The sequence below is a fragment of the Actinomadura spongiicola genome (assembly GCF_003432485.1).
Taxonomy (GTDB): Bacteria; Actinomycetota; Actinomycetes; order Streptosporangiales; family Streptosporangiaceae; genus Spirillospora; species Spirillospora spongiicola.
Genome location: NZ_QVNQ01000002.1, coordinates 686,733 through 802,075, shown reverse-complemented (window position 1 = coordinate 802,075; position 115,343 = coordinate 686,733). Strand labels below are relative to the sequence as shown.

93 protein-coding genes and 1 other RNA gene (2 of these 94 cut by a window edge) are annotated in these 115,343 nt (G+C 70.5%); 34 read left to right on the top strand and 60 right to left on the bottom strand.

Annotation, left to right across the window (positions count from 1 at the left end; translation table 11 throughout):
- Nucleotides 1-156, top strand: the 3' end of a protein-coding gene (locus tag D0T12_RS08225) for an ABC transporter ATP-binding protein (RefSeq protein ID WP_117398826.1). The gene continues 1,725 nt to the left of window position 1, outside the view; only the last 156 of its 1,881 coding nucleotides appear in the window; its start codon lies off the left edge, out of view; the stop codon is at nucleotides 154-156.
- A 144-nt stretch (nucleotides 157-300) separates the two neighbouring features.
- Here D0T12_RS08225 and D0T12_RS08220 read toward each other — a convergent pair whose 3' ends face one another.
- From D0T12_RS08220 to D0T12_RS08185, 8 genes are all read right to left on the bottom strand, one after another.
- Nucleotides 301-735 (bottom strand): SRPBCC family protein, encoded by a 435-nt coding sequence (locus tag D0T12_RS08220; RefSeq protein WP_117398825.1) that lies wholly within the window; start codon nucleotides 733-735, stop codon nucleotides 301-303.
- Nucleotides 736-755: 20 nt separating this feature from the next.
- Nucleotides 756-1,517, bottom strand: coding sequence for an ABC transporter permease (locus D0T12_RS08215; protein ID WP_233525904.1), 762 nt, complete (start codon nucleotides 1,515-1,517; stop codon nucleotides 756-758).
- Nucleotides 1,514-2,461, bottom strand: a complete 948-nt coding sequence (locus D0T12_RS08210) for an ATP-binding cassette domain-containing protein (RefSeq protein ID WP_117398824.1) — start codon at nucleotides 2,459-2,461, stop codon at nucleotides 1,514-1,516. Before D0T12_RS08210 ends, D0T12_RS08215 begins: the two co-directional genes overlap by 4 nt.
- Nucleotides 2,458-2,787, bottom strand: coding sequence for an ArsR/SmtB family transcription factor (locus D0T12_RS08205; protein WP_117398823.1), 330 nt, complete (start codon nucleotides 2,785-2,787; stop codon nucleotides 2,458-2,460). Before D0T12_RS08205 ends, D0T12_RS08210 begins: the two co-directional genes overlap by 4 nt.
- A gap of 1 nt (nucleotide 2,788) precedes the next feature.
- The gene (locus tag D0T12_RS08200; protein WP_117398822.1) at nucleotides 2,789-3,148 is read right to left on the bottom strand and encodes a glyoxalase superfamily protein; all 360 of its coding nucleotides are present in this window, start codon (nucleotides 3,146-3,148) and stop codon (nucleotides 2,789-2,791) included.
- An 82-nt stretch (nucleotides 3,149-3,230) separates the two neighbouring features.
- Entirely contained in the window at nucleotides 3,231-3,980 is a 750-nt protein-coding gene (locus D0T12_RS08195) for an SDR family NAD(P)-dependent oxidoreductase (RefSeq protein ID WP_117398821.1), read from the bottom strand.
- Nucleotides 3,981-4,284: 304 nt separating this feature from the next.
- Nucleotides 4,285-6,960 (bottom strand): helix-turn-helix transcriptional regulator, encoded by a 2,676-nt coding sequence (locus D0T12_RS08190; protein ID WP_117398820.1) that lies wholly within the window; start codon nucleotides 6,958-6,960, stop codon nucleotides 4,285-4,287.
- Nucleotides 6,961-6,999: 39 nt separating this feature from the next.
- Nucleotides 7,000-7,740, bottom strand: coding sequence for an SDR family oxidoreductase (locus D0T12_RS08185; RefSeq protein ID WP_325050749.1), 741 nt, complete (start codon nucleotides 7,738-7,740; stop codon nucleotides 7,000-7,002).
- A 71-nt stretch (nucleotides 7,741-7,811) separates the two neighbouring features.
- On the opposite strand from D0T12_RS08185, the gene D0T12_RS36985 reads away from it, so the two are divergent.
- Nucleotides 7,812-8,681: a LysR family transcriptional regulator gene (locus tag D0T12_RS36985; protein ID WP_117398818.1), complete on the top strand. Its 870-nt coding sequence runs from the start codon at nucleotides 7,812-7,814 to the stop codon at nucleotides 8,679-8,681.
- A 72-nt stretch (nucleotides 8,682-8,753) separates the two neighbouring features.
- On the opposite strand, the gene galE is transcribed toward D0T12_RS36985, so the two are convergent.
- Nucleotides 8,754-9,758 (bottom strand): UDP-glucose 4-epimerase GalE, encoded by a 1,005-nt coding sequence (gene galE, locus D0T12_RS08175; protein WP_117398817.1) that lies wholly within the window; start codon nucleotides 9,756-9,758, stop codon nucleotides 8,754-8,756.
- A 257-nt stretch (nucleotides 9,759-10,015) separates the two neighbouring features.
- Here galE and D0T12_RS08170 point away from each other — a divergent pair, with 257 nt between their 5' ends.
- The 8 genes from D0T12_RS08170 (at nucleotide 10,016) to D0T12_RS08135 (ending at nucleotide 20,365) form a co-directional block, all read left to right on the top strand.
- Complete coding sequence (locus D0T12_RS08170) at nucleotides 10,016-10,678, top strand: response regulator (protein ID WP_158581446.1); 663 nt, start codon at nucleotides 10,016-10,018, stop codon at nucleotides 10,676-10,678.
- A 141-nt stretch (nucleotides 10,679-10,819) separates the two neighbouring features.
- A complete protein-coding gene (locus D0T12_RS08165) occupies nucleotides 10,820-12,283 on the top strand; it encodes a YveK family protein (protein WP_147339438.1) in 1,464 nt (487 codons plus the stop codon).
- A 54-nt stretch (nucleotides 12,284-12,337) separates the two neighbouring features.
- Nucleotides 12,338-13,501: a DegT/DnrJ/EryC1/StrS family aminotransferase gene (locus tag D0T12_RS08160; protein WP_117398814.1), complete on the top strand. Its 1,164-nt coding sequence runs from the start codon at nucleotides 12,338-12,340 to the stop codon at nucleotides 13,499-13,501.
- Nucleotides 13,502-13,503: 2 nt separating this feature from the next.
- On the top strand, nucleotides 13,504-14,655 hold the full coding sequence (locus tag D0T12_RS08155) for an SDR family NAD(P)-dependent oxidoreductase (RefSeq protein ID WP_158581445.1): 1,152 nt from the start codon (nucleotides 13,504-13,506) through the stop codon (nucleotides 14,653-14,655).
- Between the two features lie 19 nt (nucleotides 14,656-14,674).
- The gene (locus tag D0T12_RS08150; protein ID WP_158581444.1) at nucleotides 14,675-15,874 is read left to right on the top strand and encodes a glycosyltransferase family 4 protein; all 1,200 of its coding nucleotides are present in this window, start codon (nucleotides 14,675-14,677) and stop codon (nucleotides 15,872-15,874) included.
- On the top strand, nucleotides 15,871-18,675 hold the full coding sequence (locus D0T12_RS08145; RefSeq protein WP_158581443.1) for an O-antigen ligase family protein: 2,805 nt from the start codon (nucleotides 15,871-15,873) through the stop codon (nucleotides 18,673-18,675). The genes D0T12_RS08150 and D0T12_RS08145 overlap by 4 nt, the downstream gene beginning before the upstream one ends.
- A 2-nt stretch (nucleotides 18,676-18,677) precedes the next feature.
- A complete protein-coding gene (locus D0T12_RS08140) occupies nucleotides 18,678-19,421 on the top strand; it encodes a sugar transferase (protein ID WP_117398810.1) in 744 nt (247 codons plus the stop codon).
- A gap of 23 nt (nucleotides 19,422-19,444) precedes the next feature.
- Nucleotides 19,445-20,365: a hypothetical protein gene (locus D0T12_RS08135; RefSeq protein WP_117398809.1), complete on the top strand. Its 921-nt coding sequence runs from the start codon at nucleotides 19,445-19,447 to the stop codon at nucleotides 20,363-20,365.
- Nucleotides 20,366-20,374: 9 nt separating this feature from the next.
- On the opposite strand, the gene D0T12_RS35280 is transcribed toward D0T12_RS08135, so the two are convergent.
- Together D0T12_RS35280 and D0T12_RS08130 are read right to left on the bottom strand one after the other, a co-directional pair.
- Nucleotides 20,375-20,533 (bottom strand): hypothetical protein, encoded by a 159-nt coding sequence (locus D0T12_RS35280; protein ID WP_158581442.1) that lies wholly within the window; start codon nucleotides 20,531-20,533, stop codon nucleotides 20,375-20,377.
- Nucleotides 20,534-20,633: 100 nt separating this feature from the next.
- Nucleotides 20,634-22,199, bottom strand: a complete 1,566-nt coding sequence (locus tag D0T12_RS08130) for a Rieske 2Fe-2S domain-containing protein (protein ID WP_117398808.1) — start codon at nucleotides 22,197-22,199, stop codon at nucleotides 20,634-20,636.
- 259 nt (nucleotides 22,200-22,458) lie between these two features.
- Here D0T12_RS08130 and D0T12_RS08125 point away from each other — a divergent pair, with 259 nt between their 5' ends.
- From D0T12_RS08125 to D0T12_RS08100, 6 genes are all read left to right on the top strand, one after another.
- Nucleotides 22,459-23,304 (top strand): sensor histidine kinase, encoded by an 846-nt coding sequence (locus tag D0T12_RS08125; RefSeq protein WP_117398807.1) that lies wholly within the window; start codon nucleotides 22,459-22,461, stop codon nucleotides 23,302-23,304.
- On the top strand, nucleotides 23,301-23,948 hold the full coding sequence (locus D0T12_RS08120) for a response regulator (protein ID WP_117398806.1): 648 nt from the start codon (nucleotides 23,301-23,303) through the stop codon (nucleotides 23,946-23,948). Before D0T12_RS08125 ends, D0T12_RS08120 begins: the two co-directional genes overlap by 4 nt.
- A 97-nt stretch (nucleotides 23,949-24,045) precedes the next feature.
- Entirely contained in the window at nucleotides 24,046-24,981 is a 936-nt protein-coding gene (locus D0T12_RS08115) for a cytochrome P450 (RefSeq protein ID WP_117398805.1), read from the top strand.
- A gap of 112 nt (nucleotides 24,982-25,093) precedes the next feature.
- Nucleotides 25,094-26,380, top strand: coding sequence for a sensor histidine kinase (locus D0T12_RS08110; protein ID WP_147339436.1), 1,287 nt, complete (start codon nucleotides 25,094-25,096; stop codon nucleotides 26,378-26,380).
- A 41-nt stretch (nucleotides 26,381-26,421) separates the two neighbouring features.
- On the top strand, nucleotides 26,422-27,087 hold the full coding sequence (locus D0T12_RS08105) for a response regulator (RefSeq protein WP_117399000.1): 666 nt from the start codon (nucleotides 26,422-26,424) through the stop codon (nucleotides 27,085-27,087).
- Nucleotides 27,088-27,174: 87 nt separating this feature from the next.
- Nucleotides 27,175-27,807, top strand: a complete 633-nt coding sequence (locus D0T12_RS08100; RefSeq protein ID WP_117398803.1) for a response regulator — start codon at nucleotides 27,175-27,177, stop codon at nucleotides 27,805-27,807.
- Here the strand turns inward: D0T12_RS08100 and D0T12_RS08095 are convergent.
- Both D0T12_RS08095 and D0T12_RS36405 read right to left on the bottom strand, forming a co-directional pair.
- Nucleotides 27,697-29,100: a serine/threonine-protein kinase gene (locus D0T12_RS08095; RefSeq protein WP_117398802.1), complete on the bottom strand. Its 1,404-nt coding sequence runs from the start codon at nucleotides 29,098-29,100 to the stop codon at nucleotides 27,697-27,699. The genes D0T12_RS08100 and D0T12_RS08095 overlap by 111 nt on opposite strands.
- Nucleotides 29,101-29,235: 135 nt before the next feature.
- Nucleotides 29,236-31,182, bottom strand: a complete 1,947-nt coding sequence (locus D0T12_RS36405) for a serine/threonine-protein kinase (protein ID WP_233525903.1) — start codon at nucleotides 31,180-31,182, stop codon at nucleotides 29,236-29,238.
- Between the two features lie 164 nt (nucleotides 31,183-31,346).
- Here D0T12_RS36405 and lysX point away from each other — a divergent pair, with 164 nt between their 5' ends.
- On the top strand, nucleotides 31,347-34,646 hold the full coding sequence (gene lysX, locus D0T12_RS08085) for a bifunctional lysylphosphatidylglycerol synthetase/lysine--tRNA ligase LysX (protein WP_233525902.1): 3,300 nt from the start codon (nucleotides 31,347-31,349) through the stop codon (nucleotides 34,644-34,646).
- Here lysX and D0T12_RS08080 read toward each other — a convergent pair.
- Together D0T12_RS08080 and D0T12_RS08075 are read right to left on the bottom strand one after the other, a co-directional pair.
- Nucleotides 34,643-35,182 (bottom strand): hypothetical protein, encoded by a 540-nt coding sequence (locus D0T12_RS08080; RefSeq protein ID WP_117398801.1) that lies wholly within the window; start codon nucleotides 35,180-35,182, stop codon nucleotides 34,643-34,645. The genes lysX and D0T12_RS08080 overlap by 4 nt on opposite strands.
- A gap of 42 nt (nucleotides 35,183-35,224) precedes the next feature.
- A complete protein-coding gene (locus tag D0T12_RS08075) occupies nucleotides 35,225-35,605 on the bottom strand; it encodes a hypothetical protein (protein ID WP_117398800.1) in 381 nt (126 codons plus the stop codon).
- A gap of 162 nt (nucleotides 35,606-35,767) precedes the next feature.
- Between D0T12_RS08075 and D0T12_RS08070 the strand changes: the two genes are divergently transcribed.
- Nucleotides 35,768-36,499 carry a DUF7873 family protein gene (locus D0T12_RS08070; protein WP_117398998.1) on the top strand — a complete coding sequence of 244 codons (732 nt, stop codon included), beginning with the start codon at nucleotides 35,768-35,770 and terminating at the stop codon, nucleotides 36,497-36,499.
- A 413-nt stretch (nucleotides 36,500-36,912) separates the two neighbouring features.
- Here the strand turns inward: D0T12_RS08070 and D0T12_RS08065 are convergent, their stop codons facing one another.
- From D0T12_RS08065 to D0T12_RS08045, 5 genes are all read right to left on the bottom strand, one after another.
- On the bottom strand, nucleotides 36,913-38,010 hold the full coding sequence (locus D0T12_RS08065; protein ID WP_325050748.1) for a winged helix DNA-binding domain-containing protein: 1,098 nt from the start codon (nucleotides 38,008-38,010) through the stop codon (nucleotides 36,913-36,915).
- Nucleotides 38,011-38,097: 87 nt separating this feature from the next.
- Nucleotides 38,098-41,595 carry a hypothetical protein gene (locus tag D0T12_RS08060; RefSeq protein ID WP_147339434.1) on the bottom strand — a complete coding sequence of 1,166 codons (3,498 nt, stop codon included), beginning with the start codon at nucleotides 41,593-41,595 and terminating at the stop codon, nucleotides 38,098-38,100.
- A gap of 152 nt (nucleotides 41,596-41,747) precedes the next feature.
- Nucleotides 41,748-41,951: a PspC domain-containing protein gene (locus D0T12_RS08055; RefSeq protein ID WP_117398798.1), complete on the bottom strand. Its 204-nt coding sequence runs from the start codon at nucleotides 41,949-41,951 to the stop codon at nucleotides 41,748-41,750.
- A 144-nt stretch (nucleotides 41,952-42,095) separates the two neighbouring features.
- A complete protein-coding gene (locus D0T12_RS08050) occupies nucleotides 42,096-42,764 on the bottom strand; it encodes an HAD family hydrolase (protein WP_117398797.1) in 669 nt (222 codons plus the stop codon).
- Complete coding sequence (locus D0T12_RS08045; protein ID WP_117398796.1) at nucleotides 42,761-43,408, bottom strand: MBL fold metallo-hydrolase; 648 nt, start codon at nucleotides 43,406-43,408, stop codon at nucleotides 42,761-42,763. Before D0T12_RS08045 ends, D0T12_RS08050 begins: the two co-directional genes overlap by 4 nt.
- A gap of 87 nt (nucleotides 43,409-43,495) precedes the next feature.
- Here D0T12_RS08045 and D0T12_RS08040 point away from each other — a divergent pair, with 87 nt between their 5' ends.
- A complete protein-coding gene (locus D0T12_RS08040; protein WP_117398795.1) occupies nucleotides 43,496-43,687 on the top strand; it encodes a hypothetical protein in 192 nt (63 codons plus the stop codon).
- 42 nt (nucleotides 43,688-43,729) lie between these two features.
- On the opposite strand, the gene D0T12_RS08035 is transcribed toward D0T12_RS08040, so the two are convergent.
- The 8 genes from D0T12_RS08035 to D0T12_RS08000 all read right to left on the bottom strand — a co-directional run bounded on the left by D0T12_RS08035 (nucleotide 43,730) and on the right by D0T12_RS08000 (nucleotide 52,424).
- On the bottom strand, nucleotides 43,730-44,026 hold the full coding sequence (locus D0T12_RS08035) for a Fe-S cluster assembly protein HesB (protein ID WP_117398996.1): 297 nt from the start codon (nucleotides 44,024-44,026) through the stop codon (nucleotides 43,730-43,732).
- A 509-nt stretch (nucleotides 44,027-44,535) separates the two neighbouring features.
- A complete protein-coding gene (locus D0T12_RS35275; RefSeq protein ID WP_158581441.1) occupies nucleotides 44,536-44,709 on the bottom strand; it encodes a hypothetical protein in 174 nt (57 codons plus the stop codon).
- Nucleotides 44,710-45,446: 737 nt separating this feature from the next.
- Nucleotides 45,447-46,214 (bottom strand): SDR family oxidoreductase, encoded by a 768-nt coding sequence (locus tag D0T12_RS08025; protein ID WP_117398793.1) that lies wholly within the window; start codon nucleotides 46,212-46,214, stop codon nucleotides 45,447-45,449.
- 48 nt (nucleotides 46,215-46,262) lie between these two features.
- Nucleotides 46,263-47,867, bottom strand: a complete 1,605-nt coding sequence (locus D0T12_RS35835; protein ID WP_199487345.1) for a serine/threonine-protein kinase — start codon at nucleotides 47,865-47,867, stop codon at nucleotides 46,263-46,265.
- Between the two features lie 314 nt (nucleotides 47,868-48,181).
- The gene (locus tag D0T12_RS08015) at nucleotides 48,182-48,652 is read right to left on the bottom strand and encodes a MarR family winged helix-turn-helix transcriptional regulator (RefSeq protein ID WP_199487344.1); all 471 of its coding nucleotides are present in this window, start codon (nucleotides 48,650-48,652) and stop codon (nucleotides 48,182-48,184) included.
- A gap of 123 nt (nucleotides 48,653-48,775) precedes the next feature.
- Complete coding sequence (locus tag D0T12_RS08010) at nucleotides 48,776-49,927, bottom strand: hypothetical protein (protein ID WP_117398792.1); 1,152 nt, start codon at nucleotides 49,925-49,927, stop codon at nucleotides 48,776-48,778.
- Nucleotides 49,928-50,002: 75 nt separating this feature from the next.
- Nucleotides 50,003-50,851: an EI24 domain-containing protein gene (locus tag D0T12_RS08005; RefSeq protein ID WP_233525901.1), complete on the bottom strand. Its 849-nt coding sequence runs from the start codon at nucleotides 50,849-50,851 to the stop codon at nucleotides 50,003-50,005.
- A 40-nt stretch (nucleotides 50,852-50,891) separates the two neighbouring features.
- Entirely contained in the window at nucleotides 50,892-52,424 is a 1,533-nt protein-coding gene (locus D0T12_RS08000) for a GMC family oxidoreductase (protein ID WP_117398791.1), read from the bottom strand.
- A gap of 204 nt (nucleotides 52,425-52,628) precedes the next feature.
- On the opposite strand from D0T12_RS08000, the gene D0T12_RS07995 reads away from it, so the two are divergent.
- From D0T12_RS07995 to D0T12_RS07975, 6 genes are all read left to right on the top strand, one after another.
- Entirely contained in the window at nucleotides 52,629-53,693 is a 1,065-nt protein-coding gene (locus tag D0T12_RS07995; protein ID WP_117398790.1) for an ABC transporter permease, read from the top strand.
- 22 nt (nucleotides 53,694-53,715) lie between these two features.
- Nucleotides 53,716-54,783, top strand: a complete 1,068-nt coding sequence (locus D0T12_RS07990) for a sugar ABC transporter substrate-binding protein (RefSeq protein WP_199487343.1) — start codon at nucleotides 53,716-53,718, stop codon at nucleotides 54,781-54,783.
- Between the two features lie 15 nt (nucleotides 54,784-54,798).
- Complete coding sequence (locus D0T12_RS07985) at nucleotides 54,799-56,301, top strand: sugar ABC transporter ATP-binding protein (protein ID WP_117398789.1); 1,503 nt, start codon at nucleotides 54,799-54,801, stop codon at nucleotides 56,299-56,301.
- A 425-nt stretch (nucleotides 56,302-56,726) separates the two neighbouring features.
- The gene (locus D0T12_RS07980) at nucleotides 56,727-57,761 is read left to right on the top strand and encodes a sugar ABC transporter substrate-binding protein (protein ID WP_117398788.1); all 1,035 of its coding nucleotides are present in this window, start codon (nucleotides 56,727-56,729) and stop codon (nucleotides 57,759-57,761) included.
- Nucleotides 57,762-58,042: 281 nt separating this feature from the next.
- On the top strand, nucleotides 58,043-58,267 hold the full coding sequence (locus D0T12_RS35830) for a hypothetical protein (protein ID WP_199487342.1): 225 nt from the start codon (nucleotides 58,043-58,045) through the stop codon (nucleotides 58,265-58,267).
- A gap of 19 nt (nucleotides 58,268-58,286) precedes the next feature.
- On the top strand, nucleotides 58,287-59,321 hold the full coding sequence (locus D0T12_RS07975) for a sugar ABC transporter substrate-binding protein (RefSeq protein WP_199487341.1): 1,035 nt from the start codon (nucleotides 58,287-58,289) through the stop codon (nucleotides 59,319-59,321).
- Between the two features lie 129 nt (nucleotides 59,322-59,450).
- On the opposite strand, the gene D0T12_RS07970 is transcribed toward D0T12_RS07975, so the two are convergent.
- The 4 genes from D0T12_RS07970 to D0T12_RS07955 form a co-directional block, all read right to left on the bottom strand.
- Entirely contained in the window at nucleotides 59,451-61,619 is a 2,169-nt protein-coding gene (locus D0T12_RS07970) for a hypothetical protein (protein ID WP_117398786.1), read from the bottom strand.
- Entirely contained in the window at nucleotides 61,616-62,371 is a 756-nt protein-coding gene (locus D0T12_RS07965; protein WP_117398785.1) for a hypothetical protein, read from the bottom strand. Before D0T12_RS07965 ends, D0T12_RS07970 begins: the two co-directional genes overlap by 4 nt.
- Before the next feature lie 66 nt (nucleotides 62,372-62,437).
- Entirely contained in the window at nucleotides 62,438-63,085 is a 648-nt protein-coding gene (locus D0T12_RS07960) for a Crp/Fnr family transcriptional regulator (protein ID WP_117398784.1), read from the bottom strand.
- Between the two features lie 7 nt (nucleotides 63,086-63,092).
- Complete coding sequence (locus D0T12_RS07955) at nucleotides 63,093-63,971, bottom strand: effector-associated domain 2-containing protein (RefSeq protein WP_117398783.1); 879 nt, start codon at nucleotides 63,969-63,971, stop codon at nucleotides 63,093-63,095.
- A gap of 611 nt (nucleotides 63,972-64,582) precedes the next feature.
- Between D0T12_RS07955 and D0T12_RS07950 the strand changes: the two genes are divergently transcribed.
- Nucleotides 64,583-65,788, top strand: a complete 1,206-nt coding sequence (locus D0T12_RS07950) for an FxsB family cyclophane-forming radical SAM/SPASM peptide maturase (protein ID WP_117398782.1) — start codon at nucleotides 64,583-64,585, stop codon at nucleotides 65,786-65,788.
- A gap of 41 nt (nucleotides 65,789-65,829) precedes the next feature.
- Here D0T12_RS07950 and fxsT (D0T12_RS07945) read toward each other — a convergent pair whose 3' ends face one another.
- The 5 genes from fxsT (D0T12_RS07945) to D0T12_RS07925 all read right to left on the bottom strand — a co-directional run bounded on the left by fxsT (D0T12_RS07945) (nucleotide 65,830) and on the right by D0T12_RS07925 (nucleotide 76,376).
- Nucleotides 65,830-70,011 carry an FxSxx-COOH system tetratricopeptide repeat protein gene (fxsT, locus tag D0T12_RS07945; RefSeq protein ID WP_117398781.1) on the bottom strand — a complete coding sequence of 1,394 codons (4,182 nt, stop codon included), beginning with the start codon at nucleotides 70,009-70,011 and terminating at the stop codon, nucleotides 65,830-65,832.
- Nucleotides 70,008-71,027 (bottom strand): AAA family ATPase, encoded by a 1,020-nt coding sequence (locus tag D0T12_RS07940; RefSeq protein WP_117398780.1) that lies wholly within the window; start codon nucleotides 71,025-71,027, stop codon nucleotides 70,008-70,010. Before D0T12_RS07940 ends, fxsT (D0T12_RS07945) begins: the two co-directional genes overlap by 4 nt.
- 20 nt (nucleotides 71,028-71,047) lie before the next feature.
- The gene (locus tag D0T12_RS07935) at nucleotides 71,048-72,517 is read right to left on the bottom strand and encodes a VMAP-C domain-containing protein (protein ID WP_147339432.1); all 1,470 of its coding nucleotides are present in this window, start codon (nucleotides 72,515-72,517) and stop codon (nucleotides 71,048-71,050) included.
- A gap of 120 nt (nucleotides 72,518-72,637) precedes the next feature.
- The gene (locus tag D0T12_RS07930) at nucleotides 72,638-74,308 is read right to left on the bottom strand and encodes an MFS transporter (protein ID WP_158581440.1); all 1,671 of its coding nucleotides are present in this window, start codon (nucleotides 74,306-74,308) and stop codon (nucleotides 72,638-72,640) included.
- 412 nt (nucleotides 74,309-74,720) lie between these two features.
- Nucleotides 74,721-76,376: an nSTAND1 domain-containing NTPase gene (locus D0T12_RS07925; protein ID WP_117398777.1), complete on the bottom strand. Its 1,656-nt coding sequence runs from the start codon at nucleotides 76,374-76,376 to the stop codon at nucleotides 74,721-74,723.
- A gap of 638 nt (nucleotides 76,377-77,014) precedes the next feature.
- Between D0T12_RS07925 and fxsT (D0T12_RS07920) the strand changes: the two genes are divergently transcribed.
- Complete coding sequence (fxsT, locus tag D0T12_RS07920; protein ID WP_233525900.1) at nucleotides 77,015-79,546, top strand: FxSxx-COOH system tetratricopeptide repeat protein; 2,532 nt, start codon at nucleotides 77,015-77,017, stop codon at nucleotides 79,544-79,546.
- A 20-nt stretch (nucleotides 79,547-79,566) separates the two neighbouring features.
- Here fxsT (D0T12_RS07920) and D0T12_RS07915 read toward each other — a convergent pair whose 3' ends face one another.
- The 7 genes from D0T12_RS07915 to D0T12_RS07885 all read right to left on the bottom strand — a co-directional run bounded on the left by D0T12_RS07915 (nucleotide 79,567) and on the right by D0T12_RS07885 (nucleotide 85,443).
- Entirely contained in the window at nucleotides 79,567-80,799 is a 1,233-nt protein-coding gene (locus tag D0T12_RS07915; protein ID WP_233525899.1) for an FxsB family cyclophane-forming radical SAM/SPASM peptide maturase, read from the bottom strand.
- A 69-nt stretch (nucleotides 80,800-80,868) separates the two neighbouring features.
- Entirely contained in the window at nucleotides 80,869-81,396 is a 528-nt protein-coding gene (locus tag D0T12_RS07910; RefSeq protein ID WP_233525898.1) for a GNAT family N-acetyltransferase, read from the bottom strand.
- A gap of 54 nt (nucleotides 81,397-81,450) precedes the next feature.
- The gene (locus D0T12_RS07905) at nucleotides 81,451-81,642 is read right to left on the bottom strand and encodes a CDGSH iron-sulfur domain-containing protein (protein WP_233525921.1); all 192 of its coding nucleotides are present in this window, start codon (nucleotides 81,640-81,642) and stop codon (nucleotides 81,451-81,453) included.
- Between the two features lie 61 nt (nucleotides 81,643-81,703).
- Nucleotides 81,704-82,393, bottom strand: a complete 690-nt coding sequence (locus D0T12_RS07900) for a HemK2/MTQ2 family protein methyltransferase (RefSeq protein ID WP_117398775.1) — start codon at nucleotides 82,391-82,393, stop codon at nucleotides 81,704-81,706.
- Nucleotides 82,390-83,493: an iron-containing redox enzyme family protein gene (locus D0T12_RS07895; protein ID WP_117398989.1), complete on the bottom strand. Its 1,104-nt coding sequence runs from the start codon at nucleotides 83,491-83,493 to the stop codon at nucleotides 82,390-82,392. The genes D0T12_RS07900 and D0T12_RS07895 overlap by 4 nt, the downstream gene beginning before the upstream one ends.
- A gap of 86 nt (nucleotides 83,494-83,579) precedes the next feature.
- Complete coding sequence (locus D0T12_RS07890) at nucleotides 83,580-84,761, bottom strand: carboxylate-amine ligase (protein WP_117398774.1); 1,182 nt, start codon at nucleotides 84,759-84,761, stop codon at nucleotides 83,580-83,582.
- A 76-nt stretch (nucleotides 84,762-84,837) separates the two neighbouring features.
- Nucleotides 84,838-85,443 carry a flavodoxin family protein gene (locus D0T12_RS07885; RefSeq protein WP_117398773.1) on the bottom strand — a complete coding sequence of 202 codons (606 nt, stop codon included), beginning with the start codon at nucleotides 85,441-85,443 and terminating at the stop codon, nucleotides 84,838-84,840.
- Between the two features lie 239 nt (nucleotides 85,444-85,682).
- On the opposite strand from D0T12_RS07885, the gene D0T12_RS07880 reads away from it, so the two are divergent.
- From D0T12_RS07880 to D0T12_RS07870, 3 genes are all read left to right on the top strand, one after another.
- Nucleotides 85,683-86,810, top strand: a complete 1,128-nt coding sequence (locus D0T12_RS07880) for an SRPBCC family protein (protein ID WP_117398988.1) — start codon at nucleotides 85,683-85,685, stop codon at nucleotides 86,808-86,810.
- A gap of 93 nt (nucleotides 86,811-86,903) precedes the next feature.
- Nucleotides 86,904-87,965: a hypothetical protein gene (locus tag D0T12_RS07875; RefSeq protein WP_117398772.1), complete on the top strand. Its 1,062-nt coding sequence runs from the start codon at nucleotides 86,904-86,906 to the stop codon at nucleotides 87,963-87,965.
- Nucleotides 87,962-88,228 (top strand): hypothetical protein, encoded by a 267-nt coding sequence (locus tag D0T12_RS07870; RefSeq protein WP_117398771.1) that lies wholly within the window; start codon nucleotides 87,962-87,964, stop codon nucleotides 88,226-88,228. Before D0T12_RS07875 ends, D0T12_RS07870 begins: the two co-directional genes overlap by 4 nt.
- An 11-nt stretch (nucleotides 88,229-88,239) precedes the next feature.
- On the opposite strand, the gene D0T12_RS07865 is transcribed toward D0T12_RS07870, so the two are convergent.
- From D0T12_RS07865 to D0T12_RS07855, 3 genes are all read right to left on the bottom strand, one after another.
- Nucleotides 88,240-89,280: a Ppx/GppA phosphatase family protein gene (locus tag D0T12_RS07865; protein ID WP_117398770.1), complete on the bottom strand. Its 1,041-nt coding sequence runs from the start codon at nucleotides 89,278-89,280 to the stop codon at nucleotides 88,240-88,242.
- 409 nt (nucleotides 89,281-89,689) lie between these two features.
- Nucleotides 89,690-90,079, bottom strand: coding sequence for an STAS domain-containing protein (locus tag D0T12_RS07860; protein ID WP_117398769.1), 390 nt, complete (start codon nucleotides 90,077-90,079; stop codon nucleotides 89,690-89,692).
- Between the two features lie 17 nt (nucleotides 90,080-90,096).
- The gene (locus D0T12_RS07855) at nucleotides 90,097-90,426 is read right to left on the bottom strand and encodes a helix-turn-helix transcriptional regulator (protein ID WP_117398768.1); all 330 of its coding nucleotides are present in this window, start codon (nucleotides 90,424-90,426) and stop codon (nucleotides 90,097-90,099) included.
- A 156-nt stretch (nucleotides 90,427-90,582) separates the two neighbouring features.
- Between D0T12_RS07855 and ligA the strand changes: the two genes are divergently transcribed.
- Entirely contained in the window at nucleotides 90,583-92,568 is a 1,986-nt protein-coding gene (ligA, locus tag D0T12_RS07850; RefSeq protein ID WP_233525897.1) for an NAD-dependent DNA ligase LigA, read from the top strand.
- Nucleotides 92,569-92,661: 93 nt separating this feature from the next.
- Here the strand turns inward: ligA and D0T12_RS07845 are convergent, their stop codons facing one another.
- From D0T12_RS07845 to ftsE, 8 genes are all read right to left on the bottom strand, one after another.
- Nucleotides 92,662-93,252, bottom strand: a complete 591-nt coding sequence (locus tag D0T12_RS07845) for a hypothetical protein (RefSeq protein WP_147339431.1) — start codon at nucleotides 93,250-93,252, stop codon at nucleotides 92,662-92,664.
- Nucleotides 93,253-93,695: 443 nt separating this feature from the next.
- Nucleotides 93,696-94,220, bottom strand: coding sequence for an NUDIX domain-containing protein (locus D0T12_RS07840; protein ID WP_117398765.1), 525 nt, complete (start codon nucleotides 94,218-94,220; stop codon nucleotides 93,696-93,698).
- Between the two features lie 1,200 nt (nucleotides 94,221-95,420).
- Nucleotides 95,421-95,793, bottom strand: a transfer-messenger RNA (tmRNA) gene (gene ssrA / locus D0T12_RS07835).
- A gap of 322 nt (nucleotides 95,794-96,115) precedes the next feature.
- Nucleotides 96,116-98,035, bottom strand: coding sequence for a penicillin-binding transpeptidase domain-containing protein (locus D0T12_RS07830; protein ID WP_117398764.1), 1,920 nt, complete (start codon nucleotides 98,033-98,035; stop codon nucleotides 96,116-96,118).
- A 9-nt stretch (nucleotides 98,036-98,044) separates the two neighbouring features.
- Entirely contained in the window at nucleotides 98,045-98,536 is a 492-nt protein-coding gene (gene smpB, locus D0T12_RS07825) for an SsrA-binding protein SmpB (RefSeq protein ID WP_117398763.1), read from the bottom strand.
- Nucleotides 98,537-98,574: 38 nt separating this feature from the next.
- The gene (locus D0T12_RS07820) at nucleotides 98,575-99,798 is read right to left on the bottom strand and encodes a S41 family peptidase (protein WP_117398762.1); all 1,224 of its coding nucleotides are present in this window, start codon (nucleotides 99,796-99,798) and stop codon (nucleotides 98,575-98,577) included.
- A 69-nt stretch (nucleotides 99,799-99,867) separates the two neighbouring features.
- A complete protein-coding gene (gene ftsX / locus D0T12_RS07815) occupies nucleotides 99,868-100,773 on the bottom strand; it encodes a permease-like cell division protein FtsX (protein WP_117398761.1) in 906 nt (301 codons plus the stop codon).
- Nucleotides 100,774-100,958: 185 nt separating this feature from the next.
- The gene (ftsE, locus tag D0T12_RS07810; protein ID WP_117398760.1) at nucleotides 100,959-101,648 is read right to left on the bottom strand and encodes a cell division ATP-binding protein FtsE; all 690 of its coding nucleotides are present in this window, start codon (nucleotides 101,646-101,648) and stop codon (nucleotides 100,959-100,961) included.
- A 402-nt stretch (nucleotides 101,649-102,050) separates the two neighbouring features.
- On the opposite strand from ftsE, the gene D0T12_RS07805 reads away from it, so the two are divergent.
- Complete coding sequence (locus D0T12_RS07805; RefSeq protein WP_117398759.1) at nucleotides 102,051-102,236, top strand: hypothetical protein; 186 nt, start codon at nucleotides 102,051-102,053, stop codon at nucleotides 102,234-102,236.
- 27 nt (nucleotides 102,237-102,263) lie between these two features.
- On the opposite strand, the gene D0T12_RS07800 is transcribed toward D0T12_RS07805, so the two are convergent.
- Nucleotides 102,264-103,310: a hypothetical protein gene (locus tag D0T12_RS07800; RefSeq protein ID WP_117398758.1), complete on the bottom strand. Its 1,047-nt coding sequence runs from the start codon at nucleotides 103,308-103,310 to the stop codon at nucleotides 102,264-102,266.
- A gap of 217 nt (nucleotides 103,311-103,527) precedes the next feature.
- Between D0T12_RS07800 and prfB the strand changes: the two genes are divergently transcribed.
- Nucleotides 103,528-104,643: a peptide chain release factor 2 gene (gene prfB, locus D0T12_RS07795; RefSeq protein ID WP_117398757.1), complete on the top strand. Its 1,116-nt coding sequence runs from the start codon at nucleotides 103,528-103,530 to the stop codon at nucleotides 104,641-104,643.
- A 109-nt stretch (nucleotides 104,644-104,752) separates the two neighbouring features.
- On the top strand, nucleotides 104,753-105,751 hold the full coding sequence (locus tag D0T12_RS07790) for a hypothetical protein (protein WP_117398756.1): 999 nt from the start codon (nucleotides 104,753-104,755) through the stop codon (nucleotides 105,749-105,751).
- 428 nt (nucleotides 105,752-106,179) lie between these two features.
- Here the strand turns inward: D0T12_RS07790 and D0T12_RS07785 are convergent, their stop codons facing one another.
- The 4 genes from D0T12_RS07785 to D0T12_RS07770 all read right to left on the bottom strand — a co-directional run.
- A complete protein-coding gene (locus D0T12_RS07785; RefSeq protein WP_117398755.1) occupies nucleotides 106,180-111,015 on the bottom strand; it encodes an NAD-glutamate dehydrogenase in 4,836 nt (1,611 codons plus the stop codon).
- Between the two features lie 286 nt (nucleotides 111,016-111,301).
- On the bottom strand, nucleotides 111,302-112,672 hold the full coding sequence (locus D0T12_RS07780; protein ID WP_117398754.1) for a serine/threonine-protein kinase: 1,371 nt from the start codon (nucleotides 112,670-112,672) through the stop codon (nucleotides 111,302-111,304).
- A 248-nt stretch (nucleotides 112,673-112,920) separates the two neighbouring features.
- The gene (locus D0T12_RS07775; RefSeq protein WP_117398753.1) at nucleotides 112,921-114,876 is read right to left on the bottom strand and encodes an acetoacetate--CoA ligase; all 1,956 of its coding nucleotides are present in this window, start codon (nucleotides 114,874-114,876) and stop codon (nucleotides 112,921-112,923) included.
- Nucleotides 114,877-115,132: 256 nt separating this feature from the next.
- On the bottom strand, nucleotides 115,133-115,343 hold the final stretch of the coding sequence (locus D0T12_RS07770) for an HAD family hydrolase (RefSeq protein ID WP_117398752.1). Its footprint extends 494 nt past the window's final position; 211 of the gene's 705 nt are visible here — the last part of the coding sequence; its start codon lies off the right edge, out of view; its stop codon occupies nucleotides 115,133-115,135.

The window sequence follows — 115,343 nt, the reverse complement described above, 5'->3', positions numbered from 1 at the left end:
AGCACCGTCCGCGCCGCCGACCTCATCCTCGTCGTGGAGAACGGCACCATCGTCGAACGGGGCACCCACACCGACCTACTGGCCGCCGAAGGCCGCTACGCCGACCTGTACCGCACCCAGTTCACCGACCGACCACCCCTGGAACCAGCCCTCTGACCGGCCCGGCCAATTCAGCTGCCGACCGCATCCTCTTCACCGAGAAGTGCAGCATCGCCGAACGGGACACCCACACCGCCCCGCAGCGCACCTGGTTCACCGACCGGTCGCCTTTCGAACCCGCCGTCTGAGCGGTCGGTCGGGTCAGTCGGGTTCGGTGAGGACGCGGTGGAGGGCGCGCATCACGTGGGAGCGCCAGCCGCTGCCCATGCCGCGGAACGCGAAGGCGTGGACGGGGTCGTCCAGGTCGAAGCCCGCGTGCCGGACGAACAGCCGGGTGCCGCGGCCCTCGGGGACGAGCCGCCAGGTCACCGTCGTGTCGAGCGTTCCGCCGCCCCAGCTGATGCGCAGCAGCCGCGGCTCGTCCAGGTCGAGGACCCGGCAGGCGATCGTGCCGTCGAAGCCGATGTTCGGGATCGGGCGGGTGGTGAAGGTGAAGCGGTGCCCGACCACTGGTTCGAAGTCGTTCGGCATCAGCCAACGCGCCAGCCGGTCCCGGTCGGTGAGCGCCCGCCACACCTTGGCGGGCGGGTGTGGCAGGAACTCGTCCACTTCGATGGCCGCGGGCTCGCCGCTCATGTCGTCCCCCGATTCCACTGTCATACCCGGCGGACGCGGACGACGGCGACGATCGCGGAGACCACGATGATCCCGGCCGTCCACGCCAGCGCCCGCGTCAGGTCGCCCGTGTGCGGCCCGGCGTCCTGGGTGAGGCTCCGGACGGCGTCCATCATGACCGTGACCGGCTGGTTCTCGGCGAAGGCGCGCAGCGGTCCCGGCATCGTCTCCACCGGGACGTAGGCGCTGGACACGAAGCTCAGCGGCAGCGCGAGGAAACCGACGCCCTGCGCGGCCTGCGGGTCGGCGGTGAGCAGGCCCAGCGCGACGAACGTCCACACGAAGGCGAGGCCGAACAGGACGCACAGCCCGAACGCGGCCAGCGCGTGACCCCAGCCGGTATGGACGCGGAAACCGACGGCGAAGGCCAGCGCGGTGCTCACCGCGAGGATCAGCGCGACGCGAACGGTGTCGGCCAGCACCTGTCCGGCGACCACGGCGGCGCGTGGCATGGGCAGCGATCTCAGCCGGTCGAGGTAGCCGGAGGCGACGTCGTCGGCGACCGCGACCGCCGCGCTCATCCCGGCGAACAGGCCGCTCACCGTCAGCAGGCCGGGGATCATGTAGTCGACGTAGTCGGCTCCGCGGGTGTCGATGGCGCCGCCGAACACGTACCTGAAGATCAACAGGAAGGCGACGCTCTGCAGGAGACCCATCACGATGATCTGCGGGGTGCGCAGCGTCCTCCTGATGCCGCGCAGGGCGATCGTCCAGGTCGCCGCGCCCATGCTCGCGGCGTTCACGGCGCGGCCCTTTCGGGCGTCGCGCCGGTGAAACCCAGGAACACCTCGTCGAGCGTCGGGCGGCGCAGCGCGATGTCGTCGATCTCGACGCGCTGGTCGGCGAGGGCGCGGACGGCCTCCAGCAGCCGGTCGGGCCGGTCCCCGGCGGTCATCGTCACCAGGAGCGCGGACGGGTCGGCGTGGACGGCGCCGATCCCCTCCAGCACCCGCATCGCCCGGTCGACCGCGCCGTGGTCCCGAACGTGCACCTCCACCAGGTCGCCGCCCGCCCGCGACTTCAGCTCACGCGGAGTGCCCTCGGCGATCACCCGCCCACGGTCGATGATCACGACCTGGTCGGCGAGCCGGTCGGCCTCCTCCAGGTATTGGGTGGTCAGCAGCACATCGGTTCCGGCGGCGACCAGTTCGCCGATGGCGTCCCACAGATCGATGCGGCTGCGCGGATCGAGGCCGGTGGTGGGCTCGTCGAGCAGCAGCAGGCGCGGCGCGCCGACCAGGCCGGTGCCGAGGTCGAGGCGGCGGCGCATCCCACCGGAATAGGTCCGGACCAGCCGGTCGGCCACTTCGCCCAGGGAGAGCCGGTCGATGAGCCGCTGCGCGTCCGCGCGGGCGTCGCGGCGGCCCCGCCCGAACAGGCGCGCGACCATCTCCAGGTTCTCGCGGCCGGTCATCGCCGCCTCGACGGCCGCGTACTGCCCGGCCAGGCCGATGAGGCGCCGCACCCGGCCGGGTTCGCGGACGACGTCGACCCCGTCCACCCGGAGCGTTCCAGCGTCGGGACGGACGAGCGTCGCCACCGACCGCACGAACGTCGTCTTGCCCGCGCCGTTCGGCCCGAGCAGCGCGACCACCCGGCCGGGTTCGGCGACCAGGTCGAGCCCGGCCAGCGCCTCCACGGCACCGAACCGTTTGACCAGCCCGGCGGCCTCCAGGACGGGCGTCACGAGTCATCCTCCTCGTCCAGCAGTTCCCGCAGGTCGGCCAGCTTCTCCCGCCAGAACCGCTCGTACGGGTGCAGCCACTGCGACAGTTCGCGGAGCGGGTCCGGCTCCAGGCGGTAGACACGCTGCCGTCCGCTGCGCCGCTCGCTGACCAGCCCGGCGTCCCGCAGCACCTTCAGGTGCTCGGAGACGCTCGGGCGGCTCATCGCGAAATGGGACGCCAGGTCGTTCACCGGGCGGGGCCCGTCCAGGAGCAGCGCCGTGATCTCCCGCCGAACCGGGCTCGCCAGCGCCGCGAAGACGTCCACGCCCTTCGCGCCACCGGCCATGTCAGCGCTCGGCGAGGACGAGGCCGTTGCCGTCGGGGTCGGTGAGCGTGGCCTGCCGCCCCCAGGGCAGCTCCTGCGGCCCGTCGACCTCGACTCCCGCCTCGCGGAGGCGCTCGCAGTCGCCGTCCAGGTCGGACGTCTCCAGCATCAGCCCGTGCACGCTCCCCGGCGCCACGTCGGGCAGGTGGTCCGCGAGGACGACGCTGGTCTGCGCGCCCTTCGGGGCGACCTGGAGCCAGCGGACCGGGCCCATGGACTGGTCCGCGACCACCTCGAAGCCGAGCCGGTCCGCGTAGAAGGCCTTGGCGGCGTCCTGGTCGGACACCGGGACGGTCAGAAACCGCACATGCGTGATGTTCATGCGCCGTACGATACGTAGGAGACTTCCTACCTGTCAAACATAGGAAGTCTCCTACGTATCGTCATGATCGACGCGTTTTCCGTCAGTCGACGAGGGCGCCCGCCGTGATGTTGACCTGGGTCGAGGTGATGCTGGCGGCGTGGTCGGAGGCCAGGAACGCGGCGACACGACCGACGTCGGTGAGGGTCGCGGCGCGCTTGAGCAGGGTCGCGTCCGTGAGCTGCTGCCTGACCTGGGCGGTCTCCGGAGTGTCGGGGAAGGACTCGGGGACGCCGCCGGACCGCATCGACAGGACCCGGACCGAGTGCGGGCCCAGCTCGCACGCCCACTGGCGGCGCATCGCCTCGACCATGTCGAAGGCGACCTGCACGTTCCCGAGGCCGGGCATGTGGTTGGTGCCGTCGGAGCCGCCGAAGTGCAGGATCACGCCCGAGCCCTGCTTGACCATGTGGCGGGCGGCGGCCTTCGTCGTCAGCAGGAACGTCCGGGCGATCTTCTCCAGGGACCGGGCGAAGTCGTCGACCGGCATCTCGATCAGCGGACGGAACAGGGCGTCGTGCGAGATGACGTTGACCGAGACGTCGACGCTGCCCGCCGTCCCCGCGACGGAGTCGACCCAACTGTTGACGGCGTCCTCGTCGAGGGCGTCCACGCGGGCGGTCTCGGCGAGTCCTCCGGCGTCCCGGATCTGCGCGGCGACGGCGTCGAGGGTGTCGGGCGTCCGACCGGCCAGGAAAACCCGCGCGCCCTCGGCGGCGAACCCGCGCGCCATGGCGCCGCCGATCGTGCCGCCCCCGCCGTAGATGATCGCGGTCTTGTTCTCCAGAAGCATCGTGCTCTCCGTTCGTTCGAGTGGCCACGACGTTAGGCGCGGCCCCTCACAGGCCGCATCGGTCGCGGAACGTATCCCTGGCGATGCAGGTCAGACCCCCTATGAAGCCCCTACAGAGGGCCGTTGGACGGCCGCGCCCAGGCGGCCGGTCCGGGCGCCTAAGTCAGGTGACCGATACGAAACGCGCCAACCCCATCCGCCGAGTGACCCGAGCCTCGGGCGCCTCGCAGACGTGATGCCCGACCGTGCGAGGGCTAACGACCGTTGGACGGGCGTGTTCGCGTGGTCGGGGCGGATGGTTGCGTCAGGTGATCGAGATGAGGCGGGCCAGTTCCATGCGGCGGGTCACGCCGATTTTGGGATATGCCTTGTAGAGGTGATGGCCCACCGTGCGGGGGCTCAGGTAGAGCTGGGCGGCTATTTCTCGGTTGCTGAGGCCGGTGGCGGCCAGGCGCACGACCTGGAGTTCCTGTGGGGTCAGGCGGTTCAACGGGTCGGCGTCGTCGGGGCGGGCCGTTGGGCGGTCGCCCAGGGCCTCCAGTTCGGCGTGGGCGCGGGCGGCCCAGCGGGGGGCGCCGAGGCGGGTGAAGGTGTCCTGGGCCGTGGTCAGTTCGGCGCGGGCTTCGGTGCGGCGGCGTCTGCGGCGGAGCCATTCGCCGTAGAGGAGGCGGGTGCGGGCGGCGTCGTAGGAGCGGTCGCCGTGCAGGGTCAGCGCGGTGCGGTAGTGCTCCTCGGCGGTGTCGTTCTCCGACAGGAGGGCGCGGCATCGTGAGATGTGGGCGGTGAACGAGGTGGCCGCCGCCCACGTCTCGAAGGCGGGGAGGTGGGTGCGGGCCAGGTCGCGGCGGCCGGCGCGGACGGCGGCCTCGGCGTGGTCGGGGACGGCGCGGAGCAGCAGGTCGTGACGGGCCGGGCCGGAGCACACCGACTCCAGGTGGTCGAGGGCGGTGTCGGCGCGGCCGTCGGCGAGGTCGTGCAGGGCGAGGCCCCAGGTCGCCAGGGCGGCGTTGGTGGGGTGCAGGTCGGCGTGCCGCAGGACGTCGGGGGCGAGTGAGCGGCTGCGCTCGGCGTCCGACTCTGACCGGACCGTGATGCATGTCAGCGCCATGACCTGCATGTCCATTCCGATGTCGGACGCCAGCGACAGGCCCTCCGCTGCGGCCGCGTCGGCGCCGCGCAGGTCGCCCAGAAGGAGCCGTCCGATCGCGAGGGGTTCCATGATGTACGGGAGCCAGCCGAGGGCGCCCTGTGCTCGGGCCCGCGCGGCCGTGCTTTCCAGCAGCGTGGTCGCGGACCGGTCGTCGGCGGTGAGGAGGCCCATGAAACCGGCGATGATGCGTTCGACGAAGTCCTCGACGCGGTCGTCCTGGGCGGCTTCCACCAGCGCTCGCATCGGCGGGACGGCGCCGGGGAACCGTCCGTAGGCGATCAGTGCGCCGGTCACCGGGGCCTGCGTCGAGCCGTCCGGCAGGCGCACTTCGCGGAGAAGCTCCACGCTGTCGCGTACCAGGTCGTGTGCGCCCGCGTCCCGGGCGGACCAGACCGCCTCCGTCAGCATGGACACGGCCTTCTCGGGGTCGTCGGCCGCGATCAGCCGCGCGCCCTTCAGCGCGAGGGCGGCGTCCGCGGCCGGGGAGGTGCGTTCGTAGGCGACCTGGGCCTGGACGAACATGGCCTCGGCGATGACGGCGCTCTCGTTCGTGAGGTGCGTGGCCTCTTCGGCGAGGCGGGTGGCGTCGTCGGGGCGTCCGGCGTCGTAGGCGGCGCGGGCCGCGTGGACGATCCGGCGTGCCTTGCCTTCCGGTTCGGTGCTGAGCCTTGCCGCCCGCTCGTACGCGGCGGCGACGGCGGCCGTTCCGCCGCGCCGACCGGCCCGTCGCGCGGCCCGTTCCAGTTCGGCGGCGATGTCCTCGTCCGGCCCGGTCGCGGCCGCGGCGCGATGCCAGGCCCGGCGGTCGGCGTGCGCGTCGCCGTCGAGCGCCCCGGCCAGCGCGCCGTGGACGGCGATCCGCTGGTGGTGGGCGGCGTTCTGGTAGGTGACGGCGCGGATCAGCGGGTGCCGGAAACGGACCTCCTCGCCGTCCAGGACGACGAGTCGGGCCTCCTCCGCCGGGCCGAGGTCGGCCGCGTCGAACCCCAGCGTTCCCGCGGCGCGGAGGACGACGCCGAGGTCGGCGGTCCCGTCGGCCGCGACGACCAGGAGCAGTAGCCGGGTCGCGTCGGGGAGTTCGGCGAGTTGGAGCCGGAACGTCTCCTGCACCCGCCCGCCTACCGGCAGCGGGCCAGTGTGCAGCGCGGGCCGGGAGCCGAGCGCGTTCGCCAGTTCGATGAGCGCGAGGGGGTTGCCGCCCGCCTCGTCCAGGAGCCGTTCCCGTACCGGAACCGTCAGGCCCGGCGCGTGCGCCGCGACGAGGTCCGCCGCTTCCCCACGTTTCAGGGCGTCCAGCCGGACGACCTCCAGGCCCTGGTCGGGAAAGGGGCGGGTGGTGTCCCGCACCGCGAAGATCACGGCGATCGGGTCGGCGCTGAGCCGCCGGGCGGCGAACAGCAGCGCGTCCAGCGACGCCGGGTCGAGCCAGTGCGCGTCGTCGACCAGGCACAGCACCGGACGGTCGGTCGCCAGGTCCGACAGCAGCGTGAGGGTCGCCGCGCCGATCAGGAACCGGTCGGGCACCGGGCCGGGGGCCAGCCCGAACGCCGACCGCAGCGCCGCGGCCTGTTGGGCGGGCAGCGCGTCGAGCCGGTCGCCGTGGGGGTGCAACATCAGATGCAGCCCGCTGAACGGCAGTTCCGTCTCGGCCTCGACGCCCACGCCGCGGATGACCCGCATGTCCACGGCGTCCGCCGCGACCCGGTCGATCAGCGTGGTCTTCCCGATTCCCGCCTCGCCGCGGATCACCAAGGTTCCGCTTCGTCCGGCGCGAGCGTCCGCGAGCAGCCCGGCGACGCGTCCCCTCTCATGGTGCCGCCCGATGAACACGCCGCACACAGTACAAGTGCGGTGCCGTTCGCGTCCCGGTCACCAGGGGATGGTCTCGTCCAGGGAGTCGGGGCCCCGGAAGACGCCGGTGGGGCCGTCCGGGGGAAGTGTCGCGAGCAGGATCGGGACGGTGGCGCCGTCCACGGGGGTGCGGTCGCCTCGGGGGAACGGCGCGTCGGCGTTCTGGTCGGTGCGGACCATTCCCGGCGCGGCGGCGTTCACCTTGATGCCGTCCGCGCGCAGGGCGTTGGCGTAGGCGAGGGTCAGGGCGTTGAGGGCGGCCTTGGACGAGCCGTATCCGAGGGACGAGCGCGCCGAGAGCGGGTGCGCCGGGTCGCTCAGGAACGTCAGCGACCCGAGCCCGCTCGACACGTTGACGATCCGCGCGTTCCCGGACCGGCGGAGCAGCGGCAGGCACGCCGACGTCACCGTGACGACGCCGAAGACGTTGACCTCGTACACCTCCCGCATCCGGGAGGAGGCGGCGGAGTCGAACGGGACGCCCCAGTCGCGCGTGATCCCGGCGTTGTTGACCAGGACGTCCAGGAGTCCCGTCTCCTTCTCGATCGCCGTGACGGCGGCTGCCACGGAAGTCGGGTCGGTCACGTCGAGCCGGACGAACCGGACGTCCAGTCCTTCCGCCATGGCCTCGACGGCCGCGCGGCCGCGTTCCGGGTCTCGGGCACCGAGATACACCGTGAAACCCCATTGTGCGAGGCCGCGGACGATCTCCAGGCCGATCCCCTTGTTGCCGCCGGTGACGAGTGCGATTTCGTTCATGGCGTCCATCTCAGCCGCACCTGCCCCGGCGGGGGAAAGACCGATCGGGTGCCGCCCCATACCCTGGCGGTATGTCGGAGCCGGAGATCCGCGAGTTGCGCTACTTCCGCGCCGTCGCCGAGGAACTGAACGTCACCCGGGCGGCGAAGCGGCTCGGGATCGCCCAGCCGCCGCTGTCCCGGGCGATGCGCCGGCTGGAGCGCCGCCTCGGCGTCGACCTGTTCGACCGGACGGGTCGTCGGCTGGCCCTGACCCCCGCCGGTGAGGTCCTCGCCAAGGAGGCGGCCGTCGTCCTCTCCTCCGTCGACGTCGCCGTCCGCCGGACGCGGCGGGCCGGTGCGCCGCGCCACGCGCTCGTCGTCACCGCGAAGCCGGGGGTGGCGACGGAGCTGCTGCACACGGTCTGCGCGCGGTTCCGCGACGAGCCGGACGCGCCGGAACTCCAGGTCGTCGTCAGCGGGTTCGGTGAGCAGGCCGCCATGGTCCGCGACGGGCGCGCGGACCTGGCGATCGCCGCGTGCTTCGACGGCGAGGGCCTCGACACCGAACCGCTGTCCACGGAGCCGCGTGTCGCCGCGCTCCCCGCGGACCATGCGCTCGCCGGACGCGACGTCCTCAGCACCGCCGACCTGGTCGACGAACCCGCGCCCAGGTGGAGCACCCCGGAACCCCTCGACGACGACCATTGGCTGGGAAACCCGGACCGGCCCGCCGACGGCCCGACCGTGCGGGACACCGCCCAACTCCTGGAGGTGGTGGCCCTCGGCCAGGCCGTGGCGCTGGTGCCCGCCTCGCTGGCCGCGCGGAACGTCCGCCCGGACGTGACGTACCGGCCGGTGTCCGACGCGAAGCCGTACCGGACCCTGGCCCTGTGGCGGGCGGGCAGCCGGTCGCCGCACATCGCCCGCTTCGTCCGCACGGCCCTCGAATGCTCCACCTGACGCGCCAAAGAATGGTCCCTCGCAGCGGCGGGGGCCATTCTTCGGGTGCGGACGCCTCGGCGGGACGTCTTCTCAGGCGAGGTCGGTCTCGCGGCGCCGTTCCGCCCATTGGAGGGAATGGCGGATGGCGTCCTCGATGGTGTATTCGGGTTTCCAGCCGAGCAGGGCGCTGGCCTTGGCCGGATTGACGAAGGCGCCGACGACGTCGCCGGGACGGGCCGGGGCGTCCGCCGCGCGGAAACCGTCGCCGACCACTTCGCGGAACGCCTCGACGAGTTCGCGGACGGTGGTGCCGTCACCGGTCCCCAGATTGATGACCTCGTAGCCGGAGCCCTCCCCGCGCGGCGGAACGATCGAGTCGAAGCGGGCGGTGGCCTCGTAGAAGGCGCGGGCGATGTCCCAGACATGGATGTAGTCGCGGATGGCGGTGCCGTCGCGGGTCTCCCAGTCCACCCCGGTGATCGTGAACGGCACGCCGAGGCCATGGCATTCGATCATCTTGCCGAGGGCGTGGGTGGGCTTGCTGTTCTGCAGGCCGGTGCGCAACTGCGGATCGGCGCCGATCGGGTTGAGATAGCGCAGGGATATGACACGGAGCCCGTAGGCCTTGCAGAAGTCCTGAAGAAGTAGCTCGGCCATCATCTTCGAGCGGGTGTACGGATTCTGCGGCTCCAGAACCGACGTTTCGGTGACCGACAGATCCGGCTCGGGTCGGTACATTCCCGCCGTCGACGCGAAGATCATTCGCATGCAGTCGTTACGGATGAGATGACCGGCCAGGTCGAGGGTCCTGGTCAGATTGACGCGGTAGTAGCGGAGCGGGTCGGCCATCGAATCGGGCACGACGATCAGTGCGGCGCAGTGGACGGTCGCGATGATGTCGGGATGGTCCTGGAAGATCTGGTCGACGAGATCTCCGTCCCCGATGTCGCCCTGGTAGAAGATCTTTCCGTCGGTGAACTCCTGCCTGCCCGTGACCAGGCTGTCGAGCACGACCGGCGTGACCCCGCGCTCGGCGAACACCGAGGCGATCGTGCTTCCGATGAAACCGGCTCCACCGGTGATCAGGACTTTCATGGCGCATCCTTTGACAACCCGAATTGACCCTGGAATGACACGTGACAGGATCAGCAGGCGACCGTGCCCGGTCAATGATCCGCCGTGCACCTGACCGGCTCCGGACGAAAAGGAACCTTCCATCGCGACGTCGCGTACGCGCACGCGTCTTCATCCCCGGGCCCGAACACCGGAAGGACGCGCGCCATACCGGCGGACCGGAACGAGTACAGCGTTTGCATGATCCGTCCGACGCTCGCAGCGGTCATCGTCGATGGATGGAACCGATCCGCGTCCTCATCGTGGACGATCATGCGCTGTTCGCCGAAGCCCTGGCCGCCCGGCTGGACCGCGAACCCGACCTGGTGATCCTGCCGATCGCCGCGGACGTGCGGCGCGCGGTCGCGCTCGCCGCCACCGAACGTCCGCGCGTGCTGCTGCTCGACATGACGCTGGGGTCGGAGAGCGGCCTGGACGTCCTGGACCGGGTCCGCGACACGCAGCCGGAGCTGCGGGTCGTCGTGCTCACCGCGATGAGCGACCTGGACACGATGGTGCGGGCCGTCCGGCGGGGCGCGGTGGGCTGGCTGGAGAAGACCGAGGGCGCCGACCGGGTCGCGCAGGTGATCCGGTCGGCGGCGCGGCGGGGCGGCTGGATCCCGGTGGACGTGCTGGGCGAGGTGCTGCACCGCCTGGTGCGGGACGACCCCGAACCGCACGGCGGCGCGGGAACGCTGGCGGCCCTGACGCCGCGCGAGCGGGAGGTCCTCCAGTGCATGGTGGACGGCCTGGGCCGCGCCGAGATCGCCGAACGGCTCGGCCTGTCGACGAACACGATCCGCACGCACACGCAGAACCTGCTGGCGAAACTCGACATGCACTCGGCACTTGAGGCGATCACCCTCGCGATGCGTTCCGGGATGCGGCCTTCCGACCATTGATCGGGCGCACCGCCCGACAAGCGAATTGCCTGATAAGAGCGCTGACTGATGCAAACGGCGTAGTCGGGGATCGTCTTTTGCGCGATTGCTCCGAGGAGTCGGGTTCTTACGCTCGCGGTGGCCGAACCCGGAGGAAAGATCGTGGAGATCGACGAAGTCGCCGCGCGGGTTGTTCGCAGTTACTGGGCGCTCCTGCTGGTCATGACCGTTGTGCCGCTGACGCTGGTGGCACTGCTGATGAGCGCCCAGGTGCCGCCCTCGGTCGCCAAGTCCCGGTTGCAGGCCGGTGGCGGGGTGACCGACGCGGAGGTCGGCGACGCCGGCGTCAGCATCGTGGTCAGCAAGGTGAAGGCGTTCGCGACCAGCGACACGCTGCTGCGCGACGTGCTGCGCCAGCAGGGCATCGACCGGTCGACGACGAAGGTCGCCAAGGCCGTCGAGGTGTCGGGGCTCGGGACGTCCACGATCGTGGAGCTGTCGGTGAAGGACTCCGACCCGGACGTGGCGCAGGCGCTCACGGACGCCATCGGAGCCGCGGTCGTCCAGGAGATCAACGAGTCCAGCCAGGGCGCCATCAGGCAGCGGTTGGCCGAGATCGACGAGCGCGTCCAGGAGCTTCAGCGGAGGCTCGGGCCCCTGACCCGGGGAACGGCGGAGCCCAATCCCGACACCGACGCCGTGAACGAACGCGACCTGGTACAGGCGGAGCTGGCGGACCTGCGATCGGACCGTTCGGACCTGCGGAACCAGCTCCTGGCGACCAGCAGGTCGTCGGTGGTGCAGCCCGCGGTCCTCGCCCCGACCTCGGACCCGATGGTGATGATGTCGGTGATCGCCGGGCTCGTCGGGCTGGTCGGCGGGATCCTGATCGCGGTCATCGTCGAGGCGGTCCGGCCCACGATCCCCGGACAGCGGCGGGTCGCGCGGCGCCTGGCGGTGCCGCTGCTCGGCCACACCGACCGCGGCCCCGGGCAGCTCGCCGACCTCGGCCGGCGGGTGCGGCTGGCGGCGAAGAAGCAGGACGTCGAACGGGTCACGCTGGTCGGCGCGCCCGGTCCGCTGCCCCACGAGCTGGTGTCGACGGTGGCGGGGGCGGTGTACGGGGACGACGCGCGCCACGGGGACGACGCGAACTCTTTCACGGCCAGGCCGGTGCACGCCCGGGTGGACGACACCGAGACGTCCGAGGAACGTCCCGCCGAGACCGGCGGAAAGGACGCGGACGGCGACGACCCGTCCCTCAACAGCACCGGGACCGACGGCGCGAAGAGCACCTCGCTCGTCCGCGCCACCGGAACCGCGGTCATGCCGAAGACCACGGCGGAGGTGTCCCCGGTGGAGACGGGCCTGCCGGTCCCGGTCCGCCGCCTGTGCCATGTGCACGCGTTCGAGGACATGGACCCGAACGCGGACGACGTGGTCGGCGTGGTGGTCGTGGCCGGTCCGGTGACGACGGCGGCCGGGCTGGACTCCGTTCGCGACCTCGTCGCCGCCTCCGGTTGGCCGCTGCTCGGCGTCGTGGCCGCGTCACGCGGGTCGATCTCCCCCCGGAACCGCGGGATCGCGCGGATCCGCTCGGTCGTTCGCGGCCGCACAGGCACGTGACAACCCAACGGCACGTGAGAACGCAAGGCACGTGAGAACAAGGAGAAAAGCCGGATGACTTCAAACGTCCCGTTCTGCGTCCCGCCGCTCACGGGTGGGGTGCCCGACGCGGTCGTCAAGGTGCTCGACTCCCGCTGGCTCACCACGGGCCCGGAGACCGCGGCGTTCGAGCAGGAGTTCGCCGACTACCTCGGCGCCGCGCACGTCGTCGCGGTCGCGTCGTGCACGAGCGCCCTGGAGCTGAGCCTGCGCGCGATGGGCCTCCCCGCGGGGTCGCCGGTGCTCACGCCCAGCCTGACGTTCTGCGGCGCGATCAACGCGATCCTGCACGCCGGGCACCGTCCCGTCTTCGTCGACATCGACGAGGAGACGCTGGTGCCGAGCCCGGAGACGGTCGCCGCGGCGGCGGCCCGGGTGAAGCCCGCCGCCATGATCCTGCAGAACCAGGGCGGATACCCGGTGGACGTGCCCGCCCTCACCGAGGCGGCCGGTCTCGACCGGTCACGGGTGGTGGAGGACGCCGCGCACGGACCGGGCGCGGCGCGCGGCGGAGCCCCCGTCGGATCGTCCTCGTACGCGGCGTGCTTCTCGTTCTACGCGACGAAGAACATGCCGATCGGCGAGGGCGGCGCGGTCGCGACCAGCGACGAGGAGTTCGCCGACCGGGTCCGCGCGATGCGGCTGCACGGGATGAGCAAGGACTCCTGGAAACGCTACCTACCCGGCGGGAGCTGGCGGTACGACGTGAAGGCCGTGGGGCTGAAGGCGAACATGACCGACGTCCAGGCGACGATCGGACGCGCCCAGATCCAGTCGCTGCCCGGTTGGCAGGAGGAGCGGGAGCAGATCGTCGCCCGCTACGACGAGGCGCTGGCGGGGGTGTCCGGGGTCGTCCTCCCGCAGCGGAACTCCCTCGACGGCGTCCGGCACGCCTGGCATCTCTACCAGGTGCGCGTCAAGGACCGTGACGCGGTCGGCGACGAGTTGCAGGCGGCGGGCATCGGAACGTCCGTCCACTTCATCCCGGCCAACCAGTTGACCGCCTACAAGGAGATCGTCGGCGCGGACGAGTGCGCGCGGGTGCCCGTGACCGACCGGGTCGGGGAGGAACTGCTGTCGCTGCCGCTGTACCCGGGCCTGACGGCCGACGACCAGGACCGCGTGGTCGCCGCCCTCGCCGAGGCGATGCGGACCCGGGCGATGCGGACCCGGAGCTGACCGTGCGCTGGTTCCCGTCGCACCGGCCCCGCCGAGGCGCCGCGCCCGCCGTGGCCGCGGCCAGCCCGCTCGCCCTGCTGCTGGACCGGGAGGAGATCGTCCTCACCGATCTGCGGGGGCGGCGCCTGGTCCGCGGCCGGCGGGTGCTCGTCACCGGTGCCTGCGGGACGGTCGGCGCGGCGCTGTGCCGCCGGATCCGACGCCTGGATCCGGCGGCGCTGTGCCTGGTCGACAATGACGGGCGCCGGCTGGAACGGCTGGCCCGCACGCTCACCGGGGAACCGGGCGACGGCCGGATCGCCATCGCCGTCGCGGACGTGCGGGACGCGGACCGCCTCGACGCCGTCATCGACGACAGGCGACCCGAACTGCTCTTCCACGCGGCGGGCAGGCACCGGCTGTCCGCCGTCGAGAACGATCCATGCCGCGGCGTCGCCGACAACGTGGTCGGCACCCGGCACGTCGTCGACAGCGCCGTCCGGCACGGGGTGCGGCGGCTGGTGTTCGTCTCGTCCGACCGGGCGGCGGAGCCGACGTCGGTGCTCGGCGCGACGATGCGGCTCGGCGAGATGCTGCTGCAGACGGCGACGGGCGGCCCCACGTGCTTCGCGGCCGTCCGCGTCGGTCAGGTCATCGGCGCGTCGAGCGCGCCGCTCGGCCGCCCGCTCGCCCACCGGATCGCCGCCGGTGAGGTCATCACCGTCGCGCACCCGGAGGCCGCGCGGCACGTGATGACGGTGACGGAGGCCGTGGGCCTGCTGATCGAGGCGGCCGCGCTCGCGGAAGAGGCGGAGACGTTCGCCCTCGACATGGGCCGGCCCGTCCCGGTCCTCGACCTCGTGCAGCGGTACGCCGCGCAGGTCCACTCCCCCGCCGTCACGATCAGGTTCAGCGGACTCGGCCCCGGCGAGAAGCTCGCCGAGAAGGCGTTCGCCGATTCCGAACAACGAATCCGCACCGCACACCCCAAGATCTGGGGAACCAGGCCCGCACCGCCCCCCGGCGGGCTGCCGCGGTTGCTCGACGCGCTCGCCGCGGCCGCGGAGGCCCGCGACGCGGACGAAGTGCGCCTGCTGCTGCGCCGCCTGCTACCGGAGTATCGCCCGGCCCGGCGTCCACTCTCGGCCAGTGAGGTAACCCGTGAAATCAGGTAGGAAGCTACGAGTAGCGCAAGTGATCACCCGTTTCAACGGCGGCGGCGGGAGGGTGGCGCTGAACGGCGCCCTGTCCCTACCCGACGACGGATACGAACGGGCGATCGTCACCGGCGGCGTCGGCATGGACAGCGAACCGTCCGCCGCCCGCGGCCGCGTCCTCCACGGCGACGACGCCGTCGCGAACGCCGCCGCCGGCGACCTCACCCCCGACGCGTACCGCGCCGGGATGGAGGTCGTCCAGGTGGGATCCCTGGTCCCGCAGATCTCCCCCCGCGACGACTTCGCCGCCCTGTCCACCCTCACCAAGGTGCTGGCGGACGGGCGGTTCGACGTCGTCCACACGCACTCCTCCAAGGCGGGCGTCATCGGACGGCTCGCCGCGGCGCGTGCCGGTGTGCCCCGCATCGTGCACACCTGGCACGGGTTCCCGTTCCACGAATTCCAGTCGTGGCCGCGGCGCACCGCCTACATACGGCTCGAACGCATCGCCGCCAAGCACACCGACGCGTTCCTCGGCGTCGGCACGGACACGGTGACGACCGCGCTGCGGCTCGGGCTCGCCACCCCGGAGCGGGTCCGGCTGTCATGGCCCGCCGTGGACGTCGAGTCGTACGTCGCCGCGCCCGGCTCCAGGGCGCGGGCCCGCCGCCGGCTCGACCTGCCCCTCGGGGTGAAGGTCGTCGGTTCGATCGGCAGGCTCACCTTCCAGAAGGGCCCGGAGATCTTCGCCAAGGCCATCGCGCGGCTGCCGGACGACGTGTTCGGCCTGTGGGTCGGCGGCGGTCCGATGGCGGACAAGCTGGCGAAGCTCACCGCGAGACTCGGCATCGAGGATCGAATGCGCTGGCTCGGGCACAGCGACGACGTCGCGTCCGTCATGCCCGCGTTCGACCTGATGGCGATGGCGAGTCGCTGGGAGGGCCTGCCCTGCGTGCTGGTCGAGGCGATCAGCGCCGGGATCCCGCTGGTCGCGACGGCCGTCCCGTCCAACCAGGACCTCGTCCTCGCAGGCGAGACCGGCCTGCTCGTCCCGCCGGAGAACCCGGAGCGGCTCGCGGACGCCATCACGGCGATGCTGGACGATCCGGCCGCCGCGGACCGGATGGCCGAACGCGCCCGTGGCCGGGTCGGCGAATGGTTCACCCCCACCCACCTCGGCACGGTCTTGGACGAGACCTACCGGGGCACCTCCAGGCGGCCTTACCAGCGGTCATGACCTCGCCCGCGACCAAAGCGGCGCCCAAGGAGGAATCGTCGGGGGCTCCGGCGCCGTGGGTTGAGCCCCCCGAGCCCGCGGAACCCAGGCGAGGATGGCGGCGACCCGAGGTCGTCGCCCTCGTCCTGGGCATCGCGTCGCTGCCGATGCTGCTGCCCGGCGGGCTGCCGCCCGGGCCCGGCAACACGGCGATACCCGACGCCGTCCTGATCGTTTTCGTGTTCGCCGCGTTCCTGTGGGCGGGAACGCGGCGGGTGCCCGTCCGCTGGCCCTACCTGCTGCCCACCCTGCTCACCGTCCTCGCGGGCGGCCTCGCGGCGCTCGCCAACGGCAACGCCGGGGCGCTCACCCTCGTCAAGGACGTGTTCGTCCTGATGTGGGCGGTCTGCGTCGCCAATCTGTGCCGCGATCCGTCCCTGCTCCGCGTCACGCTGCGCGCCTTCGTCGGGATCGGCACCTTCTACGCGCTCGTGATGATGACCGGTTTCGCGATCGGGAACGACGCGATCTCCGGCAAGCAGGTCGACGGCTCGCGGCTGATGTTCACCTTCGGGGACGCCAACTACGCCGCCAACTGGTTCATCTGCATCTTCTTCATCGCCCGCGCCGCCCGCTGGCCGGAGACGAGATGGCGGCGCTGGACCGTGTGCGGCATCCTCATCACCGCCGAGCTGCTGACCGGCTCGAACGGCGGGATGCTCGCGCTCAGCTGCGCGCTGCTGCTCGGCTATCTGTTCCGGTTGTTCCGCGAGGGCAAGGCCCATCACGCGATCGTGGTCGGCGCCGCGGCCGTGTTCGTCGGCGGCGCCGGGATCACCGTGGTGACCCAGGTCGACATCCAGCCGTTCCTGGACCGCGCCAGCGAGGCGTCCCCGCTCCTGCGCGACTCGATCGGCAGGACGACCGGGGAGAGCACCGAGTCCCGCAGCACCGTCTTCTCCACCACCTGGGACATGATCCAGGCCCAGACCCATCCGTGGGGCATCGGCGCCGCGGAGACCGAGCGGCAGATGCTCGTCCAGCAGGAGACGTACGTCCGCGAGGCGCACAACGACTACATCGCCTCCGTCCTCGAACGGGGGTTCCTCGGCGGGGTCGCGCTGGTCCTGCTGCTGTCGGTGCTGGTGGTGCGGTGCGTGCGGATCGCGCGGCGCGACGCGTTGAGACCCGAGTACGCGCGGCTCGTGCCGCATCCCGAACTCTTCGGGGCCCTGCTGGTCGTCTTCGTCATCTGCGGCCTGTTCTACGAGGTGCTCCACTACCGGCACGGCTTCGCGATCTTCGGTCTGATCGCCGCCCTGGACCTGTTCGGCCGGCGAACGTCCGGCGCGTCCGTCCGGCCCGCCCGCGCGATCCGCTTGGCGGACGGGCCTCCCGCGCCGCCCGACCCGCCGGCTCCTCGCCGGGTCGCCGTCCGGTACGGCGGCGCCCGGGACGTCGCCGCCGTACCGGAACGCCATCGCGTGAACGGCGTCAAGACCGGCATCGCGACCAAGGAACCCGAGACCGCCGAGAAACCCGGGAAGGAGGCCGAGCGGAAACCCGGGCGCGACGCCGGGCAGAGCGGCCTTCGCAACCGGCTCGTGTCGCTCGTCGCGGGGAACATGGCCGCGCGGGTGGGCGCGCTGGCGTCGCTGGGGGTCGCGACGGTCCTCGTCGCGCGGGTCGGCGGGCCGACGCTGGTGGGGGCGTTCACCCTCGTCCGCATCCTGCCGGGGCTGCTCTGCCACCTGTCGAACGCGGGGCTGCCGGCCGCCGCGCCCTACTTCCTGGCCCAGTCCGACCGCGACCAGACCCGGGTGCGGCCCACCCTGGCCTGGCTGACGCTGATCGGGGCGGTCCTCGCGGGCGTCGGCTGGCTCGTGCTGAGCCCGCTGCTCCTCCTGGTGTTCTTCAAGTCGTTCGGCATCTGGCTGACGCTCGCCGCGGCCGTCCCCGCGTTCACGCAGGGGTTCGTGTCCGTCGGTAAGGGGCTTCTCCAGGGGACGAACGACCCGAACGGCGCGAGCCTCGCCATCGCCGTCGAGGAGTTCGTGTTCCTGCCGATCTACGTCGCGATCCTGGTCGGCTGGCACGGAACGGGCGCGCTCGTCGCCGGGCTCGTCCTCGCCGACCTGGCGGCCGCGGCGTGGATCGCGCGGCGGCTGGCCCGGCGCGGCTTCTTCCGCGGCTGGGGACGCCCCGACGCGCGGCTCGGCAGATCGATCGCCGGGTACGGGATCCGCGGCTACGTCGGCCAGCTCATCGACCTCCTGCAACTCCGCTTCGACATGGCGCTGCTGGGCGCGCTCGCCGGGCCGAAGACGCTGGGCGTCTACACGGTCGCGAGCAAGTTCGCGGAACTCGTGCAGCTTCCGGGGCTCGCCGTGAACTACGTCCTGTATCCCGACTTCGCCAGGGAGGACAAGAGGAGCGCCGCTCGCCGGACGGCCGCCCTCATCCTCCCGGCCCTCGGCATCTCCGTGCTCGCCGCGCTGCCGCTCGCGCTCATCGCCGGGACGGCGCTGCCGTGGGTGTTCGGCGACGTGTTCGACGACGCCGTCGTACCGACGTACATCCGTCTCGCGGGTGTCGTGACGTTCGGTGTGACCGGTCTCGTCATGGCGTACCTCTACGGGGTCGGACGACCGGGCGCCGCGTCCACCGGGCAGGGCATCGGCCTGCTCGTCGTCGTCGTGCTCGGGATGCTGCTGATCCCGGCGCACGGCGCGGAGGGCGCCGCCGTCGCCACCTCGGTCTCTTTCCTCACCACCACTGCGGCTTTGCTGGCCTGGTTCCAGGCCGTCAGGAACAAGGGGTGACCATGTCCAAGGACTTCACCGCGCGACCCATCGACCCGTCCGACGGAATTCCGCCCTCGCGGGGCCGGCGGGCGCTGGACATCGTCGCCGCGTTGACCGGGCTTCTGCTGCTGTCCGTCCCGATGCTGCTCATCTACGCGCTGGTCCGGCTGACGAGCCGCGGTCGAGGGATCTTCAAACAGACCCGTGTCGGGCAGGGCGGCCGGCCGTTCACCATGTACAAGTTCCGCACGATGCGGCAGGGCGTCGGCGGAATGAAGGTCACCGCGACCTCCGACCCTCGGGTCACCCCGCTCGGCCGGTTCCTGCGCCGTTACTACCTGGACGAGCTGCCGCAGCTCGTGAACGTGCTCCGCGGCGACATGACGCTCGTCGGCGCGCGTCCGGAGACCTACGACCTCGCCGTCTACTACGACGCGCGCTGGCGCTGGATCTTCGACCATCGGCCGGGGATCACGGGCCTGTCCCAGGTCAGCTTCCGGTACGCCGAGATACTGCCGCCCGGCCAGGAGGTCGACCTCGCCTTCTACGTGGAGCATCTCGCCCCGGCGCAGTCCGCGGCCGACGCGGTGTACCTGAGCAACCCGTCGATGCGTGTGACACTCCGCGTCTTACTGCGGACGGTCCGCTACATTCTGGGGTTCAAAGTCCCGCAGTTGCCGGTTTCGGGGACCGGCAACGTGGCAGAGTTGACGTCACCGTCCGACGCCGCGCACCGCGCCAAGGAGCCCGGGTCCGCCGCCTGACGGCGCGCCCAGGAGGGTACGGCATGGACCTACGGGATGTTCGTTTCAGGTTCTCCGCGGTCGGCGCGGCGATCGTGCTGGTCACGGGGTTCCTGGTCGTCACGCGGGCGGACCCGCCCGACCACACCCGCGACTGGGTGCCGCCCGCGTCGCCCGGCGTGCCCGCGGTGGAGCCCGGCAAGACGCGCCGTGTCGCCCTGAACTCCGAACCCGCCGACTACGGGCGGCTGCGGGAGCTCGGCTACGACGTCGTGGACGTCGAGGCGGACGAGGCGCTCATCGCCGGGGTCCCGAAGGGGATGCAGGCGATGCTGTGGGTCGGCAACTTCCACTGCGGCGCCTTCCATCTCGACATGGAGGCGTTCAAACGGGCCGTCGACCGGTTCGGACGTGACAAGAAGGTGTACGGCTGGTACCTGTCGGACGAGCCGAACACCGGCGAGTGCCCCGAGGTCGTGGACGAGATCCGCAGCCGCGCCGAGTACATCCGGCGGCACGCGCCGGACCAGGTCTCCTACATCGCGCTGACCGACTGGCCGATGAGATCGCTCGCGCCGCAACGCGTCAGCGTCGACCTGGTCGGCCTGGACCCCTATCCCTGCAAGGGGTCGCCGACGCCGCTCGAACACTGCGACATCCGCGCCGTCGACCGGATGGTGCGGATGGTGGACGACGCGGGCATTCCCCGCGGCAAGGTCGCGCCCGTCCTGCAGACGTTCGGGCAGGACTGTTCCACGGGCGACAAGCAGTACTGGCTGCCCACGGAGGGCCAGTTCCGCGAGATCCTCGCCCGCTGGGACCGCCTCGTCCCCACCCCGCCGCTGGAGGTCACCTACTCGTGGGGCCACCAGGACGAATGGGCCTGCCCCACCCTGGAGGACGCCACCGGCGGCGACCATCCGGACCTACAGGGCATCATCAGGGCCCGCTACGCCGGTCGTTGAGAAGCCGGGTCAGCCGCCGGGTCTGTCGGCCACGGCCGGATGACCCGGCTCCGACGGCAAGGGCAGGTCCATGGACCCGATCTTGAGGGCCAGGACCTCCATCACACCGATGACGAGAACGAACGCGACGGCCAGCAGGCCGATCTTCTTGCGGTTCAGACCGCGCACTCTTCAATCCCCCCAGACAAACAGGGGAAAAACCTAACACGTCATGACTGAGGACTGATGTCAGACACGCCGGGTTCGTCCACCCGGCGCGTCTTTCGCGTCAGGCCAGCTTCCGGCTGGTGAGGTTCGCGGCACGGGCGTTGACGCACTCGCCGCTGGCGAGGTCGAAGGCGAAGTTGTGGGCCAGGCAGTGGATCCTGCCGTCGCGGACGATGGCGCCGACCGACAGGTCCTCACCCGCGTGCGGGCAGTAGCGGGGGATGTCGTAGCGGACGCCGTCACAGGCGACCGTGATGCGCTCGGTCTCGTCGCGTCCGGTCTCGTAGGCCTCGACGGCCTCCAGGGCGGGCGCGTTGGCGTGCTTGAGGAGACCGACGAGGTAGTCGTTGTAGACGTCGGGGTCGCGGAAGAGGCTGACCCGGAACGAGATGAGCAGGTCCTCCCACGCCATCCGGCCCGCGAGGATGCCGTCGATCCAGCGTCCCGCCGCGGTGATGCGGTAGTGGGGGCGGGCGTCGGGGGACGCCTCGGTGACCGTGACGCCGTCCGGGGAGAAGTCGACGTTCCAGATCCCGCCGTTCGGGCCGGTCACCTCGAACTGGACGATCATGGAGATCTGGCGGAGGAAGTAGTCGCTGAGGCCGCCGAGATAGTCGAAGTGGGCGACGAACCGGTCGAACAGGTCGGGACCCGGCTCGGGATGATGGGCCATCACCTCGGCGATGGCGGACGCGCGGTCGGCGGCGTACCGCTCAAGGTACGCGGGCCGGTAGGCGTCGGCGAAGGAGAATTCGGCGGAGACGGGGTCGCGGGCGATGGCACCGCTGTCGAGGTCGAGGACGTCGCCGGGCTTGAAGTAGTCCCAGCGCTGGTTCGGGAGGTGCTCGCGCAGCCACGCCGTGGAGATCTCCGGGTCGCAGAACGCGCCGTCCTCCTGGTCGAGGATCTGGTTGAGGTGGTCGACCTCGGGGTCCAGGAAGCAGGGCGGGCCCGCGAACGGCACCGCGAGCTCCGGCGCGGTCTGCCGGACGAGCCGCTGCACGGCGCGCAGCTTCGACACCCGCTTGTCCATGGCGACCTTGGCCATCTCCTCGGGCGGGTACTCGTAACAGATCGGATGCCAGGACGCCCCGGACGTCTGCACGGCCATCAGGTCCAGCCGGCCGCCCGCCAGATGCTTGGCGCGGCGGGCCTGCGCGGCGGTGAGCCGGGCGTCGTTGGCGTGCAGGATCCCGTGACCGTCAGCGACGATGAGGAAGGCGGCGTCGTGGCACATCGGCGACAGTTCCGGAATCGCCGTGATCCACGACCCCCGATTGTCGAGTGGGAATTTCTCCCACGCCGTTAACTCGATTACCTGCCGACCGCCCGCCGCGGCCAGCATGCGCTCACGGAAGGCGGGTCCCGGATAGCACGGAATGAGGATTCTAGTACGAGCCGGAAGTCGCTCCAGCACCCATGGGTCGAAGTGATCCAGATGCTCGTGAGAGACCGCGACCCAGTCCGCGTCGAGCAACGCGGCGAGGTCGAGGTGGTCGTTCCGCGGATACTGGTGCCAGGCTCCGAGAAAGGCCCCTGTCGGAGCAAGCCACGGGTCGGCGAGCAGGTGGAACGCGCCAGCGTCCACCGCCACCCCCGCATGTCCCAGAAATGTGACCGTCGCCATGCTCTCGACTGTCTCCTCCGCGGCCGGCCAACACACCCGCTGGAATGCGCAATGTGGCTACGCCGTAAGCATGAAAGAATGGACGACAGCAAGAACTGACAATCCCGGTCGGGACGCACCGTCAATCAAAAAGGTTCACCACTCGATGTGCATGTCCACTTCTGGTCAGCCGGCGGACGGTTGTGGCCATTGACTGGACACCTACGTATACCGGCGCGAACGTCTATACGGTGCCGAAATAGCGGAGCGGGGAATTCTCATGGACGAAGCGGGGTCCCGGTCGACTCCGGCGGACGCACCCGCACAGGCGGGGACGCTCGCGGACCTCGGTCCGCCCGAGCCCGCGCACCACGGCGAGTTCCCGGCGAACCACGTCGCGCAGGCCGGGGCGCACACCCTCTGGCGGCGGCGGCTCAGACACGACATCCGCCACGAACTCGGCACGATCATCATGCTGGCCTCCGCCGTCGCCGTCGCCGAGGACGTCGGCGACACCAGCAGGGCCCGCATCGAGCAGCTTCTCGGTGAGACCCGGTGGCTCGACCATCTGCTCCGGCGGCTCGACGAGGACGACCCCGAAGGCGAGGACGGTGACCGGCCGCCGCCGAGCCCGGACCGCATCCGGGTCGACGACCTCACCGCGGAGGTCGTCACCGGCATGCGGCTCGCCACCTCGCACGAGGTCTGCTTCGCCGGCGGGGAGGCGTGGGCGCACATGGACCCGGTCGCGCTGTGGCGCGCGGTCCGCAACGTCCTCGACAACGCGTGCCGGGTCGCCGACGGGCGCGTCGACGTCCGGGTCGAGTCCGACCAGGGCTGGGTCGTCGTCCAGGTCGACGACGACGGTCCCGGCTTCGGCGGCGCGGAGGGGCGTCCCGACGGGCCCGCGCGGCGCGGGCTCGCGTCCCTGGGGCTCGGCATCGTCCACGACCTCGTCTCCGGGTACGGCGGCAGCCTGGAGATCCGCACCTGCGAGATGGGCGGGGCCCGCGTCCGGATCCTGCTGCCCGCGGCGCCGCCCCCCGACAGGCGACACCCGGGCGGGACGCACCCGGCCTGCCCGTCCCAGGACGCGCACGCGGACGACTGGCGGCGGCACCCATGAAAATGGTCATCTGTGACGATCACGCGGTGTTCGCCGAGTCGCTGTCGCTGGTGCTGACGGACGCCGGGCACAACGTCGTCGGCGTGGCCTGCTCCCCGGCCGACGCGATGCCGCTGCTGCGCGGCGGGCAACCGGATCTGTGCCTCATCGACCTGCGGTTCCCGGACGGCACGGCCCTCGACTGGATGGCACGGCTGCGGGCGGCGTCCCCGGGCACGAGGTTCATCGTCCTCACCGGATTCCTCGAACCGGGCGTGATGGAGTCCGGGCTGGCGGCGGGCGTGCGGGGTTTCGCGCACAAGGGGCAGCAGACCGGCGACATCCTCGCCGTGCTGAGCCGCGTCGCCGACGGTGAGATCGTCGTCGACCAGGACGCCCGGCGCGGCGGTACACGGCCCAACAACGAGGCGCAACGGGCCGCGCGGTTCCTCACGCCGCGGGAACGGGAGGTCCTGACCCGGCTCGCGCGGGGCGAGTCGACGCAGGCGCTCGCCAAGGCGATGGGCGTCACCCGCAGCACGGCCCGCAGCCACGTGCAGAGCGTGCTGAGCAAGCTCGGCGTGCACTCGCAGCGCGAGGCGGTGATCGAGGCGGCCCGGCACGGCCTGGTCAGCGTCGAGACCGGGGAGTGGCTCGCCGGCTGAGGCCCGCCCGCCGGGGCCGCCGCGCACGGACGGCCGGAACCGGACCTTCCGGCGTCCACCGGGACGCGTTAGCGTCCGACTGGCGAAGGAGGTTCCCATGCCTCTAGGGCGAGGCGCGCTCCCCCTCTCCGATGCCGGGGTGCTCGACCACGCGGACGGCTACGCGCACGGCGTCCCGCACGACCGGCTGGAACGGCTCAGGGCGCGGACGCCGGTGGTGTGGCTGGACGGGCGCGCGGCCGGTCGGCCCGGCGCCTGGGGCGTGCTGCGCTACGACGACGTCCGGCACGCCCTCGCCCACCCGGAGATCTTCGTGCCGGAGGGCGGCGGCGCCCCGCACGGCCCGGCCACCGGCGACGACTCCGGCGACGGGCCCCACAAGGACGCCTCGCCCGAGTGGCCCGCGACCATCGACATGGATCCCCCGGCGCGGACCATGCTCGCCCGGATGCCGTCCAGGGTGACGGTCGATTTCGTCGGCGAGGTCGTCCGCGACCTTCCCGAAACGCTGCGGAACACCCTCGCCGGCGGCCTGTACGCCCTTCTCCGGCACCCCACCCAGTACGCCCGGCTCCAGGAGGGGCGTTCGGACGAGCGTCTCGTCGACAGCGCCGTCGAGGAGATGCTGCGCTGGTGGACGCCAGTCCTGAGGGTCTGGCGGGTCGCCCGGCGCGACACCGTCATCGGCGGCGTGCCGTTGCTGGCCGGTGAACGCGTCGTCCTGTGGCTGGTGTCCGCGAACCATGACGGCGAGGCGTTCCCCGACCCCGGCCGGTTCCACCCCGACCGGTTCCTCGTCGGGGGCCGGTCCCCGGAGCCGGACGGAGCCGCGCACGGCGCCCGCGCCCACCTGTGCTTCGGATTCGGGGTCCGCGCATGCATGGGCGCCCGGCTCGCACGCGTTCACCTGCGTGCCATGCTCGACGCGCTGCTGGAACGTCCGGGGCTGCCCCAGCTCGCGGGGACTCCGGTGATGGCGCGGTCGTGCACCCGCCACGGTTTCGAGCATCTTCCCGTCCGCTGGACGACCTAGCCCGCCCCCGTCCCGGCTGATGTCCGGTCATGGCCGATACGTCCCGAGGAGTAGGGCCGCTACCTCCCCGTGGGCGACGTGGCCCCGGGCACCGATGACTTACCGTGCAGAGATGAGCACCTCACCGCCGCGCTGGCCGCGCCCCGCCGGATGGCCGGTGTGGGTCGTCCCGCTGCTCCTGGTGGTCGTCCAGTTTCTCGGGACGCTGGGCGCGGGGCACAGCGACGCGGAGCGGTCCGGCCCGCCGTGGGCGGGCGACGGCGTGTCCCCCGACGTCGCCCACCGGGACCTGGACCCGCTCGGGTTCGGCCTGGTGCTGGTCGGACCGGCGCTGCTGCTGCTGCGCCGCCGCCGGCCGGTGGTCACGCTCGCCGCCACCGGGGCCGTCACGGCCCTGTACCTGCTGCGCGCCTACCCCTACGGGCCCGCTCCGCTCTCGCTCGCCGTCGCGATCATGGCCGCGGTCGTCGCCGGGCACCGCCTGGCCGCCTGGGCGGGGACGGGAGCCGGCCTCGCCGCCTTCTTCGGACTGACCGCGCTGATCGGCGTCCCGGCGAACCGGCGCGGCACCGAGGGATGGTTCTCGCCGCAGGAGCCCAGCCTCGTCGGGGCGACGTTCGTCACCGCCTGGGCGCTGGTCGTGCTCATCACGTCCGAGCTGGTCCGGATGCGGGCCCAGCGCGCCGCCGAGTCGGCCAGGGTCCGCGCCGAGGAGGAACGCCGCCAGGCCAGCGAGGAGCGGCTGCTGATGGCCCGCGAGCTGCACGACGTCCTCGCCCACAACATCTCGATGATCAACGTGCAGGCCGGGGTGGCGCTGCATCTGATGGACGACGACCCCGAGCAGGCGCGGACGGCGCTCGCGGCGATCAAGGACGCCAGCAAGGAGGCCCTCACCGAGATGCGCGGGGTGATCGGGGCGCTGCGGGCGCAGGGCGAGACCGCGCCGCGCTCCCCCACCGCCGGGCTCGACCGGCTCGACGAGCTGCTGGACCGCGCCCGCTCCGCCGGGCTGCGGGTGGAGTGCGAGATCACCGGGGAGCGCCGCCCGCTGCACGCGGGCACCGACCTGGCCGCGTTCCGGATCGTCCAGGAGTCCCTGACGAACGTGACCCGGCACGCGGGGCCCGGTCCGGTGACGGCGCGGGTCCGCATCACCTACGGTGAACACGACATCGTGGTGCGGGTCGACGACGACGGCCGGGGGGTGTCGCTGCTGGACGACCGTCCCGGCGGCAGCGGGATCCGCGGCATGCGGGAGCGCGCCGCGGCGCTCGGCGGCTCGTTCGAGGCCGGGCCACGACCGGACGGCGGTTTCGGGGTGCGCGCCCGGCTCCCCCTCCCGGACGATTCCGCGGCACGGGAACCGGACGGCGCGTCCACCGTGAGGGAGGACTGAGGATGCGGGTCTCCGATGGGTCCCCGGACGCCGGGCGCCCCGTGGTCAAGGTCCTGCTGGCCGACGACCAGGTGCTGGTCAGGGCCGGTTTCCGGGCGCTGCTCGACGCGCAGCCCGACATCGAGGTCGTCGGTGAGGCGAGCGACGGCGAGGAGGCCGTGTCGCAGGCGCGGCGGCTGCGTCCCGACATCATCCTGATGGACATCAGGATGCCCGGCCTCGACGGTCTCGCCGCCACCCGGCGGATCGCCTCCGACGAGCGGCTCGACGGCGTGAAGATCGTGATCCTCACCACGTTCGAGCTGGACGAGTACGTGTTCGAGGCGCTGCGCGGCGGCGCGAGCGGGTTCCTGGTCAAGGACACCGAGCCGGTCGAGCTGATCCACGCCGTCCGGGCCGTCGCGGACGGCGACGCGCTGCTGTCGCCGTCGGTGACCCGCCGCCTCATCGCCGAGTTCGCCGCCCGCGCCAAGGAGCCCGCGCCGTCGCCGCGGCTGAACGCCCTCACCGAGCGGGAGCGGGAGGTGATGGCGCTGGTCGGCGAGGGGCTGACCAACGAGGAGATCGCCGCCCGGCTGGTGGTGAGCCCGGCCACGGCGAAGACCCATGTCAGCCGGACGATGGTGAAGCTCGGCGCCCGCGACCGCGCGCAGCTCGTCGTGTTCGCCTACGAGTCCGGGATCGTCAAGCCCGGCTGGCTGCCCTAGAAGTGCGCACTCTGGGCGATTCACTGTCGTCGTACGGTGGGTCGTGACAGGGTGGACGGCACAGCAGTCGCTGACGTGAGGAGTCCGGTGCCGAGCGACACGAGGATCCTGGCCGTCGACGACCGAACGGAGAATCTGACGGCCCTCGCCGCCGTGCTGGACGCGCTCCCGGTCGAGGTCGTGCCGGTCACGTCCGGGCAGGCGGCGCTCAAGGAACTGCTGAACGACGAGTTCGCGCTGATCCTGCTCGACGTCGTGATGCCGGAGATGGACGGGTTCGAGACCGCGGCCCACATCAAGGCCCGGCCCCGGACCCGCGACATCCCGATCATCTTCCTCACCGCGGGCGGCGAGTCCGGTGAGCAGGCGTTCCGCGGCTACGCGGCCGGTGCCGTCGACTACCTCACCAAACCGTTCGACCCGTGGCTGCTGCGGGCGAAGGTGTCGGTGTTCGTGGAACTGCACCGCCGCAACCTCCAGCTCAGACGGCAGGCGCGGCTGCTGCGGCAGAGCCTCGCCGAGAGCGGGGACGGCAACGGGGACGGCGGCGCGGACGGCGTAGCGGCGGGCGGCGACCGGCTGCTGACGGCCCTCGACGAGCGCCTGCGACTAGTGGAGGACGACGTGCGGCGGCTGCGGTCGGGCGAACCCGCCCGCGACCTCGACGAGCATGTCGCCGACCTGCGCCTCGCCCTGGACGCCCTGTCCGCCGGCGGCTGACCCGGTCCGGATCTTGCCGCGCAGGATGAACGCCCCGGCCAGCACCGCCGCCACGACGAGGAGCACCGCGATCGTGACGACGACCACGGTCCTGCGGCGCTCGGCCCGTCCACCGGGAGGGCCCGTGGCGGGCGGCGGGGACGGCTGCTGCCAGTTCGTGTACTGCCTCGGCTGCTCCCACGGCGGCGGGGTCCGCGGAGGCTGCGAGGCCCCGGCCGACTGAGACGACGCCGGCGGCGAGGACGGCGACGACGAGTGCGACTGAGCGGGCGGTTGAGCCGGAGGCTGGGCGGCCGGCGGAGGAGGCGGAGGCGCCCAACCGCCGGGGTCACGGCGCGTCACCGAGTCGAGCTCGCTCGGGTCGAGGACGGTCTCCGACGGCTCGTCCACCCTGGTCGGCAGGAAACGCGCGGACGGCTCGTCCGCCACCGTCTCGCCGGCCTGCGGCGGGGCCGGCGGCGCGGGGGGCGGGGACTGCGGGCGCAGGGCCGCGACCCGGGTGAGCAGCGGCTCCGCCTGGACGGCGGTCATCCGGTTCACCGGCTCGCGGGCCAGCAGACCGGTCAGCACCGGCGCCAGCGGGCCCGCGTTGCGCGGCGGCGGAACCGGCTCGCTCAGGGCCGCCTGCAACGACGCCATCGCGTCCGACCGCTCGTAGGGGGAGTGTCCCTCCACGGCCGCGTACAGGGTCGCGCCGAGCGCCCACAGGTCGGAGGCGGGCACCGCGCGCTCGCCCTGCGCCCGCTCCGGCGGGATGTAGGCGGGCGACCCCATGACCAGGCCCGTCTGGGTGAGGGTCGCGTCGCCCTCCATCTGCGCGATGCCGAAGTCGGTGAGCACGACGCGTCCCGCGTCGGTGATCAGTACGTTACTGGGCTTGATGTCACGGTGCAGAATGCCCTTCTCGTGGGCGTGGCGGAGCGCTCCGAGCATCTGCAACCCGATGTCGGCGACCCGGCTGTGGTCCATCGGACCGCGTTCGAGGACGTCCTGGAGCGAGGGCGCGAGGACGAGCTCCATCACGATCCAGGGCCGGTCGGACTCCTCGACCACGTCGTGGACGGTCACGACCCCGGGATGGTTCAGCCGCGCCGACGCCCGCGCCTCCCGGAACGTCCGCTCGTACAGGACGGCCCGTTCCTCCTCGTCGAGCCCCGGCGGGAACACGACCTCCTTGACGGCGACCTCGCGGTCCAGCATGACGTCGAGGGCGCGCCACACGGTGCCCATCCCGCCCCTGCCGACGACCGAGTCGAGCCGGTAGCGGTTACCGAGCAGACGTGCCTGTGCCATTACTAGAGGGACCCCCCACTGGTCAGCCCACCCCGGAGGGACGGAACGTGTCGATTATGCGTCACACGGTTCCCGTCCCGTGGCGTCCGGCCACGGTTTCGCGCCGGTACCGACCGGCGGACAGGCGGTCCGCCACTAGTCACCCGCGGGCTTGAAGAAGCGGTACACCGGCTGCATCTCGGCGAACACCTTGTCCCAGTCCTGCTCGGGGGCGCAGAGAAGGATGGCGTACCCGTGCCCTCCCGCGACGAATCCGCGGTTGAGGATGTGCTTGCGCCCGCCACCGTTGTCGAAGGTGAACTCCCAGTCCGCGGAGTCGTCGCCGTCGCCGGTGTCGGGGACGGGCGGATGGTCGCCGGTCGGCGCGAGCCTGATCTCCCGGTAGCCCTGGAAGCGGTTGCCGCCGCGTGCCTGCCGCCGCCAGTCGCCGAGCGCGCTGTCGCTGGGACTGTCGGTCTGGTCGATCTGGAGGTAGGTCCTGCGGTCGGGCGAGTAGAAGTGGTCGCCGCCCTGCTTCCGCTCCGGGCCGCTCCAGCCCTTCGGGACGGGCACCGAGTAGCCGCTGCGGTCCTTGTGCATGGTGAAACCGGCGGGGAGCGCGTCGGCGGGCTGCTTGGAGGGCTTCGACGAACTCGGCGGCGCGGACTGTTTCGAGCCGCCGGTCGTCGGCGGCGCGGCGCTCTCCTTGCGGGCCGGTTTCCCGTCCCCGCGGCTGTTCGCCAGCGCGATGCCCGCGACGATCACGATGACGATCAGCGCGACGACGGCGACGATCAGGACGTTGCGGTTGGAGGCGAGGGTGGGCCGTCCGGCCGGGTGCGTGGGCGGCGCGAGGTGCCGCGCCGTAGCCCCGTCGCCGGACGGTTCCGCCGGGGAGTTCCCGGCGGCGGGCCCGGAACCCCGGGGGGTGAGGGAACGCCAGGTCGCCGCGCGGCCGGGGTCGGGGGTGGTCTCGCCCGGCCCGGCCGCGCCGCCCTCGGCGCCGACGCTTCCGAACCGCGCGGTCGCGCCGGGCCGGTCCGACCGCCCCGACGGCGCGGAGCGGGGGGATCGGGCGGAGCGCGGGGACGTGGCGGGCGGCAGATCGAAGCTGGTCAGCTGGTCGGGGCGGGCCTCGGAGGCGTGGGGACCGGGGCGGGGGCCGACCGGGTCGACGCTGGTCCGGCCGCCGGGATCGGCCATCTCCGCGGGCATGTCGTCGGCCGAGTACTCGACGGCCATCGTCCGCTGCGTGTCGATGCTCTCCCGGCGCACGATGTCGTCGAGCAGCGCGCCCGCCTCGATCGCGTCCATCCGCTCGTCCGGGTCCTTGCGCAGGAGTCCCTCGACGACCGGGATGAGCCGGCCGCCCGTCTCCGGCGGGTCGGGCTCCTCGGAGATCACCGCGACGAGCGCGGCCATCGGCTCGGGCCGCTCGAACGGCGACTTGCCGTGCAGCATCGCGTACAGGGTGACGCCGAGCGACCACAGGTCGGACGCGGGGCCCGCGACACGGCCGCGGGCCCGTTCGGGAGCGATGTAGGCGGGGGATCCCATGACCAGGCCGGTCTGGGTGAGGGTGGCGTCGCCGGACGCGGTGGCGATGCCGAAGTCGGTGAGCACGGCCCGCTCGCCCATCCGCCCCGTGCCGGTGATCAGCACGTTGCTGGGCTTGACGTCGCGGTGCAGGACACCGGCGCCGTGCGCGGCGTGCAGGGCGGCGAGCATCTGCCGACCGATCTCCGCGGCACGGCGGGTCTCCAGCGGACCGTCCTGCTTGATCACCTGGTCCAGCGAACGCGCCCTGATGAGCTCCATGATGATCCAGGGCCGGTCGTCCTCCTCGACGACGTCGTAGACGGTGACGACGCCGGGGTGGCCGAGCCGCGCGGCGGTGCGCGCCTCACGGAACGTGCGCTTGTGGTGGACAGCGCGTTCCTCGTCGGTGAGACCATGCGGGAGGATGACCTCCTTCACCGCGACGTCACGACCGAGGACCTCATCGTGTGCCTGCCAGACCGTCCCCATGCCGCCCCGGCCTACCTGGGTGACCAGGCGGTAGCGGCGAGCGAGCAACCGCCCACCGGTGGGTTCATTTGGCATATCCGCGACCATATCGACTTTTGCTGAGAATCTTGGACCAAGCTTGCACGCCACATCCCCCTACCCGTACGACGTCCGGCTTCACCCCCGGGTTCGCCTCCGGACGGTCATCCGCACACGGAAACGTGATCCACGTGGCTTTCGTAACGACGACTGACCCGGCCTTGACGCGCGGTGGCCGTGGAATCGGCCTGCGCGGCGAGGGGCGTCGGCTGGTCCGGGCCGCTCCGACGATCTTCTTCTGGTACACCCGACTCTCCGGGATCCTGTCGCTGCTCGCGTGGGGCTCCTATGGTCTCATCCTTGAGATCGCCGACATCTGGGCGCTGCGCTGGATCGGGTACCTCGGCTGGTTCCCGAGCGTGCCGCTCGGTCTCCTCTGGATCCTGCTGTCGATGGGCGTCCGGCGGCGCAAGCGGGCGGCGTGGCGGCTACTGCTGTTGATCTTCTGCCTGCCGACCGCGCTCGGCGTCGCGGCGTTGCTGACGGCCGCCCTCGACCCGGACCGGGTCACGCCGCCGGGGCTGGTCGGCACCACCGTCGTCCACCTCGCCGTCCTCGCCCTGCTGGTCGCCGCCCGCGGGCAGTTCACCACGCTGCCCGACCGCGCCAACCGGCGCCTGGCCGCGCGGGTCTTCACCGGCCTGCTGGTGGTGACCTGCGGAATCGGCACGTTCTTCGTCACCGTGACCGACCGCGACGGCAACGGCGATTTCTGGACGCATCCGGTCTACGCGATCTCCCAGACCGTCCTCGGGCCGCGCGTCACCGGCAAGCCGATCGACGTGGACGTGCCGCTGTGGGTGGACGCGATCCTGTGGGTCCTCGGCACCGGACTGCTGATCGCCACGTTCTGGGCGATGTTCAGACCGGGGCGCCGCGACCCCGTTCTCGGCCCCGGGGAGGAGCTCGCCGCCCGCTCGCTGCTCGCCGAGTACGGCGACCAGGACTCGCTCGGCTACTTCGCGCTGCGCCGTGACAAGGACGTCATGGTCGCACCGAACGGTAAGGCGGCCATCGCCTACCGGGTCGAGGGTTCGGTCTCCCTGGCCAGCGGTGACCCGCTCGGCGATCCCGAATCCTGGGACCAGGCGATCGAGGCGTGGCTGGCCGAGTGCCGCGCGCACGCCTGGATCCCCGGCGCCGTCAGCGTCGGGGAGCGCGGCGCGCACGTCTACCGGCGGCACGGGTTCGACGCGCTGGAACTCGGCGACGAGGCCGTCCTCGACCTCACCACGTTCACCCTGGACGGACGGGAGATGCGGCAGGTCCGGCAGGCCGTCCGGCGGGTCGAGCGCGCCGGGTACACGGTGCGTGTCCGCCGCCACTCGCAGATCCCCGCGTGGGAGATGGCGAGGCTCGTCCGCGGCGCGGACGCGTGGCGCGGCGACGCCGCCGAACGCGGCTTCTCGATGGCGCTCGGCCGGCTCGGCGATCCCACCGACGGCCGGTGCGTGATGGTGGAGGCGTTCGACGCCCGGGGCGAGCTGCGGGGCCTGCTCAGCTTCGTGCCGTGGGGACGCGCGGGCCTGTCGCTCGACCTGATGCGCCGCGACCCGGCCGCCGAGAACGGCCTCAACGAGTACATGGTCGCCAAGCTCGCCGAGCGGGCCGCCGCGGTCGGCGCGCAGCGGCTCTCGCTGAACTTCGCGATGCTGCGGTCGGCGTTCGCCCGCGGCTCGCAGATCGGCGCCGGGCCCGTCGCCCGCCTGTCCTACCGGTTCCTGTCGTTCGCGTCGAGGTTCTGGCAACTGGAGTCGCTGTACCTGGCGAACTCCAAGTACCTGCCCGAGTGGCGTCCCCGCTACGTCTGTTACACGCAGGGCCGCCACCTCGTCCGGTTGGGGCTCGCGTACGCCCGCGCCGAAGGGTTCCTGCCGAACCTGAACCGGCCGAGGCTGGACCGCGCGGCGGCGATGGTCCCGTCCGGCGACCTCGTCGACAAGATCAAGGAGGTCGAGGACGCCGCCGACACGGCCTGCGTGCCACGGCGGCGGCTGTCGGAACAGGAACGGGTCAGGCACGCCAAGCTCGACCGGATCCGCGCCGCCGGGCTGGAGCCGTACGCGCCGCGCTGCGAGCGCGCCGACTACGCCGCCGACGTCCGCGCCCGCTTCTCCCATCTGGCCCCGGACGCGCGCACCGGCGTCAGCGCGGCGATCGCGGGACGGGTCGTCCTCGCCCGCGAGCACGGCCGGCTGATCTTCGTGACGGTGCGGGACGAGACCGCCGACCTCCAGGTCATGCTGACCGCCGACGCGCTCGGGGACGACTCGCTGCGCCGGTGGAAGACCCTCATCGACCTCGGCGACCAGGTCGCCGTGCGCGGCGAGGTCGTCACCTCGCGGCGCGGGGAGCTGTCGGTGCTGGCGTCGTCGTGGACGCTCGCCTCCAAATGCCTGCGGCCGCTGCCGAACAAGCGGTCCGGCCTCTGCGATCCCGAGGCCCGCGTCCGGCGGCGGTACGTCGACCTCATCGTCAACGACGACGCCCGGCGGATGCTGCGGATGCGCGGCGACGCGATCGCCGCCGTCCGCGACGGGCTGCGCGCCCGCGGGTACCTCGAAGTCGAGACGCCGATGCTGCAACCCGTCCACGGCGGCGCGTCCGCCCGCCCGTTCACGACCGGCATCAACGCCTACAACATGCGGCTCTACCTGCGGATCGCGCCCGAGCTGTACCTGAAGCGGCTGCTCGTCGGCGGTGCCGGCCGCGTCTTCGAGCTGAACCGCAGCTTCCGCAACGAGGGCGTGTCGTACAAGCACAACCCCGAGTTCACGATGCTGGAGGCGTACGAGCCGTACGGCGACTACGACACGATGGCGGCCCTGACCCGCGTCCTCGTCGTGGACGCGGCCCGCGCGGCGCTCGGCGGCACGGTCGTCGTCCGGGACGGCGTCGAGTACGACCTCGCCGAACCGTGGCGGGAGATCACCGTGTACGGGTCGGTGTCCGAGGCCCTCGGCGAGGAGATCACCACGGACACGCCGGTGGAGGTCGTGCGGGGACACGCCGAGCGCTTCGGGCTGGGATTCGACCCGAAGTGGGGGCAGGGCAGGGTCGTCCAGGAGTTGTTCGAGGCCCGCGTCGAGGAGGAGCTGACCGAGCCGACGTTCGTCCGGGACTACCCGGCGGAGACGTCCCCGCTGACGCGCCCGCACCGCCGTGACCCGCGGCTGGCCGAGAAGTGGGACCTCATCGTCTTCGGGCTCGAACTCGGCACCGCCTACTCGGAGCTGGTCGACCCCGTGCTGCAACGGCGGCGTCTCACCGAGCAGTCGCTGCGGGCGGCGGGCGGCGACCCGGAGGCGATGGAGCTGGACGAGGACTTCCTCTGCGCCCTGGAATACGCGATGCCGCCCTCGGGCGGCCTCGGCCTGGGCATCGACCGTCTGCTGATGACGCTGACGGGCCGCGGCATCCGGGAGACGATCCCCTTCCCCTTGGCCCGCCCCGGCGGTTAGAGGGTTCTCGGGGCCGGGCGGTACCCCTGTTCGGCGAGCCACGCGCGGGCCGCGCCGCGCCTGGCGTCCTCGCCTTCCGGCGGCGCGACCGGAGGGATCGGAGGGATCGGAAGCCAGCGCCCGGCGTCACGCGGTTCATCGTCGGGCGCCTCGTCGAAGAGCACCTCGTCCAGGGGCAGGACGTCGCCGCGTTCGAGGTCGAGGACGTGGAGGCCGCCGTCCATCGCCGCCGCCACGGCCCCGAGGTCGACGGGGAGCGAGGTCAGGGCGGGGTCGTGTCCGGGTGGCGCGGCCAGTTCGGCGGCGAGCACCATGTCCCCGGGTAGGGCCCGTTCGCTGAGCAGCGCACGGCACTCCTCGGCGAGTCGGGCGCCCTCGGGGCGTTCCTGTGCCACGGCCGCCAGCGCCACGTCCCCGGCGTACTGGAGGACCGGTTCCAGGGGACGCTCCCGCAGGACGTCGAGCCCGGCGTCCGCGTCCCCGCGATGCGCGGCGGACCGCAGCCGCGCCAGCGCCTCCCCGTCCCATTCGGCCACACGGACATTTGTACAGACTTCTTGGGACATCGGGCGGCGATTTCACGCCGGTCGCCTGTCCTCCACGTGGACGACATTGAGTTCGTGCCCGTCCCTGTCCCGTTTGGACCGCCCCAAAAGGCCCACGTCCACACTCCTGGCCCCCTCATCGACCTCCTCGGGAGCCACATAGGTGAGGATGTCGTCGTGGTGCCCGTACACGCTCCATCCGGGCGCGGCGGCGAGGTCGACCGTCCCGAAATCACCGGCCGGGCTGCCCAGATCGACGGGTCCGTACTCGCTCAGCAGTTCGACCGCCTGCGCGGCCAGGTCTTCCTCGGGCTCCATGAGAATGACGCACGTCCCGTGCTCGAAGAGAACCCAGGACTTCTCGTCGCCCAGAATGACGTCGCGCCAAACCTGAACCAGTTCCTCTGTCGTCACGCCCGCGAGTATGCCCGATGCCTCCGACCCCCGCCCACGGCATGACTCTTCCGGATTTCCCGGTTACCAAGCGTGGCTTCGGAGGTTCGGAAAAACAATTGTGGATTCTTCGCCGCGGTCCGTAGCGTAGGCCCCGTTCGACACGGGGAAGGGTTGATGGACGTGGCAAGGCTCAATCAGATCATCGCCGTCGAGAAAGGCGCGAAGGGCCGCGCTCAGCGTGAGATCGCCGACGTTCTGCGCACCCTGCAGAAGCCGGCGCTGCTGTCCGGAATCTCCCGCGTCTACCGGCCTAAGGACGACGAGGGCGAGACGCTTCCGCCGGAGTCCACCAAGGTCCAGGTGCGGTCGGAGGACGCGCTGCGCGACGTCGCGAAGTCCCTGACCCGGCTGTTCGACGTGGTCGCCACCAAGGACTGGGCGAACCGCGACGCCCGCGCCGACGTGGTCGTGGACGGGCGGACGATCCTGGCCCAGGTCCCGGTCACCTACCTGCTGTTCCTGGAGAAGCAGCTCGCCGAACTGCACTCGTTCGTCGACAAACTGCCCGTCCTGGACTCCGCCGAGTCGTGGACCTACGACGAGAGCCAGGACGTGTGGCGCACCGATCCGGTCGAAACGTCCCGGACGAAGAAGGTGCCCCGCGCGCACGTGCTCTACGAGGCGACGGAGAAGCACCCCGCGCAGGTCGAGGCCTTCACCGAAGACGTCATCGTCGGAACGTGGACGAAGGTCGCGTTCTCCGGGGCGCTGCCCGCGCGCCGGGTGAACGAACTGCGCGACCGGGTCGACCGGCTCCAGTCCGCCGTCAAGTACGCCCGAGAGGAGGCGAACGCGACCGAGGTCGACGACCGGCAGGCCGGCGACGCGATTTTCGGTTACCTGTTCGCATGACCGGACTCCCCCCGCTGGAGCGCGGGGGGAGCGCCCGCAAGGGCGCGAAAGCTGAGGATGAAGCTCAGTCTGACAAGCGGTGACACTGGTGGTTCGAATCCACCCCCGGGCATTCGCGCCCGGGTGGCCCAAGTCCGGTAGAGGCGGCCACGTTAATCTCAGGCTCTCGCTCCAGAATCAGCATATGCCGTTCCCCTCAGGCGGCGGCGACTGCCTTTCCCGAAGTGTCAGTTCGAATCTGACCCGCGGCTCTCGTGCCGCGGTAGCTCAACGGTAGAGCGCGGCGAAGGAGTCTCATCAGTCGCCGGATCATCGCCGGGAGGAGCATGACGACGGCGACCACAAGGGCTCCGGGGGCAGGGTAAAACCCCCGGAGCCCGCCGCCGTTTCTTCCGTGCGCGGCACCGGGGCGGTCAGCCCGTCCAGGCGGCGACGCGGATGTCGTGGGCGGCCCCGGGGGCCGCGAAGTCCAGCAGGCGGGCCGCCTCCTCCTCGACGGCCGGTTCGTCCGGAAGCGGCGCGAAGAGCTCGACGCTCAGGGTCGCGGCGTCCGTCTTCCTGTCGTGCTTAAGCGTCCAGAGCCCGTGGACGCGCCCGTCCACCAGCAGCGTGGGCTTGATCTCCGAACCCACGCATACGATCTTGCGGTGCTCGTCGGTCATGAGGCGGGTGCGGTCGGCGTAGGCGAGGACCAGGTTGTCGAACCCGGGAAGGAACCGGACGGGAGCGGGCCCGTCGCCGGGAAGCCGCGCGTCGGGCAGGTCGAACAGTTCCACGCCGTTCTCGTCCCGGTAGACACGCAGCTCGGACCGCAGTTCCGCGAAGGCGGCGTCCATCCGGCGCAGACCGGACCACATCTGGAAGTCCTTGACGGACGCGGGCCCGAACGCGGCCAGGTAGCGGCCGATCAGCCGAGCGGGGCCGACCCCCTCGGCGAGCGGCCTCCCGATCCAGTCCTCCGCCAGGGCGAACGGGGTGGCGCCCGCGACGTTCCAGGTTCCGCTGGGCGGCGGGTGGACGACGGACAGCAGCGCCTGCGCCGACCAGCCGAGGGCCTGCACGTCCCGGCCCGGCCACAGCTCGGCGAGTTCGCGGGCGAGGCGCGGACGGGTCAGAACCCGGCCGTCGAGGAGCTTGCGGGCCTCGGTGGCGAGTTCGTCCAGGTCCCAGTCCTTGGTGACACGGCCGAACGCTGCCTGGCGTGCCCGCAGGAGGCACACGTGGACGAGCGGGCGCAGCCACAGGTAGTCGTCGGCCAGCGCCAGGTGCTGGGTGCCTCTGAGCATCGTTCCGCGTACGGCGGAACGATCCGTCATGAGGTCCGTGAGCTGCTGTTGCTTGAACCCGGCCAGCCTCGTCCACAGGCCGTGGTACGGCATGTTGGTCTCCTGCGCCTGCAAGGCGACGAGCCGTTCGATCGCTTCCCTGACCGACATGTCGGACCGCTTCAGGAGAAGCTGCCGCTCCAGTGCCGCCCGGTTCAGCGTCCGCCGGTCCAGTACCCGCATCATGACCCCGCCTCTACCTGGAACGAATCATTCCGCTCCACTATATCAGAACGGAATGCTTCATTCCCTTCTTTAGGAGGGCCCGTTCGGCTAGGCGCGGCCCCGGTACGCCTTCACGGCGTAGCGGAGGCGGGCGCCGACGAGGAGTTCCTCGTCGGGCGGGCAGGCGAGGAGGCGAGCGGCCAGTTCGACGATCTGGTCGTCGGACAGGTCCGGCTCGCGGACGGCTATACGGCCGACGATCTCGACCAGCTCGGGCCGCTTGTAGGAGACGATCGACCGGCCGCGTGTGACCTGCGCCGGCTCGGGGGGCGAAGCGTCGTCCGGCGGGGCGACGGGCACGGACTCGACCGCCGCCGGTTCGACGGTCACGGTCTCGACCGGCACCGTTTCAACGGGCACCGTTTCAACGGGCACCGTTTCAACGGGCACCGTTTCAACGGGCACCGTTTCGATGGGCACGGTCTCGGCCGGCACGGTTTCGACGGGCTGCGGCTGGGGGGCCGGGACGTCCGGTCGCGGGGCCACGGGTCGTTCATCGAACACGGGAAGGCGCTCGGTCTCCACTCGCGGCGACGCGTCCCGGCCCGGTGCGGGCGCCGGGACGGTCGGTGCGGCGGCCCGCGGCTCGGGGGGCGCGGACGGACGGGTCGTCAGGGCCGTGAACAGCGGGGACGTCGGCGTGATCACCCCGTGAAGGTGGGGCGGCAGGTCGGTGGACGGGGACGGGCCCTCCAACGGCGGGAGCTGCGAACCCGGCGGGCCCACCAGGATGATCCGAGGGGCCAGCCAGAGGAGGAAGAGCGCCTCCGCGCCGGCCTCGTGCTCGCCGTCCACGATGACGACGTCGAACGACCCGGGGGCGGGCGGGAGGACCTCGGGAATGCGCCAGAGCGGGAGGATCCACACGGGGACGATGTCCGGCGGGTTCGTGGCCGTCGCGGGAAGGTTCGTCCGGACGGCCGCCCAGGCGTGCGCGGCGGTCAGGTCGGCGCGGATGCCGCGCAGGCGCTCCTCGGCGTCGGCGAGCGCGTCGCGGAGCCGCTCCGCCTCCGACTCGGTCCGCTCGGCGATGCGGCGGGCGGCGGAACGGGCCCACGCCCAGGCCTCGTCCCAGCGGCGGACCCGGTCGTGCCACGCCTCGTCACCATCGGTGGCGATCATGAGGTTGGCGAGGTCGGGATGGGCCGCCCGGACGCGGGCGAGCAGTTCCTCGCAGCGGACCTGGAGGGACCGTTCGTGGCGGGCCTCGGCGAGAGCCCCGAGCGCGCGGGCGTAGGCGCCCGGGTCACGGGCGCCGATGGCGGTCAGCGCGGCCCGCAGCTCGGGAGGATCGGCGTCGCCGACCGGACCGATCGAGTCGCGCAGGGCGTCCAGGTCGGCGGCGGCGCGGTTGACGCCGAGGCCGTCCAACGCGTTGCGGAGCGCGGACGCGTACTCGTGCCAGTGAACGGGATGCTCCAGCGGAACGGCCAGCCCGAAACGGCCGAGGAGCGCCTTGGTGTCGTCCACCGCGGGCACGGCGTCCAGGAGGCGGCCGAGGCGCGCGTGGGCGCGGACGAAACGGGCGACCCGTTCGGCGGGCGGAAGGTCGGCGGGGAACGAGATGCCCGCGGCCTCCCAGACGTACTGGAGTTCCCGGCACGTGATCCGCACCAGGAGGTCGGTGTGGACGAGGTCGAGCAGCTCGGGCGTGGTGGGCGACGCTCCGTCCACCCGCACGACGGCCAGCAGCGGTTCCGCCTGGCGTTGCGCGGCGGAGCGCAGCGGCCCGCGTTTGAGCGCGCCGCCGTCCGCCAGGTAGGCGCGCAGGTCGTGCGCGGCCGCGGCGAGGGCCCGCAGGTCCGCGTCGGCGGGCAGGTCGACGCGGTGGCCGGTCGCCTGCGCGACGGCCTGGTCGGCCCATCTGGCGCGGGACGCCATCTCCGCGACCCGCGTCCAGATCAGCGGACGGCGGCCCGCGAGCGCGTCACCGAACGCCCGCACGGCGAGGTCGGCGGTGTTCCAGCCCCCGGGATGACCCTCCAGGCCGAGGTCACGGAGGGCGGCGGCCACGACGGAGGCGTTGCCGTCGAGCCGGGCGAGGAGCGTGACGTCGGTGTCGCGCAGCCGCCGGGACAGGTCGGTCTCGGAGCGTTCGGCACGTTCCGCCGCGGCGGACTCCGTCTCGATCAGCGTCCGGACGTAGGCGGCGCTGGGCAGCGCGCCCGGGTCGACGTCCCGCTGCGCGGTGCGGGCCTTGCGTTCGGCGGTCTCCTCCGCGAGCAGCACGACGAGTTCCGTGGCCTCGGCCCGGGAGATCGGGGGGCCGGGCGGCAGGTCGGGACGCACCGGCATCCACGCCAGGTCCGGCGCCTCGGCACGCAACTCCTCCTCCGGGCCCTGCCCGCCATCGGCCCCGCCTTCAACCCCACCGAGAGCGCCGTCGACGCCGTCGCGGAGCCGGTCGCGGAGGCGGGCGGCGTGCCGGGCGGCGGCCTTCTCCTGTTCGGCCAGCGCGTCCACGTCCGGGGCGGGACGGGTGAGGATCTCCTCCGCCGTCCGTACCGCCGTGGACGGGTCGGCGACCGTGAGGCCGACGAGTCCCTTCGGAAGGACGGCGCGCAGCGCGCCCGACGCGGCCGCGCCCGAGGTGGCGACCAGCACGCGGTGACCGCGGCCGAGCAGTCCGACGAGCAGGTCCGGGACGGTCCGCGGCTCGCGGTCCGGGACGTGCATGACATGCGGCCGCCGCGACGGCGAGGCGAGCCGCGCGAGGCCCTCCGGAACACCGCGGGGCAGGAGCCGCAGCAGCGTGGCGTGGTAGTCGGCGACGGCCGCGCGTCCCTGCGGGCGGACGACCAGCGCCGGAGCCAGCCTGATCTGCGGAACGGGCGCCGCCTGGCCCGGGTCGGGCGTCCAGTCGTCGCGGTAACCGGTCGGCGCGGCCAGCGCGGCGGAGCACCAGGTGCGCAGCACGTCCCCGACCGAGGCGTGCAACCCGAATCCCTGCCCGTCCCGGACCGCGTACGACACCGAGTCGGCGGCACGGAAACCGGGATGGCCCGACAGCAGTTCCCTGTCCCGCAGGGTCGTGTGCCCCGCCAGGACGACGTCGATACGCTCCGTGCGCTCGTCCACGACGATGCGCACGGGCGTGCTCAGCAGATGGTCGTTGACGACCGGACGCCAGACGAGCAGTCCCGTCGCCAGCACCACCTCCTGGTCGGCCAGTTCGCGCAGTATCCGGTACCAGTTGCGGAGGGCGAGCCAACCATCGAACTCCTCCAGCACGGCCGGAGGCGTCAGCGGGATGACCGGAACGCTGAAAAGGACGTCGCCTGGTCCCGCGTCCGTCTCCACGTAGACGTCGCCGGGCAGCTCGCACAGCCAGTGGACGTGGTCGTGCCGGGACACGTCCCGCGACGGGCGGCGCCGTGCCCGCGCCAGGTCGCGCAGGTAACGCAGCAGGCGCGCCGCGTACTCGGATTCGTCGACGCCCCCCTGCGATTCCCCGGGGACCGTGCCATCTGCGGGCACTGACAGCTCGCGGGGGGCCGTCCCCCCGCCGGGAAACCGGCCTGGACCCGGGCCGCCCTCCTCAGGCACCGCGGCTCCTTCCCTCCCTAAGGGGTGAATCCACTCCGTCCGGCCACCGAAAACCCAACGGGTCCGGCCACCGGGGACGAAACGGATTCACGGTGGTGCCACGATCTAACACCTCCGAGACGGCCCGGCCAAGAGTCAACGATGATCATGCGTCAGCGGACGCCCGCCATGTAACGGTCCTCGGTGGGCATCATCACCCAGAGCACCAGATAGACGACGAACTGTGGGCCGGGCAGCAGGCACGAGAGCAGGAACAGCACCCGGACGGTCGTGGGCGTCATACCGAACCGGCGCGCGAGCCCGGCGCAGACACCGGCGATGATCCTGCCGTGGCGCGGACGATACAAGCCGTTCATGAGGTCTTCTCTCCCCGATTCGTTGAACTGTGAACATGACCGCGACCTTCGCGGCCACGTCTTCCACGCTACGAACCGGACAGGAGATGACACATCCACCGTACGACTTGTTCCGCGCCATACTCCGGGGCTAGGGGACGTCCCTTAGGGGGCGTTGTGGGCGGCGACAAGTTCGGGGAGACCGGCCAGGTCGTCCAGGACGAACAGGCAGTGGCGCAGCGCCTCCGCGTCCTCCTGGATGTGCCCCCACGGGCCGCGCCTGAGGAACGCGGCCCGCATCCCGAACGCCAGCGCGGGCCGGACGTCGTTGTCGATGCGGTCCCCCACGTACAGGACGCGGTCGGGCAGCACGTCCGCGAGCTGCGCGCAGCGTTCGAAGAACTCGCGGGCCGGTTTCTGGACGCCCCACACGTCGGAGATCCCGACCACGTCGGCGTCCAGCCCGAGCGCCGCGATCTGCTCGGCGGCCTCCACCGGCTGGTTCCCCGCGATCCCCACGAAAAGACCCTGATCACGCAGCCCGGACAAACACGCTCGGGCGTCCGGGTACAGATCATCGGGCCCGAACCGGTTGGGGACGCCGGCCTCCCGCCGTCCGCGCTCCTCCGCCCGCAGGTCGAACCCCGGCCGGAAGTACTCGAACACGTCCATGTGCGTGCCGCCGGTGGCGAGCACCGCGCCGAGCTTGGTCAGGAACGTGTGCCTCGGCACGCCCAACCAGTCGGCCCAGCGTCCGTAGATCTCCCCCTCGTTGATCAGCGTCTCGCCGATGTCGAAGAAGACCGCCTGGAGGGGCCGGGGGCCGGGCTTCATGTGCTCAGTTCCACCGTGGTGCCGGGGGCGAGCCGGACGAACTCCCTCCCCAGCTCCTCGCCCGCCTTGGTCACGTGGGTCTGCATGACCTTCAGCCCGATGTCGTTCAGCAGCCCGTCATGGATGACGAACGCGCGCTCCGGCCGGACCTCCCGCGTGTACGCGTACAGCTCCGGAATCTTCATCCAGGGCGCGTTGCCCGGCAGGCACAGCGTCCGGACCGGCTCCGACGGGACGGTCAGCGCGTCCCCCGGATGGAAGACCTCACCGTCGACGAGAAAGCCCGTGTTCGGGATCGGCGGCACGTCCGGGTGCAGGATCTCGTGCTCGTCCCCGTACACGTGGACGTCGAATCCCGCGATGGTGACCGCGTCGCCGTGACCGACCTGGTGGACGCGTCCACCGAGGTCAGCGAGGTTCTGGGCGACGACACGGGACGTCCAGACGTGCAAGTCCGAACGTTCGGCCATGGCGGCGCGCAGCGCGTCGGCGTCGAAATGGTCGAAGTGCTCATGGGTGATGAGGACCGCGTCGGCGGTGGCGAGGGCCTCGGACGCGTCGCTGAACGAGCCGGGGTCGATGAGGATCGTCCGGTCGTCCCTGGTGATCTGGACGCACGCGTGGCCGAGCTTCGTGAGACGCATTCGGCGATCTTTTCACGGCGGCCGTCCGATCCCCCGGACCACCCCGCGCCCGTCGCCGCGTCTGCCACACTGGCGACCGTGACGCCCATGCCCTCCGCCGATTCCGAGGACGCGGGCCGGCCGTCGCGGGAGGAACTGGACCGGCAGGCGCGTGACCGTTACGGGTCGTGGCGCGACCAGCCACGCGGTCTGGCCTGCGCCGTCGTCGCCGCGTTCATGGTCCTCACCACGGTGGCGTTCGTGCTCGCCGTGGTGGCCGTGATCGCGGCGGTGCGCTGAAGCCGGGGCGCCGGGGACCGGCGCCCCGGCTCCGCGAGTTCGTCAGGTCGGGGTCCCGGGCCCCTCCGCGATGGTGAACGCCACATCGCCCTGCGGGTCGACCTGGGCGTCGAGCGTCTTGTCGTCGAGCATCTGAGCGACGCCGGCCTCCAGGTACACCTTGGCGCCTTCTTCCTCCACGACCTGGTCGCCCGCCTCCGGGGCGGGCGCGACCGAGAGCCGCAGGGCGTCCGAGCCGTCGAGCCCGGACTCGATGCGGATGCCGGTCTCCGGCGGAAGCTCCGGATTCGCGGTCACGGTACGGATGACCTGGACGGCACCGCTGGTCAGCGTGAGCACGATCAGCTCCTCACGTCTCTGTCTTTCGATTCGGATCTGCCCCACCCTCCCCGATCCCCATACCGGTAAACCTCGACGAACCCAGCCGTTCCACAAGCTCTCCCACCCGCCCCCAGTCCCCGGCCCGCCGCCCGTCCCCCACGTCGAACCATTCCGTTCCGACCGCCAACCCGATCGGCGCGGGCAGCCCTCGGAAGTACGGCTCGGCGGTCAGATCCCCGCGCCCCGGCGAACGTCTCCTCAACCCCACCGACCGCCCTCGGCAGTACCCGCTCACCGCCGCCGGCTCCGCCTTCCCGACTCGGAGAAATGAGGGAAGAGGGGGCGGCGATCTGCTTGTCACCTGGGGTGAGGCGTGAGTAAGGACGTGGTGGGGTGGGGGCGGGAGCCTCGGGAAGAGGAGGTGCGGGCAGCGGTGGAGGTTGCTGGGGGGGTAAATGCCCTTCAGTTGTCTCGTGAAGTATGTCTGCTCTCTAATGCTCAGCGAAATTTGTTTTCGGGGGGCCGGATCAGCGGGGGCGGAATTTGTCCGGGCGGAAGTTCTTCGGGGGCGGTGGCTCGGACGCGGCGCGTTCCACCAGGTCGTTCAGGAGGTCGAGGCACCTGGTCATCTCCTCGGTCTCCGCCGCGAACTGCCGGCAGAAGGCTTCCGCGTCGTCAAAGGAGGGCGGTTCGATGTCCATCGTGGACTATCGTTACATATCGGGCCGACAGCAGGGGGCGACGTCACGGGATTCGGTCGGACCCTTTTACATGGCGCTTTTGGTGGGGGTGCGGTGGCTCAGGAGGGGCCCTCGTAGGGGCCGCCTCGGAAGTACATGCTTCGGTGCGGGCGGGGGCGGTCGGCGCGCTCGTGGGCGGCGTCGGAGCGGTCAGTGGGGGCCGAACGGGCGGCCAGAGTTCGTAGGGTCTCCAGGCCGGCCAGGACCTCGGAACGATTGTTGGATCGTTTCAGCCAGGCTGGCAGGCGTGCGAACATTGCCATCGTTGGGCGGATGTCACCGCGTTCGCGCAACTTGGCGCCTACATAGGCCGACAGTTCTGTGACGTGTTCCTCGTTGTACGCCCATAGGGTGTGACCGACGCAACGTGTCTGGAGCCATAGGGGTCGGTGGAAGAACGGGTCCTCTGTGCCGCCCAGGACCGCGCCGATCAGGCCGGCACCACGTCTTTCCGGTTCCCATTCAGCGGCGGCACCGCACCGTCCACAGGCCAGGCGGCGTGGCTGGAACAGCAGCTCACTGGAGTATTTGGGGGAGGGCAGACCAGGGCGGGGAACAATGTGCGCGCGGCCGTTGCATCGCGGGCAGACCACAAGGATCCGGTCGGCGAATTGCGCCAGCCACCGTCCGGGGTCGTAATGGCGGGCTGGAGGCTCAGTGTTCATGACCGGGGGCCTTGTGCGAAGTGACAGAGTGTTCTAGGTGATCGAGGCGCGGATGGTGGAGCCGCCGTCGACGATGAGGGTTTGTCCGGTTATCCAGGAGGAGGCGTCACCGGCGAGGAAGACGACCGCGTTGGCGATGTCCTCGGGTTCGCCGATGCGGCCGAGTGGGGTGTTCCGGCTGATTCGCTCCTCCTTGCCCTCCCATAGGGTGCGGGCTAGTCGGGTTTTGACGAGGCCCGGCGCTACGCAGTTGACGCGGATCCTTGGGGCCAGTTCCATCGCGAACTGGCGGCTGAGGTGGATGACCGCGGCTTTGGTGGCGTTGTAGTAGCCGATGCCCTCTTCGGTCACGAGGCCGCCCACGGAGGCGATGTTGACGATCGTGCCGCCGTGCTCCCCAAGGGACGCGCGCAGGGCGAGCCGGGTCCACTGGACGATCGCGAACTGGTTGACCTGGACGGTCTTCTCCGCCGCCGCGGGTTCGATGTCGGCCAGCGGCCCGCAGTAGGGGTTCGTTCCGGCGTTGTTGACCAGGACGTCGATGCCGCCGAACTCGGCGACGGCGGCGTCCACGCAGGCGGCGGCCTGGTCCGCGTCGCCGACGTGCGCGGCCTTCGCGAGGACGCCCACGTCCGGGTGCGTGGTGCCGAGCTCGTTCGCGACCTCGTCCAGCGCCTGCTGGTCGCGGGAGGAGAGCACGACGTTGGCGCCCTCGGCGGCGAGCGCGGCGGCGATGGCCTTGCCGATGCCGCGGGAGGCCCCCGTGATCAGGGCCGTTCGTCCCCGCAGTCCGGTCCGCATCCGTGCTCCCTACGCGCGGGATTCACTGTATCGGGCCCGGGCGGTGGGCTACGTGACGGTGAAGCCGTCGCAGCCGATGTAGTACGCGTCGCCGTTGGGGTGGACGTGCAGCCAGACGACCGTCCACACGCCCGGCCTCAGCTCGGTGTCGGCTCCGCCACCCGAACCGTTCCATTGGAAGTCGCGCGGGAAGGTGAGGTCCACTCCCGGGTCGCCCCGGTACAGGTACGGCTTGCTGTTCATCCATCCTGGCCCGGCGCTGCCGTGCGGTCCCGGCGGACGGACCTGGGCGGCCACGTAGTAGTTCGGCGGCGCCCCGTACTTGAAGCGGGCGCCGAACTTTACGGAACGTCCCGAGTAGGGGGTTCGCGGCGCGGAGACCTGGAACTGGTAGGCCAGCGTCTCGTCCGCGGGTTCGGGGCGGAGTGCGGGCAGGCAGGTGAGGTCGTCCGGGGAGAAGGTCACCTCCCGGAAGTCCTGGGTGGGCTTCTTCACCAGGATGGCGTCCGGGGGACGGCCGCCGGGTCCCGGAGTGCGCGGGCCCGCCGCCGGTGTCGTGGTGGGAGCGTCGGTCTGGTTCTTTCCGGTCTGGGCGTTGGCGCGGCCGGGTGAGGCGTCGTCGCCGTTGAAGATCGAGCGGGCGGCGAACGCGCCGCCGAGGACGATCGCGACGATCCCGGCGGACGCCGCGATGACGGCGGCGCGGGAGCGGATCCGCACTCCGCCCGCCATGGTCGTGCGGGTGCGCTCCGCCGGGACGAGACCGGACGCGGCGGCGTCGGCGACGCTGGCGGGCACCGGTGGCGGCGCGCCCACGAGCCGTTGGTAGGCGGGGTCGTCGGCGAGGGCTCCGGCGGGCGCGGCCATCTCCAGGAGGCGCTCCAGCGAGATCCGGGAGCCGGGGTCCTTCTCGGCGCAGCGCCGGACGAGGGCGGCCAGGTCGGGGTCGGCCCCGTCGAGGTCGATGTCCCCGCCGAGGGTGCGGTGGATGATCGCCTCGATGCGTCCGCCGCCGAAGGGTGGGCGTCCGGTGGCGGCGTAGGCGATGGTGCCGGCGAGGGAGAACACGTCGGACGCCGGCTCGGGCTCCTGCTCGCGGACGACCTCGGGCGCCACATAGCCGGGGGTGCCGTTCCACGCGCCGGTCTGGGTGATCTGGGTCTGTCCCTCGCCGCGTGCGATGCCGAAGTCGATCAGGCGGGGTCCGTCGGGGGCGAGGATCACGTTCCCGGGTTTGAGGTCGCGGTGCTGGACGCCGTGCCGGTGGATCTCCAGCAGTCCCTGGGCGAGGGCGGCGAGCAGCCGCCGGCAGGTGTCAGGGGGCAGGGGCCCGTGCTCGGCGACGGCCTGCCGCAGCGTCGGGCCGGGGACGTACTCGGTGGCCAGCCAGTACGGCGGCGCGTCCAGGCCGGCGCCGACCATCGCGGCGGTGAACCGGCCGCGCACCCGTTCGACGGTCGCGACCTCGCGGCGGAACCGGGCGAGGGCCTGCGGGCCCTCGAAGTCCTCGCGGATCACCTTGAGGGCGACATGCCTGCCGCCGCCGGTGAGCCCGAGATACACCTGGCCCATGCCGCCCGCGCCGATGCGTGCGACCAGCGGGTAGCCGCCGATCTCGGCCGGGTCCTCGGGACGCAGCGCCTCCACCCTCACCCGCCGTTCCGCCGTGCGCGCCTCATTCTCACCTCGGGTGATCTTACGGAAACCGGACGGCACGCGGACCACGATGTCCGAAATGTTGTTATGTGACCGAAGTCACCGGGCATTACCCGTGTGACCTGGGGCGAAGGCGGTGACTTCTCAGGTGTCACCGTTCGGGGGCCGGTTCCGGTCCGCTCGAGCAGGGACTCCGGGGACGGCCGCCGCGGCCGGGGGGACCGCCGCGGCCGTCCCGGACCACACCGGCGCGGTTCCGGGACGGACGGGGGCCGTCCCGTGAATCGCGCCGGTGCCGGTCCGGAAGACGCTCAGGGAAGTTTCCTGATCTCGTCGATGATGCCGGGCATGTCCTCGTTGATACCGCGGATCCAGTCGAGCAGGACCGCGATCTGCTCGTCGGTGTGGTCGTCCAGACGCTCGCGGAACGACCGGCCGATCGGCCCGAAGTAGCGGGTGAACTGGGCGACGTTCTCCTCGACGAGTTCGACGATCACCCGGCGGCGGTCGTCGGGGTCGCGGGTGCGCCTGACATATCCCGCCTTTTCCAGCCGGTCGATGACGGCGGTGATGGCGCCGCCGGTCGTGATGCCCATGAGCTGCGCGAGCTGACCCGGCGTCTGCGGACCGTCCAGCGACAGCGCGTTGACGCACTGCGCGTCGGTGACGTTCATACCGGCCTTGCTCGCGGTGGCATGGTGCAGCAGCACCGTGAACATCGTGTTGCGCCGCATCGCCAGCTGCAACTCGGCCGCCATCCGCTCGCGTTCCGAGGCCGACACGGACCTCACCCTCCCTACTCACTCCAAGGTAGAGAGACTCATTTCGAGAGCGACTCTCCACAGGAGAGTGTAGCGTTCGTGCCCGACGAACGCCGGTGGGGGCCCGGTGGACGACCCGGACACTCAGCGGGCGATCTTGAGCCGGCGAAAGAACTCGTTGACGTCCGGGTACTTCTTCTTGTGCGTGTTCGGCATCGACGCGAACACCACGGCGGGCGTCCGGCGGCCCGTGTCGATCACGGCCGTGGCGAGGACCTCCCCGGTCGCCCGCACCCCGTCCCGCTGGTAAGTGAGGTACGAGGCGACCATCCAGCCCTGGCGGCCGTCCACGTTCAGCGGCTGCGACGCCAGCGGCACCGTCCGGTGCGGGAACGCGTAGTACCGCGCCTCGTGTCCCTGCGCGGCGAGCCCGGCGGTGTTCTTGACGCTGTCGGGGCCCTGGTAGGCGCTCTGCAGGTTCGGCCCCAGCGTCCCGGTCAGGAACTGGCCGTACCAGAGCCGCCCGCCGTTCCGCTCGGTCACCAGGATTTGCTGCCCGGACCATCCCGGCGTACCCAGCTTGTTCTTTTTGGTGGGGACCTTCCACGGCGCCGCGAACCGCGGATAGGACAGGCCCGAATGGGCGTCGTCGACCCGTCCGAGCAATTTGCTCGGCTGACCAGGGAACGTCTTGAGCCTCTTGTCCGGTGGCATGTCGACCGGCGCCGCCGTCGGCTCCTCGGTCGCAGCCGCCCGGCCCGCTTTGCCGTTCGTCTCCTCCGCCGGCTCGTCGTCGCCGCCCTTGAGGAAATAGGCGGCACCGGCCGCGACCAGCGCGAGCAAGAGCAGGCCCACACCGCCGAACAGCACTACGCGGGACCGGCCGCGGCCGTCGTCGAGGGCGTCGCGCCGGGGCTCGGCCGAGGAGCCGAGCTTGGCGTCCGCGGCGGCCTCGTCCGCCATCCACTCCGGCATCTGCCAGTTGCCGCTGCTCGGCTTGCCGGGTTTCGCGGGGGTGCCCGCGCCCGTCGGGACGGCCGGGACGTACCGCGCGTCACCGCCGCCGTCACCGTCGTCGCCGTCCGGCCCGTCGAACAACGAGCCCTCCCACTGGGGCGACTCGTCCTCCGGGACGGGCGCGACCCGGACGTCGTCGTCGCGGGGCTCAACAGGCTGCTGGGCGGACTGGGCGGGCTGCTCCTCGACCTTGCCCCAGACGTCGTGGGGCGATCCGTCCCGCGGCTCGCCGTCGCTCATGTCGGTCCAGCGCACGCCGCGCTCCCCCTGATCGGACATGCGGCACACGTTACGCCAAGATCAGCAGTTGGGTTCCGGCGGGCAATCACGCTCAGGACACAACTTTCCTTCGCCTCAGTCACTCCAGACGGAGTCCCCGTCCGCGGGCGCGGCGAGCACCTCCGCCTCCTGCGGGCCGACCGCGAGACGTTCCCTGGCCAGCAGGGTCGCGCCCGCCACCGCGCCCGGCATCAGCAGCACCGCGCCCAGCGGAATGATGAAGGCCAGGAACGTCGCGGCGCCGAACCCGACGACCAGCGGGCGGTCCGCCTTCATCCGGGCGAACCGTTCGGTGCGCAGGATCCCGCGCCGCTCCAGCGCGATCGACGTCAGCTCTCCCGCCAGGAAGTAGCCCGACACCAGCGCCGCGACCACGGGCACGACCGTCTGTCCCAGCACGGGCAGGAAACCGCACAGGAAGAACACGACGGCGAGGCCCAGCGCGATCGCCCCGAGCAGCACCGTGTCCTTGATCGCCCGGCCGATCTGGACGAGCAGCGGAACGTCCGGCTCCGGCGGCGCCCCGCCCTGCGACTCCTCGACGCGGACGGCGATGGCCTCGTAGAAGGGGTCCCCGACCAGCAGCGTCACCGCCGTGAAGGTGAGCACGGCGACGAACAGCGACGCGCCGTAGATCGCGATCCCGGCGGTCACCCGCGCCGACTTTCGCGCCGTGTCCGACCAGTCGTCGGCGAACCAGGTGACCCACCCGGCCAGAGCGTCGATCTGGAACGCCAGGAAGACGAACGCCGCCGCGTACACGACGAGGACGATCAGCGCGGGGATCAGGCCGAACAGCCACTGCTCCGGACGGCGCGCCATCCACTGGACGCCGCGCAGCAGGTACCCGGCGCCGGTGAACAGATCCTTGAACCCTGACTGTCCGCGCGTCTGTGCCTGCGGAGGGACGTACGGTTGGCTCACGATCCCGACCTTATCGGGCGCACCGAAAAGTCAGGGGCCCTTAGCGACCGGGGGACGCGGCGATCATGAGGGCGGCGGCCCTTTCCCCGATCATGACCGCGGGCGCGTTGGTGTTGCCGGTCGGGACGGTCGGCATGATCGAGGCGTCCGCGACGCGGAGGCCCTCGACGCCGTGGACGCGCAGGTCAGGGTCGACGACCGCGTCGTCGTCCACGCCCATCTTGCAGGTCCCCACCTGGTGGTGGTAGGTGACGACGGACCTGCGGACGTAGGCGTGCAGGCCGTCGGTGTTCTCCGCCAGCGGGCCGGGGTACAGCTCCCGCGCGCCCCACGTGTCGCGGAGATCGGGGGCGGCGATGATCTCCTGGCACAGCCGGACGGCCGCGGCGAGCGCCTCCAGGTCGGCCTCGTGGGAGAGGACGCGCGGGTCGATCAGGGGCGCGTCCGCCGGGTCGGCGGCGAGGCGGATCTCGCCGTGGGACTCCGGTCGCACCAGCCCCGCCATGAGCGAGACGCCGTTCGGGGGGCCGTCCATCCACGACTCGTACAGCGGCACACCGAAGTGGAGCGGCTGGAGGTCGGGTACCGGCAGGTCAGGGCGGCTGCGCCAGAACAGGTGGCTCTGCGTGTGGGGCAGCCCCGGCGGCGTGGTGGACGGACGGTCGGTCGAGGCGATCACCGGCACCAGCCAGTGGTCCTGAAGGTTGCGGCCGACGCCGGGCAGGTGGACGACGACGTCGACGCCCGAGCCGCCGAGCGCGTCCGCGTCGCCGATCCCGGACCGCAGCAGCAGGACGGGCGACCCGATCGCGCCCGCGCACACGACCACCTCGTCGGCGTACCCGCGTTCCACCTCACCGTCGCGGTCCCATTCGACGCCCACGCACCGGCGTCCTTCGAGGATCAGCCGCCGGACGTTGGCGTCCGGGACGATCGTGGCGCCGCGCCGGAGCACCGGCTCCAGGTACGCGCGGGCGGTCGTGAGCCGCCGCTCGTCCCGGATCGTGAAGTGCATGAACGACACGCCGTCCTGGCGTTCGCCGTTGTAGTTCGGGTTGACCGGCAGCCCGGCCTGGCGCGCGGCCTCCACGATCGAACGCTGCACGGGGGCGGGCTCGTAGTCGGTGACGATGTCGAGGATGCCGTCCGGTTCGCCGTCGAACCCGTCGGGCCCGCCGAGCCCGTCGATCCGGGCGAAGATCGGGTGGACGTCCCGCCAGGACCAGCCCTTGTTGCCGAGGGACGCCCAGTGGTCGTAGTCGGCGGGATTGCCCCGCACCCAGATCATGGCGTTCAGCGCGTGCGACCCGCCGACGACCTTGCCGCGGGGAAGATGCAGCCGCCGCCCGTCCGCGTGCTCCTGGGGAACGGTGCGAAAGGCCCAGTCCAGGGGCGAGTTCCACAGTTCGTGCATGCGGGCCGGGTCGTCCACCGCGGGCTCGTCGCGGTGCGGTCCCGCCTCGATGACCAGCACTTTCCGTCCCGCGTCGGCCAGCCGCCGCGCGACGACCGAGCCGGCGGTACCCGCGCCGACTACGATCACGTCCGCCTGGTGACGACGCTCTTGGGACATGGAGGGCCTCCCGATCGGATTCCGTGGGCGATATCAACCACCGAAACGTGGAGGCAGCGTAAGGCGCAGGATCCATGGCAAAATGCGGGCTTCCGCTGGTCGTGCTGTCACAGACAAGGACTGTTCTGTCACAGCCAAGAGCAACGACCGGGAAGACGGTGAACTTTCGGCACCGTCCAACGGGGACGAAGAAGGGAGCCGCAAGTGACCGCCCAACGGCAGTCCGATACGGACAACAAGGTCGAACCGGCACGGGGCTGGGGACAGGCCGCTTCACTGACCCAGGCCAAGCTTCCGGTACTGGCCGTCCGGGCCGGGCGTGGGGAGGCCACGAGCGTCCTGATCGCGACCCTGGCGCTGGTCGCGTTCATCAGCATCCTCCACCCGGAGTTCTTCCGGGTCGGTCAGCTCCTGGACACCCTCCAGTCGGCGGTGTACGTGGGCCTTCTCGCCTGCGGCATGTCCTACCTGTTGTCGATGCGCGAGATCGACCTCTCGGTGGGATCGACGTTCGGACTGACGGTGATCGCGACCGGCGTGATGATGAACGAGGGACTGCCGGCCTGGCCGGCGGCGATCCTCGGCATCCTGCTCGGCGGCTTCCTCGGCCTCATCAACGCGCTGATCGTGCAGTTCGTGGGGATTCCGGCGATCGTCGCCACGCTGGCCACGCTGTCGGTCTTCCGCGGGTTGACGCTCGCGTTGAGCGACGGCAAGCAGGTCACGGGCCTGCCGCTGGAAAGCTCGTTCTTCACGATCCTGGGTGGCAAGACGCTCGGTGTCCCGACGAGCGTGTGGGTGCTGATCGCCGTCGCCGTGCTGCTCACCCTGGTCCTGAGGTTCACCCCGTTCGGCTACCGGGTGCGCTCGATCGGCTCCAACCCCGACGCCGCGACGTTCTCCGGCATCTCCATCCCCAAGGTGCGCATGCAGGCGCTGGTCCTGATCGGCCTGCTCGCGGGCCTGTCCGGTGTGCTGGGGCTGGCCTTCTTCACGTCCGGTGACCCCAACATCGGCACCGGCTTCGAACTTTCCGCGATCGCCGCCGCCATCATCGGCGGAACGCCGCTGCGCGGCGGTAGCGCGACCGTGATCGGCGCCTGCCTCGGCGCGGTGCTCCTGAGCGTCGTCACCAGTGGTCTGCAGTACTTCAACATCCCCGCCAACTGGAGCGCGTTCGCGACCGGCGGTGTCATTCTCGCCGCCGTCGCGCTTGACAGCCTGGTACGTCGCCGTCGGCGCCGTGAGAGCGACAGGCTCGGTCTCTGAACACCCCGCGAGGAGAGCAAACGTGAAGATCAGGTCATTCACCCTGGCCACAGTGCTGATAGGTACGGTCGCCCTGGCCGGTTGCGGTTCGAGCGACGAAGGCGGCTCGGGAGAGAAGAAGACGGGCACGCTGAAGCTCGGCTTCATGTACGCGACCACCACGCAGAACCCGTTCCAGGAAATGGCGTACGGCGCCAAGGCCGCCGCCGCCGCGGACGGCAAGGTCACGCTCAACGCGGCCGCGCCGACCGGCATCAACGGCCCGCAGCAGGTTCAGCTGTTCCGCTCCGCGCTGCGCAACTCGACGGACGGGATCGCCCTGCAGAGCCTCGCGCCCGACCTGTTCGTGCGTCCGCTGAACCAGGCCGCCGACAACGACGTCCCGACCGTCGCCGTGGACGCCGCCGCGCCTCCCGGAACCAAGACGAACCTGTTCGTCGGCAACAGCAACACCGAGGTCGGCATCGCGCTCGGCAAGGAGTTCATCAAGCACGTCCCGCCGGGCACCAAGGGCGAGGTCGTCATCGGGAACGACATTCCCGGTCTGCGCCTGCTCGAACAGCGCATCGAGGGCCTCACCTCCGTCATCAAGAAGGAGCGCCCCGAGCTGACGATCAAGGGTCCGTTCGACGCCAAGTCGGAGCCGACCGACAACTTCAACGCCTGGAACTCCATCGTCAAGGCCAACCCGAAGGCCATCGCGTTCCTCGGTGTCGGCGGCCAGGACGGCGTCTCCCTGCCCCTGATCCAGAAGCAGACCGGACGCAAGTTCCTCGCCGGTTCCTGCGACATCGACCCGGCCGCGCTGAAGGCCGTCAAGGACGGGTCCCTGTTCGCCCTGTCCTCGCCGGAGCACTGGCTGAAGGGCTATGTCGCGATCGAGCTGCTGGCCAAGAGCAAGCGCGAGGGGAAGAAGCTGCCCGAGGGCTGGTGGAACCCCGGCACCCTGATCATCAACTCGCAGAACATCGACGCGATCATGAAGCGGCAGACCAACGAGCAGACCCGGACCGAGTTCTTCAAGTCCATCGTCGCGGAGCAGATCGCCAACCCCAACAAGTACCTCAAGCCACTCGACCAGGCCAACTGATTTGACGGTGCTGACATGACCGTGCTGAGCGCACAGAACATCACCAAGACCTACGGCGGCGTCACCGCGCTCGCCGACGGCTCGCTCAATGTCGAGCCGGGGTCGGTGCATGCGCTCCTGGGCGAGAACGGGGCGGGGAAGTCGACCATGGTGAAGGTGCTCTCGGGCACCATCCGTCCCGACTCCGGGACGCTCACCCTGGACGGCTCCCCCGTCGCGTTCCACTCCACCGCCGACGCCGTCGGGCACGGCGTCGCGGTGGTGTCGCAGGAACTCAACCTCTTCCCCGACCTCGACATCATCGCCAACCTCTTCCCGTTGCGCGAGCCACGGCGCGGTCCGTTCCTGAACCGCGGCGCCATGGTCGAGGCGGCCCGGCCGATCCTGTCCGAGCTGGGGTTGAACGTGGACCTGCGCACCCTCGTCCGGGAGCTGTCCCTCGGACAGCGCCAGCTGGTCGAGATCTGCCGCGCGCTGCTCACCAAGCCGCGCGTGCTCATCCTGGACGAGCCGACCTCGGCTCTCGACCGGGACGGCTCGGACCGGCTGCTGGGCATCCTGCAGGTTCTCCGCGACCGCCAGGTCGGGGTCGTGTTCGTCTCGCACATCCTCGAAGAGGTCATGCAGCTCTGCGACACGATCACGGTGCTGCGGGACGGCCGGACGGTGCTGAGCGGCGCCGACCGGGCGAACCTGGAGATCGACGACATCGTCTCGGCGATGCTGGGTCCCCGGCCGGAGGCCGTGGCGGCGGCCGAGGCGGCGCCGCGGACCGTGCGCTCGGAGATCGAGCTGAACCTGCGGGACGTCTCGGTCGACGACGTCCTCACCGGCGTGAACCTCCAGGTCCACGCCGGGGAGATCGTCGGAGTCACCGGCCTGGCGGGCGCGGGTCATCTGGCGGTCCTGGAACTGGTCGCGGGGCTGCGGCGCCCGACCAGCGGGACCGTCCGGCTCCCCGGCGACCGTCCGGTCCCCCGGGGCCTGCGGCGGGCGATCGGCGCGGGCGTCGCCGTGGTCTCGGGCGACCGGCGCGGCCGCGGCCTGATGCTGGACCAGCCGATCTGGCAGAACATCGGCCAGGTCCGCTCGGTCGGGCTGAGCCGTGACGGCCTCGTCGTGCGCGGCGGGGCGCTGCGGAACCGGGCCCGCGGCCACGTCGACCGCCTCCGGATCCGGTGCCGGGACGTGGAGCAGCGGGTCGGCCTCCTGTCCGGCGGCAACCAGCAGAAGGTCGTCCTCGCCAAGTGGCTGGACGCCTCCCCCACGGTCCTCCTGCTGGACGACCCGACCCGGGGGGTGGACGTCGGCGCCAAGGCCGAGATCCACGACCTCATCCGGACCGCCGCCGACGACGGGGCCGTGGTCCTGCTCGCCTCCACCGACCTGGAGGAGCTGACCACCGCCTGCGACCGCGTCCTGGTCTTCCACCGCGGCCGGGTCGTCGCCCACCTGTCGGGCTCGGACCTGGACCAGCACACCATCGTCCGGATCTCCAACACGGGCAACGGGAACTGACCCCGCCCGCACCGGACCACGGCAGTCCCTGAGGCGTGCCGGATCGGAGCTCGTCCGACCCGGCACGCCTCACGGCCGCCCGCTTCGGGCCGCTCGCCTCATGGCGGCGCGAACGGCCCGCGACAAACCGTTCTTTCGCTCGAAAGTCCGAAGATGAATGGACGCGCATTCCGCGATCCGGCACTCGCGCTGAGTGACCATCGGCCGTCAAGCTGCGGTTCCGTTGAGCGTCGCCGGCAACGGTCTGCAATACTTCAACCTCCCGGCCAACTGGAGCGTGTGCGGCACCGGCGATGTCCTTCTCGCCACCGCCGCACGCGACGGCCTGCTGCGCCGCGGTCGGCGGCGTGGGAGCGACAGGCCCGGTCTCTGCACACCCCGCGAGGAGAGCGAACGTGAAGATCAGATCTTTTGCCCTGGCCACAATGCTGATGGGAACCGTCGCGTTGGCGGGATGCGGTTCCGGATCGGGCGGGTCGGGGGAGAAGAAGTCGGGCCGGCTGAAACTAGGCTTCATTTACGCGACCACGACGCAGAACCCGTTCCAGGAAATGGCGTACGGCGCCAAGGCCGCCGCCGCGGCCGACGGCAACGTCACGCTCAACGCGTCCGCGCCGACCGGCGTGAATGGACCGGTCCAGGTTCAGTTGTTCCGCTCCGCGATCCGTAGCTCCCCCGACGGCATCGCCCTGCAGAGCCTCGCGCCCGACCTGTTCGTGCGTCCGCTGAACCAGGGGGCCGACAACGACATCCCGACCGTCGCCGTGGACGCCGCCGCGCCTCCCGGGACGAAGACGAAACTGTTCGTCGGCAACAGCAACACCGAAGTCGGACGCGCGCTCGGCGAGGAATTCATCAAGAACGTGCCCGCGGGCACCAAGGGCGAGGTCGTCATCGGCAACGACATCCCCGGCCTGCACCTGCTCGAACAGCGCATCGAAGGGCTCATCGCCGTCATCAAGAAGGAACGTCCCACCCTGACGATCAAGGGCCCGTTCGACGCCAAGTCGGAGCCGACCGACAACTTCAACGCCTGGAACGCGATCGTCAGAAACCACCCGAAGGCCATCGCCTTCCTCGGCGTCGGCGCCCAGGACGGCGTCTCCCTGCCCCTGATCAAAAAGCAGACCGGACGCAAGTTCCTCGCCGGTTCCTGCGACCTCGACCCGGCGGCGCTGAAGGCGGTCAAGGACGGGTCCCTGTTCGCCCTTTCCTCACCCGAGCACTGGCTCAAGGGCTACATCGCGATCCAAATGCTGATCCAGAGCAAGCGCGACGGGAAGAAGCTGCCCGAGGGCTGGTGGAACCCCGGCACCCTGGTCGTCAACGGCGGCAACGTGGAAGAGGTCATGAAGCGGCAGGCCAACGAGCAGAGCCGTAACGCCTACTTCAAGGCCCTCGCCGATAAGCAGCTCGACGACCCCGACAAGTACCTGAAGCCACTCGACCAGGCCAACTGATTTGTCGGCGCCGAGCGTACGGAAGGACACCGGGACTTTCGGCGTCGCCGCGACCGGCGGCACCGCGTTCGCCGGCTACTGGGGCGCCGTCTGAGCCGTACCAGCGCCCGGGACCGTGTCCCGGCCCTTCACCGCAGCCCATGAGGCGTGCCGGGTGAGCGTCAGCCGCTCCGGCACGCCTCATGGCGGTTCGGGCGGCAAGCCGCCGACCGCTCTTTCGCTTCTATATTCGGAGACCGAAAAACGACTGTCGGCTTTCCGCAATCCAACGCTCGCCCTGCGTGACCGCCTGCCGGTTTTCTGCCGTTCTGCTGAGCGTCGTCATCACCTGTCTGCAATACTTCAACTTCCCGGTCAGCCGGCCCGCGGACGGCATCGGCGGTGTTTATCGCGACCGTCATCGCCATCGTCGTACGCGGTCGTCGGCTGCGCCGTGGTTCGGCGGCGTGAGAGCCACAGGCACGGTCTCTGAACACCCCCGCGAGGAGAGCGAACGTGAAGTTTAGACCCTTAACTCTTGCCACAGTGCTGATTGGAACCGTCGCGTTGGCGGGATGCGGTTCCGGTTCGAGCGGCTTGGAGGCGAAGAAGTCCGGCAAGCTGAAGATCGGATTCATTTACGCGACCACCACGCAGAACCCGTTCCAGGAAATGGCGTACGGCGCCAAGGCCGCCGCCGCGGCCGACGGCGACGTCACGCTCAACGCGTCCGCGCCGACCGGCGTCAACGGCCCCGTCCAGGTCGAGTTGTTCCGTTCGGCGATCCGTAGCTCCACCGACGGCATCGCCTTGCAGGCCCTGGCGCCCGAACTCTTCACGCGCCCCCTCGTCCAGGCGACGGAGAACGAGATCCCGACCGTCGCGGTGGACGCCGCCGCGCCCCCCGGGACGAAGACGACACTGTTCGTCGGCAACAGCAACACCGAGGTCGGACGCAGGCTCGGCGAGGAGTTCGTCAAGCACGTCCCGGCGGGGAGCAAGGGCGACGTCATCATCGGCAACCCCGTGCCCGGCCTGCCCCTGCTCGAACAGCGGGTCAAGGGCATCATCGAGGTCGTCAAGAAAGAACGTCCCACCCTGACCATCAAGGGGCCGTTCGACACCAAGTCGGAGCCGACGGCCAACTACAACGCCTGGAACGCGCTCGTCAAGAACAACCCGAGGGCCGTCGGCTTCCTCGGGGTCGGCGCCCAGGCCGGTGTTTCCCTCCCCCTGATCCAGAAGCAGACCGGACGCAAGTTCCTCGCCGGTTCCTGCGACCTGGAGCCCGCCGCGCTGAAGGCGGTCAAGGACGGGTCCCTGTTCGCCCTCGCCTCCCCCGAGCACTGGCTCAAGGGCTACATCGCGATCGAGATGATGGTCCAGAGCAGGCGTGACGGGAAGAAACTGCCCGAGGGCTGGTGGAACCCCGGCACCCTGATCGTCAACTCCGGCAACGTCGACGACGTCATGAAGCGGCAGGTCAACGAGCAGAGCCGGATCGCCTTCTTCAAGACCATCGCCGAGAAGCAGCTCGCCGAACCCAACAAATACCTGAAGCCGCTCAAGCAGGCCAACTGACCCGGTCGGTTTCGCGGCACACGTGACCGGCACAACGCGAGGGTGCTTTTCGGGACGAGCCGTCCCGAAAAGCACCCTCTCCCGTGACCGCCTCGGCGCGTCCGCAAGCGCCGAGAGGCGACGGGGCCATCACGACCCGAGCATGGCCTCGAACTTTCGCCGCAGCCACACCCAGCCCGCCAGCGCCAACCGCTGCCACGTGGGGTGAAGGAGCCGGACAAGGACGTCGTCCCGCACGTCCCGGCAGGACCGGCGCGTGCCTGCCCAGCCGCGGACGAAGCCCACCACGAACGCGCACCGCACCGGGTCACCGCCGGCCGCCGCCTCGAACGTCGACACGATCCATGGCCGCAGGTCCGGACGTGCCACCGCGGTGTCCAGCCAGAGACCCAGCGCCGCGGCGAAGCCCTCGTATCCGGCCGCCGGCCCGGTCTCGGCGGCCATCGCGGCGGTCCACGCGGGCGTGCACGCCATCGGCGCCACCGCGTCCGGGCCGGTCAGCGTCACGGCGAGCCCGGCGGCGTCCCGCTCGGCGGCCAGGCGCAGGAACAGCGTCGTCCCCCACTCCTTCCGGGAGGCCGCCTCCTCGTACGGACGCTCGTCCGCGTTGACCACCCACGCCATCACCGCGCCGAACACCGCGCCCCGATGCCGCGCCGCCAGCTCCAGCGCGGCGTCCGACGCGACCCGCCGCATCCGCTCGCCGCGATGGCACGCGAGATGCCCGATGACCTTCAGTACGGCGTCCGTCCACCCCGCCGGCGCCAGGTCGAGCAACAGCCGCAACCCCGCGTACGCCCGGCGCGCACCGTCCTGGTTCGACGCCAGGTCGACCGACGTCCGGCACCACTCCATGGCCGCGTAGACGACCGCACGCGGATGCGCCGCCGCCAGTGTTCTCGCCACGTCGAGGACCTCGTCGAGCAGTTGCTCGTTGCCGTGGGTCGCGAGGTGTTTCAGACGGGTCAACGCGATCGTCACATGGGTCTCCCCCAGCACCTGGCAGACCCGCGCCACGGTCAGCTTCAACGTCTGCGGAGCCTGCCGCCACCTGGACCAGTCGTACAGCCGCTTCCGCACCCGTCCACCGATCAGCGGGTGCAGGCAGGTCCGGGCCAGCGCCACATACGCCAGGTCCGCCGACCGGTGCCGGTCCCCCGCCCACGCCTCCGCCATCTGGACGATCTTCTCCGCGGCCCCGTGCTCGGCGGCGAGATCGGCGAACACCTCCACGAGCTTCTGCCGGAGGCCGGGACCGAGCGCCACCACCTCGTCGGTGGGCAACGCCGACAACCAGGACAGCAAATCCATCCGCGCCAGCGGATAGTCGTCCCACACGTACCGGAGGACCGACTCGGCGTAGCCGTGCCGGCGGAACACGATCCCCTCGTCCGCCCGGTCCGCGCCGAGCAGCTCGCTCAGCCCGGTGGACGGGCACCACGCCAGCCCGCCGCCCTCCACATTGATCTTGAGCTGGCGGGCGAGGGACAGCGCGGCCCCGTACACGCTCGTCTCGTCCGCCGGGGCGATCGTCGCCGCGGCGACCAGCAGCGTCTGGTCCCGCAGCCCCGGATGGTCGGCGAACCAGCCGCTCACCTGGTCCTTCCAGCCGAGATAGGCCCGCTCGACCTCGATCTCGTCACCGGCCGCCGCGACCAGGTCGGCGAGGCGGCGGGCCTCCCCCGGCAGCGCCCCCTTCAGCAGTTCCCCGGCCCGGGGCCAGCCCGGCCACCCCGTCCGGCCGAACCCCCGACGCTCCAGGCGCCGCCGGTAGACGGCCTCCGCCGGCGGCGGCTCCACCGCGACCACCGGGAGGAACCCGGCGAACGGCTCCTGCTCCCCCTCGGTGCCCACGACCAACAGGAATCCACCGGACGCGCGGACCGCCTCCAGACAGGCCCGGAGCCGCGTCTCGTCCTCGTCGCCCGCACGGACGAGGTAGCCGCGCTCCGCGCCCGGGATCCCCTCCACATCGTCCTCCCCGGTGGAGAACAGGCGGATCGGCATGCCGGAGCGCAACTCCCGCAGCGCCGCGATCGCCGTCGTCGCCACCCCGGCGCCCGGCGGCCCGACGAGCGCGATCGCGTGGTGCCGCGCGAGAACGTCCACGATCACGGCGTGGTTGCGGGCCCGCACGTACTCCGCGACGCGGTCGTCGATCTCCCCCTCCGACAGGACCATCGAAGGACGCCCGCGCACGAAACTGAGCTGGTTGACGATCAGGTCGCGGGAGACGGTGTTGCCGAACGTGTTCTGGGTCCCGTCGCCGACGACGTTGACCTCGTCGATCGTCGTCATCGGCGGTCCTGGCGCAGGTCGCCGCCGACCGTGTTGCCGAAGGCGTTCTGCGTCCCGTCGCCGCTGATCGTGATGCCGCTGATGGACGTCCCCGACGGCGGCGGGGGCGGGGGCGCGGCGCGCTCCTCGGCGGGCGGTTCGTCATCGTCCGGCCGCTCCGTCCTGGACGGCACGGGCACGTAGAGGTAGGCGGACCTGTCGTACTGCTTCACCTGGACCTGGACCTCTTCGAACTGGCTCTCGCGCAAGCTGCTCCGTCCGCCCCGCACGTACGCGGTGAACAGGTCCGCGGAGATCAGCAGAGCGGCGAACGTGACCTCAGGGTCGCTGCGGTCGAGGGCACGTCTCAACGGCGCGGAGTCGAGCAGGCGGCAGGCGTCGATGACGGCGGTGGAGATGCCGGGCGCGTCGACGCGTTCGTCGTCCACGAGCCCGACGTGCAGGGCGACGCGAAGCCGGAGCCGCAGCCCACGCGCCCGTAACCGGGGGGCGCTCTCGGCCAGCGCGTCCTGGAGGCGCCGCGGGAACGGGTCGATGAGCGCGGGCACCGCCTCGTGCGGGAGGACGGCGAGGATGCCGTCGCCCGTGCTCTCCATGAACCTCACGTCGTCCCACACGCCGCGCAGCCCGCTGTCCGCGCAGGCGGCGGCCAGAACCCGCCGGATCTCCAGATGGACGTCCGGCAGATCGGCGTCGCGATGAGCGCTGAACCTCTCGGCGTCGACGACGAGAACGGCGCGGAAGTCATCCATGGGCACTCCTGGTGGGGAACAGATGCCCCCACCTTGCACACCGTTCGGGGAACGCAGTGTCAGAATTCAGACACTTCCGCGTCCCGATGCGGCCAGGGCCCGAAGCCGCGGAAGATCGACGATGACGGTCCGGCCACGTTCGGTCGCGACGACGCCCTGCTCCCGGAGCCGCGCCAGTTCGGCCGCGACGACGCCACGGGACAGCCCGACCGCCTGGCCGATCTCCGACTGGCCGAGCCCCACCCCCGGCGGCCCGTCCCCACCGGGCACGGCGAGCCGCAGCAGCGCCCGCACCACCCGGGGCCCGGCGGGCAGCGCCGCCGTCTCGGCCCGCCACTCCTCCCCTTCACGCAGCCGCCGCATCGCCCTGCGCAGCAACTCCTGCTCCACACCCGACGACCGCACCAGCGAACGGAACCGGTCCGCGGACAGGACGCGCGTGACACACGGGTCGACCGCGATGACCGTCGCCGAACGGTCGTCATGGTCCAGGACCGCCATCTCTCCGAGCAGCTCACCCGGCCCGCGAACCGCGAGAAGCAGCACCTGCCCGTCCGGAAGGGTCAGCAGCGCCTTCACCCGGCCCGCCAGCAAAAGAAGAACATGCGACGGCCGACCACCCTGGTGAAGCAGGGTGTCGCCCGGCTGGAACCGTTGCTCCACGCCCGCCGCGACGAGCGTCGCCCAGGCCCGCTCCCACACGGATTCCCGCATCGCCGGATCAGGATCCGTCGCGCGGCGGACGGAGCATCCGCGCGATCGACTGTTCCAGACGGCGCACCGCCAACGACTCCCCCACGAACCCCTGGACCGCCTGGAGAAGTTGCTGCAACCCGCCGGGGTAGTCCAGACAGGTCTGGAGTATGGCGAACAGGTCGGCCCGCGCCTCCCCCGACCGGGGAACGGCACCCGCGATGTCCGCCGACAACGCGCCGACGAGCTGGTCACGGCCGCGTTCGGTGCGGAGGCGGGGAATCTCCAGCAGGTCCTCGACCGTCTGGAACTTCTGGGCCATGGACGGCTCCGGCGGCGGCACCGTCGCGTTGCCGGGCCGTTCCCCGTCCCGCTCCTGCACCGCCGGACTGCGAGGCGCCGGAACGACCGGCCGCACGCCCGGCACCATGACCCACGCCTCGTCGACGGTCTCCTTGACCTCGACCCGCACCTGGTAATAGTCACCCGGATCGACCTGACCGCGGCCGTGCCGGACCACGTCGTCGTAGACCCGCCGCGACACGATCACCGCGATACCGGTGGCGGCGTCGCGCACCGCGTCCTTCAGCGGGGCCGCGTCCAGCAACCGGAACGTGTGCGTCAGGGCGGTGCCGACGATCCCGCGCCCGTCCGACTCGGCCTCCCCGACGTTGACCGCGACCCGCAGCCGCATCTGCGCGGCCTCGCTCGACGCCTCGTTGTGATGCCGCACCTCCGCCCGCAACCGATCGATCACCACCGTCAGCAGCCACTCGACCTTGATATCGGGTGGCAGGATGATCATCACGCCGTCCCCGCGGTCCTCGTGGTAGCACTCGTCCAGCCGCACCCCGGCGACCACCAGGCTCCGATCGAGCCCCTCGTACATCGCCTTCCGCACCCGCACCCGCACCGGATCAGCCCGGGCGTCATCAGAGAACCCCGCGACATCACACAAGAGGAACGAACACGCCCCTTGCGGGCGCCATTTGGCAACACGCTCGGTCTCTGTCACTGGCACCTCGCCGATGGGACGCCGCTTGCCTTATGCAGCGTCTGCCGGGCTCCGCGCACGCAGGACGGGCGACTGTGACCGACGCGACCTACGACACGCCGACCGGCCTGATGCGCGAGAGCATTGGACTGTCTAAGATCGGGGCCCGGCGTCCGGGTGCCGCGGATATATCGACGTCCGCGGCTTGCCCGGGACACCACGCCGACCGATTTTCGATCTTGGTAGAGGGGAGTCCGTCTGTGTCGGACACGCGCGACGAGCTCGCGACGACGGCGCCTGGCCCCAGCGTTGGCTCGCGCACGTCCATCCGGTTGAGCGCGGTAACGGTCCCCCCGGGCGAAGAGAAGACGCCGTTCGCCGGTGTGATACGTCGCCGCCAAAGCGAGATGCTGAATCCGGTCCCGGGTACACGGGGTTTCGACAATGCGCTGAGCGACCCGACGGTCTCGAACGGCTCGAACGACTCGTAGACATTGGCCGCGGAAGGGCCGCGCGAATGGCCCATGGACACGTTGGACGTCGAACGGCTCCGGGCCGGAGATTGGCATCCGAGTCCGCTTTCGGAGTTCGTTCTCAAGGTCCACAGTCGATGCAATCTCGCCTGTGACTACTGTTATGTCTACGAGTCCGCGGACCAGAGTTGGACTGCGCAGCCGATGCGAATGTCGTCCCGAGTCATCCGGTCCACCGCGTCCAGAATCGCGGAGCACGCGGAACGACACGCCTTGCGCAGGGTGGACGTGATCCTCCACGGCGGCGAACCGCTGCTGGCCGGTGCCACGCTGATCGAGGAGGTCATTCGCGAGGTACGCGGCGCGGTACCAGAGTTCTGCCGCGCCGAATTCGGCATGCAGACCAACGGCGTACTGCTCGACGAGAAGACGCTGGACATGCTGGCCGCCCACGAGGTGGGGGTCTCCGTCAGCCTGGACGGCGATCAGGCGGCGCACGATCGCCGACGTCGCCACGGCAACGGACGAGGCAGCCATGCCGAGGTCATGCGCGGGCTGGAATTGCTGGCGGGCCATTATCGAGCCTTGTATCGAGGGCTGCTCTGCACGGTCGATCTGCGGAACGATCCGGTGCGGACCTACGAAGCGCTTCTGGAGACGTCCCCGCCTCGCGTGGACTTCCTTCTGCCGCACGGGAACTGGACGACGCCGCCCCCGGGTCGGCCCGTGGTGGACGACGGCAGCACTCCCTACGCGGACTGGCTGATCAAGGCTTTCGAGCGCTGGTACCACGTCAAGGAACGCGAGACGGGCGTCCGTTACTTCGAGGAGATCATCAACCTGCTGTTGGGAGGGGAGAGCCGAAGCGAGAGCATAGGGCTCGCGCCCGTCACGATGCTCGTCATCGACACCGACGGCGCGCTCCAGCAGGTCGACTCGCTGAAGACGTCCTATGCGGGCGCGCCCGAGACGGGGCTCACCGTCCATGACCACGCGTTCGACGACGTCCTGTGGCATCCCGGGGTGGTCGCGAGGCAGATCGGGGTCGCCGCCCTGTCGGAGCCCTGTATGCGGTGCCGGGCACGGGACCTCTGTGGCGGTGGCGCCTATCCACATCGCTACCGGGAAGGCGACGGATACCGGAACCCGTCCGTCTACTGCCCGGACCTGTTCAAGCTCATCGGTCATATCGACCGAACCCTGCGCAGAGATCTCGCCGCTCTCAACGCCTACGCGGACGCCCGCCCAGCCGACTAGGCCCATCCGTCCGGGTGGGCGGGACCGCGTATCCGGCGCGGTCAAAGCGCCGTAGGATCGATTTCGCATTCGAGCAACTCACCGCGTGCGGCTGCCTGGACATCGGGATGATGGCGGTCGAGCACCCGCTCCAGCGCCATCAGTGTCGCACCGGTGTTTCGCGCCGACTCTCCCATGGCGACCCGTGTGCGTTCGAAGTTGTGGGCGGCGACGAGCGAGTAAGGATGCTCAGCGCCAAGAGACTCCCCCAGTCTTTCCAGCGTCTCGGACAGCAGCCGTGCCGCTGCCTCCAGTTCACCGAGCAGGTGGTAGTCATTGGCCAGTCCCACCGACGCGCACAGTGCGTAGTAGTGGTTCACGCCGAAGGTCCCGGTTCTGAGGCTCGCCAGTGCGTCGCGGTCGGCCTCCTGTGCCGCGTACACCTCCGCGAGCCGTCGCAGGACTATCGCCCGGTTGACGGCACAGACATGGACGAAGGGATGTTCGTCCCCCATCACACGGCGGTAGCCGTCCAGCGCCTCGTCAAGGAGCCGCAACGCGTCGCCGGGTCGCCCCATGGCGCTGATGGTGAGCGCCAGGCACACCTTGCTGGCCAAGGTGTTCGGATGCTCCTCACCGAAGCGACGGACGTGCGCGGCGAACGTCTCGGTGGCCAGATCACGCGCGTCCTCGAACCGTCCGAGTTTCCGAAGTGTGCCCGCGTGGCTCATCTTCGCCTGCAGGACCATCGCATGGCCTGGAGCGAGAACCGGTTTCAGACTCGCGAGGCTCCGCGCCTGCATCTCGCACGCCTGGTCGTACCGTCCCAGGGCGTGCAGGGCTCGTGCGAGATGGTGGGTCGCGCGGAAGAGCCGTCGATACGACCGTCCGTGTTCGGCCTGCCGGCGCCAGACGTCCCGGCTGATGTCGTACGCCCGTTGGAACTCCCCCAGGATCCGCAGGTCGAGGGCAAGGTTGCCCGCGGCGAGCTGGGTGTGGGAGGCGTCGTCCCCGTAGAGCTGACGTAGGCGACGCCAAGCGTCGAGGTCGACGTCGTGAGCCCGACGGAACTCGCCCCGGAAACGCAGGTCCGCACCGAATCCCGTGGCGGCCAACAGGGTCTGCACGTGGTCCGTGCCGAGATTCCTCCGGGTCCGTGCCAGGTTGTCCTCGCTGAGATCGGCAGCCGCCCTACTGTCGCCCAATCCCCGCAGGTCGTTCGCCAGGACGCGGGAGATGTCCAGGACCAGGTCGTCGTCTGGGCCGTACCGCTCCAGCCACCGGTCCAGGGCGATCTCCGCCAGCCGTCGGCTGCCCTCGAACTCTCCCGCATGGTAGAGGTACTTCGCCTGGTCGATGCCCACGCGCCTGACCTTCGATCCGTCGGCCTCGAACACCCCGGCCGGGACGACATGCGGCGTGATCTGGGACCGTCGCTCCCAGGTGGACTCCACATCCGGTTCCTCGCTCGGCGTCGCCGCGACCAGAATCGCGTGGACATGGGACGTGACGCGGCGCCGACCGTCCTCGCCAAGCCGGTCGTTGAGGGTCGCCCGGACGAGCCGGTGGACCTGGAGGCTGCACGTCTCCTCCTCGAAGCGGGCGAGGGCGGACCGGGAGATCTCCCGCATCGCGTCGCAGAGCCGCGCCTCGTCGGTCAGCAGGTCCGCCAAGTCGGCGGGAAGCGTGGTCGTCCGGCCCGCGGTCAGCAGCGCGCTCGACACCGGTTCGGGGTCGAAGACCGCCCACAGCTCCAGCAACTGCCCGCCGACAGGATGCTCTTCCCGGAGCAGATCAAGGTTCAGGCTCACGCCGACCGCCAACGGTTCCGACGCGTCGGCGGAGCCATCCGCAAGAGCGACCTCGGCAAGGCGCCGATCGAACAGATGGAGGTACTCCTCGGCGGTGCCGCCCGTGACCACATGCCAGGCGGCCGCCAGTTCGATCGCCAAGGGCAGGTCTCCCACGCGTTCGGCGAGCATGTCGGCCTCCGCCTCCGCCAGGTGCGGCACCAGGCGACGAAGCACGGCGATGCTCTCCGACCGCTCGAAGACGCCGACGTCCACCACCGTCGCGTGGCGTTCCCAGCCTCGGTCGCGGGAGGTCACGAGAACGTGGTGTCCGAGCCACGGGTTCTCGTCGCCGCCGACGGACGGCGGGGTCAGAGGAAACACCTGGTCGGGGTCTTGGGCGTTGTCGTAGATGAGCAACCAGCGGCGGTACGGACGCCCGTCGCGCAACGCCCTCAGCACGCTGTCCACGGTGTCCTTGATGTCATCGCTCATCGGCATGCCGAGCTGACGGGCCAGCAGCGCCAGCGAGGCTCGGGCCGAGGTCGTCTGCTCGGCGGGGACCCACCAGATCAAGTCGTAGTCGTCGGCATGGCGGTACGCGTACTCCGCCGCGAGGTTGGACTTGCCCGCGCCTCCCATGGCGAACTCGGAAGGCGGGAGCAACGCCACCATGCCATCGGCGAGGGCCGTCCGAGTCTCCGCGAGGAGATGGTCGCGGCCGGTGAAGTGGGGAATGCGGGCCGGCAGGCGGCTACGCAGCGGGGGCACGTGGTCCGGATTCCGTTCGTCGGCCCCGCGCCCGGCCGGCACCGGCGCGGCGTTCGGAGACCCCTCGTCCGGCGTCTCCGAGCCCCGAGTCGGTGACAGGACGGATGTCGTGTCACCCGCCGTCAGCCGACGCGCCACCTCCCGGTACGGCCCGCCGAGGCCCATCAGCGCCTGCGCCGCCACCCGCGCGAACGGCAGATCGGGTGGAAGCCGGGTCTCGCCTCGACCGACCGCCGCGAGCAGCGCCGGAAAGTCCATGGACGAGCCGATGCGCTCGCGGACGACGTCCCATACCGCGCGGAGCACCTGGTAGACCTCGCGCCTGCGCAGCCCTTGCAGCAGGATCTCCCGGACACCGTCGTGGAACTCGTACGCGATCTCCTCCTCGCCGCCGCCGGCCGGACGACCGGCCATCCGCAGCAGGCCGCTGAGGAAGACCTCGGCGAGGTCGGTGGAGGTGGACGTGGGCAGCATCGCCCGCTGGACGAGCCGCATGACGGGCAGCCGCAGCGGAGCCGCCGCCAGGTAGGTGGCGAGCTTGAACGCGGTCGGCGAGGACGAGGCCCGGAACCGCTTGACCCGCATCTCCGGCGACAGCGCCTCGGGGAGGGCGTCGGCGACCGCCGCGACCGCCACCGGCCGTCCGGTGAACAGTGCCGCGCCGGGAACGTCCCTGCCGCCGTGGGCGACCATGTCCGCCCATGGCCGCAGCCAACGCTCGCTCAACTCGACCACGGGGATCGCGATGCCCGCCGGGCGGTCGTCCGGCGGCTGGAACGGGGCCCGCGCGACGACGAGCCGCTCGTTGGCGACCGCGGGCCCCGACGCGCCGAAACGCACCTGCTCGACCGCGGCCCTGGTCCGCCGCCACAGGCGCTGCGGCAACGGCTGGGCGATCGCGACGGTCCCCGCCCTGCCCCACCGGTCGAGCAGCGCGGCGGCGCGGCCGTCCCGCCAGGCGGCGCCGATGCAGTCGCTGACGACGAGGGTGACGCGCCGTCCCGTGGGGTCGACCAGTTCGGCCGGGTCGCGGTCGGCGCCGACGCCGAAGGCGGAGCCGGTGCGCAGCGACAGTCGCGGGCCGTCGGTGTCCAGGTACCACGTGCGCAGGTCGCGGAACGCGCCGAGTTGGTGCAGCAGGGCCTGTAACTCTTCGACCGTCCGCCGCCACACGACCATCGACGCGCCGACGTCCGCGACGAGCGCCAGGTCGTACCGGCGTTCCCGCGCGGGGACCAGCACGGGTTCGCACACCCCGGTCTCGGCGATGCGCTGCGCGGTCTGCTCCTCGTCGAGGTGCCGGCGGGTCAGGGACGGGACGGTCGCGCGCAGCGGCCGCAGAGCGCGCGACAGTCGCAGCGTCCGGGAGATCGCGGGCATCGCGGGCATGCGGACGGGGAACGCGGCGGCCGGCACCTCCTGCCCGGTCAGGTAGAGGCCCGCCTCCACAGGGTGCGGCGGCGACGGCTCGCGTTCCGGCGCCCCCGGCGGCTCGGCCGGACGGGCGGTCGGCGGTGAGCGCGGCGGCTCACTCTCGGACGCCTCGCCGGAGCGTTCGGAGGCCAGGTGCGCCGGGCCCTCATGCGTCCGGAACCACTCGGCGAGCCAGAGGGCGTCGGCCGTCTCCTCCGCCGTCGGCTGTGGGTGGAGGGCCCGCAGGACCTCGACGAGCCGCTCGATCATCCCGCGCCCGGCGACTCGATCTGGCGGAGCACGGTGTCGAGGATGTCGGCCAGCGAACTGTCCGGCGGCCGGCTCCCCGAGGTCGCGAGATAGACGGCGTTGAGGAGCTGGTCGGTGGCGAGCGCGCCCTCGGCACGACGGGCGAGGAAGTCCTCGATGAGCTGGTCGCTCGCCGCCCTGGCGTCCGCGCCGAGATGCGCCTCGACGATCGCCGCGAGCCGTTCCCGGGTGGGCTCCTCGATCACCAGCCGGACACAGCGGCGCAGGAACGCCGGGGGGAACTCGCGCTCCCCGTTGCTGGTGATGAGGACGATCGGGAAGTTGGCGCACCGGATCTCGCCGTGGTCGACGGGCACCCGCGGACCGCCGTCCGCCGTCATCACGTGGATGCGGGACTGCTCCTCGGGCAGGCGTTGCAACTCCTTGATCGTGAACCGGCCTTCCTCGAACACGTTGAGCAGGTCGTTCGGCAGGTCGATGTTGCTCTTGTCCAGCTCGTCGATGAGCAGGACGCGGGGCAGGTCTCCGGGAAGCAGCGCGGTACCGAGCGGGCCGAGTCGGATATAGCGGCCGATGTCGGGTGGCTCAGCGGTGTCCGCCCTACCGCCCGCGCCCCGCAGACTCGTCTCGTGGAGCCGACCGATCGCGTCGTAGTCGTACAGCCCGGACTCCAACGTCGTGTTGCTGGTGATCGACCAGTACAGGACGGAGCCCAGCCCCAGCTCGTAGGCGACGTTGTAGGCGAGGGTGGACTTGCCCGATCCCGGCTTGCCCGTCACCAGCAGCGGGCGCCGCAGCAGGATCGCCGCGTTGACCTTGTCGATCAAGCTCTCGTCCGGGCGGTAGGAGGTCGCCCGTTGCAGGTCTCCGAGGCGGCGCCCGCCGGACGAGTCCTCCGCGGCGAAACGGCGCCACGGCGGGGGCGGCGGCAACCGCCGCACCCGTTCGTGCGGCCGGCTGTCGCCCCGGTAGATGCGCCAATCACCTGCCGTCGTCTGTTCTTTCTCCGTGGTCATGGGCGGTCTCCAAGGGCGCGCTACGCGGGGGGACGGAGCCGCACGTACGGCTCGGGGATGCGGTCGGCGTCGTCGAACACCAGCGTCAGATGCAGGCCGAGATGGCCCGGCCCCTCCCGACCGTCGGACAGCGCCTGCCGGCGCAACTCCATCGTCCGCCGGGGCAGCTTCATCAGATCCGCGGCCAGCAGGTCCTTGACCTCCCGGGCGAACTGGCCCGGGTCGCGCCCGTCCCGGCACCACGCGATCACGGGGGTACCGGCGAGCAGGCCGACCCAGTGCTCGTCCGGTTCCTCGTTCTCACCGCCCCACGGCGGGTAGGCCAGCGCCAGGACGGCCGGGGAGGCCTCCGAGAGCTTGGAGTACAGGTCCTCCTGGTCGTACTCGCCGCGCCGCGTCACCAGGCAGACCGGCGTGTCGACCGCGTTGCCGCGCAGCCAGGCCCACTTGTGCCGCCAGCCGTGGTGGGTCTCGGCCAGCCGCATCCGGTCGAGGCTGCGCACGACCACCGGGTACTTGATGCCGATGCGATGCTCGAACCCGGCGATCTTGATCTTGGACTGCTCGAAGGGATGGTCGAGCAGTGGCCGGGGCAGCACGAACTCGATCGTGAGGTCACGACCGCGCCGTCCGACCACCGAACTCTCCAGGGTGAGCAGCCGTTCCAGCAGCTCGGGAATGCGGCTGAGCGGCAGTGCCTCGTCCTCGCACCGCAGCGTGCTACCGGGTTCGTGACCGACCTGGAGCCACGCGGTGACCAGGTAGTGGTCCGGCTCCAGCGCGTCGGGAGCACATTCGATGATCAGATACGTCTCGGACGATTCCGGCTCGGATCGGGTCTCCACCGACGTCCGCCGGTTCTGGAGGAAGGGGCCGTCCAGTCCCTGGCTCTCCACCTGGCGGCGCACCCAGGCGCGGAAATGTGGCCCCGTCCGGGGGCCCGCGTATTCGGCCAGGTCATCGACGAAGACCAGCAGTGGCGGCACACCGTCACCCCCCTCGGGGATCTCCTCCAGGAGCGCGACGACGTCGTGCAGACTGTGGATCTCCCGGTCCAGAAGTGGCCAGGCGGGTCCCACCGCTCGCCGATACAGCAGGGGGAACCGGCTCAAGAGCGAGAAGCCCAACTCGCCCCGCTCCAGCAAGGTGATCAGTTGGTGCAGAACCCGGCGCTCGACCCGGTCGAGCCAGGGCTCCGGAAGCAACTCCTCGACGATGTCGCCGAATTCCCGTACCGAAAGCCCGTTGCCGTAGAGGGCCTCCAGGATCCGTACCAGCGACTGCGCGGCCCCGGGGTAGTCCACGAGCGCGTCGACCAGGCCCCAGACGTCCAGAACCTCCTGGTCGTGATGGACGAGAGGCAGCGGATGCCCGAGATCGCGCTCCAAGGCCGACAGGACGAGGGTGCGGCCCCGCCGCCCCCGCATACCCTCGATTCGCCGGATCGCCTCGACGAGCCGACGCTGATCGTCGACATTCAGCGACGTCACCAAACGCACCGCCTCCGTCCCGGCCCACGCGCGGCGGGGAAGCCCGCTCGTCGCCCCCGCGTGGGCGTCCGAGAACCAACCGACACACTATGACGTGACATTCCTGCCGGAATCTGCGTCCTAGGACACACTCCGAACAGGATCCGGTGTGCCCGGATCCAGTGCCGGGTGACCGGACTCGGCCGGTCGTCCGCCGTTGTCGCTCGCCGGGTAAGACGGATCGCTCACGGAAGACCGCACCGATTCCCCGGGCCTGTTGGGAGAAGCGGGTGGGCAGTCCTCTGGGACGGCGGTGTCCGATGTGCTCACCCTGCCATTGCTCGTGTGCGCCGAAAGGCCGGACGCCTCCTCGGACTGCGGACACCATGACGCGAGGTCACCATGGGGACCGCCATGGCGGCAGAACGTGATGACAACCGAGAATATCGCCCGCTGGACCACCAGCCAGTCACGAACCATGCCGATCGGCAGAAAGATGAGAACGACCAGGGGTATGGTGAAGGCCCCGCCGACAACGAACGAGGTCGGTCGAACCCCGATCGCGTTGATGATCCAGCCGCCGCTGAACGCTCCCAACGCCACCGCGCCCACGCTCAGGAAACGAGTGAAACCCGTGACCCGCCCCAGGTACTTCTTGCCGAGCACCTTCGCCTGATGAGTGCGTAGCGCGACATTGATATGCGCTCCGATGATACTGCACAGCCCCCAGAGCGCCAATCCGAAGATCGGATTTTGATAAAGGGCCATGATCCACACCAGCGTGACCCACATCATGAGACCGACCACAACGGAGGAAGGAGCGGACATCTTACGGATGATCCGCGGCGAGGCGATCGCGCCGAGTATCCCTCCCAGACCTGTACAGGCGAGGAGGAGACCCACCAGGTAGCTCGGCAGCCCTTCCTGTTCGGCCTGGAAGATCTGGAGGAGCACGATCACCTGGAAGAAGAAGTTCGCCAGGACACAAAGAAAGACCACCGCACACGAGAAGTCGTCGTGGGCGAGCCGGCTCAGGGCGGGCCGCAGCCCGACGGCGGCGTCGGTGGCCTGCCCTTTCTCACCTCGCTCCGGTGGAACGTTCTCCGCCTCAGCCTCGGCGACCACCACGGGTTCGGCCGCGGGCGGCAAAAGTTCCCTGTCACATTTTTCCTTGACGCGCTTTCGTCGTCCCACCACGAACAGCGCCATGATCGGGAAGAGTGAGGTAATGGCGTCCACGGCATAGGGCACCACCGGATGCACACCGAGGAATGCGCCACCCAGCGGACGCCCGATGAGCATCGACGCGTTCAACTTGGCTTCGTTGCTGCCGATGGCCCTATGCAGAAAATCATCAGAGACCAGATCCGGCACCACCGCTATCTCGGCAACCTCGTAGAAAACCGCACATGAGCCGTCAATGAGTGCTGCGATGACGAGCACGACGACCACGTTCGAAACCGAGGTCAGACATAAGCATGCGACGAACGCGGAAATAAAACGCACGATCTGGCTTGTCAGCATGACCAGTCGTCGATCGACCCGATCGACCAGTATACCTGCCGGCAGATGAAGAAGGAGCCCCGGCAGAACACTGGCCGCGGTGACGCATCCCGCGGCGATCGGAGACTTGGTCAGAGCCAGTGCGAGCAGCGGGCCGGCGGCGGCCACGCCCATGGAACCGACCTGCGACACCGCCGAGGCAGTCGATATAATGGCGAAATTCTGGCCACTTCCACGTGCGAGCCTTTCCCGCAATGCGTGAAGACGTGTACCATTAGATGCGTCAACGTCCGGCTGGGCGGTGGTCACCGATAGCACTCCTTACATTCGTGCCAATCAGTGAAGTCGAGCACTGAACAGACACCGAACTCATGCCGGACAAAAGCCGCAAAACAGACAAAAATAAGCCGAGGTGAGCCAGGCTCCCACACATGCACTCCACGGCACTTGCATCGTATATGACCATGCCCCATGGAACGTCCAATGACCAGGATGGCCGTTTTCAAGAAATGATCGCGATGCCCTCGCCGAATTTCACATGGACACGTCATGTGACCATGTAGTACCCGACCGCGATTTTTTCCACGTCAACGCGCAGGACTACCGTGGCGTCCGAGCGGAGTCCGGCCGCGACCTCCGGCCGTCACCGCACCGGCCGGCCTTCGGACGGTCCCCGACGGGTGGACACACGTCCAGGAGGTAATCGCCGATCGGCGACCGGTCAACCGGTCTCGGACAGAGCGCGCTTCGCGATCAGTGCTTCTCGGTTGCCGCCGTCGTGGCCGAGCACTTCCTCCAGCACCGCGGCGGCGGCAGTCCTTCGACCGGACCGCACGAGCGCCCGGCCCATCGCGGTCTTGATCGACAACTCACGCGGGAGCCGCCTCGCCGCGGCCTGGAGTTGCCTGACGGCCTCATCGGGGTCGTTCTCCAGCGACATCCGGCCGATACCCGCCAGAAGCCAACCGACCGCGGAATGGTCCGGAACGGCCTCGAAGATCGCGGCCGCCTCCCGATACCGGGCCGTGGCGGTCTCGGCATCGTCCTGTTCGTCCGCGATGTCTCCGAGGAAGGTCGTCGCCTCACCGAGGACTCTGAGGTCGCCTTCCCCACAGGCGCGTGTCGCCGCCTCCGCGTGACGGCGTGCGAGTTCGGGATCGCCGTCGGCCAGGGCCCGGTGCGCCTGCCGCAACCTCGCCGCGGGCCCCGGCCGGCGGATCGGGACGGTGCCCTCACCGAGCCGGGCGACCGGTTCGATCAGCCTGGGATGCTGCAACACGTAGTGCCGATCACCACCGCGATCACGCGACCTGATGAGGTGCAGATCCCGCAGGGCGTCGACGACCGCCCCGGGGACGTCTTCGCGCAGCCGCTCCTCGGGAACCCCGGCGCGTCCCTCCGGCCCGCCGAAGCGGTTCCTGAACACCGCCGACAGTGTCCGAATCGGCAGGCTCTGGTCGGCGGCGACAATCGCCAGACTCTGGGCACAGAAGTCCGTCAGGACCCGGTTCACGTCCGCGCGCAGACGCTGGAGGGAGAACTCGGCGTCTCCCGGGACTCCCTCCCAGAGGCGGTCGCCCACAAGCCGGAGCAGGGCGGGCTCCAGACTGGACGTGGTCTGCACGCCGCCCGCCAGCCGCACGGTCCGCAACTCCTCCACCAGCGCCTCGGCGACCGTCTCGGCGGGAGCTCCAGCACGGTGAAGAAGCACCGTGAGGATTTCGTGCGCGGTTTCAGGCGACATAGGCGTGAGCGGGCACATGCCCGGCCGGGCATGGCCCAGCCGGGCGGCGAGGTCCAGGACCTCGTCGTACGCGCTGTCACGCACCACCAGAAGCAGGTGCAGGCCGGGGGCGTGTTTCAAGGCCACCGCGAGTTCGTCCAGGAATTCCCGGCGGTCCCGCTCATGACCACCCGACGTGCGCAGCAACGCCTCGGCCCCGTCGATCGCTCCGAGCGTGGGCAGCTCAGAGCCGAACCTGTCGAAGCCGCGGTACTTGCGCAGGAAGTTCGCGATCGTCAACCCGGAGACGTCGCCGGGTGACGCGCGGGTGTACCAGGAGGCCAGTACCGCGAGTCGAAAGCGATTCCGCTCGGGTAACGCGGCCACCGGGAAGGGCGGACGATGAGTCAGCTCGGCGACGGGCAGTACGTGCGTGTTCCTTTTCCGCAGTACTGGGAAGACGCCCGCCCGCAAAACCGAGGTCTTGCCGACTCCCGGCCGCCCGTACAACACGGTGAGCCGGTGTTCCCTCCAGGCCTCGACGATCTGTTCGGTCTCCGACGCTCGACCGACGAAGATGTCCGCGTCCTTCTCCGCGAACGCCCGTCCGCCCGCGTAGAGAGCCGGTCCGTCCGGAGAAGTCAGCGTGGTCATCTCTTCCGTCCCCACGAGCGGGCGCCCGCCAGAGATCTTTTCCCCGGCACCAGATCAGACGCCCGGTCTCCTGAGGCTAACCCATCGACCATTCCACGCACTCAGTGATGGACGAAGAACGTCCGATATCGCGCACGACCAAGATCGTCAAGGGGCCGATCGATCAGTTCTCACCGACTCGTTCGAGCCGCGGGCGCTCGCGTCGCATCGAGCCTGTTGTCGAAGCCGCGACCGAGGGGACTCGGCCGGGTTAGCTCCGTCTCGACTCGCCGCAGCCCAGGTGTGCCACGAGAGACCACGGTGGGAGAGAGTCGGAAGAGGAAGGGACGTTCCTGCATGTGGATCTCCTCTGCCATCGTTACCGCGAGGCCACGTCCGCGGACGCGCACGCGACCGTAAGGTGATCATAATTATGATCTCAGAAATCCCGACGCAACGCCATAGCCACCAAAGTGGCCCACCATTCGGCCGACAGATAACGACTTTATAGACGCCCCGCAAACAAACTTAAGATCAGTGTGTCACCAGACACAGTCTGGAACGGACGGCCTTAGCAAACTATCTTTGTTGGAGGAATTATTTGACCATGCCGTGATGCGGTGCCCTCTCTGGCCGCCGACATGACGCAGGGGGATCGAGTGACCAACCCGGATGCACCGCCATCGGCCGACGCCGAGAGGATTCCCCAGGTCTGGGGGAAGATCCCTCCCCGCAACAAGAACTTCACCGGCCGCACGGATCTGCTCGCACGCCTGCACGAAGGTCTGGACGGTCAGGTGACGGCCGTGGTCCCGCACGCGCTGCACGGCCTCGGCGGCGTGGGCAAGACCCAGATGGCGGTGGAGTACGCCTACCGTTACCGCTCCAAGTACGACCTGGTCTGGCTGATCCCTGCCGACCAGCCCGTACTGGTGCGCTCGTCGCTGGCGAGCCTGGCGCCACACCTCAACCTGGCGTCCGCGGCGGTAAGCGGCGTGGAGGACGCCGCCAACGCCGTGCTGGACGCCTTACGCCGGGGGGAGCCCTACTCCAAATGGCTCCTGATCTTCGACAACGCCGACGAGCCCGAGGAACTGACCGAGATCCTTCCGCACGGCCCCGGGCACGTGCTGATCACCTCGCGGAACGTTCGGTGGGCGGGTGTCGCCGACACCGTCCCGATCGACGTCTTCACCCGTGAGGAGAGCATCGAGTTCCTCACCAGACGGGTGCCGCGGGGAATCACGAAGGCCGACGCCGACCGGCTCGCGGAGAACCTGGGCGACCTCCCTCTCGCCCTGGAGCAGGCGGGCGCTCTCCATGCCGAGACCGGCATCGCCGTCTCCGAGTACCTGGAACTCCTGGAGCAACGCACCAGGATGTTGCTGTCCCAGGGCAAACCGACCGAATACCCGGTGTCGATGACGGCCGCGTGGGCGCTCTCGGTGGCCAGCCTTGAGGAGAAGATGCCCGAGGCCCTCGTCCTCCTCCGTTACTGCGCTCTCTTCGGTCCGGAGCCGATCCCTCGGGATGTGTTCCGGATGACCGCCTCCAAGCTGAGCCGTCCACTCTCAGAACTGGTGCGCGACCCCATCCGATTGAGCCGGGCCGTAGGCGAGCTGGGACGATTCGCCCTCGCGAGGCTCGATGTGCAAGCTCGGACGATCCAGGTGCACCGGCTGATCCAATCTCTCGTCCGCGACGGACTGCCACAGGACGAGCAGAGACGCCTGCGCAACGAGGTCCATCTGCTGCTGGCCGACTACACGCCGTCCAATCCGAACCTCGCGAGCAACTGGCCCAGTTATCTCAACGCTCTCGGACATATCGGGCCTGCCGAAGTGGCACTCTCCCAGGACCGCGCCGTGCGCCAGCTCGCCCTCAACATGATCATCTATCTGTACTCCTCGGGCGACTTCGCATCGGCTCGCTCCTATGTCGAGTCGTTCATCGAAGAGTGGACCAGGGTTTCCGGCCCCGACCATGAGGACGTTCTGACGCTGCACGTGACGCGGAGCGATCTTCTCCGCGAGTTCGGCCAGTATCAGGAGGCCGCCGACCGCGGCGCGCAGACGCTCGGCGCGGCGGAGAAGATCCTTGGCCGCGACCACGAGACGACCCTACGGGCCCTGCGCGGACGAGCCGCCGGACTGAGAGCGACGGGCGACTTCAAAGAGGCGTTCGACATGGACGAGGACGCACTGGACCGCTACCGCACGAAGCTCGGGGAACAGGACTGGAACACCTGGCGCGCCATCAACAGCCTGGCGCTCGACCACGGCCTCAGAAGCGACTATGAGAAGGCCCGGAGCCTGCTCGAAGGCGTGTACCGCGACGTGATGGTGTCCGGAAAAGGGCAGGACGACCCCGCGTCCCACCTGAACGTCTACAGCGGGCTGGCACGTGCGGTTCGGCTGAGCGGGGACTTCTACGAGGCCTGTGATCTCGGTGACGACGTCTACGCCTCCGCCGTGGAGCAGCTGGGTCCCGACCATCCGTGGACACTGCGCACCGGCAAGGACCTGTCGATCGCCCGGCGGCGAGCGGGCGACTACGGGAGGGCCATGGAGCTCGCGGAGGACGTCCATCAGCGCTATGTGCGGGCCTTCGGCCTCAACCATCCCGACACCCTGGCGGCCGCCACCTGCCTGGCGAACATCCACCGCACTCTGGGGCAGTTCCAGGAGGCCATGACGCTCGCGGACGACACCGTCCGCCGCTACCCGCGCGTCTATCCGCCCGAGCACCCCTACAACCACGCCTGCGCCGGGAACCTGGCGATCCTGCGGAGGATCACCGGTGATCCGCATGCCGCGAGGAAGGTCAACGAGGAGGCCCTCGGCGGGCTGAGGCTGAAGTTGGGCCGCGAGCACCACTACACCCTCACGGTCGCCCTCAACCTGGCCAGTGACCTGGCCGAGCTGGGAGAGCTGGAGGCGGCGTACCGGCTGTGCTCGGGAACGCTGCGACGGCTCAACGACCTTCTGGGTGAGAAGCATCCGATGACGCTGTCGGCGGCGGCGAACAACGTGGTGAATCTCCGGGCCCTCGGCCGGGACGCGGAGGCCGAGGAGCTGTACGCCGCCACGGAGGAACACTACCGGCGGACGCTCGGTCTTGAGCATCCGGACGCGCAGGTGTTCCTGGAGGGACGGCGCCTCGACGCGGACTTCGACCCGCCGCCGATCTGATCCGGCCCATCTGATCCGGCTCAGCCGACGGTGACCGCCGAGTCGACGGCGGCCAGGTCCCGGCCGAGGACGTCCCGGATGTGGGTGATCAGTTTGAGCAGGTCGCGGCAGTAGACGGACGGGTTGCGGAAGCCGGTGCCCGACCGGTAGCGGTGCGGGTAGAGTCCGCCGCCGCAGACCTCGTGCGCCTGGCAGGCGAGGCACTCCGGTGCCAGCGCACGCCGTCCGATCTGGCGGGCGGCGACGGACGGCAGTGACAGGACGGTGTCGAACGGGTCGCGGGAGACGTGCAGGCGGGTTCCCGCGGCGCCGTCGAAGGCGGACTTCAGGGAGTCGACCTGCTCGATCTCACCGTTGCTCTCGACGACGACCACGGCCACCGGGGAGAGGCCCACGGCCTCGCTGGCGGACATCCGGCCGAAGAGCAACCTGATGATCTCGCTGAACAGCCGGATGCGCGTCTCGTCGGCGTCGGCGGCGTACCAGCGGTCGAAGATGGCGATGAGCCAGTCCCCGTAGGGCGTCGACTCGTCGGGGGGACGGCCGGGCGGCGGGACGTCCCAGTTTCCGTGGGGCAGCAGGAAGTCCACCCCGGGCGGCCCGAACTCCAGTAGCGACTCGTACGTCGTGACCGGGTCGTTGCGCAGTTCGATGGTGCTGAGAAGGCCGCCGAAGAGTGGCCGGTATCCGTTGGTGAGCCGTTGTAGCCCCGCCCGGACCGCCTGGTAGCTGCCCTGCCCGTCCGCGCGTCGCCTGTGCCGGTCGTGGCCTTCCTCGTCGCCGTCCACGCTCACGCCGACGGTGACGCCGTACTCGGCGAACAGGTCGAGGAACAGGTCGTCGAGCAGGACGCCGTTGGTCTGCACGCTGAAGCCGACACGCACGGCGGGCCCGGTGGCGGCGAGGATCGTCTCGATCACGTATCGCAGGTGTTCGGCGCCCGCGAGCAGGGGTTCACCGCCGTGCAGCACGATCTCTACTTCGGGCAGCAGGTTCGTGTGGGCGTGCTCGGCGATGCGCTGGGCGACCCGGTCGACGACGTGCCTCGACATGCGACGCGGTTGCCTGCGCCAGCCCTGGTCGGCCATTTCGTACATGTAGCAGTAGTCGCAGGCCAGGTTGCACCGGCTGTGCACTTTGAGGATGAAGTCGCGGATCGGGGTCGGTCGCCAGCCGCGCTCCAATAAGCCCCGCACGTCCAGGCCGTCCGGCCACTCCGCCGCCTGGTCGGGTTCGTCCCTGTCAACGCCCACGTCTGCCGACCCCCTAGATGGATCACAACGCGGCGCTGCGTTATGTTCAGATATATCGGCATATCAAGATCAATAAACGTCGTTGATGAGGGCCCAGCGTTCGTGGTCCCGCCAGGTCCCACCGATCTTGATGAACGCGGGTGAGAATCCCTCCTTCCGGAACCCGAGTCGCTCGACCAGCCTGACGGACGCGCTGTTGCCCGGCTGGATGTCCGCTTCGACCCGGTGCAGTTCCAGCCGATCGAACGCGTACCGGACGGCGAGTCCGACGCCCTCGACCATGTACCCCTGGCCCGCGTACGGCTGGAAGACCGCGTAGCCCAGCACTCCCCGCCAGTAGGACCCCCGGACGATCTCGTTGAGGTTGACCATGCCGACGAGGTCGCCTCCCGCGCGCAGGCACACCACCATGCCGACCGCGTTGACCTTGTCGAACCTCGCGAGGTACGCGGCGAACTCGCGTCCCGTCGCGGGCAGGACGACCCAGGGTCGATGGAATCCCGAGCTGGCCTTCGCCGATTCGAGGAACCGCGCCTCGTCGTCCGCTCTCACATGCCGGACGATGACCTGCGCGCCCACACCGACGACCCCGTCCACGCGCGGAATCTACATCAGAGCGGGCGCCGGCCGTGCTCGCATCGCGTTCACCGGTCAGGCAGGGGTCTCGCCGTCCGGTGGTGTGGTGCGGACACGGCGGCGATGGCTGGTGTCGCAGAACGGGAAGGCGCGGCTGCGGCGGCACGCGCAGAGCGCCACCAGGAAACGGTCCGACGTCACGGTGGCGCCGTCGTCCAGGACGACCTCGACCGGCCCTTCCACCAGGATCGGTCCCCCCGGGATGATCCGTACTCGTGGCGGCTTCCGGCCCCCGACGGGCGTTCCGTTCGCCGGTCGGAGGGCGGGCTCAGGCCGCCTGGCGTCCGTGTCCATGTTCCACCTCCGTCACGACCCGGTCGGCGCGGATCACCACCAGGTCCTCGTGTTTCTGCCCGGGACGCAGCAGCCCCCGGGCCCGTAGCGTTCCCGCGCGGCCCCGCATCACCGGGCCGAACGGCTCCCGACGCCGAGCCACCACCTGGGCCCGCATGCCCGCCCCGCGGAGCGCGACGAGCGTCGCCGCGACCCCGTTCAGGGCCGAGTGCACGACCAGCAGCGTCCCGGACGGGGTCAGATGGTCGGGGGCGGCGCGGCAGATCCGGTCCAGGATCGCCCGGCCGCCCGGCCCGGCCTCCCAGGCGCGGGCGCGGCCCCGGGCCGCCGCCGGATCGGTGTCGCCGGGCACATAGGGCGGGTTGGCGACGATCACGTCGAACACCTCCCCCGCCACCGGTGTGAACAGGTCGCCGCGCAGGACCCGGACGTTGAGCCCGCGGACCCGCGCGTTGAACTGGGCCGCCAGCACCGCCCGCGTCGACTTGTCCACCGCCACGACGTCGCAGCCCCCGCGCGCCGCGCTCACCGCCACGGCGCCGGTTCCGGTGCCGAGTTCCAGCAACCGCGCTCCGGCCGAAACGTCGACGCCGCGCAGCGCCTCGGCCAGCAGCCGCGTGTCGGCCTGCGGCCGGTACACCCCCGGAGGGCGAAGTAGCATCATCGCCCCACCGTCCCCTCGGGGGCGGGGGTCGCGGGCAGCGGATGGCGCAGCGACGAACGTCCCGACCGCCAGCATCCGAGGATGTGGGAGGCGAGGCGGTCCTCCAGCAGGACGGTGGCCCGCACGCCCAGCACCACGTCGGGTGCCAGCTCCGGTTCGTCGGCGAGCAGTCCGCCGATCACGTCGTGGCGCAGCACCTGCTCGTGGACGGCGTCGGCCTCGATGTGCTCGGTGTAGAACAGGCGGGCCCGGGGGCCGCCGCCCAGGCGGTCCAGGGCGCGCGCCATCCGCCGCGCCGACGGGGCGGTGGTGATCTCCGCCGCGGCGAAGTGCCCGACCATCGCGCCCCGCAGCGAGCGTCGCAGGCCGAAGAGCGACATCATGTTCACCGTCGCCAGCATCACCGCGGGGGCCGCGTCCACGTAGGCGCCGTAGGAGGAGTCGAGGCCGAGGTCGTCGAGCAGGTCGGCGTACAGCCCCTGGTGGATCATCTCCGGGCGGCCGCCGCCGAACTCGTCGTGTTCCACCGCCACCAGCGCCGTCTTGGCGCGTCCGCGCAGCCGGGGCACCACCCAGGCGTGCGGGTCGGCCTCCTTCAGGTGGTACACCGACCGGTGTGCCGCGTGTTCCCGCAGTTGCCACCACTCCCCTCGGTCTTGCAGGTGGTGCGTGACGCCGTGCCCGTCGATCGGCTCGGTCAGCAGGTCCCGGAGCGCCGCGTCCACGTCGGCGTCGGGCTCCTTCGCGCCCGGAGCGCTCGCCGTGTCCCGGCGCAGCGCGTCCAGGAACACCGCCTCCATCGCCCCGCGCAACCGCAGCAGCCCGGGCTCCCACTCCCAGTCCGGGTCAACTCCGGTGAAGCCTCGGTAGTGCAGTTCGAAACAGGTGTGGAGCGCCAGTTGCAGGTCTTCGCCGTAGGGGTCGGCCGAGGTGACGGCTTCGCGGACGGCGGGCGAGCGGGCCGGGACGTCCGGTGGGCGCGGGCCCGCGGCCAGCGTCTCCACCACCGCCCTGGACAGCGGTCCGCGTGCGGCGGGAAGTGTCGGCGTCGCCGCCCTCGTCCGCTCCACGATCGGTGTCGGAGCGTGTCGAACGGTCATGGTCTCCTCCGTCGCCTCGGTTTCCGCGATCCGGTACCCGTTCACGCGCGTCCCATACGCCCAATTCGTCCCTAGACCTGCTCTGATCACCTCGGATCGCGGGTGAAGACGTCCGCGCCGGGCGTGATCAGAACGCCCGACTCGGTCTGGTCGGCGAGCATGTCCACCACCGCGCGGGGGCCGTGCCGCCCGGCGGCGCGGCGCTGCCGGTCAGCGCCCGTACCCTCCCGGCGCACGCCTTCCAGCAGGGCGAGCACCGCGTCGAGGTCACCGAGGTCGGCCAGGGCCGGGCGGACGTGGGCGACCAGGTCGTCCAGCAGGCGCCAGGCCGGGACGGCCCGGCGCGTGAACGGGTCCAGGCCGGGGCCGTCCATCCCGTGCCGGGCCGCGTTCCACAGCGCCGCCGCGCAGACCTGCGCGTCGACGTCGCGGGCCTCCCGCCCGGCCGTCAGGTCGGTCAGGGCCGTGCGGACCAGGCCCCGCACCAGCGCGGCATGGAGCACCGTCTCGTCGGCGGTCGCCGCCGCGTCCGCCACCCGCACCTCCACGGTCGGCCACCGCGGCGACGGCCGCGCCAGCCAGAACGTCATCGCCTCGTCCACCAGCACGCCCGCCTCCACCAACGCCGCCACCCGCTCGTCGTACTCGGCCGCCGACGCCGCGTACGGCGGGACGCCCGCGCCCGGAAACCGGACGATCTGCGTCATCCGGCGGCCCGCGTACGCCGAGACACGGCCGTGGTCGAACGGAGAGTTCACCGACAATGCCAGCAGCGTGGCCAGCCACGGCCGGAGATGGTTCACCACCGCCACAGCCGTCTCCCGGTCGGGGACGCCGACATGGACGTGGCAGCCGCACGCCTGGTAGTCCGCCACGATGTCCCCGTACAGCGCCGCGATCGCGGTGAAGCGCTCGCCCCGTGTGATCGGCGGTGGCGGGCCGTCCAGTACTGGCGTCCCCGCCGACACCGGACGCGCACCGCACGCACGCGCCGCCTTCGTCAGGCTCGCCCGCCCGTACCGCACCTGCGTCCACAGGTCGGCCAGTTCCCCGCACGCTCCAGTCGCCGCCTCCACCTGCGCGACCGACAACTCCCCATGAAACCCGCCGCCGGACTCGTGCCACCGATGCCGTCCCGCCACCGCGAGAACCTGTTCGGCACGCGGAACGCACCGCCGCGACTCCGCGTCGACCAGCAGGAACTCCTCTTCCACCCCGATGCTCACGCCCGGTTTCCGGGCGTGCGTCTCCACGTCAGATGCCTCCAAGCCGCCTCTCCACGGTGAGGTCGGACGCGACAGGCCCCGGCCCGCGTCCGTACGCCGAACGAAATCCCCCGAACCCTCAGGACGGCGGAGGGGGAATCGGGTTCGCCGCCAGCGCCGAGGCGGCGGCGACCAGGTTGGAGGCCATCGCCCGGCCGGTGCTCTCCGACCAGTCCCGGCCCTCCTCGCTCTCCAGATAGCTGGGCCCGGGGCCGGGGCCGCGGTTCCAGTAGGTCCACGCCTGTCCCGGAATCGTGTAGCCGAACTCGTTGAGCGCGCCACTCAGGTTGTTGATCACGTGGTGGGCGCCGTCCTCGTTGCCGGTCACGATCACCCCGGCGACTCGGTTGAAGGCCACCGGACGGCCGTCGTCGTCGGTCTCCGACAGCATCGCGTCCATCCGCTCGATCACCCGCTGGGCGATCGAGGACGGCTGCCCCGCCCAGGTCGGCGACGCCAGGATGAGGATCTCCGACTCCAGCAGCGACCGGTGCACGGCGGGCCATGGATCGCCCTCGCCGAGGTCGGTCTCCACGCCCGGCGGGATGTCCAGGTCCACGGCCCGGATGTTCTCCACCTCGACACCCCGGCCTCGCAGCGCCTCCTCCACGACCGCCGCGAGCGCCTCGGTGTTGGACGTCTCCGGCGAGCGTTTCAACGTGCAGTTGATCACCACGGCGCGCATCGGCGGCTCCTCATTGATCAGTCGACTCCGTGCAAGGGCGATACCCCGGGCGTCCTCTCCAAACGGCGCCGGCGCCGCCGGTGTCGAGGCGCTCCCGAGGCGGCACGGTGTCCACCAGGCCGCCCGACCCATGAATGATCTTGAGTTCGCGCTGGTCGGCGCACCATTTGTCGTTTTGGTCCGGGTTTTTCGGTTATGGCGGGCAGGAGGAGATACGTCTACCGAGCGAAGTGTTGATCATGACGGAGGCAGGCGCCGGAGACCGCGGCGACGACAAGACCATCCAGGTTCTACCGACGGAGGAGCTCAAGGAAGCGGGCCGGGCGTTCGTCCGGGCGCTGATGATACGGGCCTTGCAGAAGACCAGCGGAGGAATCGGAGGTCTGAGCCGGCGGCTGAACGACGCCGCGGACGGCCGCGCGAAAGCCGCCGGTAAGAAGGCGGCGGCCGTCGGCGCGGAGAAGCTCGCGGAACAGGTCTCCCCGGACGACTCGTCCGGCCAGGGCGTGGTCAAGACCGGTGCGGAGAAGCTGAAGAAGGCCGCGGGCCTCGGTGGCGGTAAGGACGGCAAGGAGGGCAAGGACGGCGGCAACGGCGGGGACGCGGGGAAGGTGAAGTCCACCAACATCGTCGAACAGGTCGATGTGGGGCTTCCGCGACGCGTGGCCTATGACCAGTGGACGCGCTTCTCGGACTACCCGAGCTTCACCAAGAAGGTGGAGAGCGTCGAGCAGGAGTCCGACGAGAAGCTCAACTGGAGGGCGCAGGTCTTCTGGTCGCACCGCAACTGGGAGTCCACGATCATCGAGCAGGTCCCCGACGAGCGGATCGTCTGGAAGTCCAAGGGCGCCAAGGGTTACGTGGACGGCGCCGTGACCTTCCACGAGCTGGCACCCTCCATGACCCGGATCCTGCTGGTGGCCGAGTACCACCCCAACGGCTTCATGGAGAAGACCGCGAACCTGTGGCGCGCCCAGGGGCGTCGGCTGCGCCTCGACTTCAAGCACATCAAGCGGCACATGATGACGCAGACGATCCTGCAACAGGACGAGGTCGAGGGCTGGCGCGGCGAGATCCGCGACGGCGAGGTGGTCAAGACGCACGAGGAGGCCGTCGAAGAGGAGAAGGGAACCGAGTCCCACGAGGACGACCGGGCCCGCGAAGACGACCAGGCCCGCGAAGACGACCAGAAGCAGGCGGACGACCAGGACCGCGCGGAGGATGGGGACCACGCGGACGACCGGGACCACGCGGACGACCGGGACCACGCGGACGACCGGGGCCACGCGGAGGATCGGGACCGCACGGAGGATCGGGACCGCACGGAGGATCGGGAACACGCGGGCGCAGCGCGCACCGAAAGGTGACGTTCTCGCTGGTGAGGGTACCGGTGACGGGGGCATGTACACCTGTGGATGCGATGGTCCATGCGACGGGCAAGCCGAGCATCGGGGGAAACGATGGGCGACAGCACGTCCGGCAACACGGACCCGGAACCGGAGCGCAACGAATCCGAGGGTGAAACCGAGAACCTCACCGGCACGACCCTGAAAGCGGACGAACGGCCACCCGCCGTCGAAGGTCCGGACGTCTATCTCGACGTTCCGCAGCTCAAGGTGGAGGAGATCTCCATTGAGGTCCGGGACCTGGAGGCGCATGTCTCGCTCGCCGCCGCGGTCCTCGACCTGCTCAGGCTGAACGTCGGCGCGGACGTGTTCCTCGGCAACGTCAAGCTGGAGATCAAGGGCGTCGAGGCGCAGGCGCAGTTGGAAGTCCGGCTCGACAACGTGGCCGTGATCGTGAACCGCGTCCTGACGACTCTCGACCGCAACCCCGACCTCCTCCGGCATGTCGGACGCGGCGTGGAGGCGGCGGCGCGCGACCTGGGCGCCGGCACCCGCACCGCGGTGGGCGAGGTCGGCCGCGGCGCGAGAAGCGCCGTCGAAGACGTCGGAGAGGGCACCGGCCAAGCGGTCGAAGAGGTCGGAGAGGGCACCGGCCAAGCGGTCGAGGACGTTGGGGCGGGCACCGGCCAAGCGGTCGAGGACGTTGGGGCGGGCACCGGCCAAGCGGTCGAAGACGTCGGAGAAGGCACCGGACAAGCGGTCGAAGACGTCGGAGAAGGCACCGGACAAGCCGCCAAGGACGTCGGGAAAGGCACCGGGCAAGCGGCAAGCGACGTCGGGAAAGGCACCGGGCAAGCCGTCGAAGACGTCGGGGAGGGCACCGGCCAAGCGGCCAAGGACGTCGGGGAGGGTGCGGGTGGTGCCGTTCGCGACGTCGGTGGTGGCGCCGGGGAAGGCGTGGGCCAAGCAGCGGAGGCGGCCAAGGACACGACCGACGGCACGGCTCAGGACGACAAGGGGCCCGACACCGACCAGGAGCCGGAAGACACCGGAACGTCCAACGGCGATCAGGACATAACGGCCCTCAAGACCGCTCTCCACGAGACCGGGGCGTCCGTGCGCGACCTCGGGCAGGCGCTGCTCCGGACGATCTCTCAGCGAGCCGGCTCGAAATGAACGAACGTGATCAGGGCGAGCGTCCCGGCGCCGAGCTCCGGCGCACGGCGGACATTCTCTTCACCGCCCGGGTGAAGGCCGACGAGATGCGCTTCGACGTGGTGCCGCACAACTCCGTGGAATTCTCCGGGAACGCCGACGACGAGTCCACGTCCGGAAGCGACCGCACCAACCTGCCGGACGAGGTCAGGGAAGGCGTCGTCTACCGCGACGTCCAGATCGACTACGCCATCGCGGCGAGGCTCCGCCGCGAAGCGGAGTGAGGCCGGGGGTGTCAGGCGCTGAGTGAGGGCACCGGTCGCAGAGACGGCCGTCCCGGCGCGGGGAACACCGGCACGGCCTGGGTGAGGTGCGCGGTCTCCTCGTCGGCGGCCGCGGGGTCGGTCATCGCCTGGAGTCGCCGGATCATCAGGCCCTCGCGGATGGCCCACGGGCAGATGTCGACCCGGTCGAGCCCCAACGTGGTCATGAGCGCCTCGGCGACGATCGCGCCGGCCAGGATCTGCGGCGCCCGCGGCCGTGACACGCCGCGCAGCTTGGCCCTGGCCTCGGCGCACCTGTCGGCCAGGACGGGGATCTGCTCGCGGAGGCGGTCCAGTCTCAACTCCCGCCGCGCGTACGGGCCGGCCTTGCGTTTGGGCGCCCCGGTGAGGCGGGCCAGCTGCGTGAAGGTCTTGGACGTCGCCACCGGCCGGACGGACGGCCGACCGTCGAGGTCCTCCTTGACCTGCGCGCAGATATCGGCGAGCCGCTCGTACACGTGGGCGCGGAGCCGGTGCACGTCCTTACGGGCGGGCGGGTCGCCCGGCAGATGGGCGCGGGTGAGCCGGCCCGCGCCGAGCGGCAGCGACACCGCCAGCGCCGGTTCCTGCCCCTCGCCGTGCGCGATCTCCAGTGATCCGCCGCCGATGTCGGCCAGCAGCAGCCGTCCGGCCGACCAGCCGTACCAGGCACGGGCGGCGAGGAACGTCAGCCGCGCCTCGTCCCTTCCGGACAGGAATCCGAGCCGTACCCCGGTCACCGCCTCGACCTGCGCGACTATCTGCTGTTGGTTGGCCGCGTCCCGTACCGCCGAGGTCGCGAACGCGATCAGCTCCCCGGCCCCGTACGCGCCCGCCGCGCGGACCGCCTCGCCGACCGAGCCGACCAGGCGGCACACCGCGTCCTCCCCGACCACGCCGTCGGCGTCGATCGCCTCGGCCAGCCGGGTCGGGCGCTTGACCGCCGCGAGGGGGCGCGGCGCTCCGCCCGCGACCAGATCCACCACCTTCAGATGGGCCGAGTTCGACCCCACGTCCAACACACCGATCCGCATGGCGACGCTTTACCCGCCCAACACGGCTTTATTAACGTCCCGGCAGCGAACACCACCGTCCGACGACCCCCGGCCCGTGCATCCGAACGACCTTCACCCCCGCAGCACCCCCCGAACGGAACGGACGACGGCATACCAACACCCCGGCCGCAACACGAACCCTCAGACAAGCGCTCGACGCCACTCGGACACGTCCAACTCACCCGATCCGGCACCAAGAAGCAGACATTGAGAGTCACTGTCTCGCCAGGGCCCCAGCCCCACACGCGAACGCGTTACCTGCCCGGTGCAGCGACGCCGAAGGCGAGCGAAACCGGGCGGATCGCGAAGCGATGCGCGTACGCCCCGGGAACGCTCACGCAGCGAGCCGCCAGGCGAGCGAAGTGGGCCGTCCTGCAATAAACACGCTTCAAGGGGATCGTTCGGGTTGGCGGTCCATGGTGCCGTTCTCGAGCCACCGCACGGCGGTCTCCACGTCGGGTTGCAGGTGGACGCCGTAGTCCAGACCGGTGATGGTGAAGACCCGATGGACACGGTCCTGCAGTCCGGCGGCGACCAGGCTGACGCCGCGTGCGTCGGCGCGAAGATACGCGCGGGCGAAGGTGTTCAGGCCGCTGGAGTCGCAGAAGCGCACATCGGTCATGTCCACGATCACCGCCAGGCGGGTCGCGGTGACCGCCTGCTCCAACTGCTCGGCCAGGAGGGGATGAGTGTGGGCGTCGATCGACCCGGACACGGCCACCAGGGCGTAGCCAGCCAGATCCGACGTCTGGACAGTGAGGGAGGACTCAGCTTTCACGAGAGGCTACCTGAGGTCTACGGGCTGGTAGGGCGTCGTGCGTCCGACGGCGCTTCGTCGTGCTGAGTGAACAGGTTGAGAAGCGCGTCGATGCGCTGGTCGGCTTCGGTGGGGTGCCGGAACGGTCGGCCCGCATCGATCGTGTAGGTGTTGCGGCGGCCGACTCGATGCCGGATCAGGTACCCCGCCTCGACCAGATCATTGACGATCAGTTGGGCGGCGCGCTCCGTGATGCCGACGCCGTCGGCGATGTCACGGATGCGGAGCTCCGGATCGCGGGTGATCGCGATCAGGACCCGGGCGTGATTGGTGAGGAAGGTCCAGCCCTTGCCCTCCGAGCTATCCACATGCGTCACCTCCAGGGGGTGCCATCCGTTCAACCGAACAGCTTTTCAGGTAACGAACTACAGCAGTCCGATGCATGGTACCCCAGCCTCGTCCCGTTCGGCGCACCCCAGGGAAAGTCGACTGTCGGTGGTATCACGTTTAATCGAGGTGTGGACGTGAGAGAACGCATCGCGGAGCTGGTCGCCGAGGTCAGGCGGCTGAACGACCTGTACTACGGCAAGGGCGAGAGCCCCGTCCCGGACGCGGATTTCGACGCGTTGAAGGACGAGTTGGCGGCGCTCGTCGCGGAGCATCCGGACCTGGAGCCCACCGACAGCCCGCTCGGCAAGGTCAACGCGCCGGCGGAACTCACCGGTCCGACCGTCCGCCACGCCCGTCCGATGCTCTCGCTGGCGAAGGCGACGACCGACGAGCAGATCCGCGCCTTCTGTGACCGTTTCGGCGGCCAGGTGTTCCGGGTGTCGGAGAAACTCGACGGGCTCTCGCTCAGCGTCGTCTACACCGACGGGAAGCTCGACTACGTCGCCACGCGCGGCACCGGCGCGGTCGGCGAACTGGTCACCGAGAAGGTCCGGCACGTGATCCCGGGACTGCCGACCACGATCGACGCGCCTGGACGCGTCGAGGTCCGCGGCGAGGCGGTGATGCTGCGTTCGGTGTGGGCCGCCTACAACGAGGCGCACCCGGACAAGATTCTGACCAATCCCCGCTCAGGCGCCGCCGGAACCCTCGTCCTGAAGGATCCCGAAGCCGCCGCGCAGGCGAAGCGCCTGCTGCGCTTCTTCGCGTTCGGCGCCGACCGCGAGGGCGCCGCCGTGGAGATCCCGGCGGGTTTCGAGCCGGTCGCCCAGTACGTGTGCGCCACCGCCGACGAGGTGATGGACGCGATCGCCGAGATCGGCGACCGCCGCGACGGGCTCGACTACGAGATCGACGGCGCGGTCGTCCGGCTGCACGAGCCGGCGGCGTTCGGCGCGGCGGGCTTCAACAGCGCCGAGCCGCGCGGGGCCATCGCGTTCAAGTATCCGCCGGAGGAGAAGCTGACGACGCTGCTGTCGGTGGAGTGGCCGGTCGGCAAGATCGGCCGTGTTCCGCCGCGTGCGAAGGTCGCGCCGGTGTTCGTCGGCGGCGTGACGGTGGAGAACATCACCCTGCACAATCCCCGGCTGATCCGGGAGCGCGACCTGCGGATCGGTGACACGGTCGCGGTCGTCCGCCGCGGCGACGTGATCCCGTTCGCGGGCCGGTCGCTGCCCGAGCGGCGCGACGGGACGGAGGTCGAGATCGTCCCGCCGACGCACTGCCCGTCGTGCGGTTCCGAACTGGAGGTCCGCGGCACCGGCGAGGAACGCTGGTGCCTGAACCTCCAGTGCCCGGCGCAGGCGACGCGCCGGTTGATGCACTGGGCGTCCCGCCCGGCGGCCGACATGGAGGGCGTCGGCAACACGTGGATCGAGAAGCTCGCCGAGGACGGCGTGCTGAAACGCCGAAGCGACTTCTACGACCTCACGACCGACCAGCTGCTCGACTACGAACGGATGGGCGAGGTCAGCGCCAAGAACATGGTCGATTCGATCGCGTCCTCCAAGAACATGGGGCTGCGCCGGGCACTGATCGGCCTGGCGATCCCGATGGCCTCCGAAGGCACGGCCAAACGCCTGTGCCTCGCCGGCTACGAACGCGTCGAAGACGTCGCGGCGGCGACGGTCGACGACCTGGTGGCGATCCGCGACATCGGCCCGAAGGCCGCCGAGAGCATCGCGGCCTTCTTCACCCGCCCGGAGGTCCAACAGGAGATCGCGGCCCTTCGCGAACGCGGCGTGAACCTCGACGTCCTGGACGAGGACCGTCCGGTCGACACGGCGGCCGCGGGCGACTCCCCCTTGAAGGGCAGCTCAGTAGTGATCACCGGCGCCTTCACCGACCCGCGCTCGGGTGCCAAGATAAGCCGCCCGGACGTCACCCGCCTGGTCGAACAGGCAGCGGCGACAACCGCCTCCTCGGTCTCGGCCAACACCGACTACCTGCTCGCAGGCGACAACGTGGGTGCCGCCAAGACCACGAAGGCCGAAAAACTCGGCGTCAAGGTCGTCCACCAAGACGAACTTTGGCGCTGGCTGGCCGAAGCCAACATCATCTGAATTCCATGTCGTCCGACGGCCACCCCACTACCGGACCGGCAACACTCAGCACAGCCCTACGGCGTCAAGGCCCGTGCACACAATCCCGTCTGGTCAGGTCCACTGAAGGGATGAGGCCCGGTCGTTCATCAGGCTGCCGATGTAGCTGAGAGTCGTCTGGAACACGGTCCGCGGGGTCACGAAGTGCGGGTGCTCGAAGTGCCTCACCCGGCAGTCGCTGTACGTCCTGAACGAGGAGATCGTGTCGTTCCATCCGATCGGAGCCAGGTCGGCGTATTCGAACTCGACGATGCCGTCGTCGATCCCGTCGCATCCCCGGTACCCCGTGAAGATGATCGAAGACCCGCCGAAGTTCTCGTGCTGGTACTCGATCGACAGCACATACCCCTCCCTGAGAGCACTGCCGCCCCGCTCGGCGGCCAGCGCATTGATACGGCGCTCCAGCACCCGATCAGCCGCTGCGGCAGCCGCGTTCCCAGGCGCATCGGTGATCCGCCCGGCAGTGGCTTCGGCGAGCGCCTCCCGGAAACCACCGAAACACCGCGCCTCGCGATCGCCCACGGACACCACGCAGTGACGTTCCGGCCCTGCGGCCACCGCACTCACCGGCGCCACCACGAGGGCACACAGCCCGCTGACCATCACGACCCCCACCCGCGCCCACCCCAACGCGACCTGCCGCACGTTCCCCATCGTCGCCACCTGCCCCTTCACACGCCCGAGCGCGTCACAGCGCACTCAAAGCCCTCCAACCCAACCCCTACACAAAGAGTAGGCAACCAATCACACAACGACACCTCCGCCGAAGTGACACATCAGTAACGCCAGATCAGTCCGGTTCCAGCCATACGCGACGGCGGCCCACCCCCACGCCACGCAGAGAACCCGAACGCGTCAGATCCACACTGGCCGTCGGCCCCGGCATGGGATGGAGGGGGGACCCGCAACCTGGCAGCCGAGCCAGCGTTCGAAGCCGAGACGCAGACGGCCGCCCCGAGGCACGACGAACGACCCGCGCGCCGCCTGTCCACCGGCGGTGCTCCAGCGTGCTGGCGAACCACCCGGGCTCACCCCTCCCTCCGCGGCCCGGAGTACCGGCGTGCGAGCGACGCTGAAGCGTCCTGCGGTCAGGGCATGTTCGCGGCCAGCAGCAGCGCGGCCATACTGGTGCCACTGACGATTTTCCCGGCCTCGACCAACCCACGAACGTCTGCCAGGGGCACCCACTCGATACGCTCGGCCTCCCAGTCCTCGGTCGGCGAGCCGATATGGGTGGCGCCGTCCGCCCAGTAGATGAAGTGGCGGCTGTCACTGATGCCCGGGGTGGGATGCACGATGGTGAGCGGACGCAGCGGGCCGGGCCTCCACCCGGTCTCCTCTTCGACCTCGCGGGCGGCGGCCGCCTCGGGTGCCTCTCCGTCTCCGAGGCCACCGATAGGGATCTCGTAGCCCCATGCGTCGGTGATGAAGCGATGCCGCCACAAAAGCAGAACCCGCCGGTCCGAGTCGACCACGACCGCGCCCGCTCCCGCGGCCGACCGGATCACACGGTGCGCCAGGTGCCGACCGCCCGTGATCTCAACGTCGGCGAGGCGGATGTCGAGCCAGGGATCGCTGTAGAGCGGCTTCTCCGAATGAACCTTCCAGCGCACGAACGGACTCCCTCGATCGGTAGGCGCGGCTCACCCGTAACGCTACTGATCGCTCGCCGCGTTCCCGGCAAGCGCGCACATCGCTCGTCTCATAAGAGGCGACTGCGCGGAGGAGGCCTGAACCTACCCAGGATCACGAGCCGGTGCGCCTGCCTAGCAGGCGTCCGGGGAGCCGAACGGACTCCGAGATGATCCCGCTCGTCACCTAACTGTGGCGGCTGCGATGCCAAGGCGGCCCTGAAATGTCCTATCGCGCGGAGGTCATCGACCTGGAGGTCGGAGTGCTGGAGGTCAACGCGACGAGCATGCGTCCGCCGGAAAAGGGCGCCTGTCTCCGGTCGCGCCCGAAGGCGGGGGCCGGTTGGCGGGTCTCGCGTCGCCCCGATCACCGGCGAAGAGATCGTCTGGCCAGGAACGTCCGAACGTTGTTCCCGGGCCTGTTCGGCAGCGTCCGGAACCCGCGCAGGTGCGGCAGACCAGCAGCCAAGCGCCGGCGCTGACCCACGCCGCCCTACAGATACCTCCGCAACAACCCGCACCATCCGGGGACGTGGGACGGAGCCCCAACCGGAATCCAAGGCCCCCGGATCTCAGCAAACCCGCACCGGGCAGGGGGCGTAAAGGAGCCCCACGTCGAGGCCCCCGAATCACCCAGGAAAACGACAAAGGACCAGAAGCGGCGGAGCCGCTAACTGGTCCTAGACCACAGCTACAGGCGCCCAAACAACAACCCGCACCGACAAGGGGCGTAGGGGCGAAGCCCCCACACCGGGGGCCTGGGGGTCGCCCCCCAGAAAACAGAACGAAACGACGCAGCGAAGCCGACCGCAAAGCGGCCGGCGAGCACACATCGCCCAGAGCGCAGCGGCGGAGCCGCTAACTGGTCCTAAACCGCAGCCACAGGTGCCCAAACAACAACCCGCACCGACAAGGGGCGTGGGGGTCGCCCCCCAGAAAACAGAACGAAACGACGCAGCGAAGCCGACCGCAAAGCGGCCGGCGAGCACACGTCGCCCAGATTGCAGCGGCGGAGCCGCTAGCTGGTCCTAGACCACAGCTACAGGCGCCCAAACAACAACCCGCACCGGCAGGGGGCGTGGGGGCGGAGCCCCCACACCGGGGGTCTGGGGGTCGCCCCCCAGATAGACAGAACGGAACGACGCGGCGAAGGCGCCAAAAGCGCCGAGCACACGTCGCCCAGAGTGGAGGTGGCGGGAATCGAACCCGCGTCCTTCGGTGATGGGTCAGGGCTTCTCCGGGTGCAGCCTGCTTGGCGTTTTCTCAGTCCCGGCGCTCACGCAGGCGTGTCGCCGACGGACTCAGTCGCTGTTCGGTGTTCCTGTGGGCCCCGCGACCGGGCTCACAGGTGGAGTCTCCTTACGATGCCAGGCCCCGGGTCGGAGACGCTCCCGGGCTGACAGAGTTCGCTCCTCGCTCAGGCGGCGAGGGCGAACTCGGACTGCTTCTTGTTGGCAGTTATTGGTTTGCTGTCACAGGATTTACGAGGTCACGACAGCAACCCTCGACCCGCTTCCCCTGGCTCGAACGACCGAAGTCGAAGCCGGTCACCCCCATGTTCAGTTGTCAAAGCGGGCGTCCGGGGACGTCCGCACGATGACGTTACAAGGACAACGGGTGAGGGGGCAACGGAATTCCCGTGGAGACACGTGAACCCCGGTGGGCGTGCGCTTGGCGCGCCCACCGGGGTCGACCGGCAGGGTCGGGCCGGTCCGGACGGCAGAGCCTCCCCCGAGACGAGGCTCTGGTCTCATCACGGCGACTGAGTCCGCAACCCCCCTAGCGGAGTCTCAGTCACCCGTAAAGACGCCTGCGGGCGACGGGTGGTTGCGCACGTTGAGTAAAGAGATCACAAAGCCGTAACACGGCTGGTCGGGCTAGCGTCCGCGGAGGAAGGTCGCGGCGATCTCGGGGGTGTAGACGAGGCCTTCGACGGCGATGGCGAAGGCGCGGTCGCCGCTGGAGCCGACGAACCAGGAGATGGTTCTGGTGCGGTCGCCGTCCTTGTAGGTGACGGGGGCGGCGACGCCGACGGTGTCGCCGGTGACGCGGGCGCCGCGGGCGTTGCCGTGTTTGGCGGTGCGGGTGAGGACTTGTTTGAGGTCGGCGACGGGTTCGGGGGGGAGGCTTTGGGGCGGGGGCGTTTGGCCGGGCTTGGAGATCCCCTTGAGGACGTAGGGGGGCTTCCAGGTGCCGTTCTGGGCGGCGGCGGCGACGAGGGCCATGGTGAGGGGGCTGACCCGGACGTTCCCTTCGCCGATCATGGCGGCGGCCTTCTCGGCGTCGTTGGTGGGGACGGGGACGGAGCCGGTGAACGCGGGGACGGTCAGGCCCCAGTTCTGGCCGACGCCGAACAGGCCCGCCTCTTTGAGGAGGGTCTGGGCGTCGAGCCGGTTGCTGAGCTGGGCGAGGGTGGTCTTGCAGGACGCGGCGAAGTGGGTGGCGAAGGTCCCGTCGCGGCGGGCCTTGTTGGTGAACGTCATGTTGCCGACGGTGGCGTTGGCGGGGCAGGTCGTCTTGGTGGCCTGGTTCACTCCCGCCTTGGAGAACAGGGCCTCGGCGGACACGATCCCGAAGGTCAGTCCGGGCGGGTAGCTGCCTTCGAACGCGAGGTTGCGGCCTTCCGTCCCGTGGTTGGAGACGGCGAAGATCTCACCGGTGCTGGGACGCACCACGACCATGGAGGCCGGGTACCGCAGGCCTTTGAGCGCCAGGTCGGTGCGGCGCTGGTAGCCGGGATTGAGGGTGGTCTGGACTTCCTGCGGTTTCTGACCCGGCCAGGAGCGCAGTTCCTCGGTGTTCTTGCCCGTTTCGTCCTGCGCGACGACGCGGACGGTGGGTGTGCCGGCGAGGCGCCGTTGCTGGAGGAACTGGATGCCGCTGACGCCGATGGTGTCGCCCGGCTGGTAGGGGGCGCCGACCTGCTGGAGGCGGTCGGCGGTGGCGGGGCCGAGGTTGCCGACGAGTTCGGGCGCGTAGGCGGGAGCGATGGGGGACGTGACGCCCTGGAACTGGATGCCGGGGACGCGGTTGAGCCGCTGGATGAGCTGGTTGTTCTCGGGGACCTGGAGGGTCAACAGCGGCAGGAAGTCCTGCGGTGGGGCGGAGCGGACGCGGCCGAGGAGACGTTCGGCGTCCAACCGGCGACCACCGTCGATCTTGGCCTGTTTGGCGAGAAGGTCGAGGGTCTTCTGCGGGTCGGCGAGCTGCCCGGGGTACACGCCGACCATGTAGGCGTTGACCTGGTTGAGGATGGGGTGGCCCTCGGTGTCGGTGATGGGGGCGCGCTCCGGGACCTCGGTCACGACGGCGAGCCGCTGTCCGGGTTTGAGCTTGGTGTGGATGATGGACGGGCTCCAGATGACCTTCCACTTGCCGCCGACGCGCTTGAGGTGCATCAGCCCCGGATACTCCCACGGCTGGCCGTTCTCACCGAGGTCGATCTTCACGGTGAACCGGGCGTCGGCCTCGTCGTCCTTCTTGACGATCTGGTCGACGTCGCTGCCGGGGACCCCGGTGCCGAGGGACAGCCGCAGGGACGCGGCGTCGAGCTGCTGCCGGACGCGGCTGAGCGCGTCCTCGACCTGGCTCCGGTCGACGCCGACGGTGCGGTCGGCGGCGGCCTCGTAGTTGCCGACCTGCCAGGCGATGAGGAAGTCGCGGACGGCGGGCATCGCGGACGGTTCGGCCCAGCAGCCCGTCGTCAGGGACGCGACCAGGGCACCGCAGGTCGCGAACGACGCCGCCCGGCGCCAGCGCGTCCACGTCCCCCTGGGGACCCGCCTCCGGTTGGTCATCGGCACCTTTCACCGTCTCCTGAACCGCGCCGCCGCGGCCTTCTGCATCTCCCGGTCGGCTTCCCGCTTGGCGATGGCCTGGCGTTTGTCGTACGCCTTCTTACCACGGGCCAGTCCGATCTCGACCTTCGCCTTGCCGTCCTTGAAGTACAGGGCCAGCGGAATCAGCGTCCAGCCGGGCTCGGCCGACTTCGCGATGATCTTCTGGATCTCGCGGCGGTGCAGCAGCAGCTTGCGGCGCCGCCGCGGGGCGTGGTTCGTCCAGGTGCCCTGCGTGTACTCGGGGATGTGGACGTTCTCCAGCCACACCTCCCCGTCCATCACGTGGGCGTAGCCGTCGACGAGGGAGGCGCGGCCGGCGCGCAGCGCCTTCACCTCGGTGCCCATGAGCACCATGCCCGCCTCCCACGTGTCGTCGATGTGGTAGTCGTAGCGGGCCCGTTTGTTCTGGGCTATGAGCCTCTGCCCGGTGTCCTTCTTGCGCCCGGTGTCCCGTGCCACGTCCTCAGTCCTTGTCCGGAGTCCCTCGCCAGGCGGTCTCAGTCTTCGTCCGGGAGCGTCGCGTGCAGGCCGCGCAGCACCGTCCGGGCGCGCCGCTCGGCCTCCTCGGGGGGACGGTCGGCGGAGACCGCCACGTCGGGTTCGATCCCGACCCCGTCGAGGTTACGGCCGCCGGGGGTGCGGTAGCGACCGACGGTCAGCTCGACCACCGACCCGTCGGAGAGATGAACGGGCTCCTGCACGGACCCCTTCCCGTACGTACGCGATCCTATGATCACGGCACGGTCGCGGTCGCGCAGGGACCCCGCGACGATCTCGGCGGCGCTGGCGGTGCCCGCGTCGACGAGCACGACGAGCGGCGTCGTTCCGTCGCCGGGCCTGGTGACCGCGCGTTTCTGGACGGGCCTTCCGCGCGGCTCGTACGTCACGACGGGCCCGCCGGGCAGGAACGCCGACGCCGTCTCGACGGCCTCGTCCAGCAGCCCGCCCGGGTTGCCGCGCAGGTCGAGCAGGACACCGCTCGGGGGGCGCCGCGACTGTTCTCGCCCGGTGACGGCGGCGCGGACCCGCCGTCCCGTCCCGCGGGTGAAGGCGCCGACGCGGATCATCCGGGCCTGTTCGGGGAGGTCGGTCACGGTGACGTCTCCTGCGGGGACCGGTGTGCGGACGAGTTGGAACCGTCTTGTTCGACGGTCGCGTTCGACGGTTAGTTCGACGGGTCGCTCCGGGTGTCCTCGAAGCGCCTTCGCGACCCGTTCGACGTTCCAGCCGTCCACGGACACCTTCCCGACGGCGGTGACGACGTCTCCGGCGAGCACACCGGCACGCGCGGCGGCGGTGCCGGGCTGGACGCTGGCGACCAGCACCCGCGCGCCGTCCTCCTCGGCGCCGCCGAGCCACAGGCCGACGCCGCTGTACTCGCCGGTCAGGCGCCCTTCGACGTCGTCGTACTCGCGGGCGGAGTAGTAGCGCGCCCACCTGTCGTCGAGGCCGCGCAGCATGCCCTCGATGGCGGCGCGGTCGAGGTCGCCGCGGTCGACCGGCCGCGCCGTCCTGCTGTTGATCTTCGCGGCGGCCTCGTCGAGGACGGACCCCTGCGCGGCGGCGGAGTGCCGCTGCGAGCCCGAGCCGCTCACCAGGCCCGCCCCGTACGCGCAGATGATCGCCGTGGCGATGGCGGCGCCGCGCAGCAGCCGACCGGGCCCCCGGTCGCGGGAGGTCCGCCGGGGGTCGTCTCCGCGCGGGAGGGAGGACCGGAGCATGCGGCAAGTGTAGGGCGGCGGGCCCCACCGGATCCGGCGCTCACACCTTCCGCCGGATCCGGTCGGCCGTCAGATTCTCAGGTATCTGCGCAGCGTCAGGAAGGACGCGACGGCGCACAGCAGGACACCGAAACAGATCGACACGATGATGACGAGCATCACCGTGCTCCAGCCGAGCTGGCTGACGAGTTGGACGTCACCCGCGAGCCGGTCGACGAGGAGTTTCTTGCTGAATATCAGCAGGATGGACGCGAACAGACCGCCGATCAGGCCCGCGATCGCGCCCTCCAGGATGAACGGCATCTGGATATAGGTGTTGGACGCGCCGACCAGCCGCATGATGCCCGTCTCACGGCGCCGGTTGAACGCCGACAGCCGGACCGTGTTGCCGACGAGCATCACCGCCGCGATCACCTGGATCAGCGCGATCGTCAACGCCGCCACCTGGAGACCGTTCAGGATCCGGAAGAAGCGTTTCAGGATCTCCTGCTCGTTGATGACGGTGTCGACGCCGGGTTGCCCGAGCATCGCCTGCGCGACCGCCTTGTACTCCTCGGGATTCTTCAGCTTCACCCGGAAGGAGTCGGGGATGTCGCCCTCACGGGTGCTCTCCACGAAGCCGGGCGCACCGGAGAAGTTGTCCTTGAACCGGGTGTACGCCTGCTGCTTGCTCTCGTACTCGACGTTCGACACCTGCGGCATCTTGTCGAGCTGCGCCTTGAGCGTCTGGCGTTCCTGCTCGGTGATGTCCCGCTTCTGGCAGGCGTCGTTGGAACTCGTCTTGGCGCACAGGAAGATCGAGACCTCGATCTTGTCGTACCAGAAGCTCTTGGACGCCCGGACCTGTTCCCGCAGGAGCAGCCCGGTACCGAAGAGCGCCATGGCGATGGCGACGGTGAGGATGAGGGAGATCGTCATCGTCATGTTCCGGCGGAGACCGATCCAGATCTCCTGGAGAACGAACTGTACGCGCATGCCTCGCTGTCCTTGATCGCCTGGGTTCCGCCGGAGGCCGGGGTTGTTCCGCGCGGAACGCGGCCCGGTGCGGGGCGGTTCCTACCGGGGGTCGTACAGGTGGGCCGTACGGGAGTTGTACGCCTCGGCGGGAATCGATGGTTCAGATGGATGTGCCGAGGACGATGCCACGGCCGGTGTCATGATCAGTAGGCCTGCCCGTACACGCCGCGGGACTGGTCGCGGACGACCCGTCCGTCCTCCAGTTCGACGACGCGTTTGCGGAACGCGTCGACGATCGCGGCGTCGTGGGTGGCCATGACGACGGTGGTGCCGGTCCGGTTGATACGGTCCAGCACCTTCATGATGCCGATCGAGGTCGCGGGGTCGATGTTCCCCGTCGGCTCGTCCGCCAGCAGGATCATCGGCCGGTTGACGAACGCCCGCGCGATCGCGACGCGCTGCTGCTCGCCGCCGGACAGCTCGTCCGGCATCCGGTGGGCCTTGCCCTCCAGGCCGACGAGGTCGATGACCTCGGGGACGACCTTGCCGATGAAGCGCCGCGGCTTGCCGATCACCTCGAGGGCGAACGCGACGTTCTCGAAGACGTTCTTGTTGGGGAGGAGGCGGAAGTCCTGGAAGACGCAGCCGATCCTGCGGCGCAGGTGCGGCACCTTCCAGTTGCTCAGCCTGCTCAGGTCCTTGCCCGCCACGTGCACGTGACCCTGGGAAGGACGCTCCTCCTTCAGGATGAGGCGCAGGAAGGTCGACTTGCCGGAGCCCGACGGCCCCACCAGGAACAGGAACTCGCCCTTCTCGATGGCGACGTTCACATGGGCCAGGGCGGGGCGGTTCTGGCTCGGGTAGACCTTGGTGACGTTGTCGAAATGGATCACGGCTGCATCACGGCGGTTCAGTCTAGGGGTTGGGGAGCGGCCCGACCCGCGGTCGCGGACTCCTCGTCCGCGGCCTCCGGTCCGCCGCCCGGTTTCGCGACCAGGTGGGGCGCGAAGCCTTCGAGCAGTGTAGAGGGGAGAGTCAACTGTCTCGTCCCACTCGACGTGGCACGGGCGTCCGGGGCCGCACATCGCTCGATCGATACCATGCGAACCGTCTCCCGACGTCCGGCCGTTTCGTACCGTCAAGCTCCCGGACTTGCCGGAACGACCATACAGTCCGGCTACGCTGGATGATGGCGAAAGATACCTATTAGGTCGACAGACACCAGACAGGTCGACGTTTCCCCACGCTTCCCCGCCTGGGGGCCACGTGCCGTTCTCGGAGATTGGGGCCACGACATGAGCTGTGAACATCTGATCTGTGCTCGGTGCTCGAACCCGGTGGTGGACGGGCGCTGCCCCACCTGCCGGGCCGCCCGGTCCGAGCTGCACCGGCACGGGGTCTCGGTTCCGCCCGCGCTCGTCCTGGCGGCGCTGGTCGCGCTGCTGTTCGCCGCGCTCGTGCTGCAGGGCGTCTACGGATAGGCCACGATCGGCCGCCGCCCCGGGCCGCTAGGGCTTCTTCAGCGGCGGGGTGTTGGCGTCCGTGATCGCTCCGTCGTCACCGATCACGCGCGCCTTCGGCTGTGTCTTCCCGTCCTCGACCCGTGGCGGGTCGTAGGCCACGAAGTGCAGGGTCGACGCTGTGTCGACCTTGTTGCCCTCGACGGTGCCGTCGAGTAGATGCTCCGCCTCCTCCGGGATCTCCGGCTTCGGCGTCTTCGGGTCCTCGGCGACGAGTGAGGTGTTGCGGAACAGCGAGTAGATGATGAGTCCGCCGCCGTGTTCCGTGCGCACCCCGAAGTAGGGGAACGGCGTCGCCGTGTAGACGATCTGGAGCGTGAGGTCCTTTTCCTTCGCCTGCTTCTTGGCGCGCCTGGCCGCACGGTAGTAGCCGGTGGTGACGTCGCCGGACCGCATCACCTTCGCGGCGATGCTGCGTCCGCCCTCCGCCGCGATCGTCGCCTGGATGCCGCCGACGTCCCGGGGACGGATCAGTACCGATGTGTCGTCGCTGCCCAGCGGGGTGGCGTAGCCGTCCTTGTCCGTCACGACCTTCGGCTCCGCGGCCTTCGGCTGGAGCAGCGACGCGATCGCCAGTTTCCAGTGGTCGGACGGGCCGCGCAGGATGAACCCCATCAACGCCCGGCGCTTGCTCTTCGACCTGCCCAGGACGGAACGGTCGACCGACACCATGAACCACTGCGGGTAGGCGGCGTCCTTCAGTTTCGGCACGTACAGTTTCGGCTCGCCGTAGACGAAGCGCCGCACCGGGTCACCGTCGTAGGCGGCCTTGCGGAACTCGGCCGCGGTGAGCTGCGACTGCCCGTCCGACGTCCAGGTCAGCGCGAGCCGCTCGTCGCCCGCGGCGCGGGCCACGTCCTCGTCGGTGACATAGGTGCGGAAGGCGCGCTCGGCGACCTGCGGGGTCAGCGCCACCGGCCGCGGCTCCGGGGGCGACATCGTCAGCGTGGCGACCGTGGGACGCGCCTTCGTCCCGCCCGTCGCGCAGCCCGCGAGCACCGAAACGAGGGCGAGCAACAGCCCGGCAACGGCCATCCGCGAGACCCTGTGCACGACTCCCGTCCGTCCCTGGCTGAAGCATGGGAATGCGACCCTCGCGGGCTCAGCCGCGACCATCGGCCCGGCACGGCCTGAAATCCCGCCGTCCCGACCGAGCAAGAGTCAAGTTAGCACATGTGTTCGGGCGCGTGCGGAGAGTCGCGGCGGCCCGGACGGCGGTGAGCAGTGCCGGGACGGCGATAAGCTCGAAGGCGTGGCAGGCATCGAACCCGAAGAGCAGCTCAAGGAGCTCGGCTCGGCTCTCACCGGCATCGAGCAGGTGCTGGACCTCGACGCCATGCGGCGCGACATCGCCGAGCTGCGCGAGCAGTCGGCCGACCCTGACCTGTGGAACGACCAGGAGCGCGCGCAGGCGGTGACGCGCCGCCTCTCGCACCTGGAGAGCGAGATGGGCAAGGTCGAGGGCCTGCGGCAGCGGCTGGACGACACCGCGACGCTGTACGAGCTCGCCCAGGAGATGGACGACGCCGACACGCGCGCCGAGGTCGACGGAGAGCTGGCGGCGCTCCACAAGGCGATCCAGCAACTCGAGGTCCGCACGCTCATGTCGGGCGAGTACGACGAGCGGGAGGCGCTCGTCACCATCAACGCGCAGGCCGGCGGGGTCGACGCCGCCGACTGGGCCCAGCAGCTCCAGCGCATGTACCTGCGCTGGGCCGAGCGGCACAACTACCCGACCGAGATCTACGAGACGTCCTACGCCGAAGAGGCGGGCATCAAGTCGACGACGTTCACGGTGAAGGTCCCCTACGCGTACGGGACGCTGCGCGGCGAGCACGGCACGCACCGGCTCGTCCGGATCTCCCCGTTCGACAACCAGGGCCGCCGCCAGACCTCCTTCGCGGGGCTGGACGTCGTCCCGGTGGTGGAGCAGAGCGACCACGTCGACATCGACGAGGGCGACCTGCGCATCGACGTGTACCGGTCGTCCGGTCCGGGCGGGCAGGGCGTCAACACCACCGACTCGGCGGTGCGGATCACCCACCTCCCCACCGGGATCGTCGTGTCCTGCCAGAACGAGCGGAGCCAGATCCAGAACCGCGCCACGGCGATGAACGTGCTCCAGGCGAAGCTGCTGGAGCGCAAGCGCCAGGAAGAGGCGGAGAAGATGTCCGCGCTGCGGGGCGAGGGCACCAGCAGCTGGGGCACGCAGATCCGCAACTACGTGCTGCACCCGTACCAGGTCGTGAAGGACCTGCGGACCGGTGTGGAGGTCGGCAACCCCACCGCCGTCCTGGACGGCGACCTCGACGAGTTCATCGAGGCGGAGATCCGCTGGATGCGGCGCCAGGAGCAGGAGACCGCCTGACCCGGCGAATTTCCCCGGCGAGGTTTCGTGTTCATAGAGTGACCATGTCGTCACTCTGCGAAGATGGCGTGCGGTCCAGATCGCTGTCGCCACCTCGGGGGGCCTCGCTATGCCCGCACGCACCGTCGCCGTCGCCTCGCTGTCCACGTTCTGCCTGCTCTCCGCCGCGCTGAGCGCCGCGTGTTCGGGCGCCACAACGTCCGCGGGAGCGGAACACCCGGCCGGAAAGCCGGCGAGACCGGCGCTCACCAAGGCCGAGGCCCAGCAGGTGCTCACGTCCTACGCCGACACGGCGAACCGGGCGGGCCGCCGCTTCGACGGCAGGGCCCTGCGAACGGTCGAAACAGAACCCCAACTGTCCATGGACGACGCGTCCCTCCGGCTCCGCCGCATCATCAAGCGGCGACCGCCGAAGTTGCAGTTCACGAACACGGCGTTCTACATCCCGCGCCTGCGCGCCTACCCGCACTGGTTCGCGGTGGGCGCCGTCGCCGGCAGGGGTAAGCACATGACGCGACACGCCATGCTGTTCACCCGGGAGAAGCCGGGCGCGCCGTGGCTGCTGGCCGTCGACCCCTACGCGGCGGACGACACGCTCAGCCGTGTCGCGCTCGATCCGAACGGCTTCGCCACACCCGTCCAGCCGGAGACCACGAAGGGCCTCGCCGTCGCGCCACGAAAGGTCCCCGAGGCTCACGCCGCGCTCCTCACCAGCGGGCCGGGCGCCTCCGGAGCATCCGTGCTAGCGGACGGGCTTCAGACCACCGAAACGTACAAGGCCCTGAAACGGGGCGAGAAAACCCTCGCCGGACGAGGTGTCACGCTGTCGTCCCGCTTCACCACGGCCCGCTACTCGGTGTACGCGCTGCGTACCAAGGACCGCGGCGCCGTCGTCTGGTACGTGCTGAAACAGCACGAGGCGTACTCCGCCACCAAGCCGGGCGTACTGACCGTGGGCGGCGACCTCATCGGCCTGGCCCCCGCCAAGGTCGCCCGAACCCGCATGGACACGACCGTCCTCGTCCAGTACCTGGCCGCCGTCCCGCCCAAGGGCCGCGCCTCGGTAACCGGCATCTACCGCAAAGCAGTAACGGCCCACGGCTCCTGACAACCCCCGACCAACACGATCCGCACCCCACGAACGTGACCGAGTCACGACCTCCACACCTGGACAAACCCCCAGCCCGGGTCACGGTTCGCGCGGCCGGAGGCGCCCCGGCGCCGGAGGCCGCGCGAACCGCCGAGCAGGTCGACCGCAGCGCCACGCCACAACCCGCACGGTCACAAAGACCCGCACCGTGGCGTGAGGATCGACCTGCTCGCAACGGGGGTTCCAGGGGGTCGCCCCCCTGGGGGTCATTAGCCCGGGTCACGGTTCGCGCGGCCGGAGGCGCCCCGGCGCCGGAGGCCGCGCGAACCGACGAGCAGGTCGACCGCAGCGCCACGCCACAACCCGCACGGTCACAAAGACCCGCACCGTGGCGTGAGGATCGACCTGCTCGCAACGGGGGTTCCAGGGGGTCGCCCCCCTGGGGGTTACTGCGCCGGGAGTGAGCTGGCGGTCACCAGGGTGCGGATGGCGCCCAGGGCCACCGACAGGGTCGCCAGGTCGAAGCTGTCGCTCTCCCAGATCTCGCTGAGGGTCTGCTGGGCGCGTTGGACGGCGGGCTTGTTCTTCTCCGCCCAGTGGACCAGGCGCTCCTCCGGCTGGCGGCCGGGTTCGCTGATGACGAGGACGTCCCGGGTGAGGGCGGCGTGGGCGGTGTACAGGTCGTCGCGGAGCGCGGAGCGGGCCATCGAGCGCCATTTGTCGTCGCGGGGCAGCGCGATGATGCGTTCCCGCAGGCGGGACAGTTGCAGGCGGTCGGCGAGATCGAAGTAGACCTCGGCGACCTCCTCCACCGGGCGGCCGGTCTCGTGCGCGATGCCGACCAGGTCGAAGGTGGAGAACGCGGGGACGAACGTGGCGCACAGTTCCGCCAGTTCGTCCGGGACGCCGCGGTGCGCGAAGCCGTCCCGGCGTTGCTCGAACGCGGCGAGATCCAGGCCGACGAGGAGTTTCGACAGTTGGGTCTTCAGTGTGGCGGCGCTTCCGGCGAAGAAGTCGATGGTCTCGCGGATGTCGAACGGGGGCCGCCGGTTGTGGAGGAGCCAGCGGGCGCCGCGTTCGGTGAGCTTGCGCGCCTCCAGCAGCATCGCGATCTGTGTGGACTCGTCGACCTGGTGGGCCAGGGCCTCCACCGACCGCCAGAACCGGGGCATGTCGAACACGTCGCGGACGACGAGGTAGGCGCGGGCGATGTCGGACGAGGACGCGCCGGTCTCCTCGTTCATCCGGAACACGAACGTGGAGCCGCTCGCGTTGACGAGGTCGTTCACGACGGCCGTGGTGATGATCTCGCGGCGCAGCGGGTGCCGGTCCATGTAGGGGCGGAACCGTTCGCGCAGCGGCGTCGGGAAGTAGTCGACCAGCCAGGACGCCAGGTACGGGTCGTCGGCCAGGTCGGACGCGACGAGGTCGTGGTCGAGGGCGAGTTTGGAGTAGGCGAGCAGGACGGAGAACTCGGGGCTGGTGAGCCCCAGTCCGGACTGGCGCCGTTCGGCGAGGGCCTTGTCGTCGGGAAGGAACTCCAGGCGCCGCTGGAGACGACCGTCGCGTTCGAGTTTGCGCAGGTAGCGGCCGTGGATGTGCAGCATCGCGGGGGCCTGCGCGCGGCCCGCGGCGAGCACCACGTTCTGCGCGTAGTTGTCGCGCAGGACGAGCCGGCCGACCTCGTCGGTCATCTCGTACAGCAGGTTGTCGCGTTGTTTGCCGGTGAGTTCGCCGTCCCGGACGACCTGGTCGAGCAGGATCTTGATGTTGACCTCGTGGTCGGAGGTGTCGACCCCGGCGGAGTTGTCGATGAAGTCGGTGTTGATGAGTCCGCCGGTGCGGGCGTACTCGATGCGGCCGAGCTGGGTGACGCCGAGGTTGCCGCCCTCGCCGACGACGCGGCAGCGCAGGTCGGCGCCGTTGACCCGGACGGGGTCGTTGGCCTTGTCGCCGACGTCGGCGTTGTTCTCCATGGACGACTTGACATAGGTGCCGATGCCGCCGTTCCACAGCAGGTCGACCGGTGCCTTGAGGGCGGCCTTGATCAGCTCGTACGGGGTGAGGGCCGCGACGCCGTCCTCGATGCCGAGCGCGGCCCGCGTCTGCGGGGTCAGCGCGATCGACTTGGCGGTGCGGGGGAACACGCCGCCGCCCTTGGAGATCAGCGAGGTGTCGTAGTCGGCCCAGCTGCTGCGCGGCAGGTCGAACAGGCGGCGGCGTTCGGCGAACGAGGTCGCCGGGTCAGGGTCGGGGTCGATGAAGATGTGCCGGTGGTCGAACGCGGCGACGAGCCGGATGTGCTCGGAGAGGAGCATGCCGTTGCCGAAGACGTCCCCGGACATGTCGCCGATGCCGACGACGGTGAAGTCCTCGTTCTGGACGTCCGTGCCGAGTGAGCGGAAGTGGTACTTGACCGATTCCCAGGCGCCGCGGGCGGTGATGCCCATGCCCTTGTGGTCGTAGCCGACGGACCCGCCGGACGCGAACGCGTCGCCGAGCCAGAAGCCGTACTCGGCGGCGACGCCGTTGGCGAGGTCGGAGAACGTGGCGGTGCCCTTGTCGGCGGCGACGACCAGGTAGGTGTCGTCGCCGTCGTGGCGGACGACGTTCGACGGCGGGACGACCTTGCCGTCCACGAGGTTGTCGGTGAGGTCGAGCAGGCCGGAGATGAAGTCCTTGTAGCAGGCGATCCCGGCCTTCTGCCACGCCTCCCGGTCGACGGACGGGTCGGGCAGTTGTTTACCGACGAAGCCGCCCTTCGCGCCCGCCGGGACGATCACGGTGTTCTTCACCGCCTGCGCCTTGACGAGGCCGAGGATCTCGGTGCGGAAGTCCTCGCGGCGGTCGGACCAGCGCAGCCCGCCGCGCGCCACCGAACCGAACCGCAGGTGGACGCCCTCGACCCGCGGCGAGTACACGAAGATCTCGTACACGGGGCGCGGCTCGGGCAGGTCGGGGATGGCCTGCGGGTCGAACTTCATCGCCAGGTACGGCTTGCCCTGGTAGTGGTTGGTGCGCAGGGTCGCCTGGACGAGCGCCAGGTAGGCGCGCAGGATGCGGTCCTCGTCGAGGCTGGCGACCTCGTCCAGCCCGCCCTGGATCTCCTCGGTGATCCCGGCGCTGCGTTCCTCCTCGCCGCCCTGGAGGGTCGGGTCGAGGCGGCTCTCCCACAGCCGGACGATCAGCCGGGTGATGGACGCGTTGCGCAGCAGCACCTGTTCGACGTAACGCTTGGAGAACGTGGTGCCGATCTGCCGCAGGTACATGGCGTAGGCGCGCAGCAGCATCGCCTGCCACCAGTTCAGCCCGACGTGCAGGACGAGCGCGTTGAACCCGTCGTTCTCGATCTCGCCGCGCCACAGCCGGGTGAAGGCATCCTGGAAGAGGCCCTTCACGGCCTCCTCGGGAACGTCGGCGGGCGGCGCGTACCGCAGACCGAGGTCGTAGATCCAGAACCGTTGCCCGTTGGAGGTGTTGATCTCGTAGGGGCGTTCGTCGACCACTTCGACGCCCATGTTCTGGAGCAGCGGCAGCATCCGCGACAGCGAGATCGGCTCGCCCAGCCGGTAGATCTTCAGGCGGCGTTCGCCGGGTTCGGCGCTGTACGGTTCGTACAGGTTGATGGACGTGTCGTCGTCGCCGCCGAGCTCGTCGAGGCGGCGCAGGTCGGCCACGGCGGTGCGGGCGGGGAAGTCGGCCTTGTAGGCCTCGGGGAACGCGTCGCCGTAGCGGCGTCCGAGCGTCCCGGCGCGTTCCTCGCCGCACTGTTCGACGATCGCCTCGGCGAGGTCGTCCTCCCAGGAGCGGATGGCTGCGGCGAGGCGTCCCTCCAGGTCCGCGACGTCCACGTCGGGCAGCGGACGGCCGCGCTCGCCGCGGACCACGACGTGCAGCCGCGCCAGCAGCGACTCCGACACGTTCGCGCGGTAGTCGACGCTGACGCCTTCGAACGCCTCTTTCAGCAGGTCCTGGATGCGCAGCCGGATCTTGGTGGTGTACCGGTCGCGTGGCAGGTACACCATGCAGGACATGTAGCGGCCGTAGATGTCCTTGCGCAGGAACAGCTTGAGCTGGCGGCGCTCGCGCAGCCGCAGCACGCCCAACGCGATCTTCAGCAGGTCGTCGACGGAGATCTGGAACAGCTCGTCGCGCGGGTAGCCCTCCATGATCTCGATGAGGTCCTGGCCGTCGTAGCTGTCGGCCGTGAACCCGGCGAGTTCCAGCACCTCCTCCAGCTTGCGCTTGAGGACGGGGATGTGCGCGATCGACTCGCTGTAGGCCACGTGGGTGAACAGGCCGAGGAAGCGGCGCTCGCCGATGACCTCGCCGGACCGGTCGAACTTCTTCACCCCGATGTAGTCGAGGTACCAGGGCCGGTGGACGGTGGAACGCGAGTTCGCCTTGGTCACCACCAGCAGGCGCTTCTCGGTCGCCTTCTCGCGGACCTCCGGCGGCAGCGCGGCGAAGCTGTCGGACTCGCGCTTGTCGCTGCGGAGGATGCCGAGACCCGTGCCCGGTTCGGGGCGCAGCACGGTCCCGCCCTCGGTGAGCGTGTAGTCGCGGTAGCCGAGGAAGGTGAAGTGGCCGTCGGCGAGCCAGTCGAGCAGCTCGACGCCCTCGGCGAGCTCCTTGCCGGACAGTGGCGGCGCGGCCTCCTGGATGGCGGTGGCGATCTCACCGGCGCGGGCCCGCATCTTCGGCTCGTCCTCGACGGCGACCCGGACGTCCTGGAGGACGCGCAGCAGGTCTTTCTCCAGCTCGTCCAGGACGGCCCGGTCGCTGGTACGGTCCACCTCGATGTGCATCCACGACTCGTCGACGTCGCCGTCGCTGTCGAGCTTGCCGCGGAACGCCTTGAGGTGACCCGCCACGTCGCGGTCCACGCCGAGCAGCGGATGGACGATCAGGTGGGTGGTGAGCTGGTGCCGGGTCAGCTCCATCGTCACCGAGTCGACCAGGTACGGCATGTCGTCGGTGACGACCTGGACGACCGTGTGCCCCGGGTCCCAGCCGTACTCCTCAAGGGTCGGCGTGAAGACGCGTACCTTCGCGCGTCCCTGGGGCCGTTCCTCGCCGAGGGCGCGGTGCGCCATCGCGGGCCCGCAGATGTCGGCGGGGTCCCTGGCGAGGAGGTCCTCGCGGGCGACGTGCCGGTAGTACAACCGAAGGTAGGCGAACGTCTCCTCCACGTCCCCGCCGCGCGACCCCGGACGCTGCGCGCACGTCTCGGCCGCCCGCCGGAGCAGGTCGTCCTTCGCCTGATCGAGCATGCCGCTCATCGACAACTCCCCTAGAGACCTTTCGCCACCCCGTTGTGGCGACCGCTCACTGCGCCAGGTTGCCAGAAAAACGCCCCAAAGCCGACCCGCACAGCCGCAACGTCAACGTGGCTTTGCCCACCCTCGGGGCCACCATGCGAGCAACCCTGTCAGCTCGCACGACGCCGTTCACGACGTTCGCCGAACCCCGTGCGGCCGATGCCGCTCGGCACGCGCGGCGGTGGCCGGAACGCGGCCCCACCGCCGTTCCCGCCTCGTGGACCGGACCCCTGTGGATCCGCCCACGCTATTTGGGTTCCTCGACCGGCGGGGTGGGCGTCGAGGGCGTCGACGTCGGCGTCGTGGGCGTCGCCGTGGTGGGGGGCGCGCTGGTCGGTGGCGGGCTGCCGCTGTCGGTCGGGGTCTCCGACGGGCTCATGGTCGGCGTCCAGCTCGACGGCGGCGGCCGGTAGGTCCGGGTGGGGGTTGTCCGCTCGACGGGTTCGGAACTCGTGGGCGCCGACGTGCTCGGAACGATGTCGACCGACGCGGGCTGCCCGGTGGGGTCGCCGACCGTCTGCCCCGCCTTGCCCTTGTCGTTGGAGCTGAGCGCGAGGACGGACGAGGCCACCACGATCGCCACGAACAGCGCGGCGGCCCCGGCCAGCAGGGCGGACCGGCTCGAACCGGCGAGCGCGCGCCGCGGCCGCCGGTCGAGCCCGCGGGTCTCCCGCACGGCGGCGAGGTCGCGGGGCATCGTCTCGTCGCCGACCTCCGCCGCGGCGCGGAACGATCCCGCGGCGAGCATCGCGGTCTCGTCGGTCTCACCGGAGGGGCGGACGACGGCGGCGGGCGTTCCCGTCCGCGAGGTCTCCTCGTGACCGAGCAGCCGCATCAGCACCTGCCGCGCGCTCGGCCGCCGCGCCGGGTCCTTCTCCAGGCAGTCGAGCACCAGGTCGCGCAGCGGCCCTTCGAGGCCGCCGAGTTCGGGCTCCTCGTGCAGGATCCGGTTGATGACGGCGGGGATGGTGTCCTGGCCGAACGGCGGCTCGCCGGTGGCCGCGTACACGATCGTCGCCGCCCAGCAGAACACGTCGGCCGGTGTGCCGACCTCGTCGCCGCTGATCTGCTCGGGCGCCATGTACGAGGGGGTGCCGATGACCCGGCTGGTCAGCGTGGTGCTGCCGCTGATGGCACGTGCCACTCCGAAGTCGATGACACGGGGGCCGTCCGGGCCGATCAGCACGTTGTGCGGTTTGAAGTCGCGGTGCACGACGTCGGCCTGGTGGATCGCCGCGAGGGCCGTCGCGGTGCCGACCGCGAGCCGGTCGAGCGCGGCGCCGTCGAGCGGGCCGCCGTCCAGGACCTGCTGGTTCAGGGACGGTCCCGGCACGTATTCGCTGACGATGTAGGGGCGTTCGCCGTCGGCGTCCGCGTCGATGACCTGGGCCGTGCAGAACGGCGCGACCTGTTTGGCGACCGCGAGTTCCCGCAGGAACCGGGCGCGGGCCTTGTCGTCGGACGTCAACTCCGCGTGCAGCAGCTTGACCGCGACCTGACGACCGTTCTCGTCCTCGCCGAGGAAAACGGTGCCCTGGCCGCCTTCGCCCACCCGTCCGGTCAGGGCGTACGATCCCAGCCGGTCCGGGTCCCCGGGCCGCAGCGCCCCAACCTCCATGCGTGCAACCGTCCCCTCTGATTTCGACCGCGGGGCCCGCCACAGGCCCGGATCACCCCTCTGACAGTGTGACGCGCGGGCACCAGATGAAGTTCACCCGGACATGCGACCATACGGCGCGTTCTGACCCGCCGCACCCGATCGGACACGTTTGGCCGTCCACCACCCTAATGCCCGTGCCATTCTTCCGGCGACAGCGACGAGCACGGTGTCACACAAGCGAAACGGAATGTTCGAGCGCACGTCCGCTACGGCGTGAAGTGGTCGAGGACCTCCGGATTCGCCATGGAATCGCGGTTGGCGGCCTGGTCGACCGGTGTGCCCTGAAGGATCTTGCGGACGGGGACCTCCAGTTTCTTGCCCGACAGCGTGCGCGGGATGCCCGGCACGGCGTGGATCTCGTCGGGGACGTGCCGCGGCGACAGCGCCGACCGGATCCGCCGCCGCAGCTCGGCGACCAGGTCCTCGGTGAGGGAGGCGCCCTCGGCGAGCTGCACGTAGAGGAGCAGTCGGCCTTCCTGCCCGAGACGTCCGGTGTCGATGACGAGGCTGTCGGCGATCTCCTCGAACGCCTCCACGACCCGGTAGAAGTCGGACGTCCCCATGCGGACGCCGCCGCGGTTCAGCGTGGAGTCGGAGCGCCCGTAGATGACGCAGCCGCCGTCCGGGAGGATCTTCACCCAGTCGCCGTGCCGCCACACGCCCGGGTACATGCCGAAGTAGGAGTCGCGGTACCGTTCGCCGTCTTCGTCTTTCCAGAAGTACACGGGCATGGACGGCATCGGCTCGGTGATGACCAGCTCGCCGACCTCGTCCACGACCGGTCGACCGTCGTCGCCGTACGCCTCCACCTTCGCGCCGAGCCCGCGGCACTGGATGACGCCGGCGCGCAGCGGTAGCAGCGGCGACGGGCCGACGAACCCGGTGCACAGGTCGGTGCCGCCGGAGAAGGAGCCCAGCAGCAGGTCCCGGCCGACCGCCTCGTACACCCAGGCGAACCCTTCGGGCGGCAGCGGCGAACCGGTGGAGCCGATGCCGCGCAGCCCCGACAGGTCGTGCTCCTCGCCCGGCCGCCGCCCGTCCTTGGCGGACGCCATGATGTAGGGCGCGCCGACGCCCATATAGGTGACGCCGCTGTCGGCGACGAGCGACCACAGGTCAAGGGGGGCGCCGTCGTACATGACGATCGTGGAACCCACCAGCAGGCCGCCGACGAGGTAGTTCCACATCATCCAGCCGGTGGTGGTGTACCAGAAGAACACGTCGCCGCGGCCGAGGTCCTGGTGGAACGACAGGGCCTTGAGGTGCTCCAGCACGACCCCGCCATGGCCGTGGACGATCGGTTTCGGCAGCCCGGTCGTCCCGGACGAGTAGACCACCCACAGCGGATGGTCGAACGGGACGGCCTCGAACTCAAGAGCGCCGCGTCCGGGACGGGGCAGGTCACCGTAGTGGATGCCGGCGCGCAGGCCGTCGGGGGTCGCGGCCGGGTCCAGATATGGGATCAGGACGGTCGCGGCGAGGCCCGGCAGCGCGGCCTCGATCTCGCGGACGGCGTCCCGCCGGTCGAACCGCCTGCCGTTGTAGGCGTAGCCGTCCACGGCGATCAGGACCTTCGGTTCGATCTGCGCGAACCGGTCGACCACCGAGGAGGAGCCGAAGTCCGGGGAGCACGACGACCAGATCGCGCCCAGCGACGCCGTGGCCAGGAAGCAGATGAGCGCCTCGGGGATGTTCGGGATGTAGGCGGCGACCCGGTCGCCCTTGCCCACGCCCAGGTCGGCGAGTCCGGCGCGGACCTCGGCGACGTGCAGGGCCAGTTCCCGGTACGACAGCACGCGATGCCCGCCGGCCTCCGACCGGAAGGTCACCGCCGTCTCGTCGGGGGCGTCCGCGGCCCGCCGCAGCGCGTTCGCCGCGTAGTTGAGGGTGGCGCCGGGGAACCAGGTCAGCCCGTCCACCGGCATGGGCCCGCCGGCGCGGACGGGACCGTCCCCGCGCTCGCCGACGACCCCGAAGTACGACCAGATCGCGTCCCAGAACGCGTCGACCTCGGTGACCGACCAGCGCCACAGGTCGTCGTAGGACTCGGTTTTGACGCCGTGCCGGTCCCGGAGCCACTGCGTGAAGCGGGTCACCCGCGCGTTCGCGATGACCTCCGGCGACGGCTCCCACAGCTTCGACCCCTCGGAGACACCGGCCATCTCTCTCCCTCCACGCCACGCTCCGGCACGCGGCCCTCCCCAATATCATCCCCCTCCGCACACCGCGCAACTTCCCCGATCCGGGCGTCTAAGCCCGTGTCTCGTGTGGGCCTCAGCCCGCACGCGAACGCGTGACCCGCCCGGCACAGCGAAGCCGAAGGCAAGCGAAGCCGGGCGGATCGCGAAGCGATGCGCGTTCGCCCAGGAACGGTCACGCAGCGAGCCGCCAGGCGAGCGAAGTGGGCCGGTCCTGCAATTAATACAGCTCGGCGACGGCGCTCACCACGGCGTTGGTGTCGGCGAGGGTGCCGAGGACGCGTTCGGCGCCGGCGGCGCGCAGCTCGGCCTCGGTGGCGCTGCCGGTGGCGACGGCGATGATCGGCGACCCGGCGATGCGGGCGGCCTGGACGTCCCGGGGCGAGTCGGCGATGTAGACGGTCGCGGCCTCGTCGTAGCGGGCGCCGTGC

Bases quoted from the DNA above. Each gene is read 5' to 3' on its own strand.
- D0T12_RS08220 (WP_117398825.1), bottom strand. From the start codon at position 735: ATGAGCGGCGAGCCCGCGGCCATCGAAGTGGACGAGTTCCTGCCACAC.
- D0T12_RS08205 (WP_117398823.1), bottom strand. From the start codon at position 2,787: ATGGCCGGTGGCGCGAAGGGCGTGGACGTCTTCGCGGCGCTGGCGAGC.
- D0T12_RS08200 (WP_117398822.1), bottom strand. From the start codon at position 3,148: ATGAACATCACGCATGTGCGGTTTCTGACCGTCCCGGTGTCCGACCAG.
- D0T12_RS08195 (WP_117398821.1), bottom strand. From the start codon at position 3,980: ATGCTTCTGGAGAACAAGACCGCGATCATCTACGGCGGGGGCGGCACG.
- D0T12_RS08185 (WP_325050749.1), bottom strand. From the start codon at position 7,740: ATGAACGAAATCGCACTCGTCACCGGCGGCAACAAGGGGATCGGCCTG.
- D0T12_RS36985 (WP_117398818.1), top strand. From the start codon at position 7,812: ATGTCGGAGCCGGAGATCCGCGAGTTGCGCTACTTCCGCGCCGTCGCC.
- galE (WP_117398817.1), bottom strand. From the start codon at position 9,758: ATGAAAGTCCTGATCACCGGTGGAGCCGGTTTCATCGGAAGCACGATC.
- D0T12_RS08170 (WP_158581446.1), top strand. From the start codon at position 10,016: ATGGAACCGATCCGCGTCCTCATCGTGGACGATCATGCGCTGTTCGCC.
- D0T12_RS08160 (WP_117398814.1), top strand. From the start codon at position 12,338: ATGACTTCAAACGTCCCGTTCTGCGTCCCGCCGCTCACGGGTGGGGTG.
- D0T12_RS08145 (WP_158581443.1), top strand. From the start codon at position 15,871: ATGACCTCGCCCGCGACCAAAGCGGCGCCCAAGGAGGAATCGTCGGGG.
- D0T12_RS08140 (WP_117398810.1), top strand. From the start codon at position 18,678: ATGTCCAAGGACTTCACCGCGCGACCCATCGACCCGTCCGACGGAATT.
- D0T12_RS08135 (WP_117398809.1), top strand. From the start codon at position 19,445: ATGGACCTACGGGATGTTCGTTTCAGGTTCTCCGCGGTCGGCGCGGCG.
- D0T12_RS08130 (WP_117398808.1), bottom strand. From the start codon at position 22,199: ATGGCGACGGTCACATTTCTGGGACATGCGGGGGTGGCGGTGGACGCT.
- D0T12_RS08125 (WP_117398807.1), top strand. From the start codon at position 22,459: ATGGACGAAGCGGGGTCCCGGTCGACTCCGGCGGACGCACCCGCACAG.
- D0T12_RS08120 (WP_117398806.1), top strand. From the start codon at position 23,301: ATGAAAATGGTCATCTGTGACGATCACGCGGTGTTCGCCGAGTCGCTG.
- D0T12_RS08115 (WP_117398805.1), top strand. From the start codon at position 24,046: ATGCCTCTAGGGCGAGGCGCGCTCCCCCTCTCCGATGCCGGGGTGCTC.
- D0T12_RS08110 (WP_147339436.1), top strand. From the start codon at position 25,094: ATGAGCACCTCACCGCCGCGCTGGCCGCGCCCCGCCGGATGGCCGGTG.
- D0T12_RS08095 (WP_117398802.1), bottom strand. From the start codon at position 29,100: ATGGCACAGGCACGTCTGCTCGGTAACCGCTACCGGCTCGACTCGGTC.
- D0T12_RS36405 (WP_233525903.1), bottom strand. From the start codon at position 31,182: ATGCCAAATGAACCCACCGGTGGGCGGTTGCTCGCTCGCCGCTACCGC.
- D0T12_RS08065 (WP_325050748.1), bottom strand. From the start codon at position 38,010: ATGATGCGGGTACTGGACCGGCGGACGCTGAACCGGGCGGCACTGGAG.
- D0T12_RS08055 (WP_117398798.1), bottom strand. From the start codon at position 41,951: ATGAACGGCTTGTATCGTCCGCGCCACGGCAGGATCATCGCCGGTGTC.
- D0T12_RS08050 (WP_117398797.1), bottom strand. From the start codon at position 42,764: ATGAAGCCCGGCCCCCGGCCCCTCCAGGCGGTCTTCTTCGACATCGGC.
- D0T12_RS08045 (WP_117398796.1), bottom strand. From the start codon at position 43,408: ATGCGTCTCACGAAGCTCGGCCACGCGTGCGTCCAGATCACCAGGGAC.
- D0T12_RS08040 (WP_117398795.1), top strand. From the start codon at position 43,496: ATGCCCTCCGCCGATTCCGAGGACGCGGGCCGGCCGTCGCGGGAGGAA.
- D0T12_RS35275 (WP_158581441.1), bottom strand. From the start codon at position 44,709: ATGGACATCGAACCGCCCTCCTTTGACGACGCGGAAGCCTTCTGCCGG.
- D0T12_RS08025 (WP_117398793.1), bottom strand. From the start codon at position 46,214: ATGCGGACCGGACTGCGGGGACGAACGGCCCTGATCACGGGGGCCTCC.
- D0T12_RS08010 (WP_117398792.1), bottom strand. From the start codon at position 49,927: ATGTCCGATCAGGGGGAGCGCGGCGTGCGCTGGACCGACATGAGCGAC.
- D0T12_RS08000 (WP_117398791.1), bottom strand. From the start codon at position 52,424: ATGTCCCAAGAGCGTCGTCACCAGGCGGACGTGATCGTAGTCGGCGCG.
- D0T12_RS07985 (WP_117398789.1), top strand. From the start codon at position 54,799: ATGACCGTGCTGAGCGCACAGAACATCACCAAGACCTACGGCGGCGTC.
- D0T12_RS07980 (WP_117398788.1), top strand. From the start codon at position 56,727: ATGCTGATGGGAACCGTCGCGTTGGCGGGATGCGGTTCCGGATCGGGC.
- D0T12_RS07970 (WP_117398786.1), bottom strand. From the start codon at position 61,619: ATGACGACGATCGACGAGGTCAACGTCGTCGGCGACGGGACCCAGAAC.
- D0T12_RS07965 (WP_117398785.1), bottom strand. From the start codon at position 62,371: ATGGATGACTTCCGCGCCGTTCTCGTCGTCGACGCCGAGAGGTTCAGC.
- D0T12_RS07960 (WP_117398784.1), bottom strand. From the start codon at position 63,085: ATGCGGGAATCCGTGTGGGAGCGGGCCTGGGCGACGCTCGTCGCGGCG.
- D0T12_RS07950 (WP_117398782.1), top strand. From the start codon at position 64,583: ATGGACACGTTGGACGTCGAACGGCTCCGGGCCGGAGATTGGCATCCG.
- fxsT (WP_117398781.1), bottom strand. From the start codon at position 70,011: ATGATCGAGCGGCTCGTCGAGGTCCTGCGGGCCCTCCACCCACAGCCG.
- D0T12_RS07940 (WP_117398780.1), bottom strand. From the start codon at position 71,027: ATGACCACGGAGAAAGAACAGACGACGGCAGGTGATTGGCGCATCTAC.
- D0T12_RS07925 (WP_117398777.1), bottom strand. From the start codon at position 76,376: ATGACCACGCTGACTTCTCCGGACGGACCGGCTCTCTACGCGGGCGGA.
- D0T12_RS07900 (WP_117398775.1), bottom strand. From the start codon at position 82,393: ATGATGCTACTTCGCCCTCCGGGGGTGTACCGGCCGCAGGCCGACACG.
- D0T12_RS07895 (WP_117398989.1), bottom strand. From the start codon at position 83,493: ATGACCGTTCGACACGCTCCGACACCGATCGTGGAGCGGACGAGGGCG.
- D0T12_RS07885 (WP_117398773.1), bottom strand. From the start codon at position 85,443: ATGCGCGCCGTGGTGATCAACTGCACGTTGAAACGCTCGCCGGAGACG.
- D0T12_RS07880 (WP_117398988.1), top strand. From the start codon at position 85,683: ATGACGGAGGCAGGCGCCGGAGACCGCGGCGACGACAAGACCATCCAG.
- D0T12_RS07875 (WP_117398772.1), top strand. From the start codon at position 86,904: ATGGGCGACAGCACGTCCGGCAACACGGACCCGGAACCGGAGCGCAAC.
- D0T12_RS07870 (WP_117398771.1), top strand. From the start codon at position 87,962: ATGAACGAACGTGATCAGGGCGAGCGTCCCGGCGCCGAGCTCCGGCGC.
- D0T12_RS07865 (WP_117398770.1), bottom strand. From the start codon at position 89,280: ATGCGGATCGGTGTGTTGGACGTGGGGTCGAACTCGGCCCATCTGAAG.
- D0T12_RS07830 (WP_117398764.1), bottom strand. From the start codon at position 98,035: ATGACCAACCGGAGGCGGGTCCCCAGGGGGACGTGGACGCGCTGGCGC.
- D0T12_RS07820 (WP_117398762.1), bottom strand. From the start codon at position 99,798: ATGCTCCGGTCCTCCCTCCCGCGCGGAGACGACCCCCGGCGGACCTCC.
- ftsX (WP_117398761.1), bottom strand. From the start codon at position 100,773: ATGCGCGTACAGTTCGTTCTCCAGGAGATCTGGATCGGTCTCCGCCGG.
- D0T12_RS07805 (WP_117398759.1), top strand. From the start codon at position 102,051: ATGAGCTGTGAACATCTGATCTGTGCTCGGTGCTCGAACCCGGTGGTG.
- D0T12_RS07800 (WP_117398758.1), bottom strand. From the start codon at position 103,310: ATGGCCGTTGCCGGGCTGTTGCTCGCCCTCGTTTCGGTGCTCGCGGGC.
- D0T12_RS07790 (WP_117398756.1), top strand. From the start codon at position 104,753: ATGCCCGCACGCACCGTCGCCGTCGCCTCGCTGTCCACGTTCTGCCTG.
- D0T12_RS07785 (WP_117398755.1), bottom strand. From the start codon at position 111,015: ATGAGCGGCATGCTCGATCAGGCGAAGGACGACCTGCTCCGGCGGGCG.
- D0T12_RS07780 (WP_117398754.1), bottom strand. From the start codon at position 112,672: ATGGAGGTTGGGGCGCTGCGGCCCGGGGACCCGGACCGGCTGGGATCG.
- D0T12_RS07775 (WP_117398753.1), bottom strand. From the start codon at position 114,876: ATGGCCGGTGTCTCCGAGGGGTCGAAGCTGTGGGAGCCGTCGCCGGAG.